The sequence below is a fragment of the Paraburkholderia sp. A1BS-2L genome, assembly GCF_051125205.1.
Lineage (GTDB): Bacteria > Pseudomonadota > Gammaproteobacteria > Burkholderiales > Burkholderiaceae > Paraburkholderia.
In genome coordinates, this window is sequence record NZ_CP120429.1 from 1,087,819 (window position 1) to 1,203,161 (window position 115,343).

The following is a 115,343-nucleotide window of genomic DNA, read 5'->3' on the forward strand; positions in this document are numbered from 1 at the left end:
GCCGGCGCGACCGTCAACCTCGCGACCGAGAACGCCACGGTGCGGCTCGACGCGCCGCTCGACGGGGGCATGCGCGAGCGCCTCGTCGCCGCTGTGCAGAACGCCGGCTACGAGGCCACGCCGCTCGTCGAGGACGCACCCGCCGCCGCGACCGCCGGTTCCATCGCAACCCAGGCCGCAACCCACGCCGCAACCCACGCCGCAACAGGCCCGAGCGCAACCGGCGCTGCCCCTTCGCCCAGCAGCTCCTCGCGCGCCGCCGCAGCCGAGGCCGCCGCGCGCCGCGAACTGCGCGAGGTGCTGATCGCCGCCGCGCTCACCGCGCCGCTCGTCGTGCCGATGTTCGGCCACTGGCTCGGCTGGCACTGGATGCTGCCGGCCGCCGCGCAGCTCGTGCTCGCCTCAATCGTCCAGTTCGGCTTCGGCGCGCGCTTCTACCGCGCCGCCTGGAAGGCCGTGCGCGCGGGCGCCGGCAACATGGACCTGCTGGTGGCGCTCGGCACCACCGCGGCGTGGGGCGTGAGCGTCTACGCGATGCTCGCGCACCCCGGCGACGCCGCGCATCTGTACTTCGAGGCCTCGGCGGTCGTCATCACGCTGGTGCGCTTCGGCAAGTGGCTCGAAGCACGCGCCAAGCGCCAGACCACCGACGCCATCCGCGCGCTCAACGCGCTGCGCCCCGAGCGCGCGCGCATTCGCGAAAACGGCGTGGAGCGCGAGGTTCCCCTCGCGCAAGTGCGCGTGGGCGCCGTGGTCGTGGTGCGGCCAGGCGAGCGCGTCCCGACCGACGGCGTCGTGCTCGAAGGCCGCAGCCATGTCGACGAATCGCTCATCACTGGCGAAAGCCTGCCCGTGCCGAAGGCCCCCGAGGACCGTCTCACGGCCGGCTCGATCAACGGCGAAGGGCTGATGGCCGTACGCACCACCGCCATCGGCGCGGAAACCACGCTCGCGCGCATCATCCGCCTCGTGGAAAGCGCCCAGGCCGAGAAGGCGCCGATCCAGCGTCTCGTCGACCGCGTGAGCGCCGTATTCGTGCCCGCGATCCTCGTGATTGCGGCGATCACGCTGGGCGGCTGGCTGCTCGCGGGCGCGAGCGCCGAAACCGCGATCCTCAACGCGGTGGCCGTGCTCGTGATCGCCTGCCCTTGCGCGCTCGGGCTCGCCACTCCGGCCGCGATCATGGCCGGCACCGGCGTGGCGGCGCGCCACGGTGTGCTGATCAAGGACGCCGAAGCGCTGGAAACGGCGCACGACGTGAGCGTCGTGGCCTTCGACAAGACCGGCACGCTCACGCTCGGCCAGCCCTCGCTCACCGCGTTCGAAACGGCCGGCGAAATCGCCCGCGCCGAGGCGCTCATGCTCGCCGCCGCCGTGCAGCAGCACAGCGATCATCCGCTCGCGAAGGCCGTGGTGAAGGCATTCAGCGCGGAATCCGCGGGTGCTGGGGGAGCTTCAGGTGCGCCCCTGCCCGCCGCCGTGCATGCGCGCGCGGTGCCGGGACGCGGCGTGGAAGCCGAAGTGAACGGCCGCTATCTGGCGATCGGCAGCGCGCGCTGGCTCGCGGAACTCGAACTCGCCGTGCCGCACGCGCTCGCGGCGCGCGCGCAGGCGCTCGAATCCGAAGGCAATACGGTGTCCTGGTTGTTGGGCGAACCCGAGCATTCAGCGGACCGCGCCGGCGCGCCGCCCGCGTCGAGCCGCGTGGTGCTCGCGCTGCTCGCCTTTGGCGATACGGTGAAGCCCACGGCGCGCGCCGCCGTGGCGCGCCTGAAATCGATGGGCATCCGCAGCGTGCTCGTGACCGGCGACAACGCGGGCAGCGCGCGCGCGGTGGCGGCGCAGCTCGGCATCGACGAGATCCACGCGCAGGTGCTGCCCGACGACAAGGCGCGCACGATTCGCGACCTGAAGATCCGCACGGGCGCGGTGGTCGCGATGGCGGGCGACGGCATCAACGACGCGCCCGCGCTGGCCGCCGCCGACATCGGCATCGCCATGGCCACCGGCACCGACGTCGCCATGCATGCGGCGGGCGTCACGCTCATGCGCGGCGACCCTGCGCTCGTGGCCGCCGCCATCGACATCTCGCGGCGTACCTGGCGCAAGATCCAGCAGAACCTGTTCTGGGCGTTCTTCTACAACCTGATCGGGATTCCGCTCGCGGCGCTCGGGCTTCTGAACCCCATGCTCGCGGGCGCCGCCATGGCGTTTTCGAGCGTGAGCGTCGTGACCAATGCGCTGCTGCTGCGCACGTGGCGCGAGCGCCGCGAGACGGACTAAACGCTGCGCGGCACCCGGGCGCGGGCCTCAGTGCGCCTGGCTGCGCAGCGCCTTTGCGGCCGCCACCATGTTGGTCAGCGCGGGAATCACTTCGGCCCACTGGCGCGTCTTCAGGCCGCAATCGGGGTTCACCCACAGCCGCTGCGCCGGAATGCGTTCGGCCGCCTTGCGCATCAGCTTCACGATGTGCTCCTGCGTCGGGATGTTCGGCGAGTGAATGTCGTACACGCCCGGTCCGATTTCGTTCGGATACTTGAAGTGGTCGAACGCGTCGAGCAGCTCCATGTCCGAGCGCGAGGTCTCGATCGTGATGACGTCGGCATCCATATCGGCGATCGACGCGATGATGTCGTTGAACTCCGAATAGCACATATGCGTGTGGATCTGCGTTTCGTCGGCCACGCCGTTCGCGGCGATGCGGAACGATTCCACCGCCCAGCGCAGATACTCGCCCCATTGCGCGCGGCGCAGCGGCAAACCTTCGCGCAAGGCGGCTTCGTCGATCTGGATCACGCGCACGCCGGCCTTTTCGAGGTCGAGCACTTCTGCGCGGATCGCCAGCGCGAGCTGGTAGCACGACACCGAACGCGGCTGGTCGTCACGCACGAACGACCAGTTCAGGATCGTCACCGGACCCGTGAGCATGCCCTTCATCGGCTTGTTCGTGAGCGATTGCGCGTAGGCGATCCACTCGACCGTCATTGCCCTGGGGCGGCTGATGTCGCCGAACAGGATGGGCGGCTTCACGCAGCGCGAACCGTACGACTGCACCCAGCCGAACTGGCTGAACGCGTAGCCGTCGAGCTGCTCGCCGAAGTATTCGACCATGTCGTTGCGCTCGGCTTCGCCATGCACCAGCACGTCGAGCCCTAGCGCTTCCTGCTCGCGCACGCTGCGCTCGATCTCCTTGCGCATCGCGGCGCGATAGCCTGCGTCGTCGAGTGCGCCGCGCTTGTACTGGCTGCGCGCCTGGCGGATTTCTCCGGTCTGCGGGAACGAGCCGATCGTCGTGGTCGGGAACGCGGGCAGCTCGAGCAGCGCGGCCTGCTTCGCGGCGCGCTCGGCATACACGTGCTGACGATTGCCGAAATTGGCGTCGATGCGCGCGATCGCCGCCTTCACCGCCGGGTTGTTCACACGCGGCGAACGGCGGCGAGCGTCGATCGCGGCGGCGTTGGCGGCAAGTTCTGCGGCCACGGCGCTGCGGCCTTCGTTGAGCGCCGTCGCCAGCACCTTCACTTCGTCGAGCTTTTGCAGCGCGAAAGCGAGCCACGAGCGGATCTCGGCGTCGAGCTCGTCCTCGCTCGCGAGATCGACCGGCACGTGCAGCAGCGAGCACGACGGCGCGATCCAGAGCCGCTCGCCCAGTTGCTGCGCGAGCGGCGCGAGCCATTCGAGCGCGGTGTTCAGGTCGGTCTTCCAGATGTTGCGGCCGTTGATCGCGCCCACCGACAGCACGCTCTGCGCCGGCAGCTTCTGCGCGGCCAGCGCGACTTCGTCGCGGGCATTGATCGCGTCGATGTGCAGGCCGTCCACCGGGAGCTTGCACACGAGGTCGAGGTTCTCCTGTAGTTGACCGAAATATGTCGCGAGCAGCAGCTTGACGCTGCGCTCTTCGAAGCCCTCGTAGGCCGTCACGAACGCCTCGCGCCACGCCGGCTCGAGTTCGGTCACGAGCACCGGCTCGTCGATCTGCACCCACTCGACCTCCATCACCTTGAAGTAGTCGAGCAGCGCGCGGTAGACGGGCATGATGCGCGGCAGCAGCGCGAGCTTGTCCGAGTCGTCCTTCGCCTTGCCCAGCCACAGGTAGGTCAGCGGGCCGATGATGACCGGCTTGGCCTTCACGCCCTGCGCCTGCGCTTCGCGCAGTTGCCCGGAGAGGCGCGAAAAGTCGAGATTGAACTGCGTGTCGGCCGTGAACTCGGGGACGATGTAGTGGTAGTTGGTGTCGAACCACTTCGTCATTTCGCCAGCGGCCACGCCGCCGCAGCATCCCGCGTGCTCTTGCGCGCCGGCTGCCGAGCGGCCGCGCGCGACGCGGAAATAGTTGTCGAGCTTGTCGCCGTGAAAGCCCTGCACGCGCTCCGGCAGGTTACCGAGCATGAAGCTCATGTCGAGCACCTGGTCGTAGAAGGCGAAGTCGCCAACCGGCACGAGGTCGAGCGCCTGCTGGCTGGCCCAGTGGCGCGCGCGCAATTCGGCGCCCAGCGCCTTCAGCTCATCGCGCGAGGACTCGCCCTTCCAGTATTTTTCGAGGCCGAATTTCAGCTCGCGTTTTGCGCCGATGCGCGGAAAGCCGAGGTTATGTGTCGTGACCATTTGCGCTGCCATCCGATGAAAAGTGCAGAGAAATTGCAGAAGTGGCAGCGATGATAGGGCTTACCGACGATGAAGAAAAATGGCATCATTTCATTCATCCATTAATTTTTTTCATCTGAAGCCCTATCATCGTTTTCCATGCTCGAGCGCGTCCATCTCGTCATCGTCCGCGAAGTCGCCCGCCAGGGCTCGCTCACCGCAGCCGCGGAGTCGCTTTTCCTCACGCAGTCGGCGTTGAGCCATACGGTCAAGAAAATCGAGCAGCGGCTCGGCACGCCGATCTGGGACCGCGAAGGCCGCAGTCTGCGGCTGACCCAGGCCGGGCGCTATCTGCTGTCGCTCGCTGAGCGGCTGCTGCCGCAATTCGAGCTTGCCGAAGAACGCATGAAGCAATATGCGGCGGGCGAGCGCGGCACGCTGCGTATCGGCATGGAATGCGCGCCGTGCTACCAGTGGCTGCTCAAGGTCGTATCGCCGTATCTGGCGCGCTGGCCCGATGTGGACGTGGATGTGAAGCAGCGGTTTCAGTTTGGCGGCATCGGCGCGCTGATCGGCTATGACATCGACGTGCTGGTCACGCCCGACCCGCTCAACCGTCCCGGGCTGCGTTTCGAGCCGGTGTTCGACTACGAGCAGGTGCTGGTGGTCGCGGAAAATCATCGGCTGGCGCGCGAGCGCCATGTGAAGCCCGAACAGCTGGTTGACGAGACGCTCATCACTTATCCCGTGGAGACCGATCGCCTCGACATCTACAACCAGTTCCTGCGCCCCGCGGGCATCGTGCCGCGCCGGCACAAGACGATCGAGACCACCGACATCATGCTGCAGATGGTCGCGAGCCAGCGCGGCGTGGCGGCGCTGCCGAGATGGCTCGCCGAGGAGTACGCGGACCGCATGCCGCTCGCGATCGTGAAGCTCGGCAAGCAGGGCATCGCCAAGCAAATTTTCCTCGGCACGCGCGAAGGCGATGCCGTGGTCGACTACCTGAGCTCATTCGTCGAATTCGCGCGCGAGTCGAACTGGCAGGCGCCGCGCGTGCGGGGCCAGTGACAGCGGGTCAGGCGCGCCGGCCTCATGCGAAAGCGCTTCGCGCGGCTTCAGCGCGCACGAGCAGCAAGGCGCGCAATCATCCGCTCCGCCATGGCGCGGTCAATGACTTCGAATGACCGGCTCGAGCGCTCATAGGCATACATGTTGCCCGTCGCGATGTCGAACCACCAGCCGCTCAACACGAGCGCCCCGGCCGTGACCTGCTGGCGCACAATCGGATAGGTCATCAGATGCTCGAGCTGCACGAGCACGTTCAGTTGGGATAACTGATCGTGTGGTTTCAGCCTGCCATCGAGCGGCCCCTCCTGCTCGAGGCGAAACGCGGCATTGTTGGCGTGGCACAGCCATTTATCGAGGTTCGGCGATTTCACCTTGGCGTTGCGCGAATACACGGATTTCATCGCGCCGCACTCGGAATGCCCGCAGACGACGATATTCGCGACTTTCAGCACCAGCACGGCGTACTCGATCGCGCTCGCCTCGGAAAGGTCGCCGGTCGAGACTCCATCCGCAGTCGCCGGCGGTATCAGGTTGCCGACGTTGCGCATCGTAAACAAATCGCCCGGATGCGTCGAAGCAAGCAGGTCCGGCACGACCCGGCTGTCGGACACGTGACAAAGAGCGCATCGGGAGTCTGCGCGAGCGCCAGTTTGTTGAACTGCTCCGCGTAATGGGGCAGCATTTTCTCGCGGAATTCGACAATACCCAGAATGAGTTTGCGCATGGCTTGTCTCCAGACGCGCTAGCGACCTGCTATCGAAGCTATCGAGGCTGCCGAGCCACCGAGGCCTTGCGAGTCGGGAATGCGCGCCAGCGCCACGTCCTCGGGAAACTCCTGCTTCGACAAGATCGCGCGATCGAGCAATGCCAGTTCGACATACAACGCGTCATGACGATGCTCCGGCAAACTCTGGATGAGGTTTTCGATCGCCGCGCGCAGACGCCGCGCAATCTGAATGCTGCCCGCGCCGCACTGCCGTATCTCGCGAAAACTGATATGCACGAAATCTTCCCAGTTAGGCGTGCGCAAGATCACGCGCACCTGCCCCGACCGGTCCACGATTTCTTCGATGCGCAGCGACCGTTTTCCGACCAGCCGCAATAGCCGGTGCAGCTGGTCGATCGCCAGGACCGCCGTGGTTGGATCGTTGATCGCCGCCGACAGCGCCTTCAGCGCAATATCGACCAGGATACGAAAGGCGAACATGGGATCCTGCTCCATCGTGCGCTCCGTCCCGAAGGCGACCAGAGTGCGCAACCTGTTGTCATCGATTGCGCCCGCATTCCCGTACACATAAAACAGCGGCTCTTCGACCGCGACGAAATCGCCGACCTGAGGCGCCACTTCAATAACCGTGTTGGTGCGGCGCGCCTCGGCCACGAGCATTTTCAGGTTCACGGCCAGAACGATGCCGGACTTGCCCTGCCAACGCACGACGCGATCAGGGTCGGCTCGCACGGCATCGCGCTCGGGCGCGGCCACGAGGCCGCTGGACGGTGCGGGATAGACGCCGTCGACAACCGCGAGCCCTTGCTCGCCAACGCGAGCCACGAGACTGACCGGACGCAGGAATTTCGCGGCGTAGTCGATCAGGAAAAGAAACGCGACCACGGAAGCAAAGCCGAATAGCGCGGCGATGAACACCTGGAACTGATGCACTTCCTCCTCGCCCATCCAGCCCGCCGTTCTGTTGGCGAACAGCAAGGTGAAAACGAACAGCCCCGAAATGCCGCGGATGATGTTATCGCGCAGCAGCGTCGTGGCGATGATGCGCGGCGTGTATTGCCCGCCGGCTACCTGGATGGCGACGAGCAGCGAACCGAACGTAAACACCAGAAACGCCAGGTCCGCGGAAACGATGTCGCCGAGCAAGGACCGGGCTCCCGTCATGGACAGCCCGAAAAAGCCCGTTTCCGGATCGAGAATCCCTTGCCGGATCATCCATCGTCCGAGCATTTCGGTCAGCGGCTTCACCACGGCATAGATCGCCACGGCGATAAGCGGCACGGTCCACAGCGAGGACCTGACGTAGCTCTTCAAGCTGTATCGGCGATTCCAGCCCATGCCTGCTCTCCCCTGAGCATTCACGTTGCAGCGCACATCGGTCGAGTATCGCGGTCGGCGTGAAAACCGGTCGCGGACCACGACGGCGCCGTGGGGTCACGTCCCCGCAGGCTCGCGTGCGGTCAGCGCGGTTTCCGAAAAATCCACTTCCCGCATCAGCTTGCTCAACATCTCGTCATTGATCTCGTGGGCGTTGCGCAATTCCAGCAGCGCAGTGCGCTCGGCACGTATTGCCGCCAGGCTGATTTGCATTTCCAGCGCTTCCACGCGGCGCATTTCGTCAGCGGAATTGCCTTCCCGGGTGAGCGTGGCAAGCCTCCGGCGATACAGGCCCATCACGCGTGCAGTCGCATCGGCGGCGAAAGCCGTCGACGACTCGCCCGTGTCCGCGGTGACGCTTCGATGAAGATCGTCGATGGCGCGCATTGCCGCTTGCGCGGCGACTTTGCGCGCGTGCTGCTCTTCGTGCGCATGCGCATCGTGTCCGTGGCCCGCGCCGTGCAACAACTTCGGCAACGCGAACACCGCGACCAGCAGCGACGTCAGGATCACACCGGAGGCGATAACGATGACCAGGTCGCGTCCCGGCAACGGCTCCCCGCTGGACAACGCGACCGGAATCGACAGCACCCCGGCGAGCGTCAGCGCGCCGCGCACCCCGGCGACCGTCATGATCGTGACGGTGCGCAGCCCCGGCGCCGCGTTGATCACGCCGTGCCTCGCGGCACCACGGCTGGCGAACCATTGCAGCAGCCAGACCCACGCGAAGCGCATGGCATAGAGCGCGAGCGTGACGGCCAGGACATAACCGATCAGCCGCCACACGGCGCCATTGCCGGTCTCGTGAGCATCGAGCAGCGCCCCGCCGATGATGTGTGGAAACTGCAGCCCCAGCAGGATGAACACCATGCCGTTGAAAACGAATTCGACCATGGCCCAGGTGTTGTTCGCGCTCACGCGTGCCGATACCGAGCTGGCGCTGGTGAGGGTCACGTAGTTCATCATCATCCCGGCGGCCACCGCCGCGAGAATGCCGGAGCAATGAAAATGTTCGGCAAACAGATAGGCGGCAAACGGGATCAGCAACGTCAGCACCACGCCGGACGCCGGGTCGCCCCCGCGCGTCACGTTGCGCAGGCGCCGTATCACGATGGCGAACGACCAGCTCACCGCAGCGCCTAGCGCGAGGCCGCCAGCGGCAATGATCAGGAAGCTGATCGACGCTTCGCGCAGCGAGAACACGCCGGTCAACGCGGCCGCGATCGCGAACTTCAGTGCGACGAGGCCGGAGGCGTCATTCATCAGCGCTTCGCCCTCGAGAATATGCATCAGCTGCGCCGGAATGCGGTTCTTGCCGGCAATGCCCGCCAGCGCGACGGCGTCGGTCGGCGACAGCACCGCGGCGAGCGCAAACGCAACAGGGAGCGAAACGGCCGGCACGATCGCATGCACAAAGTAGCCGACCACGAGCACCGTCGTGAACACCAGACCGAATGCCAGCGCCAGGATCGAACGGCGCCGCATGAAAAACTCGCGTTTCGGCGTGCGCCAGCCGTCCGCAAAGAGCAGCGGCGGAATGAAGAGCAGCAGGAACAGTTGAGGATCGAAGGTGACGGACAGACCGAACACCGGCCAGGCCAGGAAGGCGCCGATGGCGATCTGGACGAGCGGCAACGGCACCACGCCGTGTAGAAGCCGCACGACGACGCCCGAGACGGCGACCGCGAAGAGCAGGATCAAAACCGTGAAAACGATGTCCATCGGCGTCGTCAGCTTGAGAGTTTGAACGTGCTTGAACGGTCGGGTCGGCGCAGGAAGGGTCAACCGCCCAGCTTGATGATAGCGATCGTCAGCACAATGCCAAGTGCGATCATGGCGAAGCCGGCTTTCATCGCCCCTGCGCCGGCCGAGCGCCCCAGTGCCACGCCGGCGAAGAAAAGCATCGCGAGCGTGAGCACACGCGAGGCGATGAGCGCCGTCGTCACGTCCTTGACGACGAGAAATGGCACCGCGACCGGAAACGTTCCGAGAACAACGAGAACAAAGATGCCCAGCGCGCCGATGAAATCATCCAGGACGAAATTGGCCCGGGACGGCAGCGTCGGGGCAGCGGCGAAGCGCGCGCGGAGGTGCTCGAGATCGGCATCGTCGACGAATTGCCCGAGCTTCCCGGGCAATGCATCGCGCAACGCCCGTACCGCGACTGCCGGGTCTTGCTCGCGCTTGACGGTCTGCGCCAGTTTCAGGCGCTGCCCTCGATCGACGAGCGTGCGCACGAGGTACATCACGGCATCGGCGAGACCCCACGCCAGATTGCATCCGAGCGCAGCGAAGAACATCTTGTGCCCTTCGTCCACGCCCGCGGTCACCGCCTTGACGGCACCAACGAACGTCAGCGCCATGAACAGACCAAAGCATATTTCGCAGACCCGGTCGACCGTGTTGAGAATCGGTTGGCGCCGTTCAGGTTCAGCGTGTCCGGCCGGCATAATCGTGCTCATAGGGCCTCGGCTCAAGGTAAGGAACGAGACGTCGCGATCACTATCAACTGGGGCTGCTGGTACGAGCAGTATATGAAAAGAGCTGACAGCCTGGTTCCCTTATTTTGTCGGTTGGTGCGCGCCCGAGCAGCGCTGATGTTCGCAAGCAACCATGCAAAAAAGCCGAACGGCGCGTCATGCGCCGTCCGGCTTTTTGCTGATCGGCCCGCGCGGGGCGTTACTGCACGATGGTCGCGCCCTGCACCAGCGACTTCACGAGCTTTGCGGCGCCCGCATCCATCGATTCCGCGATCATCTGGCGGCGGATCTGATCCTTCACGGTGTCGAACGACGGCACGCTCATGGCGCGCTTGTCTTCGAGCCTGACGACCACCCACGCCTGGCCCGATTGCAGCGGCTGCTGCACCACCCCGCCCACCGGCAACTTCGCGAGCGCGCGCGCCACTTCCACCGGCACGCCGCGCGTCTTGCCCTCGACCACCGGCGTCTTGAAGCTCACCCACGGCATTTCGCCGCCGTTTTCCTTCGAGGGGACGATGCTGAACTGGCGCGCGAGCGCATCGAACGGCTTGCCGGCCTTCGCCTGCGCAATCACGCCCTTGGCCACGGCCCGGTCGGCCAGCACGATGTATTGCGGCTTGTACTCGTACTTGCCGAGCTCGGCGTTCACGCTGGTGTAGCGCGCCCGGATCTCGCGCTCGGTCGGCTCTTTCACATGCACGTTGTCCTGCAGCCAGGACTGGATCTCGACGTCCACCTTCTGGGCGTCGCTCGCCTGCTGCACCTCGGGGCGCTGGTCGTAGTGGGCGCGCGCCGCCTGCTGGCGCACCACTTCGCGGATGATCAACTGCTGCTTGAGCGCCGCGCGCAACTGGGGCGTGTCGACGTCGTTGCCGCGGCTCACCGCCGTGCTCACCGCGCTGTCCAGCGCGGACTGCGGAATCGCCACGCCGTTGACCACGGCGATCGCTCCGGCAGGCACGCCCGTGGAGGTCGATGCAGCCGCTGGTGCAGGCGCCGGCGCGGACGCGGGCACGGATGCCGGCGCGAGCGAGAGCGCCGGCGGCGGCGCGGGTGTCGTGACGACGTCGGAAGGAAGCGGCTGGGCCTGCACGAGGCGGGGCAGCGCCGCGCCCAGCGCGGCCAGGACGAAAGCGCTCTTGCGCAGCGTGCGGATCAGGGGGGACATGCGGGACATCTCGATTCACTCCAATGGGGCAGGCCGACTGGCCCGCCGCGCATTATCGCCTGCTTGAGCCAAAAAGCCGAAACGCCGCAATCTAGCGGATGTTTCGACAGGAGACCGTCAATTCTTGTCAAAATCGCGGTTAGACAAACCCGGCTTTGACGCAACTCAGCACAAAAATCGGCCTGCTTCGTGGCCGCTACGACAATTCGTTTCAAGATCAATGCCTTGGCGCGCATGCGGACAGGTTGTCCACAGCCCTTTCCACGAAATCTGGGGATAACCGTCCGCGCCCAAGCTAGCTTGTGCGGGGTCCATCGCTGAGTTGCTGCACGGCGGCGGGGACAATGAGACGCTGCTACCGTGCGCCGTCGCTGCTGGCCGACAAGCCGCAGATTCGCCGTATTCAGGATTGCCATGACCCGATTCACTCGTCCGCACGCGTTCGCTGCCACGCGCACGCGGCAACCATCGCAGGCCGAACGGCCGATGCCGATCGGCCTGCCCGCCCGCATCGTCTGCGCGGAGGGCCTGGCCGCCCAGGCCGTGACGCGTCACGGCGCCTGCGCCATCGATCTAGCGCGCACCGGCTCGCTGCCGGCCGGCGCCTGGGTGCTCGCGTTTCGCGGCGTGGCGCGCGCGGTCATCGACGCCGAACGCGCCCGCGACATCGACGTGGCGCTCGATGCGCTCGAAGCCATCGCCAGCGGCGAGCTCGACGACGTGCATGCGCCGCTGGGGCTCGTGCATTACTTCACGGCCGTGAATCGGGACGGCGGAGCTAACCGTTCCGTTCAGAAGCGCGGTCGGGAACGGTAAGCGCCGCGCGCCGGATCAGTTGCCCTGCTGCGGCGTCGGCGGGGTGTATTGCGCGCCCGCGCTGTTGCCGGCCGCGGAATCGTCGGGCGTGGGCGTCGGCGCGAGCATCGGCTCTTGCGGCGGATACGGCGCCTGCTGGGGCGTCTGCTCCTGATGCGCGGGCTGCGCCACCGAAGCGCCACCGCTACCGGAAGCCCCCAGCACCGGCGGCTGGCCGAACATGCGCGCGATATCCGGCGGCACGGCAGCCGCCGACGCGCCCGATGCCGCGGCCGTCGCCCCCGACGCCGCTGCCGCGCCCGCCGGCGCGACGCCGCTCGAAGGCGGCACTTCGGTCGGTTCGGCGGGCGCCGGCGTCGGCGCGACAACCGGCCCGCCCGCTCGCGACGCCGGTGCATGGGCCGGCGCGCGCGGTGCAACGGCGGGCGTCTTCGAAGCGAACAGGACGTCCATCCACGTCTTGAGCCGGTCGCGGAAAGTCTCGAACGCGCCGGGCTGGACTTCGGTGTCGAAGCGCGCGCGCGGATCGACGATGCGCGCCCGCAGCGCGCGCTGGAAGAAGTCGCCGACGATCGGCAGCGCGCTGCGCGCGCCCTCGGCCTGAAGCGTGACGCGCCCGTCGTCGAAGCCCACCCATGCGCCCGCCACGAGCTGCGGGTCCATCAGGATGAACCAGCCGTCTGCGTTGTCCTGGGTCGTGCCGGTCTTGCCCGCTACGTCGGCGCGAATGCCAAAGCGCGTGCGGATGCTCGCGCCCGTGCCGCGATTCACGACGTCGCGCATCGTGTCGAGCAGCGTGCGGTCCGCCGAGGGCGACAGCGCGCGCTCGGGCGAGGCGCTCGCGAATTCGGCGAGCACTTCGCCCTTGCTGTCCTCGATGCGCGTGACCATGCGGGGCTCGAGGTACTCGCCATCGTTGGCGATGGTGCTGTACGCCGACACCATCTCCTTCAAGGTGACTGGGCTCGTGCCGAGCGCGAGCGACGGCACCGGCTTCAGCTCGCTGTCGCGCACGCCCATCGCGCGCGCGAGGCGCGCGACTTTGTCCGGGCCCACCGCCTGCATCACCTGCGCCGTGATGCGGTTGCGCGAGAACGCGAGCGCGTCGCGCAGCGTCATCGGTTTGTTGCTGGGCGGCACGTCGTCGTTCGGACGCCAGATCTCGCCGCCTTCGAGCGGCATTTCCACGGCCTGGTCGACGATCGTGTCGGTGGGCTTGGCGCCGTCCGCGAATGCCGCGCCATAGACGAACGCCTTGAACGTCGAGCCCGGCTGCCGGCGCGCCTGCTGCACGTGATCGAACGGCTCGCCGGCGAAATCGCGGCTGCCCACCCACGCCTTGATCTGCCCGTTGCGCGGGTCGATCGCGAGAAAGCCCGCCTGCACCGTGGTCTTGTCCTTGCACAGCCCGCGCATGAAGGTGCGGTCGGTGGCGAGCTTCTTGAGCGCGTCTTCGTCGCTTGCTCCGCCGTCACGCGCGCTCTTGTAGTCCGGCGTCTCGCGCATGAAGGTCTTGAACACGTCGTTGCCCGTGGTGCAGCCGTCGCGCCCGCTCCATGCGACGTTCGCGCTGCCCTGCAACTGATTGGCGTGCTGCTTGAGCGCGGCGGTGGCCATCGCCTGCAGACGCGAATCGATGGTTGTGCGCACAACCAGACCATCGGAATAGATGTTGTAGTCGTTGCGGTCGGCCCACGCGATCAGCCATTTGCGCAGTTGCTGCGCGAAATGCGGCGCGGGGCCGGGCGGCTCGGTTTGCCGCTCGAAGTCCAGACGCAGCGGCTTCTTCGAGAGCGTCGCGTACTGCGCGTCGGTGAGCTTGCCGTACTTCACCATCTGGCCGAGCACGGTGTTGCGCCGCGCGAGCGCGCGCTCGGGATTGATCACCGGGTTGTAGTAGGCGTTGCCCTTGAGCATGCCGGTGAGCGTCGCGGCCTGCAGCACGGTCAGCTGATCGGCGGAAACGCCGAAGTAGGTGCGCGCCGCCATCTCGATGCCGAACGCGTTGTAGAGGAACGGCACCGTGTTCAGATAGGTTTCGAGAATCTGCGGCTTGCTATAGACGGCCTCGATCTTGAACGCGGTGATCGCCTCCTTGATCTTGCGCGTGAGCGTGGGCGCGCGGCCGATCTCGTCGGGATAGAGATTGCGCGCAAGCTGCTGCGTGATGGTCGAACCGCCCTGGCGATCCCCCGAGAACGTATGCAGCGCCGCGCCCGCCGTGCGCTTGAAGTCGATGCCGTGGTGCTCGTAGAAGCGGTGGTCCTCGGTCGAGATCAGCGCATCGACCATATGCGGCGAGATCTGCGAAAGCGGTACCCATTCCCGGTTCGAGGGCTTGAATTCGGCGAGCAGCTTGCCGTCGGCGGAAAGAATCCGCGCGGGCTGGTCCACCCGCGCCTTGCGGATGTCGCCGATGCCGGGCGTGAACGGAATCAGCACCAGCACGTAGAGCATGAGCGCCGCGGGCAGCGCGCCGATAGCGATGAGGATGCCGCGCCGGGTGGGATGGCGCAGATGATGTAGCCCCCTGCCGAGCCACGGGCGCGCGAGCGCGCACAGGCGCGACGCGAGGGGCTTCAGGCGGGAGGACCATTGCTCGGCTTGAGCGCGGATGAACGACACGGAACGCTTCACGCGGGGCTTCAGGATCGGCTGGCAAAGCGTGCATCGTACCAAAACCGCCGGGCATGGCTTCTATCGCGCCGATGGCCGCCCGAACCACGCCCTGCCGCAAGTCAAGACGCAATTCATGACACGGCGATGAAATATTCCTTCCAGCGCGTGGAAGAATCTTCTCCAGTCACAGCCGATTTTCCGGCGGCCGCCGATCCCTACACTCCTGACGCTGCTTGCCGGCCTTCGCCCGCAGCAGGCCTTTTCCAAACGCTACGAGAACACCGCATCAGGAGCATCACACGTGAAAAAGAACGCCCTCCCGCTCGCCCCCGCATTGACCACCGCCGTTGCCACCGCCGTCGTAGTCGCCGGCGCGCTCGCCCCTGGCGTCGCGCAAGCGCAAAGCTCGGTCACGCTCTACGGCCTGATCGACGCCGGCATCATGTACACCAACAACGTGGCCAGCTCGGGCGGCAAGGCCGGCAGCGCGCTCTGGCAGGCGACGAGCGGCAACGTCAACGGCAGCCGCTTCGGCCTGCGCGGCAGCGAGGACCTCGGCGGCGGCCTGCGCACCGTGTTCTTGCTCGAAAACGGATTCAACGTGCAGAACGGCAAGCTCGGCCAGGACAACCGCATGTTCGGCCGCCAGGCCTGGGTGGGACTGGCGAGCGACCGGTTCGGCACGCTCACGCTGGGCCGCCAATATGACGAGCTCGTCGACTTCGTCGCGCCGCTCTCGGCCACGGCGGGCACCTTCGGCGACACGGGCTTCGCGCATCCGTTCGACAACGACAACCTCAACCACTCGCTGCGCATCAACAACGCCGTCAAGTACACGAGCAACAGCTATGGCGGCTTCAAGTTCGGCGCGCTGTACGCGTTCTCGAACCAGCCCGACTTCGCGGCCAATCGCGCCTACAGCTTCGGTGCGAGCTATAACAACGGCCCGCTCGCCTTGGCCGCCGGCTATCTGCAGTTGAACGGCACGCAAGGCGCGAACGCGAGCAGCCCGGGCGCGGTGGACCTCGCCGAGTCGGCGGCCAACGGCAAGGGCGGCTTCTCGCTCGGCGCTCAGCGGCTGCGCTCCTTCGGCGGCGGCCTGAATTACAGCTTCGGTCCGGCCACGGCGGGTTTCGTGTTCACGCGCAGCGAATATGCGGGCACGAACGCGTTCGGCTCGCACGGCGGCGACATGAGCTTCAACAACTATGAAGTGAACGGCAAGTATCAGCTGAATCCGGCCTGGAGCCTCGGCCTCGCCTATACCTACACGGACGGCCACGTGGACCGCACGAGCTGGGGCGCCGATCCGAAGTGGCAACAGGTGAATGCGCAGGTGGTGTATCGCCTCTCGAAGCGCACCGACCTCTACGGCGAAGCGATGTACCAGCACGCCACGGGCCACAACTACGTGGCGTTCATCAATACGGCGGGCGGTGCTTCGTCGACGGCGAACCAGGTGGTGGGCACCGTGGGGCTGCGCGCGCGCTTCTGACGACGCGCGGCGCTAACCGAGGACGAGCGACAGCGCGATCGAGATCCAGACGGCGCACGCGCCCGTCAGGAAGCAGCGGCGCGCGAGCAGAAAGCGCGACTCGTCGCCGGGCTTCGCGGGTGAGGTGGCGAGCCAGGGCACGCTGCCGAGACAGGCGAAGCCCGCCAGCGCGAGCACGACGATCACGCGCTCGCCGAAGCGCCACGGCACGGGCTCATGCAGACCCCAGTAGCCAAGAAAGATCATGCCGATGGAAAACATCGTCGATGCGGCCGAACTGAGCGCCACGACCGATCCGGTCGGAGATTGCATGGACTGTCTCCTCTCGCGCGTCGCGCGCCATGTGGGTCGCCGTGCGGGTCGCCGTGCGGGTCGCTGTGCAGATCATTCGCAGGCGACTTGCGGGCCACTATCGGCGCGCAAGCCGGCAGCGGCAACGCGGCCGCGAGCGTCATGCAATCAGGCCGTGGGCCGCACCATCTGGAACATCTCGCCGATCTGCGCGTAGTCCGCGCGATAGCCCGCGCGCATGATGGGCTGCGCGGCATGGGTGTCGAACAGCCCGTCCTTCAGGTACTGCTGCTGGATATGCACGCCCACGACCTGGCCGAGCGCGAGCCAGTTGTTCATGGGCGACCCGTCGAGCGCATTGAGCCGCACGATCTGCAGCAGCTTGCATTCGAGCGCGGCCGGCGCCTCGGCCACGTGCGGCACCGCCACGTTGCGGCCCGGAGCGGGCGTGAGACCTGCCAGCGCGAACTCGTCGACATCGGCGGCGACGGGGGCGGAACTCCGGTTCATCTGCGCGGCCAGCGGGCGCGACGCAAGATTCCAGACGAACTCGCCTGTCGCCTCGATATTGACGATGCTGTCCTTGCGGCCTTCGCTGCAAAAGCCGATCACCGCCGGCGACGTGGCGAACGCGCCGAAGAAGCTATACGGCGCGAGGTTCAGCACGCCCTCCGCGGAACGGCTCGAGATCCAGCCGATCAGGCGCGGCGCGACGATCGCCTTGAATGGATCGTGCGGCAGGCCGTGGCCGGTGGCGGGATCGTAGAAGTAAGTGTCGGACATGGTGAGCGATGGTGGTTCTTGCGGCTCACACTATCGCACGGGACGATAAAAAGCGCTGACGCGAAATGAGCGAGTTATCCACAATTTCCGTGGAAAACCGTGGGGATAACTTGTCCCCCGACAGCACGCCGGCCGCATTGACTGTCACAGTATTCGCGCCACATTTCCCGATATGCGCGTTCGATACCGGCAGCGAATCGTGGCGCGTCCATGAGCGCCGATGCCTCCATACGGGTTCGCAACGTCCCGCGCAGGGCCGCGAGTCGAGGCAGATCGCGTGCGAATGCGTGCGCCGCGCGCACAAATTCGTCGTCGGTATAGGCAACGAGTTCGGGCAGCCCAAGATTTCCGGCGAGGCTGTCGAGCGACGAAATACACGCGTGAAGGATCAATGCCGTGTGCAACATATCTTGCCGTCAAATGAGACCGCGGCACGCCGCGGGGCTCCAGGACGAGCAATCGGGATTCGGGCACAGCGGCAAGTGCACCCGCCCATAGACCCAGAGCATGATCGCTCACCTTGGCTGGATTGTTCAGGCAGCCGAACGTGAACGGCTCGCCGTTCGCGGCAGGCAGGTTGTTGACAGCCAAGCCCCCCGTCAGAGGGTCATAGCACCAGAACGCTTGCGGCAGGCGAATCGTTCGTTCGGAATACAAAGCGTCTCGGCCAGGCTCGCCGACAGGATCGAGCCAACAGTCCGATAAACGATAGTCCATCGCGGGACTACCTGTTGTCCCCGGATAAGCAAGCCACGCAACCTGAACCGGAGCCGGACGCCGCGCAAACAAAAGACGCCGGCTACCCTCCATGTGCATAGTCAAATCAACGAGGATGTCGACACGGTCGGCGCGAATTTGCTGTGCGAGTGTTGCGTCGTCTAATGCGCGCACATCGCGCCAGACGTCTGCAAGACCACGAATTGATGCAGTCACATGATCGGGCTCCGCGACACTCGAGTAGCAAAAGATTTCAAAATCCGCGTGATTGTGATTGGACAATAGCGGAATCGTGAAAAGCGATTGGTAATGCGAATCAAAATTGCCATAAACATAGCCAACACGCAATCGCCGATTGGGCGCCGGGTTGTTCAAGCGCTCCCGCTCGCACACGAAGACCGGCGCCTCACGCTGCGCGGCAAACCGGGAGCACTCGCGCATCAGCACCTCCGGGAAATCGCTCAAAAAAGGGAGCGCGAAAATCAGGTTTGCGTGCGCGACAATATTGTCCGGGTCACACTCCAGCGAGCGGCGCAAAGCCGCTACCGATTCCTCTGCGGCCCCCATCGCAAGAAATACATTCCCAAGAACGGCGTGAGCATTGGCAATTTCCGGATTGAGGATGGCAATGCCTTTGCGCATCGCAAACGAAACCCGCACTCCATGCGGCGAATGCAGCGTCATACATGCGGCGTCTCTCCTCTATAACGCGAAGACCTTAAAGTCGCCTGCGTGCGATTGGTCTGCATGCCATTTTCGGGGGGCGTGAAATCCCCCCAAAAACATGCTACCTCTCAAATTAACCGAGTCATACTTAATGATGTGAGGAAGCAAACACAGTCGTTTCAACCGGCGTCTGGATTGTCGCCGTTGATGTGAGGCCTGCGCTGTTGACCGAGTAGGCGGCCATTGCCGACACGATCTGATTCGCCTGATTGCTCGATGTCAATTCTCCGCCAAGACCGGCTTTAACATTGGCGATAGTAACGACGTTCCCGTTCCCAAGCCCGATTACGGCATTGCCATTCTGGACCGAGAATGACGACGCGTTCATGGAAATACTTCCGCTTGCATCCTCCTTTACGAAGAATCCGCCGGCGGCCTGTATTGTCTCCGCACCATTTGCAGAGTTAAACGATACGCTGTTGTTGCTGCCACTGATGTTGACTGCGTCCCCAGATCCAAGGACGATCTGATTTCCATCACCTACGTTTATTGTATTGCCAGCCCCCTTTGAGTCATCGATTGTCCATTTCGATCCCATTGAAACCGTATTCCCGGAGCCCGATACCGCGACCGTTCCCATCCCGATCCCGCGATCGTAGACCGAGCTGTTACTCCCGGAAACCGAGACGGAGTTGTGCGCTTCGACTGAATTATTGCTTCCGGAAACGCTTGCGGTAGCATTCGTGGCCACAAAAGCGTAGCCGCCATTCATGTTGATTTTTGAATTTACCCCTGCGGTCACATGCGAATTGATTCCAACGGTTATTGTGTCGTTATGCCCGTTGCCTGAGAGAGTATGACCGCCGCCGCCATCTCCATCGATGACAAGACTATTGGCCCCGGCAGAAATGACGTTATTCGATCCCGTGATGACAATTTCGGCGCCATTGGCTGAAGATCCGAGTACCGTGTTTCCATCTCCCACGATACGAATGAAGCCCTGAGTACCGTACGGCACACCGGCACCGCTCTCCAGGAACACCAGATCCGATGAGCCATAGAGGTTCATACCTGCACCGCTTTGGACATCAAAAGTCGTATTGTCGAGTGTGTACGATTCGGCGTTTCCAGTTACAGAAATATAAGACGAGCTCATTAGCATCTCCTGTTATGCGAGCTTAAAATTTCCGGACCGAGTCACCTCGGACCAGGCTAAATGAAAGCATTGCCATACAGGGTTCTGCTCCTCAAATTCAAGTAATTGATTCGCACTGCCACTTTAAATCCATCCACAAGACGATCCCTATTGGAGATCTCCTCGACCCAGTGTTCCCAGCTTCGCTGCCAGATCCACTCTGGCGTGGTCCCAGTCAGCAAGCGCCTGCACACGTTGCTGTTTCGCATTCGCCAGCGCCGCCTGCGTATTCATCAATTCGAGAATGTTCCCAACGCCTGCGTCATAGCGATGCTTTGCGGCCTCCCATGAACGCTCAGCAATCGCCAGCAAGTTCGCACTGTTCTGCGCATTCTGCGTCGCGCCCATGAGCGTCTGGTAACTGCTCCATACATCGAGCGCGACCTGACGCTTCGCTTCGTCTACCATATCCCGTTGCCGGTCGGCCTGCGCCTTTGCCTGATCGACCTGGTAATGCCGCCCGAACCCTTCGCACAGCGGGCGCGATAATGACGACCGTGCGTCCCGCACAGATCGTCTTCATGTTCTCGCGGATAACGCGCTCCGTTTCGAAATCGAGGGCGCTCGTGGCCTCATCAAAGATAAGAATCCGCGGATTGGTCAGCAAAGCTCGCGCGATCGCGATGCGCTGGCGTTGCCCCCCGAAAGATTGCTGCCGTGCTCACCCACCACCGTGTCATAACCTTCAGGTAGTTCGCAGATGAAGCCATGTGCGCCCGCGAGCTCCGCCGCATGAATCACCGCTTCGAGTGGCACGCCAGGATCGCTCAGCGCAATGTTCTCGCGCACCGACCGGTTAAAGAGCAGGTTCTCCTGAAGCACGACGCCAATTTGCCGACGCAATCATCCAGGATCGGCAAGCGCAAGATCCTGCCCGTCGATACGTACGACACCCTGCTCTGGAATGTGGAGTCTCTGCAGCAGCTTGGTGAGCGTGCTCTTTCCCGACCCCGAACGTCCCACGATGCCGATCACCTGTCCCGCGCTAATGCTGAACGACACGCCATCGAGCACGACGGGGCCGTCCGGACGATAGCGGAAACGGATGTTGTCGAACTGTACATCGCCGCGAATGGCCGGCAGCGCCTGGCGTGTCTGCGCAACCTCGGTGCGTGTATTGAGAATGTCGCCGAGCCGCATCATCGAAATGCCGATTTGCTGAAAATCCTGCCACAGTTGCGCCAGTCGCAGTACGGGGGCACTCACTCGCTGCGACATCATATTGAAGGCGACGAGTTCTCCCACGGAGAGCCGTCCGTCGATCACGAGCCGCGCGCCGATAAACAGCGTGACGAGCTTGCCGACGAGCTGGATGAGCTGCTGGCCAACATTGCTGAGTTGATTCACGCGGAAACCGGCACTCACGTACGCCGCGAGCCGCGATTCCCATCGACGGACGAACTGTGGCTCGACGGCCATGGCATTCACCGTCTCCATACCCAAGACTGACTCGACGAGAAAGGATTGGCTGTCTGCGCCGCGTGCGAACTTCTCATTCAGGCGCACGCGGAAGGCGGGCACCAGTAGTGCGGAAACGATGCCGTATACCGGCAGCGATGCCACAACGAGCAGCGTGAACCAGCCGCTGTAAATGCACATCACACCGATGAAGACGAACGAAAAGGCAATGTCGATGATGACCGTGAGCGCCTGGCCGGTAAGGAAGTTGCGGATGTTCTCGAGTTCGCGCACGCGCGCCACCGTGTCTCCCACACGGCGCGCCCCGAAATAGCCCAACGGCAGCGCAACGAGATGGCGGAACAGGCGCGCGCCCAACTCGACATCGATGCGGTTGGTGGTATGCGCAAAAACATAGTGGCGCAAAGCACCATCTGGCCGGTACTGCGCGCGACGATTTCGTCGAGCGGTTTGATGACGGGCGCGACGCCATCCGACTCGAGCACGAGTGCGGTCTTCCCGTCGGTCTTCGCGAGGATGAAATGATGACCCTCTCTATCGAGCACGAGCGCGGGTAGCGGAGTGGCTTCCAGCCTGGCGCGATCCAGCGCGACGATGCGCGCCTTCAGGCCGAGACTCCGGGCGGCGAGCACGAGGTCCTTCTCGCTGAATTGCTTCGTCGTAATCGCGGCGGCATGTTTGAGCCTGGCCGGATCAGCTGCGATGTTGTGAAAGCGGGCAATAGTTACGAGGGCGGATAGCCCGGAATCGGTGAAGGCCACTGCTTCTAATCCTGATTATTCAAATGTCAGGGAAAGCGCCAGACATCGGGATAATATTATCTCGATCAGGATATTTTCTTGAGTGCGCTCAAGGTGAGTCCCATCCCTGGTGTATCCCTCGTGCGCGGCGGCACGATAAGTGCAATACCGGCCAGCGCGTCGCCTGTTCCCTGAATGCCATCTGGTACCGGGTCTCCCGCGTGCTCAAGTGCCGGCGCACGCAAGATTTGTCCACAGTTTTTGTTCACAACTCTGTGTATAACCCGTCCCCTACCGCACACGCCCCCGCCCTGCAAGGCTTTGCGGGCGGGCCGTGGGGGAAATTGCTTTCCCCGCACCACCCTCGAACATCCATTCCCCCACGTTTCCCCACACATTGCGTTGCGGGAAAACCTTCGTCCTCCCACAGGGAGACTGTCCTACATATTAAACATCTGTCCTGTAAAGGATACAAGCAAGCGGAAATGGACAAGCGCTTTCTACAAGTCACTTATCGCACCAATCTGCAAACAGCTTCGTTGTGGCTGCTGCGACGCACATGGCGTGGGAGACGGTGTGGATTTTCCCCACGGCGCGATGATAGGGAAAATCACAGGACATGATTTCCTGGCCGCCGGCCACCACCCTCAAGGCCGTCCGTCTTGATTCACTGCGCCACCTGTTTCAGGCGGCTTCGCAGATGCGCAAACATTGCTGCGCCGTGTCTACATGCAACCCATTCCGCATGAACGCAGCGATAACATCCTGCGCACTCCAGTGTTTCCGGTAGCGCTGGTAAATGGCATTGACGCACGCGAACTTTCTAAAGTCGCAATAGTTTTTTAACAGCGCGACCCCGCGCGGCGAACAGAGCGTACGTATGTCGAGATCGCGAATGATTTCCAACATTTCTCGGTCTTCGATATGCCGCCACATGTTAAACACGCCGTGAAAACCGAACGTCGGAAGTCGCGGAATTTCATACTCGTAGGAGAAGTGATCCGCCACCTCGCCAGATGCGAAACTGATGCCGAAGTCATCCTCAAGGGAGGACCGCCATGTGCCGCAAATCAAGGCATCTTCAACTGCGTCAGGGCCTACCTTAAAACGATCGTCCGACAGTGCCTCAAGCAACTTCGAGGAGCGTAGAGAAAAGCCACCGTTGCCCACTTCCAGGCCCGGCCTCACATTGAGCCAACGGGCTCCGATATAGTCGTATCGGCGAAATGTATCGGTCCACCGCGATCCGTCCACTACGTAGCCGTCCCACTGCACAACGAGCACCCATGGAGTGGAAATGTATCGCGCAAGCTGCTTGATCATAAAAATGGAGTAGTCGCCCAGAGACTGAAGACGCTCTACCCTGACAAATCGCGCTCGCGTGGTGACCTCCTCGTGCGCGAGGAGCAGCGCGTCACCAAATCGGCACTGCGACATCGAAGTATCCAAAGCTCGTGCAGCAAGTGCGGGGTTAATTGTATCGATTGCGCAGATCGTAACGTCAGGCAAATCGAGATAGCGGGTGCCATTCATCTGTATTTATCGAATCAATTGTTTAGACGGTCTACTCCATGCAGCACGCGTCTTAATCGCAACCGCGACTCAGTTGGAGTAAGTGCCGGTGTCAATGAAATTTCAGCACCACCGGTTATTGAAACACCGTCTCATAAATGAATCGTGTACCTGGAAGATGGCCACATGCTTTGCCGCAGCTTCCTGAAGGTTCGCGTTCCGCCGTATCGAGCAGAGGGATTAGCGCCCCGCCGCTCGATACGTTGAACAAAACTAGACTCTATAGCCGGAGCCTTTCATCCGGAGCTCAATGCTGCGCTGATGCAAAAAGCGATGCGTCGGTCACCATCTGCGTCGAAGAATGCACCGAAAGTCCACTCACCCCATTGGAATATGCAGCCATCGCAGCCACAAGCTGGTTCGTCTGGTTGTCTGCTACCACGCTATTTCCGTCGGACGTAAATTTTATGCCGGAAATTGCTACATGGTTGCCGTCGGCAAAACCGATGGTCACCAGACCGTTTCGCATGCTCATCGTTTGCCACGAGTCGGAAAACCAAATCGCCCCAGTCGCGTCTTCGGTAACGTAGTCTCCGCTTGAAGTCGTTATCGACAGCGGATTTCCATTCGGCGTTTGCGCGTTAAACGCAACTGTATTATTAGACCCGGAAAGATTTAGCACCGACTTTCCGTTCACATTGGCGGTATTATCGGCGTTGAGAGTTATCTGATTTCCATTACCATTAACATTCGCCACAAGCTCCTCAAGGAGGATATTGTAGTTATTTGCATTGAACGTCATGGTATTGCCATAGCAGAAGTCGATATTATATCGATCCCGGCACACGTCAATCGTACCGCCGCCTGCGACCGCGTTGATAGTTGCATTTGTACCATTCACCGCCACGGTCGTATTTGCACCGACCGTGACAGTGTCATTGTTGCCATAATAGGCAATGTTGACGCTGCTATTGGTTCCTAACGTAACGTTATCGCCGTTACCACCAATGCTTACGGAACTATTATTTCCAATAGTCGCCGTATCACGGTCACCCCAGTCCGTAACATTGCTGTGATCTCCGGCGAAAATCGTGTTTCCCGCTCCTCCCCATATGGCGACTGACCCAGCGCCATTGCTTACACGTATCTCATTGGATGAACCGGTTAGGTTCATCGACGCACCACTATCCACCTCGAAAGTCGTACCGTCGATCGTATAAGAGCTGTTTGGTTGCGTAACTTCGATAGTGTTGCTCATAGATACCTCTCTTTAGTTGAGCATTGAATTTTGAGCCGGGTTTCCCGGTTCAGTGTGATGGAAGTGCCGCTAATACAGTGGCGCTTCCGGAACCCCATCTCGATACCCTGTTTCTCCAAAAAACATGTGTGTACACGCGGCATTCAGATCAGTGCATGTCTTCCCGCCCCAACGTGCCCAGCTTCGAAGCAAGGTCGATTCGCGCCTTATTCCAGTCCGCTAGCGCCTGTACGCGTTGTTGCTTCGCGTTTGCCAGCGCCGCCTGCGTATTCATCAACTCAAGGATGTTTCCCACACCCGCCTCGTACCGGTGTTTCGACGCTTCCCACGACCGTTGAGCAATGCCGAGCAGGTTCGCGCTATTGCCCGCGTTCTTCGTCGCACCCGTGAGCGTCTGATAGCTGCGCCAGACATCGAGAGCGACCTGTTGCTTCGCATCCTCGACGGCATCCTCCTGCCGTTCCGCCTGCGCCTTCGCCTGATCGACCTGGTAATGTCGCCCGAAGCCTTCGAACAGCGGGAGGCTTACCTGCACGCCGATGTAGGCGTCATGTCCTGTCGATGAGTAGGTCGCTAGGCCAAGCCCCATACTTTGTGGCTGGTTGTTGCGGCTGTACTTCGCGACAAGGCTTATGCTGGGCAGCCCCTGCGCGCGCGTCTGCCAGACTTTCGCGAGCGCCGCCTCGTACTGCGCCTGCGCCGCGCGCACCGAGGGGTGCGTCGCCTGCACATCGCGGATCATTTCCGCCACGGATTCGCCGAACGCCGGGACCGTGCGGGAGTCTTCCGTGACTGGCGGTACATCAAGCGGCACATCGGGCGCAAGGTTCATATCAGCCGCGAGCGTACCCACCGCCGCTTGCGCATCGCTTTCAGCCTTCGTCAGGCTGAACACCGCCTGCTCGTGCTGCGTCTGCGCCTGCAAGGCATCGGTGATCGACACCACACCCCTGTCCGCGCGTGCCTGAGCCGCAGCCATGCTTTCACGTGTCATTGCCTCCACATCACGCGCGGCCTGAAGCTCGGCTATCGCCGTCTGCGCGGTGTAGTAGTCCTTTGCAGCCTGCGCGAAGAAACTCTGCAGCGTCGCATCCCGCGTCGCACGCGCCGCATCGAGCAGCGCATTCGCGCTCTTCAGTGCCGCCTCGCGAGCACCAAAGTCGTAAAGCAGCCAGTTCAGGCCCACGCTCGCCGTGCGCGTGAAGGCGTTGATGTCCTCGCTGAGCGCCGGATGGTTCTCGATGTCGACCACCGAACTCTGCCGTACACCCTGCCAGTTCGCCGATATCGTCGGCAGATACGCCGCGCGTGCTACGCCCACACTCGCCGCCTGAGCCTTCACGACAGCCCAGGCAGCGCGCGTCTTCGGGTTGTTGCACAACGTACGCTCGACCGCTTCGGCGATAAGCAGCGGCCTTCCGGGTGGTCCGCTGGATTCGCAGACCGGCACGATCGAGCCGCCCGGCGTGGCGAAGATATCCTGCTCGGCTCGCAGCACGTCGATCGCATGGGCGTTCACACTCAACGCCGTCAGGCCCGCGAGCAGTGTCCGTAACTTAGCGTTCACGCATTCCCTCCGTTGCCGTGCGCATCAGCGGATCGAGGAAATAGCCGATAACGGTTCGCCTGCCCGTCGCGATATCCGCCGTCACGGCCATGCCCGGCGTGAGCGTGATCCAGCGGTTGTCCACGTGGATGCGGTTCGTTTCCAGCCGGATACGTATCGGAAACGTCAGGCCCAGCTTTTTGTCCTGCAACGCATCGTTCGAGACTTCCGTAATGGTTCCATTCAGGTAGCCATATCGGGTGTAGGGAAACGCCTCGATCTTCACCGCTGCGCGCTGGCCCACCTGCACGAAACCGATATCCCTGTTCTGAAGGCGTGCCTCGACTTCAAGCGCGTCGTCTGGCACGATTTCCATGAGCGACTGCGCCGTTGTCACCACACCGCCCAGCGTATGCACCGAAAGCTGCTGCACCGTGCCGGCCACGGGCGTCGTGAGACTCATGAGCGCCTGACGAGTCTGTGCCTTGGTTTCGTCGTCGCGGTTCTGCGTGACGAGTTGCGTGGCCTTTTCGAGTTCGTCGAGTTGGTCGCGGCGGAACTTCAAAGCCTTCGCCTCGATCTGCGCCCGCTGCTCTGCAATCGCCGCCGTGAGTTCGTTTGCGCGCGCGCGCTGGGCCGCGAGTTCGTGTTCCTTGTCGAGTGCCTGCTGCTCCTTGTCCAGGAAGTCGTTGCGCGCCACGTATTTATCGGCCACGAGTGTCCGGTATGAATCCGCCTGCTCGCGCGCTAGCGGTGCCGTCTGCGCGAGTTTCGCGATCTGCGCTCGCGTGATTTCGAGTTCCGCCTGGCGCTTGAGCAACTCGGCCTGTTCGCTTTCGTACTGGGCACGGTACTCAAGCCAGGCGCCTTCGGCATGACGCTGTGCGTCCTGCATGCGTGCGTCGGGCGCATCGTCGACCTTCGGCACAACCGGCGAGCGGTTGGCGTGCTGGGCCGCAAGCAGCGCGTTCGCCCGGGCCGCTGCGAGTTCCGCATCGAGCCGCGACGTGTGCGCCTTGTCCGCATCGGCTGCGGCCTGTGTTGTGTCCAGTTTCATGAGGAGTTGCCCTTCGGCGACCCGCTGGCCGTCGCGCACGCCAATCTCGCGCACTACACCTGTGATCGCGGGCTGGATCGTCTTGACCCTCGCGTTGGGGATGAACTGACCGTGTGCTGTCACCACGATATCCAGCCGTCCGAACACGCCAATCAGCAGGGCGATGGCGGTCATCGTCACCAACACGCGCATCGCCCAACGCGGCGCCGGATGCACGGGTGTCTCAACGAGTTCGAGTTCAGCGGGCAGGAACGCCAGGTGGTCGGCATCACGCGATGGCGACTCAAACTGCTGACGCATCACCCATACCTCGCGCCACACCGCGCTGTAACGGCGGACTAGGTCCATGAACGCCTGAAGTTTGATTGATTGCATGGATCACGCCTCCTGCAGGGAAACGAGGTGAGCGTAATAGCCGCCATGGTCTAGCAGACTCTGATGATCGCCCTGCTCGACAATCTTTCCGTGATCCATCGCGACAATACGGCTCGCGTGCCGCACTGCAGAGAGCCGATGCGCGATGATGATGACCGTCCGGCCTGCGCACAATGCCTTCATGTTTTCGCGGATAACGCGTTCTGTCTCGAAGTCCAACGCACTTGTCGCCTCGTCGAAAATCAGGATACGTGGGTTCGTCAATAGTGCGCGGGCAATCGCCAGACGCTGGCGCTGACCACCCGAGAGGTTGCTGCCGTGCTCGCCAACCACGGTGTCATAGCCCTCCGGCAGCGCGCAGATGAACTCATGCGCGCCAGCGAGCCTCGCCGCATGCATCACGGCTTCGAGCGGCGCGCCCGGGTCGGTAAGTGCTATGTTTTCGCGCACGCTGCGATTGAAGAGCAGGTTCTCCTGGAGCACCACTCCGATCTGCCTCCGTAGCCACGCCGGGTCCGCGAGCGCCAGGTCCTGGCCGTCAATACGTACAGCACCCTGCTCCGGCGCGTAGAGTCGTTGCAGCAGCTTCGTGAGCGTGCTCTTGCCGGAACCCGAACGGCCCACGATGCCGATCACCTGCCCCGCGCGGATATTCAGCGACACGCCGTCGAGCACTGCCGGGCCGTCCGGCCGGTAGCGGAAGCGGATGTTCTCGAACGATACGTCACCGCGAATTGGCGGCAAGACCTGTCGCGTCTGCGGAATCTCGGTGCGCGTATTGAGAATATCGCCCAGACGCAGCATCGAAATGCCGATCTGCTGGAAGTCCTGCCAGAGTTGCGCAAGACGTAGCACCGGCGCGCTCACGCGCTGGGACATCATGTTGAAGGCCACGAGTTCGCCTACACTGAGCCGGCCGTCAATGACGAGCCGCGCACCGACGAACAGTGTTCCGAGCGTGACGAGTTTGCCCACGAGCTGAATTAGCTGCTGGCCGACGTTGCCAAGCTGGTTCACTCGAAACCCGGCGCTCACATAGGCCGCAAGCTGCGACTCCCAGCGCCGGATGAACTGCGGCTCCACGGCCATCGCCTTCACCGTCTCAACGCCTGAAACTGATTCGACGAGAAACGACTGGTTGTCCGCTCCGCGCGCGAACTTCTCGTTCAGCCGTGCACGGAATACGGGCACGAGCATCGCCGAGACAAGCCCGTAGACCGGCAGCGAGGCGACGACGAGAAGTGTGAGCCACACGCTGTAGAGGCACATCACGCCGATGAATACGAACGAGAAGCCGATATCGATGATCGCCGTGAGCGCCTGCCCGGTCAGGAAGTTGCGGATGTTCTCCAGTTCACGCACGCGTGCGACAGTATCGCCAACACGTCGCGCACCAAAATAGCCCAGCGGTAGCGAAACGAGATGGCGGAAAAGACGGGCGCCAAGCTGAACGTCGATGCGGTTGGTGGTGTGGGCGAATACGTAGTTGCGAAGACCAGTGAGAAGCACCTCAAATAGCGAAGCGAAAAGCAGCGTCGTGCACACAACGTTCAGCGTGCTGTAGGTGCGGTTCACGAGCACCTTGTCCATCACGACCTGGAACATCAGTGGCGAGACAAGGCCGAAGAGTTGCAGCACGAGCGAGACGCCGAGCACCTCCAGCAATAGCCTACGATAGCGGACGATCGCCGGGATGAACCACGAGAAATCGAAACGCGCTAGTTCGCCTGCGAGAGACGCGCGTGAGGCACAGAGCAATATCTGGCCGCTGCACCGTGCAACGACCTCTTCCAAAGGCCTCACCACGGGGGCCGCAGCCCCCGGCTCCAAGATCAGCGCGGTGTTGCTGTCAGTCTTAGCGAGGATGAAATGATGACCCTCCTTGTCCAGTACGAGGGCCGGTAGCGGTGTGCTGCTGAGCGTGGCGGGACGCAACGGAACGAGACGCGCTTTCAGACCAATGCTTCGCGCCGCGAGCACGAGGTCACTGCCACTGAATTGGCCGCTACCCATCGCCGCAGCGTGCCGCAACTGAGCGGAATCAGCGGCGATGTTGTGAAATCTGGCGATGGTCACGAGTGCTGATAGGCCCTTGTCTATCGACTCTCTTTCTACGTTATCCTTATTTTTATCCGTCATCTGATTACACAACGCCTTCAGCAAAGACGAGTTATGACAAGACCTACCAACGCGCGTCTTGTAGGAATATAGGAGTGTTAAGCGCACGCTTACCACCCGAAAGCAAGGTTAGATGATCGCAGTATGGAAATAAACACCCAGCCACGTCTCTCCGTCCCTTTTTCTATTCCTTGTGAGCAGTATCAAGCTTTCCCTCTGAGCGTGGACCAAATAGCGTAGCCGATGGTCCACGAAGGATTCCGATAAGCCGGTGGTCTTGGCGAACGGCATTGCATCAAGTCACTTGCTGCTGACGCCCCTCAAGCTCCCTGACGCGTGCCTTGAGCCGGTCGATGGTTTCACGGTCCCTGTAGGCCAGTGCCCCGAGTACCGTCGTGTAGCGGATCAGGTCGTGCAACGTGTAGTCAGTCGGGAACGTGCCGATCTGGTTCAACTGCTGCAACTCGGCCTCAAGCTGTCTCGTAAGATTCATTTCCGCCCCTTCATCATCCGGTAGCACTCCTGAATGCCCCTGTGGTCAGGTGCACAGCCGCGCTCGCCGTGCTGCCGGATCAACGCAATTGCCGCCTGCGCCTCGATCTGTCCGGCGGTAATCATCGCCTTCAGCCCGTCGCTCGCGGTGTCGAGCACCAGCGACTGCTCCACAGCCTGCGTCGAGCGGCCGGTGGCGGCCGCAATCTCGGCGTTGGACTTCTCCGGAAACTCGCGCTTCATGTCAGCAAGTGACTTTGCCGTTTCGAGCGGCGTGAAACGCGTGTCCGCCGCCGCCGTGTGCAACCGTGCCCGACGCTCGAACGCAGTGCCCGTGAAGGCGAGGCATAGCAGGTCCACCACCGCCTCCTGACGGGCGGCAAGGATGCGCCGGTGCCCTTCCACGACATACGCAAACCCGTCCTCCCACTCAACCTCAGGCGGCGGCACATAGCGCCCTTCGCGGTAGGCCAGCCGGAACTGCGCAATGCGCTCCTGGTTGGCGGCATCCTCGTAGTCGCGCGGATTGAAGTTGTCCCGGAACCGGATGAGCTTCAGCGCAATGCGGTAGAGGTTGCCCGCCTTGCTGATGATCTTTGCGTCGGCTGCACCGCGGATCGAGGTGACGACCTTCGTGAGTTGCGGCTTCGAGGTTTGCATTTGTGCAAGCTGCATGAATCCCTTCTCCTTGATAAGGATAACTAACGTTAAAAAGCAAAGGACAAAACAATCCACCGTGCCGGAAATTTGCGAAAAACGGACGCAGATACTCCGCGTGCGTTCTGGACGCAGACAAGCCAGCACAGCCAGTACAGACTGGTGGATTTGGGTCAGGAGCCGACAGGCAACCCTATGCCGCCGACCCGAGTGGCGTATGAGACGCGTTGACCCGGTTGGGTTCAGGCTGACGGCCAGTATGTGGGCCGCGCCGGGTCGCGTATGAGACGCGTGAACCCGCAGACCTCTGGTTCAGGGTAACGGCCAGTATGTGGGCCGCGCCTGGGATCGCGTATGAGACGCGTGAACTGTCGGTCTGTAATGCAATGAGGTGTAAAACAGATTACACATTCATTATGGGACACACTTTTTGCGAAATCAAGCAAGCGCGGGCATGGTACGGACGCACTTCAGCAGGCAGTGTCACGAAGGCACGGCGCAGGCCGTTGCGTGCCACGAGTACAGACAGGAGCGTGTCTACAACGGCCTCGAGCTCGCGGTCCTGCTGCGCCTCAGCCTGCTTCGCGCAGCGCTGGATGATGTTCAGCAATTCCAGGCTGTTCACGAGGATCGGTTCATTCATGGCGATTCCGGGTATCAGTTGAACGGGTATTTGGTTAGGGCTAAAAATCACACCCCTGTGATTTATGCTGCCCTGATCCGCTGCGGGTCGTTTGCAACCGTCGTGGTTTGTGGCCCGTCGATCTGCGAAAGCGCACCGTCCAGATTCTGCAGGTACTCACCCAGCGCATCCCAGGCCCGGTGCATTTCCGCTTCGTAGTCGTACTGCTGGTAAGTGCGAACGAGCCGGGGATTCAGCCCCTTGTGACGCGCATGCGTCGTCACGCTGTGGTTCAGGCAACGTTCGATCACGATGTCCTCGAAACCACAAGCCTGCATGATCGTGGCACCGGTTCTTCTGAGGTCGTGACAGCTCCAGGGGCCGCCTGCGAGGACAAGCGAACTCGCGGTTATTTCCGCTGTGCGCCTGGCTTTGCTCTCCCATTTGCCGGTGCATTGCCGCATGCCGATGGCACACTGGATTACCGCGGTTGTGACCGGCTTCGTGTTGTCCCTGGTATGCGGCAGCACATAAGGGGTGTGGCCGGTCAGCTCGTGCAGTTCGCGCAACAGGCGCAGCGCAAACGGTGAAAGATGGATCGTGAAGCCTCTCGAATTTTTCGCCTGTTCGGGCGGTACAAACCACGTCGCCTTCTTCAGGTCGATGTGTTCCCTCCATCGTGCAGCGCACACTTCGTTGATGCGTGCCAGCGTCGAGAGCATCAGCCACACCGCAAGCTCGTGCTCACGCGGCAGTGGGGTGGCAAGTCCACGGCGGCGACCGGTGCGGAACTCAAACGCATTGCGGATCATCGCGAAGCGGCCACGCAGGTCCATGATCTCGTCATCTGTCAGCACCCGGTCACACCAGTCCTGATAGCCATCGGGAAGCATTCTCCCGAGGTCCACGTCCTCCACCGGGTTCACTTCAAACAGCAGCCGCCACGGCCTGCGCCTGCCAGCCCAGGTGTACATCGCGCTGCTGTTCACGTGCAGTGAAATCGCGGTGGACACCTTCTGTGCCGCAATCAGGGCACGCACGGCCTTGCGGATATCCTCGGGCTTCACATCGAGCACCCGCGTGGCGCCCGATTGCGGCAGCAGATGCAGTTCGAACATGCGACGCACTGCCCGCGCACGCTGGGGCGTATTCTGTGCCATCGCCTCGGGGTGCCACGCCTCGAACATGTCTTTCAGGGTGAGCTGCGATTCGGCCAGCTCGCGCTCGAGCTCGGCCAGTTCCTGGCGCGCGACCTCGACTTGCGCCTGTTCAACCTTGAGCTTGTCGCGCACCAGCCTGCGCTCGCCTGCCGGATCCCCGCCATGCGCCACGCGCAGCTTCGTTTCTTCAAGCCGAAGCCGGATATCGGCGAGCCTGTCGCGCGGCCACGCGCCCAGCGGCATTTCCCGGGAAGCGCCCTGGAAACGGTAGCGGTAGCGGAAGTGGACAGCGATGCGCTTCGCCCCTGCGTGGACCTTGCCGGACAGGCCGGTGCCGTCAGTCAGGGTCCGGTCGTGATCGGCAGCGCCGAGCTTAAGCAGCGCGCCTTCGCTGATGGTTTGCGAACGGTTTTCCCCCACGATTTCCCCCACAAAACACCTGCTGCGTCTGAATGCTACAGACAACCGAGGCCGGTGTGCCAACAACTAAGTTGTTGAATCTAAACAGAACAGATGTTTGTGGGTGTTGTGCGCTGCGGGCAAAACTTCTCCACAGTTTTTGTTGAAAGCCCTGTGGACAAGCTCTGGGCGATCCACCCAAGTGCCTGCCTCAAAAGGAAAAACCTGTGGTGCGCGTCGCCGCAAGGCAGGTCGCACGGCTCCCTCGGCACATCCGGCCACTCGGGCAACGGCGACGAAACATTATTCGCCCGCGCCGTGCACCGCTTGTGTGCCACGCGCTCAGGCCCAAACGCAACAAAGCCGGCTCTCTCGCGAGAACCGGCTTCGTTCGATCCAGCCATGGCAGGAGCGATGTATTCAGAACGGCGCGCACTGCGGCGCTCGTCCTGCTCGCTCCGAGCGCAGCGAGTTTAGTCGCGCGGCAGGTGGAAAGGCTTGTAGTGCGAGCGACGGATGCGTTCTGCTTCGCGATGACGCGCTGCATACGAGTATTCGGCATCCATCGGCAGGTACGGCGACGCGAAGAGATCGTTCACCTTTTGAAGAATTGCAAGGATAAAGCTCATGGCGACTCCCGGTTAGACATGAATCTAGGGTTTTCCCTAGGAATGGAATGATTATAGGGTTTTCCCTAGCCAAACGCCAGCGCAGTGCAACAAGAAATCTGCGGCGTCGGGTCGCGGCCTGGCAGCAGGCTATCCTGCGTTGCATCAACACAACACATGAATAGCCTGCCATTCCGGGGTCAAAGCGAGGTGGAAGGGCGTGACGGTCAGCTTTTTGCCGCCGTCTGCCGGGTGGACGGCTGCGAGTGCGTCCTGGACGATTTGCTGCCCGTCGTATGCGTGGCGGGCTTTTCCGCCGATTTCGGCGTTTTGGCGGAGCGCGCGGTACGGCGCGGCGGCGTCGGGCTTTGCGGCTCCCGGGCTGCGCCCGTCGCGGCAGTCGCCGGCGCCGTTGCCGCCGCAACGGCCACAGCCGGCGCGGCGGCGGTCAATGCAGCGAGGTGCGACGCCATGTTGTCGAGCGCGGCCTGCTGGTTCTGCATAAGCAGGTCCAGACGCTGTTGCTGCGCGGTCGCGTCGGCCGAGAGGCTGGCGAGCAGCAACGTCTGGGCGATCGCAACGCCGGTCGTCACCACGAGCGCGGCAACGGCGGCCGTCAACATCCATTTTGTTCTGCGCGTCTGGGCCGCCGCTTGCGCGGTTTGCGCCGTCACCGCCGCGACGATCCCGGCGGGCAGCGCCGCCGTGGCGTGCTCGGGTGCCTGGCTATGGACCGCCACGCCAACGTCCGCAGCATGCACCGCCGCAATCATGCGCGCCGTGTTGCCCACGGCGCTGGTCGGCGCGTAGGAGTGGCCGCTTGCGAACACGCCGGCCAGGAGGTCGGGCGATGGCTCGGGCTGCTTCGGCGCAGCCGTCGCTGCGGACTGCGGCGGCGTGCCAGCCTGGGCAGCCGCCAAAGCGACGATGGCCGCAATCGCCTCACCCCGCTCCTGCCGCTCCGGCAGGCCGGATGCCGGAGCCGCCGAGGCTTGCGTGCCTGCTGGCTCATGTGGCTCCGGTGCATCAATCCCGGCAGCGACAGCGGGCTCCAGCGCCTCGTCCTGCGCGCGGACCGTTACGGCGTCGCCAGAATCGTCAGGGTTGCCTTCGGCGCTCGCTGCATCCGCCGACGGCTCGGCCGCCGCAGGTGCCGCGCGCCGCGCCAGCGCAGCTTCACTGTCCTGCGCCGCGCCGGCCGCCTGGAGTTCGGTCGCCGGCTCAGGGTCCTTATCGAAAAGATCGAGCATCGGCGCGCCTGCTGGGGCGTGCGCCGGCTGCGCGGCGTCGGCGTCGGTGTCGGTGGAAGGCGTCGGCGAGCGACGCCGCGATGGCGCGCTGCGTGCGGCGCGTCCGGTATTCGAGGATGCGTGTTCTACGTGTTCGGCCATGGATCGACGATGAGACTCGCTTCAGGTGAACTCGCGTCGCACGTCGGTCACGCCTGGCCGCAGCGTGACCGCCGCGTTTCGCTCCTTGGGCGCGCCCCTGAAACCCCAAAACCGCGCGCCACTGGTCACGCATCTTAGCCGCAAACGTTAAACCTGAGAGCCCCCTCGAATGCGAACCATGGATGACGCATCAACCTTGTCCGTCATCCTCGCGAAACTCCTTGACGACGGACAGACGCCGCAATGCTGTGCAGATCGCCTCGTACTCCATCGACGAGACGCGGCTCAGCACGATCATCACCTCGTCGAGCTCGGGCGAGTCGTCGCTCTGCTGCACCACGAACTGCTTCACGCGTGGGCTGGACGTGCCCAGCGCGTCGTGCAGCGAATGGAACGTGAGCGCGCCGCGATCGACGAGCAGCGAGATGCGCCGGCGCTGCCGAAACGTGATGAAGCGCCGCTCGAGCGGTTTGATGCCCGCGAGAATGATGAGAATGATGATGGTGGCCGCGATCGCCGCCGTATAGAGACCGCCGCCCACGGCAAGGCCGATGGCCGCCACCGACCACAGGCTCGCGGCCGTCGTCAGGCCACGCACGATCTCGCCGCGCAGCAGGATCGAGCCGGCGCCCAGAAAGCCGATGCCGGAGACCACCTGGGCGGCCATCCGCGACGGATCGAGCACGACATGCTCGCCGCCGAGCGCATCGGCAAAGCCGAACGCGGAGACGATCATGATGAGCGACGATCCCACGCATACGAGCATGTGCGTGCGCAACCCCGCCGCCCACGACAGACGTTCGCGCTCGAAGCCAATCACGCTGCCAAGCGCGGCGGCCAGCACCAGCCGCGAAATGAGTTCCCAGTTGCCGAGCATCGTTCTCGCTCTCCTTGCTTTCGTGGATGTGCGCCGCTTGCGCAGGCCACCCGGTGGCTGGAATTGCCGCGGCCAGACGCGCCGACGCCACTCCGCCATGCCCTGCGTCAAGCGCAACGCGCCGCCGCATGCTTGCATCGTACGCCCCATGACAGAGATGGATTGGCCCCAGCGTACAATCGCAGGCACCCTGTTTTCCTCGTGCCGGCGCCCATGCGCCCATGTCACTCATGAACGCTCTCACCGGCGCAGCGAGCCTGCGCGATCATTTCGACCGCACGATCCTGGCGTTGTGGCGCGGCCCCGGCTTCAACGCGGCGCTGCGCCTGGCGCACGAGGCGCTCGACGCGTCGGGCACGACGCCGCTGCCCGACGTGCGCTATCGCGCGATGGCCTGCGCCCGCCAGCTTTTCGTGTTCTCGCAGGCCGGCGAGGCCGCGCATGCGCACACGCTCTACGCGTCGCTGTGCCGTACCTTCGCCGATCGCACGCACGGCGGATGGTTCTACAGCGTCGATGCCCAGGGCGCGCCGCTCGACACCACGAAGGATCTCTACACGCACGCGTTCGTGGTGTTCGCGTGCGCGGCATATGGCCAGCGTCTTGGCGTGCCGGAAGCGCTCGACACGGCGCGCGAAACATCGGCGCTGATCGTCGATCGCTTCAAGGCGGGCGACGGCTTGCTCAACGCCACGCTCGATGCGTCGTTTGCGAGCGTCACGGGCGGGCCGCTGCAAAATCCTCTGATGCATCTGACCGAAGCGTGGCTCGCGGCCCGCGAGGCAACCGGCGATGCCGCTTTCGACGCGGCCATCACCACCCTCGCCGAAGCTGTGGCGCGCAATTTCCTCCACGCGCCCACCGGCTGCATCGCCGAATTGCCGCTCGGTGCGCAGGACAATCGGCTCGAACCCGGGCATCAATTCGAGTGGTTCTGGCTCGTGCGGCAGGCGGGCGCGCAGCGGCTCGGCGCGTCGGGGCTTCAGGAGGCGCTCGCGCGCGCGTTCGCGTTCGCCGTGAAGCACGGCGTGGACCCGGCGACGGGCGCTGTGGCCGCATCCCTCGACGAACGGGGTCGCGTGATCGACGCCACGCAGCGCATCTGGGCGCAGACCGAATATCTGCGCGCGCTCGCCACACATGGCGATACCGTTGTGCGCGCAACTTTGGACGCGCAGACCGGCAAGTTCGCGCAGCGCTTTCTCACGCCGCAAGGCTGGGTGGAGTGCCGAAGCGCGGCCGGGGAAGTCGCTCGCGCGGACATGCCCTCAACCACGCCGTATCACCTGTTGACGGCGTATCGCGCGCTGCCCTGACGCTGGGAATCCGCCAGTCCTCGTCGGGCCGGGCGAGATTCCGGTCATTTTTCACAACAATCCAGGCGCAGCGGCCGACGATTCACCTTGAACCGCCGCACGGCACTTCCTACAGTGGTTAGGAAACTACGTGGGCGTTGGCCCCTGGGGAATCCGAAGATGACCGATCTGGTGGATCGCGCGCGCGGCGCGCTTCATGCGCAACCGTTCAGCATGCTGCTTGGCACCGAGCTCATGAACGTCGGGACCAACGAGTTGACGCTGCGGCTGCCCGTGCGCGACGAGCTCAAGCAGCAGCACGGTTTCGTGCACGGCGGGGTGATCAGCTATCTCGCCGACAACGCCCTCACCTTCGCGGGCGCGCTGGCGCTGGGCCCGCGCGTGGTGACGGGCGAGTACAAGATCAATTACCTGCGGCCCGCGATGTCCGGCACGCTGATCGCGCGGGCGCGCGTGGTCCACGCGGGGCGCCAGCAGGCCACCTGCCAGTGCAGCGTGTTCGTGATGGAAAACGGCGACGAGCGGCTCGTGGCGCTCGCGCAGGGCACGGTCAGCCGGATGGGCGAGGCAGGGGGCACGCCCGACGCGCAAGCGTGACATATTGGATAAAAAACGGCCGCGCGATGAATGCGCGGCCGTTTTACTTATGCGGCAAGGGTCGAAAGACCGCGCTCAGTCCGCCGCGCGCGTCTTCTGCGTCTGCACGCCGAGCCCTTCGACGCCCAGGCGCACGGTCTGGCCCGGTTTCAGGTACACCGGCTCGGGCTTCACACCCATGCCCACGCCCGGCGGCGTGCCCGTGGAAATCACATCGCCCGGCTGCAAGCTCATGCACTGCGAGAGATACGACACCAGCTTCGCAACCGTGAAGACCATCGTGCGGGTGCTGCCGTTCTGGTAGCGGTGGCCGTCCACTTCGAGCCACATCGAGAGATTCTGCGGATCGGCCACCTCGTCGCGCGTGACGAGCCACGGGCCGATCGGGCCGAAGGTGTCGAAGCCCTTGCCCTTGTCCCACTGGCCGCCGCGTTCGATCTGCCATTCGCGCTCGGACACGTCGTTGATCACGCAGTAGCCTGCCACGTAGTTCAGCGCATCGGCCTCGCTCACGTTCTTGGCAGGCTTGCCGATCACCACGCCCAGCTCGACCTCCCAATCGGTTTTCTTCGAGCCGCGCGGGATTTCGATGTCGTCGTTCGGTCCGACGATGCAGCTCGTCCACTTGTTGAACACCACCGGCTCGCCCGGCACCGGCATGCCCGATTCGGCGGCGTGATCGGCGTAATTCAGGCCGATGGCCACCATCTTGCCGATATGGCCCACGCAGGGCCCGAGGCGCGGGTTGCCCTCCACGAGCGGCAGCGTTTCCGGGTCGATCGTGCGCAGTTGCGCGAGGCCCGCGTCGGAAAGCACATCGCCTGCGATGTCGGCAACGGCGCCCGAGAGCGCGCGGATACGGCCCTCGGCATCGAGGAGGCCCGGCTTTTCGTGACCCTTGGGGCCATAGCGAAGCAATTTCATTGTCTCTATTCCTTGTCTGTCTTGTGCAATACGTACGGCACGTGCAGTACGTCCGTCGGCAATCATCGCATGGACAAGGGCCTGTTCCCACTAGCAACAGGCCCTGACTAGTTAGACCACCCGCCATCGATCACATGCGTCTGTCCGGTTGTGAACGCCGACTCGTCCGACGCGAGATAAAGCGCGAGCGCCGCGATCTCGTCGGCGGTGCCCACGCGCCCCATCGGCTGCCGCGCGACGAAGGCCGCGCGCGCGGCGTCCACGCTCGTGTGCTGCGCCACCGCTTGCGCGGCAATGCGCTCTTCGAGCGAGGGCGAGGCCACGGTGCCGGGGCAGATCGCGTTGCAGCGGATGCCGCGCGTCACGAAGTCGGCGGCCACGGCCTTGGTCAACCCTATCACAGCCGCCTTGGACGCGCCGTACACGAAACGGTTGGGCACGCCCTTTACGCTCGACGCCGCCGACGACATATTGATGATCGAGCCGCCGCCCGCCTTCAGCATCGCGGGCAGGAAGGCGCGGATGGTCCGGTACATCGCCTTGACGTTGAGGTCGAACGCGAAGTCCCAGTCTTCCTCGCTCGCTTCGAGAATCGAGCCAGCGTGCACGAAGCCCGCGCAGTTGAACAGCACGTCGATTGCGCCGAGCTCGCGCGCGAGCACCGCGATGGCCGCGCCGTCACGCACATCGAGCTTGCGCGCCTCGACCGGCAGGGACGCGAGCGCGTCGATGCGAATGTCGGTCGCGATCACGCGCGCGCCCTCGCGCGCGAACCGTTCCGCGGCAGCGTAGCCGATGCCCTGGCCAGCCGCGGTGATCAAGGCCGTCTTGCCGGCCAGTCTTTGTGCCACTTGTACCATCGCCACTCCTGTTGATTCGAATTGGCTTGACGTGTCTGGAACCGCGTTCAGACCCGTGTTTAGAACCGGTAAAACGCCGCCGCATTGCCGCCGAACACGGCGGCGCGCTCGCGTTCGCCCAGGTGCGCGAACAGGCGCTGGGCACTCGCGTGCCAGCGTTCGTAGTCGCCGTTGAGATTGAGCACGGGCCAGTCGCTGCCCCACATGAGCCGCTGCGCGCCGAAGCTCGCAAGCAGATGCTCGATCCACGGGCTCAGCGTGGCGTCGCTCCAGTCGGGCGCGGCCTCGGTCGCGAGCCCCGACACCTTGCAATAAACCTGCGGAAAGCGCGCGAGCCGCGCGATGGCGTGCGACCACGCATCGAAACCCGGGGCGCCCTCCGCACCCTCGCGGATGGGCGGCTTCGCGCCATGATCGATCACCACGCGCAGCGCGCGATGACGCGCGAGGAACGTTTCGAGCGCGCGTGCGTGGCGCGTGAAGATCAGCGCATCGAATGCGAGGTCGTGGGCGATCAGGGCCTCGACAGCGCGCACCGTGTCGGCTGCCGCGATCCAATCGTCGTCGGGCAGGTCCTGCAGCATCGGGCGCACGGCGCGCAGCTTCGGCTCGCGCGCGAGCTCGGCAATCAGCTCCGGAGCCAGCGGGTCGTCGAGCGGCACCCAGCCCACCACGGCAGCGATCGAATCGTCGTGGCGCGCCAGATCGAGCAGATACCAGGTTTCGTCGACGGTGGCTGCGGCCTGCACGAGCACCGTGCGCGCGACGCCGCAGCGCGCGCGCAGCGGCGCGAGGTCGGCGGGGCCGAATGGGCGATAGAGCTCGGCCAGCGCGGGCGTGAGCCAGCCGTAGTCGCCGCGCGCGGGGTCCCAGTAGTGCTGATGCGCGTCGATCCGCGCGATTGCGGTTGAGCTGGTCATGGGATGGGCGCTTTCAGGGCAAGGGCAGCGGCGCGCGCCCATCGACGAGTCCCTCGTCGCGCAACGCGCGCCAGAGCCCGGGCGGCAGCTTCGTTGCGAACGACACCACGTTCTCGCGCAATTCCGCCGCGCTGCGCGCGCCGGTGAGCACCGTCGCCACAGCCGGATGCGCGTATGGAAATTGCAGCGCCGCCGCCGCGAGCGACACGTCATGCGCGCGGCAGACCGCTTCGAGACGCGCGACGCGCTCGATCACCTCGGGCGGCGCATCGCCGTAATTGAACTTGCGCTCGCCCGCGAGGCCGCGCGCGAGAATGCCCGAATTGAACGCGCCGCCCAGCAGGATGCTCACGCCGCGCTCGGCGCAAGCGGGCAGCAGATCATCGAGCGGCCCCTGTTCGAGCAGCGTGTAGCGGCCCGCCAGCAGTGCGCAATCGATCTGGAACTCGCGGATCGCATCGAGCACCGCTTCGCGCTCGTTCACGCCGAGGCCGATGGCCTTCACCGCACCCGCCGCGCGCAGTTCGTCCAACGCGCGAAAGCCGCCCCCTTCGGTGAGTTGCCGCCAGTAGTGCGCGTTGCGCTCGCCGTGCGTGAGGCGGCCGATGTCGTGCACGAGCAGGATGTCGATATCGACGATGCCCAGGCGCTGCTGGCTATCTTCGAACGAGCGCAGGATGCCTTCGCGCGTGTAATCGTAAATGGCCTCGAACGGCAGCGGATTCTGCCAGCCTTCGCTGCCGTCGTAACGATGCGTGCGCGGCACGAAGCGGCGGCCCACCTTGGTCGACAGCACGTATTCACCGCGCGGATAGCGCCGCAACGCATCGCCGAGCCGATGCTCGGCCTTCGTGTGGCCATAGTGCGGCGCGGTGTCGAAGAAACGCATGCCGGCATCCCAGGCGGCATCGACAGTGGCCTGCGCCTGTGCATCGGTGAGATCGCGGTACAGGCCGCCGAGCGGCGCGGTGCCCAGACTCAGCGCACTCACTTCGAGCGCGGTGCGCCCGATGCGGCGGCGCTGCGCGACCTGCGGGCGGTGCTGATCGTGCCGATCGTGCTGATGATGCGGGTGCGGCTCCTGCGCCATGCGGAGTATCTCCTCGTTGCGGTGAAGGGTGCGATGAAGCGTGGGCGTCAGTGCGAAGCGACTACCGGCACCGCCACGCGCGCACTCGCGGGCAGGCACGCGGGACCGGTCGGCTCGAAGGTCTTGTACGTGAGAATGAACTCCTGATGGCCGAGCATCTCCGATTTCGAGCGCACCCCGCGCGATACCGCGAGCGTGACATCGAACACTTCGCGGCCCACTTCGTCGAGCGTGCCGCGGCCTTCGAGTATCCGGCCCGCGTCGACGTCCATGTCGCCCGAGAGATTGCGATAAGTCTGCGGATTCGCACAGACCTTGACGACGGGCGATAGCGCCGACCCCACCACGGAACCGCGCCCCGTCGTAAACAGGATGATATGCGCGCCGCACGCGATCAGCTCCGCGATCTCCGCGTTATCGCTGATATTCGGGAATCCGAATCGTGGCTCTCCATCGGGCACGACGTCGAGCAGATAGAGCCCGCCAGTGGGCGGCACATCGCCCGGCTTCACAATGCCGACGATGGGCGACGCGCCGCTCTTCGCATACGCGCCCAGCGACTTTTCCTCCTGGGTGGTCAGCCCGCCATCCGCGTTGCCCACGGCAAACGAGCCGTGGCCGAGAATCGAGTAATAGCGCGCGGCCTTCGCCACCGAGGCGACGATCGCGTCGCCCAGTTCGGGGCGCGCCGCCCGATTCTTCATGTGATACTCGCAGCCCACCAGCTCGCCGGTTTCTTCGAACACGCACGCCGCGCCCGCCGCGACCAGATGATCGAACGCGCGCCCCACCGCCGGATTCGCGGTAATGCCGCTCGTGCTGTCCGAGCCGCCGCAGATCGTGCCCACCACGAGCTCGTCGAGCCGCATCGGCACCTTGTGCTGCTGCGCGAGCTGGGCGCGCGCCCCGCGCACCCAGTCCACGCCGTATTGAATCGTGCTGCGCGTGCCCCCCTTCTCCTGAATCGTGAGCACTTCTACGGGACGTCCGCTCGCGCGCACCTGATCCACGAGGTAGTGCTTGTTCATGCTCTCGCAACCGAGGGAGACGAACAGCACCGCGCCCACGTTCGGATGCGTGGTGAGCCGCGTCATCATCTTTTCGGCGTAACTGTTCGGAAAGCAGCCCGGAAAGCCGATCAGATGCACCGGCGGCTCGGTGTGCGCGCCCGGATCGTCGAATCCATCGAGTGGCTCGCGAAACTGCGCGACGATTTCGCGCGCCACGTGATGCGCACACTCGACCAGATACGCCACCGCAACCACATTGCGGATACCCTTGCGTCCGTCGCTGCGCGGCCACCCTTCGAGTACGGGTTCGGCCATAGGTCCTGCTTTGGCGTTGAGTTGGGCTTCGGTCATGGCATTCATCGGCATCAGTGCGATCGGTGCGATCGGTGCAATCAGTGCGATACGAACTCGTGGCCCGTGTCGTGCGTGTAAGTCGGCAGATAGTCGCTTTCGAGGTTGTGCGTGTGCAGATGCTCGCCGCGCGCCACGTTTGCCGTCACATGGCCGATCGGCGCGCCATAGCGCAGCACTTTCTGGTCCTTCGCCAGCGCGTGGCGCGCCACCTTGTGCCCGAGGTCGATCGTCTTTGCGAGCGTCACGCGCTCGCCTTCGATCTCCAGCGTTTCGCCCGCTGGCAGGCGCGCCGCCGCGATCAGGCAGTTGTCTTCCGGTGCGAGCAGGATCAGACGCGCATCGGTATGCGGTGCACCGCTGTTCACGATAGAACTCAAGTCTCGCCTCCGCCGTTCAGTTCTGGTCGCCGCCCGCTAGCCGCGCCACCATCAGCGAGCCGAGAATGATCGCGCCGTAAATCGCCTGGATCCAGAACGACGGCACCTGGGCAAGCGTGAGCAGGTTCTGCACCACGCCGAGCAGCAGCACGCCCGAGAGCGCACCGAACATGGTGCCTTTGCCGCCATCGAGCGAAATGCCCCCGATCACGGCCGCCGCGAACACCGTGAAGATCATGCCGTTGCCCTGATTCGCGTTGATCGCGCCCACGTAGCCGGTCACGATCAGCCCGCCCAGCGCCGCCAGAATGCTGCCGAGCACGAACACGCCCCACGTGATGCGCTCCACCCGGATGCCCGCGGCGCGCGCGGCGTCAGGATTGCCGCCGATCGCATAGAGCGCGCGGCCCACGCGGTGGTAGCGCAGCATGAACGCGGCAAACGCGAAGGCGGCGGCCGCGAGCCAGACCGAGAGAGGCAAGCCGAGCACGATGGTGGTGGCGAGCGCGAAGAACGAGTTGGGCATGTCGAACAGGGTACCGCCCTTGGTCGCGCCCACCAGCATGCCGCGCAGCACGATGAGCATGGCCAGCGTGACGATGAACGCATTCAGGCGCAGCCGCACGACCAGAAAGCCATTGACGAAGCCGACCAGCGCACCCACGACCACGATCGCAAGGAGTCCTGCAAAGGCGGGCCATTGTGTGCCGAAGCCCGCCGATGCCGCCGGCATCACGAGCATCGCCCCCACGGCGGGCGCGATGCCCACCGTCGATTCGAGCGAGAGATCGAACTTGCCCGTGAGCACGATCAGCGATTCGGCGAGCACGACGAGCGCGAGCGCCGCCGAAGCCCCCAGCACGCTGATGAGATTCGCCCTGGTGAGAAAGCTCGGGCTCACGAAGCCGCCGATCACGATGAGCAGCAACAGCGCGGGCACCAGCGCGAGTTCGCGCAGGCGCGCGAATTCGATGCGCCTGCGCGCGCCGCGTCCCGCCGAGGCGCCCTGGGCCGCATCGGGCTGCACTGCCGCATACGCCGGCGCGGATACCCCACCCGCCGGTAGACCACCCGCAGTTGCACCACCATTAACGCTATGCTTCATGAAGATCGACTCCTTCAATCGATGCAATCAGTTCGTGGTCCTGCCAGCCCGCGGCGAATTCCGCTACCACGCTGCCGCGAAACATCACGACCACGCGGTCGCAGGTGCGCAGATCGTCGAGTTCGCTCGACACCACGAGCACGGCCTTGCCTTCGTCGCGCACGCGGTCCACGACGGAGAGCAGCGCCTCCTTCGATTTCACGTCCACGCCCGCTGTGGGGTCGATCAGCACCAGCACTTGCGGCGTGCTCGCGAGCGCGCGCGCCATCACTACCTTCTGCTGATTGCCGCCCGAGAGCCCCGAGACCACGTGGCCGGGCCCCTGCGCGACAATGCCGAGCGCCTCGATCATGCGCTGGCCCACCTGGTTCTTCTTCGCCGGCGAGGCGAAGCCGAGGCGCCCGAGCAGGCCCGCAATCGTCATCGACACGTTCTCGGCCACCGATTGCGTGAGCACGAGCCCTTCGTGATGGCGGTCCTTCGGCACGCAGCCCACGCCTTGCGCGAGCGCGGCGGGCACGTCGCCGGGCTTCAGAGGCGCGCCGTTCACGCGAATCTCGCCCGCCTGCTGGCCGGCCAGCCCCGCAACGGCTTCTCCCACGCTCGTGCGCCCGCTGCTGGTCGCGCCCGTGATGCCCACGACTTCGCCGCGCTTCACCTGGAAAGAAACGTCGCGGTAATCGCCGCCCGAAATGCCGCGCACGTCGAGCGCGATCTTCGCGTCGGCGGGCAAAGCCGCGCGCGCGGCCGCATCGGCCACGTTCAGGCCGCCGTGCTCGCCCGTCATCGCCTCGATCAGGCGCTCGCGCGGCAACTCGGCCACCGGCGCGCTGACGATATGGCGCGCGTCGCGCAGCACCGTCACCGCCTGGCAGATTTCATACACCTCCTGCAGATGGTGCGAGATGAAGAGAAACGTCACGCCCTCGCGCTGCAATTCGTCGATGCGGCGAAAGAGCCGCTTGATCTCGTCGCCGTCGAGCTGCGCCGTAGGTTCGTCGAGAATGATGAAGCGCGCGCCATACGAGAGAGCCCGCGCGATCTCGACAAGCTGGCGCGCTTCCACCGTGAGATCGCCCGCGCGCGCGTCCTCGCGCACGTCGATGCGCCAGTGATCGAGCAGCGCGCGTGCGTCGCGGCGCATGGTGGTCCAGTCGATCACGCCGCGCCTGAGCGGCTGGCGATTGATGAACAGATTCTCCGCAACGGTGAGATCGCGGATGATCGTCGAGTGCTGATACACGCACGCGACGCGCTCGCGCCACGCATCGCGGTCGGCGATGGGCGGCGCGGGTTCGCCGTTGAAGCGCACGGCGCCCTCGTCGGGCTTGCGCAGACCCGTGAGGATCGAAACGAGCGTCGACTTGCCCGCGCCGTTGCGGCCCACGAGCGCGTGCGACTCGCCTGCCATCACGCGCAGGCTCACGTTCGCGAGCGCTGCCGTGGAGCCGAAGCGCCTGGTCACGCCGCTCGCCTCCACCACCGGCGGCAGCCCGGCGGCCGCCGCGGGCTGCATCGCAAAGGCCGCTGGATGCAGTGCGCCGCCTCGCGGCAGCGCACCCGCTTGCTCCAAGCTCGAGCCGCTGCTCATCCGGTCGCTCGTTTGATCGCTCATTTGATCGTATTGCCCCACAGATTCTTATCGTCGACGTTCTGCTTCGTCACCAGCGGCGCCGGCAACTGGTCTTCGAGAATGCCGGGCTGCAACTGGATGATCGTGCTGTCGTGATCGGTCTTGCCCGGCTTGAAGGTCTTGCCCTCCAGCGCCGCCTTGATGTAGTAGAGGCCGTACTTCGCATAGAGATCGGCGGGCTGCGAAACGGTGGCATCGATCTCGCCCTTGCGGATTGCTTCGTATTCCTGCGGAATGCCGTCATTGGAGACGATCACGATATGCTTCGGATCGCCAGCGGGAAACAGCAGCTGCTTGCGGCGCAGCGTCTGCAGCGTGGGCGAGAGATAAACGCCGCCCGCCTGCATGTAGATGCCCTTCACGTCGGGATTCGCGGTGAGCAGGCTGTCGAGCGCGCTGGCTGCCACGTCGCCCTTCCAGCCCGCCGGAATCTCCAGCAGCGACAGATTCGGATAGTTCTTCAGGCACGCGCGGAACGCCTCCGAGCGGTCGCGCCCGTTCACGGAAGCGAGATCGCCCATGATCTGCACGACCTTGCCCGACTTCACGTGTTCGCCGATGTACTTGCACGCTTTCTCGCCATAGGCGCGATTGTCGGCGCGCACGACCATGGCGACGGCGCCTTGCGTGGGCGCGACATCCACGGCCACCACTTTCACGTTCTTCTGCGCGGCGCTCGCCAGCGCGCGGCTGATGGCCGCCGAATCGATCGGCCCCACCACGATGCCCTTCGCGCCCAGATTGATCATGTTGTTCATGTCGGTGATCTGCTGCGCGGGGTCGTTGTTCGAGTTGACGGGCGCGAGAACATCGACGCCCATCTGCTTCGCGTACGTGCCTAGATAGTTGTTGTACGACTGCCAGAACGGCGAGGTCAGCAGCGGCAGGCCGAGGCCCACCTTGCCGGCTTCGACGGCCTGCGCCGAGGCGGGCGCGCCTAGCGCGGCAGCGCAGGCCGCCACGGCGCACAACGTCTTCGCTGCGCGCGAGAAAGCGCGTGCCTTGCGGGTTTCAGTGAAGCAGCGGGCCTCGAATAGCCCGGATGCGAACGCCATGTCTGTCTCCTTGTCCATTCTGTCGTTGTAGACCTAATCCAAGAGCACGCCGCTGGCATATGTTCACCAGTGAACCTATTATTCATATACGCACGATCCAAGGTCAAGGAATGTGCAATGCAGCAAAGGTCCGGAATTTCCCTGGGCTGCTCAGGATTTGGGACGAGATAAAAAAGCAAGGAAAAAAAATGAATACGAACGCACGCAAACCGCGAACCGATGCGCTGCCGGGCGAGCCGGAGCTGGACGAGAAAGACGACGGCGACCGCTATCGCGCGCCCGCGCTGGACAAAGGGCTCGACATTCTCGAACTGCTCGCCGAGCAGCGCGGCGGCTTGACTCGCGCGGAGATCACGAAGGCGCTGGGGCGTAACGCGAGCGAGATTTACCGGATGCTGGAGCGGCTGGTAGCGCGCCAGTACGTGATGCGCTCGGAGGCCGGCGACCGCTACGCGCTGAGCCTCAAGCTGTTTGCGCTAGCGCACCGGCATCCGCCGATGGAGCGGCTGATCGCCGAGGCACTGCCGCTCATGCAGCGCTTCGCCAACGCGGCGGAGCAGTCGTGCCACCTCGCGGTGTACGACCGCGGCAACCTGCTCGTGATCGCGCAGGTGGACGGCCCGGGCACGTGGGGCATCGCGGTGCGGCTGGGCGCGCGCGTGGGTCTCGTCGACACGAATTCGGGACGCACGATCCTCGCGTACCAAAGCGCGGAGCAGCGCGCACACATGCTCGCTGAGCATACGAAGGTGAAGGGCGAAGTCCCCATCGACCATGCCGCGCTCGAAGCGGTCTGCGAGCAGATCCGCGGCGCGGGCTTCTCGCGCAAGGACAGCCAGCAGATTTTTGGCGTGACGGACGTGACGTTTCCGGTGCTCGGGCCGTCGGGGCAGGCCATCGCGGCGCTTACCTGCCCGTTCCTCAAGCGCATCGACGAATACGTCGCGCCCTCGCTCGACGAGGCCACCCGGATGCTGGGCGAGACGGTGCAGACGCTGTCGATGTTTCGGGAGGGAGAGGGGTAAGGGCGTTCACGCTCCCACAACCACCGCCCCGTCCCCGCCGTTCGCCTCGCGCTCGACGATTGCCGCGAACAGCCGCTCCAGATCGCGCGTGAACCGCGCCGTATCGAAGAGCGGCGCATCGGTCTTCGCCGCCGCGAGCCGCTTGCGGATCTGCGCATGCCAGGCCGGATCGCTCGCGAGCGCGAGCGCGATCTGGAAATACCCGTCGAGGTCGCGCGCGACCAGTTCGTCGAGCCCGACCGCATGCAGCAAGCTCGCGCCCACGCGCCCCGCGAACAGCGAGCCCAGCGCCGACACCATCGGCACGCCCGCCCACAGCGCGTCGCTGCCGGTCGTGTGCGAGCCGGTCGGCAGGGTGTCGAGCGCGAGGTCCGCGAGTTGCAGCCGCGCGAGATGCGCCTCTTGCGGCACGCGCTTGGCGAAGATCACGCGCGCGCGCTCCACGCCTTTCTCTTCGAAGAACGCATGCAGATTCGTGCGCGCCATCTCGCTGCCGGGGTCGAGCAGCCATAGCACGCTGCCGGGCGTTGCCGCGAGCAGGCGGCACCAGACCGACGCCACCCACGCATTGAGCTTGAAGGTCTGATTGAAGGTGCAGAACACGAAGCCGCGCTCGGGCAAGCCCGCCGCGGCGCGCGTGGGCCGCGGCGCGCACTGGCGCCGGTGATCGTTGGGCTGATAGCAATGCGGCATCAGCGCGAGCGTCTCGCTATAGAACGATGCGGCGGCGGGCGGCGTCACCACCGCGTCGCCGATCACGTAGTCGGCCAGGCGCGGCGCGCCGAGCGAGCCCGGATAGCCGAGCCAGCTCACGATGGTGGGCGCGGGCCGCAGCGCCGTGATGCCGAGCCGCGTGCCGGTCGTATAGCCCTTCAGGTCGACGAGCACATGAATGCCGTCGGTCGCGATCTTCGCGGCCGCCCGCGCATCGGTGAGCGCGCCGATTTCGTGCAGCGTGGCGGGCAGCGCCGCGAGCCGCTCGCGCCACGCGGCATCGGGCGCGGCGTCGCCATACGAATACAGATGAATGTCGAAGCGCGTAGCGTCGTGCAATTCGAGCACGCCCGCGAGCAGGCGCAGCGTGGCGTGATCGTGGAAATCGGCGGAAAGATAGCCGATGCGCAGGCGCGCGCCCGCCTCGAAGGCCGCCAGCGCGTCGGCCAGCCCCGCGCCACGCTCGACGAGCGGCGACGCGGCCAGTTCGCCGCGCCAGCGCGACTGCGCGAAGGCCCGCCCGGCCTCGCGGTGCAGCGCCGGCGTGAGCGCCGGGATGCCCAGCAGTCCCCACGGCGTGAGATTCTCCACCGCGCCCGCGGCAACCATCTCCAGGGCGGCCCGGTCGATCTTGTCCAGGTCGCGCCAGTGCGCCACGCGTCGCCGCACGTATTGCGCCGACTCCCATCGCCCGCCCCGGCAATAGGCTTCATCGGCCAATTCCAGGCGGTCGAGACGCTCCAGCAAGCCGCCATAGCATTGCCAGAAGTGCATCGACTTCGGATCGAGTTCGAGCGCGCGCCTGAAGCTCGCTTCGGCAGCCTCGTATTGGCCGGCGTCCTGTTGCAGAACCGCCAGGTTGCCGTGCGCGAAGGCATAACCGGGATCGATCTCGATGGCCGCACGATACGCGGCTTCGGCATGCTCAAAGTCGTTGTGCTTCTTGAGCAGGTTGCCCACGTTGTTGAACATGCGCGCCTCGCGCACGCCCAGATTGATGGCCGCGAAGTACGCGTTGATGGCCTCGGTGTCACGGCCTTGCCAGAGCAGCGTCCATGCGAGGTCGCGATGCAGCGCGCCGCTCTCGCGCAGCGCCAGCGCCTTGCGGATCGCCTGCTCGCCGTCGGCATAGCGCGCCTGGCGAGCGAGCGCCACGCCAAGCTGATGCCATGCGTCGGCGTGCTGCGGATCCTGCGCCAGGATTTCGCGAAAAAGGGTCTCGGCGAGCGAGTGCTGTTCGGCGTTCAGACGGTCGATGCCGCGCTTGAGCAAGGCGGCCGAACGCGGCGACGGAGTCGGTGTGGAGATTTTCATCACGCCATCGTAGGAAGCGTGATGGGGTGGGAACATCAGAGCGTTCCTGGTTTGCCGTGGCGCACGGCGGCGTCTTGCGCACGCGCTGAATCCTGGTTCGCAAGTGGAAGCCCGGCGCGCAAAACGGTTAGAATGGCGGCCCTCTCAAAAAACCCGTCCGGTGTGCGCCACGTGCGCCGGACGCGCATGCACACCTCATGGCGAAACTTCTGACCGATCAAGAATTCCAGCGTTTTTCCGAGCTTCAGCAGAAACAGGCCAGCTTCACGATTTCGAGCGACGAAGCCGACGAATTGCGCGATATCGTCGCGCGCGCACAGCAAAAGCGCGACGACCGCGCGAACGCGATGAAGACCGTCGAAACCGCGATCGCGCAGTTCGAGATCACGCCCGACGAGCTGTTCTCGGCCGAGCAGATCGCCGAAGCCGCACGCAACTTCGGTCTGATCCCGGCCACGCGCAAGGAGCGCGTGCTGCCGCCCGCGCTGACCTTCAACGGCAAGACGCATCAGTGGACCACGCGCGCGCTGCCCGAGGAAATCCGCACGCCGCTGTTCGAGGCGTTCCAGGGCGGCCAGTCGGTCAAGGCCTTCATCGCCACACCGAAGGACGCCGCGCGCTGTGCCGCGACCATTGCGCGTCTGGAAAAGGAAACCGGCGCGCAATACGCGGCGGGCTGGCTCGAAGAGCTCTCGGTCACGCGCGCGCAAGTGGACGACGCACTCGCGAAAATCGCCGCCTGAGTTTGGCCGCAACCTGACGGCGGCCCGGCGGCTGCGCGGCCTGCTCACGCCGCGCAGTCCCTCATCGCCGGGGCACGCCGCCAGGGCGCACCACATCAATCCAGCGGCATCCTGAACCCCACTACCCCCGGGTCCTCCGTGGGCGTCACCGTAAAGCCGCACGCGCGCGCGAGCCCGATCATCGGCGCATTCTCGCGCAGCGCCTCGCCCAGCAGCCAGTGCGTGCCGCGCGAGCGCACGTAGGCGATCATGCGCGTGAGTAGCAGGCGGCCCAGGCCGCCCCGCTTCAGATTAGACTGGACGGCCACGGCAAACTCGGCGGTCTCGTTGTCGGGGTCGGCCACCGCCCGCGCCACGCCGAGCGTGCGCGGCTTGCCGTCCTCGCCCTCGACGGTCGCGATCAGCGCCATCTCGCGGTCGTAGTCAATCTGCGTCATGCGCGCGAGCTGCGTGTGATCGAAGCTGCGCACCGCCGAAAAAAAGCGCAGGCGCAAGTCGTCGGGCGTCATTGTGTCGATGAAGGCGCGATGCATCTCCTCGTCCTCGGGCCGGATCGGCCGGATCGTCAGGCGCTCGCCGTGCCAGTCGAGCGTCTCTTCGAGCCGGCGCGGATACGGCATGATCGCGAAGCGGCTGCGCTTTTCCGCGAGTGTGAGCCGCGGCGCGACCAGCATCACCGCATGCGGCAGCACGCGCAGCGTCAACTGCATCGCAACGATCTCACGCACCTCGCACACCACCTGCGAAAGCCCGGTCAGCGCTTCGAGCGTCGGCTCGGGCGCGGCACGGCGCGCATAGGGCGACTGCTCGACGATGTCGCGCGAAAGCACGGGATTCAGCGGCGGCAGGCTGTAGACGCGCAGCGGCGGCGAGAAGCCGTCGGGCGACGGCGCCTCGAAATGGAACACCGGGCCGAAGTTCTCGTCGTCGCGAAACTCCACGCTCACGTCGACGACAGCCTCGGCCGACGACTGCTCCGCGCTGTCCAGCGTCCGCAGCCCGAACGCACCCAGCAACTGCGCCGCCTGCGCGCCTTCGAGCGTGGTGCGCCCCGCCGCCAGCGCCGCGCGCGCCACGCCCTGCGCGGCCTCGATGGCCGCCGCGCCTTGCGCGGGCATGCTCTCGGGCGTCTGCATCAGGAGCTCGCGCCCGAGCCGGTAATCGACGAGACGCGCGAACGCCCGCGCCAACCGGCGCGGCGTGGTATGCACGGGAATGCCGTGCGCATGCAGCGCGTCGCGCGTAGTGTCGTCCACGCCGCCGAAGAAGCACGCGAGCATGCCGCGATATGCAAAGCGCTGGTTTTCGATGAGCGTGCGCGCGACCTCGGCCACGGGCGCGCTGTGCGTGGGCGCATGCACGACGAACGCGGTACCGGTCGAGCGCTGCGAAGCGAGCGCTTGCAGCGCGAGGCCGAAGTGCTCCGGTTTGGCCGTGTCGCCGAGCACGAGCGGATTGCCGGCCTGGGTGCGCGGCAGCGCCGCTTCCAGCGCCGTCTCGAGCGCGGCGCGCGCTTCGTCGTTCCAGCGCGCGAGCGTGTCGCCGGCCTTCATGAACGCGTCGCGCGCGAGCGTGGCCACGCCGCGATCGCTCGTGATGAGCGTGGCCGTGTCGCTCGCGGCCACGCGGCCCACGCCCAGGGTTTCGATTTCGTCGAGCAGGTCGTCGAGCGTATCCACGCGCACGATGCCCGCGCGCCGGAACGCCGCCGTGTAGAGCGCGTCGCCGGGATCGTCGCGGCCGCTGCGCAGCGCGAGCACCGGCTTGTTGCGCGCCGCCGCGCGGGCCGCCGACATGAACTTGCGCGCCGCGCCGATGCTGTCCACTTCGAGCAGGATTGCGCGCGTGGACGGATCGCTCGCGAGATAGTCGAGCACGTCGCCGACATCGACATCGGCTTCGTCGCCGAGCGCCACTACGTGCGAGAAGCCGAGCCCGCGCGGGCCGGCCCAGCGCAGCACGGCATTGGTGAGCGCGTTGGACTGCGAGACCCATGCCACGCCGCCGGTGCGCGCAACCGTGGCGGCCGCGCCGAGCTGCGCATTGAGCGCCGGCGTGAGCGCGCCGAGCGTGCCGGGCCCGAGAATGCGCAGCAGATGCGGGCGCGCCGCCGCGAGCGCGTGGCGCAGGTCGGCGCGGTCTTCCTCGGTGCGCACTTCGCCCACGATGATGGCCGCGCGCGTGCCCATGCCGCCGAGGCGATGCACGAGCGCCGGCCACGTGGCGGGCCGCGTGCAGATGAGCGCGACGGTGGGCGCTTCGGGCAAGTCGCCGGCATCGGCCAGCACGGGCTTGCCGTCGAAGCTGGCCAGCTCGCCCGCGTGGCGCGGATTGACGGGCCACAGCGGGCCGGCGAAGCCGCCTTCGATGAGACGCTGCCACACCATCTGGCCGATGCTGCCCGGTCGCTGCGAAGCGCCGATCACCGCTACCGATTTCGGCTGGAATATCGCATCGAGATTGCGTACGGTCACTGCTCCTCCTCGCTGTGCGCTCGCTATCCGCTCAGGATAGGCGAACTGCTCCCGCGCTGCGCGCATTTCGCCACCTGAACGGGCCGCCAAAGCACGCCTTCGCGAGACGCTTTCAGCGTAGAATGCGCGACGCCGCCGCAATTTTCCGGCGCAGCACCCGAGGGCCCGTTCGCGCCAACAACAAGCTCTAACGCCCGCGATGCAAGTCGATCTTCTCACCCTTTATTCCCTCGCAATCGGAACGCTTTTCGCCAGCGCCGGCATGACGCTCTGGGAGCACCGCGCGCATCCGGAGCGCAGCAGGGAACTGAAAATCCTTGCCGGCGGCTATGCCACGCTCGGCGTCGGCGTCGCGCTCGCCATCTGGCGGCACGCCTTGCCTGGCGCGTGGGGCGGCGCCATCAGCAATCTGGTCATCGTGACCGGCTATCTGCAGATCGCGCATGGGCTCGCCGTCATGAGCGGGCGGCAATACCGCACGGCCTCCGCAGTCATCCTCGCCCTGCTCGCGCTCGCGTGGACCATTGCGGGCGCACGCGGCCAAGACGCCATGTGGCTCTACTACAGCGCGATTCCGATTTCCCTGGCCTGCGCCATGGCGACGCGCGAACTGCTGCGCAACGACGGCCTCGAATGGGCGCAGGCGCGCCGCATCGCCGTGATCGTGACGGGCGTTCACGCGGTGCTCTACGCGTTTCGCGCGTGCGTGCTGCCGTGGCTCGCGGCGCGCTACGGGCAAGACCTGCTGCCGCTCTTCAGCAAGATCACGATGTACGAAGGTGTGCTGTACTCGGTCGTGCTGCCGATGACGCTGCTGCGCCTCGTGCGCGACGAAACACACAGCCGGCTCGTGCAGGAATCCCGGACGGACTATCTGACCCGGCTCGGCAACCGCCGCTGGTTCTTCGAGGAAGGCACGCGCGTGCTGAGCCGCGCGGGGACGCGCGAACGCGTGGCGCTGCTGGCATTCGACCTCGACCGCTTCAAGGCGATCAACGACCGCTACGGCCACCAGGCCGGCGACGCCGTGCTGAAGACCTTCGCCGACGTCGCGCGCGCCGAGATAGGGCCGGACGCGGTGCTCGCGCGCATCGGCGGCGAGGAGTTCGCGGCCTTGCTCGCGGGCCGCGACAGCGAGCGGGCCGGGATGATCGGCGAGCGCATCGCGCAGCGTTTCGCGCAAACGGCTGCGCACGCCGATGACGGCAGAAGCGTGCGCGCGACGGTCAGCATCGGGCTCGCGCTGAGCGACGCGCAACAAGGCATGCGATCGGACACGCAAGCGGGCATGCAAGCGCACAACGCGCCGGCCGCGCTCGCCAGCCTGCTATCGGCCGCCGACGCGGCGCTCTATGGCGCGAAGGCGCTCGGCGGCAACCGGCTGGAGATGGCGCAGCGCGCCGAGCGTTCCTACAACGCTTGAAGTGCGGCCCGCAAAAAATTCGGGCCGCACGAAGCGGCCCGCTCGGGATGCATCCATGGCCGCGGAAGGCCACGGCAAGACTTACATGTTCTTGCGGAACGGCGCGCCCGAATGCTCGCGCAACTCGTTGAACACGATCTTCGGCCACGCCTTTTGCGCGACTTCGATTTCGGAGACGTGCGAGGCGAGATACGTGGGCGCGTTCGATGCGTCGTAGGCCATGCGCGCCTCGTACGAATCGGTGAAGCGGCGCAGCTCGTTGGCGTCGTCGCAGGTGACCCAGCGCGAGAGGCGATAGCGCGCGGGCATGATGCGCACGTCCACCTTGTATTCCGCCGACAGGCGATGCGAGACCACTTCGAACTGCAACTGGCCCACCGCGCCCAGGATCGTCGCGCCGCCGTGCAGCGGACGGAACACCTGGATCGCGCCCTCTTCGCCGAGCTGCTTGAGCGCTTCGCCCAGTTGCTTCGCGCGCATCGGGTCGACCACTTCGATGGTCTGGAAGATTTCCGGCGCGAAGAACGGCAGCCCCGTGAACTGCAGGTCTTCGCCTTCGGTGAGCGTGTCGCCGAGGCTCAGCGTGCCGTGATTAGGAATGCCGATGATGTCGCCAGGGTACGCCTCGGCCACGGTCTCCCGGCGCTGCGAGAGAAAGCTCACCACGTTGTTCGCGCGAAAGGTCTTGTTGTTGCGCGTGACCTTCAGCTGCATGCCGCGCTCGAAACGGCCCGAGCACACGCGGATGAACGCCACGCGGTCGCGGTGCGCGAGGTCCATGTTGGCCTGCACCTTGAACACCACGCCCGTGAACTTGGGCTCCTCGGGCGAGACCGGACGCTGCACGGCCATGCGCGGCGAGGGCGGCGGCGCGAGGTCGACGAGCGCGTCGAGAATTTCCTTCACGCCGAAGTTGTTGATCGCCGAACCGAACAGCACCGGCGACTGCTCGCCCGCGAGGAAGGCGTCGCGATCGAACGTGGGCGTCGCGCCCGTGATCAGCTCGACTTCTTCCTTGGTGCGCTTCCAGTGGTAGCCGAAGCGCGCTTCGCCTTCTTCGTCGCTGATGTGCTGCAGCGTCTCCACCGCGCCGCCCAGCGATTGCTCGCCGGCGCGGAACACGCGCACCTGGTCGCGCTGAATGTCGTAGACGCCCTGAAATTCCTTGCCCATGCCGATGGGCCAGGTGAACGGCACCGCGGCCACGCCGAGGTGCTGCTCGATTTCGTCGAGCAGGTCGAGCGGCTCGCGCACTTCGCGGTCGAGCTTGTTGATGAACGTGAGAATCGGCGTCTTGCGGCTGCGGCAGACTTCGAGCAGCTTGAGCGTTTGCGCTTCCACGCCGTTCGCGCCGTCGATCACCATCACGGCCGCGTCCACCGCCGTGAGCACGCGGTAGGTGTCTTCCGAGAAGTCCTCGTGGCCCGGCGTGTCGAGCAGGTTGATGACGGCGTCGCCGTACTCGAACTGCATGACCGAGCTCGCGACCGAAATGCCGCGCTGCTTTTCGATCTCCATCCAGTCGGACGTCGCGAACCGGCCGCTCTTCTTGCCCTTCACGGTACCGGCGATCTGGATCGCGCCCGAAAATAGCAGCAGCTTTTCGGTGAGCGTGGTCTTGCCCGCGTCCGGGTGAGAAATGACCGCGAACGTGCGGCGGCGTCTGAGTTCGGCTACTGACATGGATGGAGGGGTATCGCTGATGAAATCGGGCAACCAGCCGCGCGGCGGGAGTTGCGTATGTGGCCAACCGGTGTGCGCGGCGGAAGGCGCCGGGGACGAATGATACACGGCATTACCGCGCACGACTAAGGTTAACGGCGGCACGCGGCGAGATCGCCACGCGCGCGAACGGGAAACGCCCGCCGGAGCGCGGCCAGCGGCGCGCCTGAGGTGAGATTTTACGGGGGTGGCGGGATGTGCCTTGGGGGATGGCGCCGCGCGAGCGCACGGTAGATCGGCCATGCGCCGCGCAAAGGTGAGGTTTTACGGGAGCAGGCTCGAAGCCCGCCCGCAGCCCCCTTGAACGCCGCTCGAACCCTGTTTACTCGCTGATCAGAAAGCGGTCGCGATTCTTCACGCCCGCCAGCCAGCCGGGCGCGCGGCCACGGCCGCTCCAGGTCTCGCCGGTTTTCGGGTTCTTGTAGCGCGCGGGCAGCGGCTTCTTGCGCGCGCTCGCGGGACGCGAGCTGGAGAAACCGAGTTCTTCCGCTGTAATGTCGTACTCCGCGATCTTTGCCTTGATTTCGGCAATCGCTTGCTCAACTTCCTTTTCGCGCGCCGCCGCGACTTCCTTGTGCAGCTTTTCGAGTTGGGCAGTCAGTTGCTTGTAGCTCGCCATGAACATTGATCTCCAGTTCAGTCACACAAGCGTATTGTGACCGTTCCGACGTCAAAGAGTGCCGAATTACGGGCTTTTTTCGTCGGCGCGAGCCAATTTATTGCGATTCTTTACACACGCTCCGCACTCCGGCGACGTATCGGCCTAACGAACCGTTTCGTGTGACGAACTCTCTTTTACGCGCATCTCCAACTCGCCCAGCGCCTGCGCGAGGCGCTTCACACGCTGCATCTGCGAGGGCACCAGCGCCGCGTTCGACACCGATTCGATGCGGTTGCGCCAATAGGAAAGCGGAATACGATCGTGGCCTGAAAGCCGAGCAATGACCTGCTCGAGATGCTCGATGTCCCTTTCAAGTTGATGATGATTCATTGTTCCCCCCGGAATACTGTCTTCTGGCAGCCACTTGCCATGGCGTCTGCATACACAATGTCCATAACGAAAGGCACATGATCCGCTGCATTACATCAATACCGCCGGGTTATTCGCCAGTCGTCCCATTCACTTTGCTGCCTTTATTACTCCTTTTTGCTGTCGCATTTCTGTCGCCGCTTTTTCACGGCGTGGAGATTTCAGCGCGACTTGCCATCAGAGGATAAGATCGGCAGGACGGCCCATCGGTTGGCTAGCGCACGGAAAACAACGCTCGCCTCGTCCACATTGACGACTATTAGCCATCGAACGAAACATCGAACGAACCGAAGATTAACGGCGGCAATCGCGCCTGTATATTCCACATCTGTGCAGGAACTATGCGCGCCGCATTTTTCGCGGCAACGAGCCGTCCCGGATTTTTGATAACGAGAACGGTGTGAATCCGAGCGATTTTCAGCACGACAGCCTGCTGCACGCGATTTACGCAACAATCGAGCACCCTTCTGAATGGCAGGATTTTTGCGCGCAATTCAGGAAATCGATTGGCGTGGCCTCGGTTCATCTTTGCGTATTCGATCGTCAGCGCGAATTCTTTTCATGGGCCGACGGTTTCAGCGTGCAGGAAACGGAGCCGCTGGAACTCATCCGCCCGCTTTATCGCGACGATGCCCGACTCGAATGGCTGCGCGCGTTCCCTCCTGGAAAATGGCTGCACTACGGTGCGGATTCAAACAGCGGCGACGGCCACCCGGTTTTCGAGCCGGACCTGTGCGCAGTCGGCGGAGGCTTCGTGTCCATTTGCAAACTGATCGACAACGGCACGCTCACGGCCATGATCGCTTGCCGGAGCGGACAGGACGTCGCGCTGCCGGCGCACGTGCGCGCGCTGCTCGAGCGGCTGGCGCCCCATCTGGTACGCGCGCTGCGCCTGGGCGTGCGCCGCCTGCCGCCCGACGCCGACGCGCTCACCGGTCACGTACGGCCGCCCGCGATGCTCGTGAATGCGAACGGCGAAATCCTGCACAGCAACGAAGCGGCGCAACGGCTGCTGCGCGCCACCTCGCTCGTGCGCATACGTGGCAAGCGGCTGGTGTTCGCCGCGCCGTATCAGGCGCGCTTTCTGGAGGATATGGCGATCAGCGAGGCGCGGCTGAAAAGCCGCGTGAGCGGCGCGCGGGCCGCCGCGGCCCGCTTTCGCACGTTGCGCATCGTAGGCGCGGCCGAAGCCGCTGACGGCGAGCGCAGCCGCGCCGCGCCGCTGCCGGGCGGCCCGGAAGTGCTCTATGCGTTCTACAACGTGGTCACGGCGGGCGAGATGCCCGGGATACGCGCGATGGCGGCCCTCACGTTCTACCATCCGCGCTCGGCGCCGGCGGTGGACGAGCAGGTGCTGGCCTCGGCCTTCGAGCTCTCGCCCGCCGAGTGCCGGATCGTGCATCTGCTGGTGGACGGGCTCACGCCGAAGGAAATTGCCGCCCAGGTGAGCGTTCAATACGACACGGTGCGCAAGCAACTACAGTCGATCTTCCTGAAGACCGCCACGCGGCGCCAGCCCGACCTGCTGCGCCTGCTGATGAACCTGCCCGCGCGCAGCCGCAGCACAGGCGCGGCCGGCAGCGCTTGAGGGCTGCCGAGGATTCTTGAAACCGCCGCAAAAACGGCGCACAAGGCGGGCGAGTGTCCGTTACTTCGCCTGGCAAGCGAATACGAGGGTGTACGTGTCGCCGCTTCTGGACGTGTCGACAGTGTCGTAGCTGGCGCCCCCGCAGCGCTGGCGCGCCTGCTGGCTGCACGAATCGTGGTCGCCAGCGGCGGCGCACTGCACCGGAATCGTCGGGCGGCCATCCGAAAGGAACAGCGGCGGACCGCTGCTGCAAGCCGACAGCGCCGCGAGCAACGCACAGACACCCGCCGTGGACGACAGCCTGCAAAAGCGGGACAACAACGAACCGGAACGAATCATGGGGTACCCCGAAGGCCTTCTAGTTTTTCGACGTTGCGATTGTGCCATGCCGGACGGCGCGTGAGCGGCGTGAACCGCGTGCCGGCCGGTCGCACGGTCAACGGGCCGGCGGCAAGGTCTTGTAGGGCAGCCGCGCATGCGGATCGGCGCGCAGGCGCACGAACACCTGTTCGACGTCGGGAATCGCCGCGAGGCCGCGCTCCAGCGCCGCCCGATCGAAGGCCGCCGGAGCGCAGCCCTCGGCGTAGACGAAGCGCCGCTGTACCGTGATCCACACGCTCGTGCCATTGAGCGACGCGGCGTCCCCGAACTTCTCGCGAATCGCCGTGGCGATATCGGCATCGTAGAGATAGGCGTTCGGCTTCGTGCACTTGTGCGCGAGCCAGCAGGTGGTGCCGCGCTCCACGCGGTAGTGAGCGTCGTCGTCGGCTTCGGCCTTCGTCATGCGCGGGCCGAGCGGCTGCGGGCACGCGCCCGGCGCACTCGAGAGCGCGAAGAACGGATCGTTGTACCAGTTCCGGATTTCGCCGGGATCGACGGTCAACGCGCTCGCTCCGCTTGCCGGTGCCCCGCCCGATGCCGCGCCGGGCGCCGCAACTGCCGGCGCAACGATCTGCGCGATAACCACGGCGAACGCGGCCGCCCATGCGCTCCGTTGCGCGTGACGGCGTGGCCACCCTTCCAGGCTTGCCTCGATTTCCCGCATCTTCACCTCCTTCCGGGCCTCGCGCGCGATGAACCCCCGCTCGCGTCAAACCTGGAGCGCGCAGTCTGCCAAGCCATAACGGGGTGTTTCGGTACAATCGCTGCGCCGCACCATGCACCCGCCCACGCAATAAAAACGCAGTAAAACACGGACTGCGATCGAGCGCGAAGCATGGATCACAGGAGACGTCATGTCGTTCGTTATCGTTCTAGCCGCCCTCGCCTTTCTCATGCTCGCCGCCTACCGTGGCTACAGCGTCATCCTCTTCGCACCGGTGGCCGCCCTCGGCGCCGTTTTGCTCACCGATCCCGCCGCCGTCGCCCCCGTGTTCTCGGGCATCTTCATGGAGAAGATGGTGGGCTTCGTGAAGCTCTACTTCCCCGTATTCCTGCTGGGCGCGGTGTTCGGCAAGGTGATCGAGCTCTCAGGCTACTCGGAGGCGATCGTTCACGCAGCCATCCGCTACATCGGCCGCTCGCGCGCGAACGCCGTGATCGTGGCCGTGTGCGCGCTGCTCACCTACGGCGGCGTGTCGCTCTTCGTGGTGGTGTTCGCGGTCTACCCGTTCGCCGCCGAGCTCTATCGCCAAAGCGACATTCCCAAGCGCCTCATGCCAGGCGCCATCGCGCTGGGTGCGTTCTCGTTCACGATGGACTCGCTGCCCGGCACGCCGCAGATCCAGAACATCATCCCCACCACGTTCTTCAAGACCACGGCGTGGGCCGCGCCGGCGCTCGGCATCATCGGCTCGCTGTTCATCATCGTGGTCGGCCTCGCGTATCTCGAGTGGCGCCGCCGCAGCGCGGTGGCAAAGGGCGAAGGCTACGGCACGTCGCTCGTGAACGAGCCCGACCGCGTGCAAACCGATCATCTGCCCAACCCGCTGCTCGCCATCACGCCGCTCGTGCTCGTGGGCGTGTCGAACTTCTTCCTGACGCGCTGGATTCCGGGCTGGTACGGCGACACCTACACGATCACGTCCGACATGCTGCCCGGCATTCACGCGCCCGTGACCACGACGGTCAAGCAACTGGTCGGCATCTGGTCGGTCGAGGGCGCGCTGCTGCTCGGCATTGCGTTCGTTGTCGTCACAGCGTTCTCGCGCGTGAAGGAACGTTTCGCTACCGGCACGAAGGCCGCGGTCGCGGGCGCGCTGCTCGCCTCGCTCAATACGGCTTCGGAGTACGGCTTCGGCGGCGTGATCGCGGCGCTGCCCGGCTTCCTCGTGGTGAGCGACGCGCTCAAGAGCATTCCGAATCCGCTCGTGAACGCGGCCGTCTCGGTAAGCTCGCTGGCCGGCATTACCGGCTCGGCTTCGGGCGGCATGAGCATCGCGCTCGCCGCGATGTCCGATCTCTTCATCAAGGGCGCGCAGGCCGCGAATATTCCGCTCGACGTGCTGCATCGCGTGGTGGCGATGGCCAGCGGCGGCATGGATACGCTGCCGCACAATGGCGCGGTCATCACGCTGCTCGCGGTGACGGGGCTCACGCACCGCGAATCGTATCGCGACATTTTCGCGGTCACGGTCATCAAGACAATGGCCGTGTTTTTCGTGATCGCGGTTTATTACGCGACGGGGCTGGTCTGATAGCGATGCCAGGCTACTGCCTGCGATCGAGCCGATAGAACCAGGTCAGCACATCGTCGACAAGGGGCACGACCGTGAGTGCGACGAGCGCGCCGGCGAGCGGAACGGTCGATACGTAGCCCACATGCTTGAAGCCGATGGCGCCGGTCAGGCCGCCCACGAAGAACGACGCGAGCATCGTGCCGTGAATCCGCAGCTTCGTGCGATTGGCGATGACCGCATGGGCATCCGCAGCGGCCGTCGACCGGTTCCAGTAAAAGAGCTTGCCCAGTTCGATGCCCAGGTCGGTCACGATGCCGGTCATGTGCGTCGTGCGAATCTCGGCGCCCGACAACTTCGTGATCATCGCATTCTGCAGCCCCATGATGAAGCACAGCAGAATGACCGTGACAGGAACAAAAAAAGCTTCCCATAGCGCGAGGTGACTGCCGAGCAAGCCGAACAGGAGGAGCAGCGCGGCTTCGACCAGTAGCGGAAGGACATACTGGCTTTGCAGACTGCGCCGCCGCCCCCAGTTGACGAGCACCGCCGAACACGCTGCCCCGAGAAGAAACGACGCCAGTGAGCCGATACCGGCGAGCACGAGCCGGATGTCTCCGAGCGCCGCCTGGTCCGCGATTGCCGATACGATGCCGCTCATGTGCGACGTGTATTGCTTGACCGCGAGGAACCCGCCGGCGTTGGTTGCGCCGGCAACAAAGGCCAGCGAAAAACCGAGTTGCCGGTTCGCGTCCGCACTGCGGTGTTTTCCCGTCAGGCTTCGAAAGTACTGCGCAGGCATCGAATCTTCACTCAATCATTGGGAACGGCGGCAGGAACAGGTTCATCAGCCTTCGAACACCGATCGCGAGACGCCAGGACTGTGGTCGAATTCCCAACGCGCGTGACCCTGCGGTTGCCAGATCAATTGCCCGGAATCCAGGTCTTCCCCGCCTTTCAGGCGCCGGGCAACTGAGGACAGTTTCAGGTCATCCGCCCACGCGTACGAGATGGCGCGATCCAGCAGGACGCGCGCGGACGGTAAGCGATATCGGCTCTTCCACGCAAAAACAACAAAATTGCTGTCGTCCGCGCATCGGACCACCGCATACGAGGAACCGAACACGGCCTTCATCAGATCGACGCAGATGGCCAGCGCCGGCTCGTCATCGGTAAAGTTGACGACGAGGACACCCGTATCCGCCAGCCGTTCGCGACACGCGCAGAAGAACGCGATATCCGCGCACTGGCTCGAAATGCCCCCCGCCACGTAGGCGTCAACCAGAATGACGTCCTTCGCAACGCCCCCATTCCTGACGTAGTCCGCACCATCGGCGCAAACCACCCTGAAGCGCGCATCGTCCGCCGGAATCCTGAAGACGTCGCGCAGCGATATGACTTCGGGGTTGATCTCGACCACGGTGATATCGACGGCAGGCAAGTGCCGATAGCAATACTTCGCCAACGATCCCCCACCCAGCCCGATCATGCAGATGCGCTGAGGGTCGGGCTTTAGCAGCAGGAATCCCATCATCGTGCGCGTATAGCCGAGCGCGAGCCGGTCCGGCGCACGAAGCGACATGCAACTCTGGGTGGCAAGGTAATCGAAGTGCAACGATATCGCGTGCTGCGTTTCCAGCACAAACGGCCGCCTGTCGCTCAACGGCGTCGAACGGAATTCGAGGAATGCATCACTTGATGTCTGGTCGCCGTCCATTCTCGATCTACCCTGGTAGTCAAACATGCGCATGAAACTGCCGGCATCCGTCCGGGTGCCCGGTGGCGCTCGTCTCATTATAATGTAACGCACATTTCATTATCCGTGGATTATAATCGCATGGCTGCCGCCTTTCATCGAGCCCCGAGCGGGTTGATCCGGCACCATCCGCGATTCGACATGGCACGACGCTTCGAAGGCGACATCGCTTGCGCTGCTGCCCCGGCACTCTCCGACCTTTGGAAAAACAATGAGCGACTGCGATATGCCCGATTCCCAGCCCGTTTGCGTATCCGCGTCCGCGGCATGGGCGCTGGAGCGACTCTCTGAAGTTCGCTATGGAAGAGACGCGCCAGCGCTCGGCTGGTCGGTCTCGCGGGAACTGATCAGCGCCGGCTTCATCACCTTCCCGTCGGGTGGGCGCTCCGGTGTTTCGATTACAGCGGCAGGCCGGGCTTACCTGAAAAGTCAGAAATGATTCCTGATGCCGTTTTCAGGGCGCGGAGGGGATAGCGGAAAGATCCGGGCTTGACGTCCTGAATCAGCGCGCGAGCGCCTCTTCCCGCTCAATCACGCGCAGCGCGTCTTCGAGACGTTTTACACGGCGCAGGCGGTCGTCGATGCAGGCGGATGCGCTCACTTGCCGGATTCGCCCGAGCCACCATTCGAGCGGCAATGCCCGCGTTACCGGCTGCAAGCGGAGCACCGCCTCCAGGTGCCGTAATTCGGCTTCGACAAAGGCTTTACCTTATTCCGGCCGCCTGCGGAGCACACCGCTTGACGAAGCCGCCGTCGTGAGAGAATCAATCATTTTTCAGATCGATCGCGCTGCCGGCGATGTCGCGCGCCATGGGCGACCTGAAATAATCCATCGGAAGTAATCGACTCGAAAGGCGGACAAGGCATGAGCAAGCAAGGCTTCACCACGGGCATCGTTCACGGCGACAGAATCGGCGGCACCGAGCATGGCGGCGTGCGGCAGCCGATTCATACGTCCGTGCAATACGGTTTCGAGCGCGTCGAGGACCTGATCGGCGTGTTCCAGGGCACGAAAAAGGGCGGCTTCAACTACGCGCGCCAGGGCACCCCCACGACGGCAGCGCTCGAACGCAAGATCACGAATCTGGAAGAAGGCGCGGGCACGATCTGCTTCAGCACCGGCATGGCGGCGATCACGGCCACGTTTCTCACGCTCCTGCGCGCGGGCGATCATCTGATCTCCAGCCGTTACGTGTTCGGCAACACCAACAGCCTGTTCGGCACCTTGCGCACGCTCGGCGTCGAAGTCACGACCGTCGACGCCTGCGACGCGCAAAACGTCCGCGACGCGATCCGCCCCAATACGCGCATGGTGTTCGTCGAAACCATCGCGAATCCGGGCACGCAGATTCCCGACCTCGAGGGCATCGGCGATGCGTGCCGCGAACACGGCCTCGCATATGTCGTCGACAACACGATCACCTCGCCGGCCCTGTTCAAGCCGAAAGCGGTGGGCGCGAGCCTCGTCATCAATTCGCTGACGAAGACGATCGCGGGCCACGGCGCGGCGCTCGGCGGTGCGGTGACCGACACGGGCCTGTTCGACTGGAGCGCGTATCCGAACATCGCCGACGATTATCGGCGTTCGCCCGCGAAGGAGCAGGGGCTGTTGCAGATTCGCAAGAAGGGCCTGCGCGACATGGGCGCGGCGTTGTCGTCCGAGCAGGCGCATTCGATCGCGATGGGCGCGGAAACGCTCGCGCTGCGCGTGAAACAGAGCAGCGACAACGCGCTCGCGCTCGCGCAGTTCCTGGAAGGGCACAAGGCCATCGGCAAGGTGTTTTATCCGGGCCTGAAGAGCCACCCGCAATACGAGATCGCGCAAAAGCTGTTCAAGGGCGCGTCGTGGCTGCTGTCGTTCGAATTGCTGAACGCGGAGCGCATGATCGACGTGGTCAATGCGCTCCAGTTGCCGATCAAGGCAACCGGACTCGCCGACACGCGCACGCTGATCATTCCCGTTGCGCCGACGATCTTCTTCGAAGCGGGTGCGGAAACACGCAAGGCAATGGGCATTTCCGACGGCATGCTGCGGCTTTCGGCCGGCATCGAGGACATCGATGATCTGATCGCGGACTTTGAGCAGGCGTTGAAGCTCGCGGCGTAACGCCGGCGTGTCTGTCAAAGCAAGGTCAGATTACCCGGCGGATTGAATCTATCGATATGCCGGAATGGCGCAACCAGAGCGTATGCGCAGGCAAAAAAACGGAGGGTTTCCCCTCCGTTTTTTTTAAGCTTCATGGCCCGCTCTGACCACGTCTTCATCGCTCGCCTGCGCAAGCGCACGCGCTTGCCCGACATAAGGCTCGATATCCATGTTGTCATAGCCAATGAAATGGCTCTTCTTCACGATCCGATAACCAAGCCACATCAACACAAACAGCGGAATCCCGATATACGTGGCCAGCACGCTCACCCAATCGATTTTATTGGCCATGAACGCCTGGTAGTCCTGCCCTAGCATGACGACCAGACAAACCGCGAATGCGAATATCGGCCCGATGGGAAACCACTTCGACCGGTACGGCAGCTGATCGAGCGAAAAGCCTTGCGCGACGAACCCCTTGCGGAATCGATAATGGCTGATGGCAATGCCCAGCCATGCGATGAAGCCCGTCATGCCCGAGGTGTTGAGCAGCCACATGTAGACCGTTTTGTCGCCGTACATCGATGAAAGAAAGCACAGCGCCCCCACGGCCGTGGTGGCATATAGCGCATTCCTCGGCACGCCGCTCGCTGAAAGCTTCGCGAACAGCCCGGGCGCGCGGCCTTCGACAGCGAGGTTATAGAGCATGCGCGTGGACGCATACATGCCCGAATTGCCCGCCGACAGCACGGCGGTCAGGATGACCGCATTCATGACGCCCGCCGAAACCGCGAGGCCCGCGCGGCGAAACACGAGCGTGAACGGGCTCACGCCAATATCGGTCACATCGGATTTCAGGAGATTCGGGTCAGTATGCGGAATCAGCAAGCCGATCACGAAAATGGCGAGCACGTAAAACAACAGAATGCGCCAGAACACCTGGCGCACCGCGCGCGGGATATTCTTGCCCGGGTTCTCCGATTCGCCCGCCGCCACGCCAATCAATTCGGTGCCCTGAAAGGAGAAGCCCGCGATCATGGTGACGCCCAGCAAGGCCGGCAGGCCGCCCGTGAACGGTCCGCCATCGAGCGTGAAGTTGCCCCACCAGACATGGTCCGCGCCGCCCTTCAGGATGCCGATGATCATCAGCAGTCCAATGCCGATGAAGGCGATCACCGTGATCACCTTGATCAGCGAGAACCAGTATTCGGCCTCGCCGAAGCCCCGCACCGAAAGCGCGTTGAGCAGGAACATCACGCAGAGGAACGCGGCGCTCCACCAGACGCCTGGCACGTGGGGAAACCAGTAGCCCATCACCAGTTGCGACGCAACCAGTTCGACGGCAATGGTCACGGCCCAGTTGTACCAATAGTTCCAGCCCAGTGCGAAGCCGAAACCCTCGTCGACGAACTTCGCGCCGTAGGTCGCGAACGAACCCGAGACCGGCATGAACGCGGCCATTTCGCCGAGGCTCGTCATCAGGAAATAGACCATCAGGCCGATCACCAGATACGCGGCCATGGCGCCGCCGGGTCCGGCCTGGGAAATGGAGGCGCCTGAAGCGACGAACAGACCGGTGCCGATCGATCCACCGATCGCGATCATGGTCAGGTGGCGGGCTTTGAGACTGCGGTGCAGGGAGGGGGTGGAGTCCCCAGAGCTGGAAAGACGCTCTGAAGCGCGATGCAGATCCGAATCCATAAAAATTCTGACTTCTTCTTAACGACGGTTGGGTAATTTGACCGCGATTCTATAGCAGTCGCCGCCCGGAGCGGCGCAAACACTCCGGACACCGAATCTGCATGGCATTTTCGCGAGCCATTTCCCGGGGAGAGGCGCGCGAAATATTCGGCCCTGCCCCAAAGGCTTCAACGCGATCCGTGCAAGCCCCTCAAACCTTCACGCTTTCCCGCCTATGTGCGGGCGCAACGCCGCCAGCCAGCACACCACCGCCACCGCGCCGGCATCGGGCGAGCCGATCGCCCGCTCGCCCAGATAGCTCGCGCGGCCCACGCGCGGGTGCATATGCGCCGTGGCCTGCGCGCCGTGCTCGGCGGCAGCCACCGCGGCCGCCCAGGCGCGCTGCGACGTCTGACCCTGCTTAAGCGCCTCTTCGAACGCCTCCAGGGCCGGAATCAGCGCGTCGAGCATCGTACGGTCGCCGGCCTTCGCGCCGCCTAGTTCGCTGATTGCCGCGATCGCGCCGCGAAACGCCTGCGCCCACTCGTGCGGCGTGGGCTCCGGCGTATCGGCGAGATGACGCGACGCGCGCAGCAGCGCCGTCGAGTAGAACGGCCCCGAACTGCCCGCAATCGCCCGGCGCATGCTCGCGCCAAGCGACGCCAGCGCCTGCGGCGCGGTGCCGAGCGCGTGGGCCGGCGTGGCGGCCACCGCGTCGGCGGCGCGCCGCATGCTCGCGCCCAGATCGCCGTCGCCCGCGAGCGCGTCGAGCTCGGTCAGGCGCGCCTCGTTCTCGGTCAGCGCCAGCGCGACCGCGTCGAGCGCCGCCTTGAGCCGCGCCGCCCACGCCGCGCGCGAAGCGTCGAGCGGCAGTGCTATGGATTCCTCATGGTTGACGCCCGAGGTGTCGAGGCGGATGGTCGGGTTCACACAGCCCTTGCCGGGCCAGGCATGCGCATCGGTGTGCGCATCGAGCAAGGCGAGCCTGCTGTCGTCCACGCGCAGCAGCGAGATCGAGCAGCCCGGCATGTTCAGGGCCGAGAGAAAGGTGCCGGCCCACGCGCGCTCCACGCGCACTTCGCGGCAGCGCAGGTCCGCCACGGCCGCGCGCAGCACGATGTCGAGTTCCATCCGCGGCGTGGCCCCCAGGCCGTTGACGAGCAGCACCACGCGTTCGCCGCGCGTGATGGCGAGATCGTCGAGAATATTGACGAGCAGCGCCTCGGTGAGGGCGTCGGCCGGCAGCGGCACGCTGCGCTCCACGCCTTTTTCGCCATGAATGCCCAAACCGATTTCGATTTCGTCGTCGCCGAGGCTGAAGCTGGACGCCTCCGCGCCCGGCAGCGTGCAGCCGTCCAACGCTACGCCCATGGTGCCCAGATTGGCGGCCGCGTCGCGCGCGATCGCCGCCACCACTTCGAGCGGCGCGCCACGCGCGGCCGCCGCGCCCGCGATCTTGTGGATCAGTACGGTGCCGGCAATGCCGCGTCGCTGATGACGCTCGGCGTGGCCGCGCAGCGCGACGTCGTCGGCGACCGTCACCACTTCCACGGGGATGCCCTCGGCGCGCGCGAGCTCGGCGGCAAGACCGAAATTGAGCCGGTCGCCGGTGTAGTTCTTGACGATGAGCAGCGCCCCCCGCGCGCCCGCCGTCGCGCGGATCGCCGCGAGCACTGCGTCGGTGGGCGGCGAGGTGAACACTTCGCCGCATACGGCCGCGCTCAGCATACCCGCGCCCACATAGCCGCCGTGCGCGGGCTCGTGGCCGCTGCCGCCGCCCGAGATCAGCGCGACCGGGCGTGCATGGGATTCGGGAATGTCGCGGCGAATGAGCACGTTCTCCTCGCCGAGGATAACGACATTCGGTGCCTGCAGCGCGATGCCTTCGAGCATTTCGCGCACGACGTCGGAAGGGTGATTGACGAGTTTCTTCATGACGCCCCTGATGAATGCGGTTGAACATTCCGGTCGGCAGGCGCTCCTGTGCCAGGCGCTCCTGTGCCAGGCATTCCTGCGGCAGGCGCCTGTGGCATTCCCGCTGGCGAGCCCACCTTGGCGCTGTTCAGTGTACGCCGCTCGTCATTACGGTGTCCGCAAGCCGTTTTCAACAATTTGCGAAAAGCGCTTGCAAGCCTGCGGGAGTGTCTCTATAATTCGCGCTCTCAACAGGCTCGTAGCTCAGTTGGTTAGAGCACCACCTTGACATGGTGGGGGTCGTTGGTTCGAATCCAATCGAGCCTACCAACGAATATGCAGTACATGATGTGAAGTAATGCAGCGCCTTCGGTTTGGCCGCATGCAATGACAATGACGCACTCCTTCGCGGGACTGCGTCATTTTCTTTTGTGGTTTTTATTTGCGCATCAATCGAGCGCCTTGTCGTTCGGATGCGCGAACAGATCCTTCATCTGCTGCGAAAGCGGATACTCGAGGTTCATGCCGTTGGGCGGAACCGGCTGCGTGAACCACTTCGCGTAGAGCTTCGCCATGTCTCCCGAGGTCTGCATTTTCGCGACCGTGTCGTCCACCAGCGCCTTGAATTGCGGATCGTCGCGGCGGAACATGCACGCATAGTTCTCCGAAACGGGCGGCGTGCCCACAACCACGTAATCGCCCGGGTTCTTCGCCTTCGCGCGCTCGCCATAGAGCAGCGGCTCGTCCATCACGAACGCCACCGCGCGCCCCGTCGTCACGTTGAGGAACGATTCGGCGTGGTCCTTCGCGCTGATGATCGTCATGTTCATGTGCTTTTCTTCGTTCATCTTGCGCAGCAGGCGCTCGTCAGAGGTGCCCGCCGTGGTCGCTACCGTCTTGCCCGCCAGATCGGGGAAGTCCTTCACGCCCGAATCCTTGCGCGTGATGAAGCGAATGCCGTAAAGAAAAATGCTGTTGGAAAACGCGGCCTGATTCTGGCGCTCGAACGTATTCGTAGTCGAGCCGCATTCGATGTCGATGGTGCCGTTCTGCACGAGCGGGATGCGGTTTTGCGAGGTGATCGGAATCGTCTTCACTCGCAGGTTCGGCATATTGATCTTTTGCTTGATCGCATCGACGATCTTCAGCGCGATTTCCTGCGAATAGCCAATCACGTTCTGGTTCTGGTCATAGTACGAGAACGGAATCGACGACTCACGCGTGCCGAGCGTGATCACGCCGCTGTTGCGCACCTTCTTGAGCGTGCCCGCGAGTTCATCGGCGTGGGCCACGCCCGCGAGCGTCGTGAATGCCAGCGTCATCGATGCGATCAGTTTGATTTTGTTCATCGTGCTCGTCTCCCAACTCGTCAAAGTGAAGATGTGGCCTCGCAGTGAATGCGCGGTTCGTGGTGCTCCGATGTGATCCGTGGTGGCTCAGCGGCCCGGCGCGAATGCGTCGCCGTCGAGCGCCAGTTCGCGCTGCGCGAGCAAGTCGGCCATCAATTGCGCGCTCCCGCACGCGAGCGTGAAGCCCAGCGCGCCATGTCCGGTGTTCATCCATAGATTGCGGAAATGCGTGGCGCCAATCAGCGGCTTGCTGTCAGGCGTGGCGGGACGCATGCCGGTCCACGTCTGGATCGCGCTGTAGTCGCCGGCCTCGGGAAAGGTTTCGCGCGCCTGGTGCGCGAGCAGCGCGATGCGCTCGTGGTCCGCGTGCGCGCTCATGCCCGTGAGATCGACCATTCCCGCGATGCGCAAGCGTTCGCCCAGCGGCGCGTACACCACCTTGTGATGCGCATCCGTGACCGAGACGCGCGGCGCGCCCCGCGCGCTCGCATTGGGCAGCGTGAGGCTGTAACCCTTGAGCGGATACACAGGCACGCTCACGCCGAGCGAGGCCAGCATCGGCTGGCTCTGGAAGCCGAGGCACACCACGAACGCATCCGCTTCGATGTCTCCCGCCGAGGTCACCGCCACCTGCACGCGCAGGCCTTTGGTACGGAGTCCGGAGAATTCGGTCGCGAGACGAAAATCCACCCCGTGGCGCTGGGCAGCGCGCGCAAGACCGCGCGTGAAGCTGTCGCAATCGCCGGCTTCCTCGCCCGGCGTGTGAATGCCGCCCGCAATCTCGCCGCCGATGTGCGCGAGGGCAGGCTCGAGCGCGACGCACGCCGCGCCGTCGAGCGCATGCTGCTCGCAGCCGAGTTGCGCCTGATAGCGGGCCTGGCCGCGCGCCCCCTCGAAGGCGTCGCGGTCGCGATACACCACGAGCTTGCCGTTGCGCACGTAGTCGAACGCGAGCGCCTCGCGCGCGACGATCTCGTGCATGAGCCGCTGGCTCAAAAAGCCGAGACCGAGCAGCTCCGCCGTGGTGGCACGACTGCGCGCGCGCGTGCAGGCTCGCAGGAACGCTAGGCACCAGCGCCATTGGCGCGGGTCCAGGCGCGGCACGAAACGCAGCGCGGCCTCGCGCGAAAGCAGCCATTGCGGCAGCTTCGGCAGCACCGAAGGGTCCGCGAGCGGCGCCACATAGCTGTAGCTCAGTTGGCCGCCATTGGCGTGGCTGGTCTCCCGCGCCACGTCCGTGTGACGCTCCACCAGCGTCACCCGATGTCCGTCACGGGCGAGAAAGTAGGCCGTCGTCACGCCGATCACGCCGCCGCCCAGCACACAGATTCGCATGTCCCGAAGTTCTCGTTCGTTCTCGTTCCGGCAGTTTCTCCAGCCAAAAACAGGAACTCAATGGCGAATTGCGCGAGCGGCGTGACCCGGGTCAGTCGGTTAGATGTTCAGGCGCGTGACCTTGGTGCCTGCGAGCGAGACGTCGGCCATCAGGCCCGCGTTCGTCAAGACGAACACTTCGACCGGGTGCGTAGCCGTGTTGGTGTCGACCACGCCGTTCGCCCCCACCGTGACGAGCGCAACCGAGGCATCGGCGCCCGCCGCCCAGCCGTCCGTGGCGCGGAATTTGGCAAGCGCGTCCTCGGTCATGAAGCAGAAAATGATGGCCTTCGACTGCGCGCCGGCCTGGAAGCCCAGCGATCCGGACACCGTGTTGTAGTAGCCCGTCGTGGCGCCGCCCACGCGCAGCGCGCCCTCGCCGTACTGCGCACCGACGATGAAACCGGCCTGCAGCACCGACGGGAACACGAGCACGCCACGCGACTTCGCAACGAGTTCATGCGATCCTTTCACGGTGGAATAGAGCTTCGTCAAGGTGTTGTCGACGCCCGCGTCGATCGACTGGCGCTTGGACATATTGGTCGCGGCGTTCGAGGTGCCACCCGGCGTGGTGGTACAGCCCGCAAGCGCGAAACCGCCGAGCGCGGCGGCGGTTGAAAGCATGAATGTGCGTCGTTGCATATCGTTTCCCCTACACGAATGAGAGCGTGTCGAGGTCTGCAGCATGCCGCGTGCCTGCTCCGGAGCGGGCACGCGGCAGCTGCTCGTACAACTGGCCCGGCAGCGCGTGCCAGTGCCAGGCAACGCCCGGTCAAGGCGTGGTGGACTGCCAGGACGAATCGGGATCGAAGCTCTTGAGGGCGGCGGCGGTGCGCGCGCCGTTGGGCCCCAGGTCCTTTTGATAAAGCTTGCCGTCCTGATTGACGATAAAGCTCATCACGCCCGTCTTGCCGTATTGCGCCGGCCACGCCACGAGCGCGAAGCCGTTGGCCAGCTGGCCGTTCGCCATGTAGCGGCGCGCCCCGCCCTCCGCATGGGCGCCCTGCGCCGTGAGAATGCGGAAGTGGTAGCCGTGATAGCCCTCCTGCGGCGTGATTTTCGAGTCGCGCGTCATGACTTCGGCCAGCGGGCCGAGCGGGCTTTCTTCCTCGCCCTGCTCGACGGGCCAGTAAAGGCCGTCATGCGTGCCGGGCGTGCTCACGAGGCGCTGCGCATAGTGCTGTGTGAGCTTGCGGTAGTCCTTCTGCGCGTCGACATAAGCGAGCGAGCTGAGCATGGCCGCGCGCTCGTTGCGGCCGATGCGCCGCGTGAGCATTTCGCTCGCGCCCTCGCGCGGGTCGAAGCGCCAGCCGCTGGCGTTCTGCACGATCGGGATGGGCAGCGTCCAGCCGCTGGCGCCCACCGCCAGGTGAGCGCTTGCCTTGCCCGCCACGGGGGTGGCATCGGGCACGATCTGATGGCCCTTCGACCACGCGCCGAGGAAGTCGTAGATGTCTTCCTCGCCGATTTCCTTGGTGGGGATGAACTGCTCGAAATTGTTGCCGAGCACGTGCTTCATCGCGTCCTGATCATTGCTGGCCAGCGCGTTGCTGAATGCCTCCGCCGCCGCGTCGGGCGTGGCGTAGACGGCCTGCGCCGAAGCTACACCGGCGCCGGGCAGGGCCAGCAAAGCGGGCGCGGCGAACAGCGCGAACGCCACCGCCGCGGTGAGCCGGGCGAGCCCGGCAGGCCTTGCGTCGCGCGATGCATGTTGCGACGCAAGACGTGCGTGTTTGCGGATCATCGCAAGACTCCTATAGAGATTCAACGGCGGAAGTGCCCGCCACCACCGCCACCGCCAAGCCGGCCACCGCCGCCTCCGCCGCCAAAGTTGTGTGCGCCACCGCCGCCGCCAAAGTTGTGAGCACCGCCGCCGCCATTGAAGCCGCCGCCACTGCCGCCCCGGTTCTGGTACGACGCCCGGCTTTGCTGGCCGCGCTGCATGTCGGCGCGAGCCGCATTGCCGTCGCCGGCGCCACGCAGGGCGTTGCTGCGATTGGCGTTTTCCGAGCGATTGGCGAGATCGGCGCGATTGGCGTTCTGCGTGGCGCCCGAGAGATTGCCGTGGCTGCCGTTGCGCGTCGCGCCAGAAAGGTTGCCGTTGCCGTTGCGCGTGGCGCCCGAGAGGTTGCCGTGATTGCCGTTGCCATTGGGCCGGCCGCCTTGCTGAATGCCTTGCAGACGCTGGCTCGCACTGCCGCTCATGTTCTGCCCGGTTCGGTTTTGCAGGGTTTGCATGGCCTGCGAACGCGACTGGTCATAACCGCGGAACTGGTTGTTGCGCTGGCCGCCGTTGAAGTTGTTGCGCTGGCCGTTGAAGCTCTGGTTGCGGCGCTCGACGTTGTTGTTGCGGTTCCAGTTGGCCGTGCTGCGATTCGAGTCGATGCGGTTGTTGACGTTGATGTTGTTGTAGCGGTTCACGTTGATGTTGACATCGTGCGAGCCCCAGCCGAAGCCGCCCCACAGCGAGTTCGCCACCGCGATGCCCGCGCCGAACGCCAGCCCCGTCATGAAGCCCGTGGCGATCGCATAGCCCGGGGGCGGCGGCATGTACACGGGCGGATAGGCGGGATACGGCCACGTGCCGTACACCACGGTCGGGTTATACGTGGGCACGTACACCACTTCCGGATTGGCAGGCTCGATCACGATGGTTTGCGTGGTCGACGTGCCCGAGGCCGGCTGCACGATCACCTTCTGCTGCTCGGTGGTCTTGAGGTTGCCCGCTTGTTGCGCCTGCAAGCGCAGGCGCTGTACGGAGTCCATCACGTCGCCCGGCTGCGCAAGGAACGCGCTGCCGATCTGCTCGACCCAGTCAGGCTTGGAATCCATGGTGGCGAGCACCTGCGGGAAGGCCACGAGCGACTGCACGCTCGGGTCCCAGGGCTGCGAGGAGACGGCCTTCACGGCGTCGTCGCCCTTCAGGTTCGGATTGGCTTTGGACCACGCGGCGGCAGCCTGCACGTCTGCCGGAAAGGTGGCAGCCATGAGCACCTGCGCGAGCAGCGCGTCGGGATAAAGCGCGACGGGCGCCGTGAGCGAGTCGAGTTGCTGGTTCGACAAATGTTGCGCCGCGCTTTGTTGCGCGATGGCGGCAGTCGGCCCAGTCGGGCCGACGAAAAACGGTGCGGCCGCGAGCGCGGCGCACATGAGCCAGACAGCGCGCTGGCGTACACCGGACGATTTCACGAATCGTTCCTCCTCGTTGCGGATAACTCTTTCAGGTGCCCGAAATGGAGAACCTGCCTGCGGTGCGGATCAAAATTTTAATCGAGGCACCGCGATCTTGATTTTTGACGCGACGTCTTGCGGCGCAGTGGCAATCAAAAATATAGGGGTATGACTAATTGTGTCAACCACGAGTTCGTCGGCGAACGATTCGTTTCCGGAATTGCATCAATTACATTGAATGACATGAATTCAGGAACAATTACGCAGCCCGGAATTCCTCCTTCATTCAATGTCTTGCACCTTCATCCTGCCGGGCTCCGGGTGCCAGATGCATGCGCACGAAGCCAACGTGCTCGCGCAGAACGTAGAAAGCATCGGCATAGGCGAGCGGCATGCGCAATGTATTGAGCGCGCGCTCGATTTCGTCGAGCTCCGCAATGAGCGCGCGCCGCTCTTCGTCGCTCGAATGCTTGAGCGCATCGCGCTCGATCGCGATGAGCGCGCCGTAGTAGCGGTAAATGCGCGAGCGCACGCGCCAGCGATACAGCGCGGGGATCGCCCGCAGCGCTGGAAACACCAGCACGGCAAGCGGCAGCAGCAGCACGAGCAAACGGTCGGCCACGCTGGCGAGCCAGAACGGCAGCGTGCGATAAAGAAAGCTCTTGCCCGATTTGTAATAGCGCGCGGCGTCTTCGCTAATGCGGAAATCGTGCGCGACGGGGCTCGGAAATTCGCCCGCGCGCTGCAGCAGCCCGGGCACGCCGTTGACCTCGCCCGCGGCTTCGACGATGAGGTCCGAGATGGCCGGATGCAAAGTGTTGCGCGCAACGATCTCCACTGTCGGCCCGATCAGATGAACGGTTTGCGGCGGCATGCGGCGGCGCAGGTCGAGCACGCCGGGCGGCAAGTCGATGCTGTCGAGATACGGAAAGAGCCGCGTATAGGCCGCCGATTCGTCGAAGCTCATCACCGAAATGCCGGGTATGCCGAGCAGGCGCCGCATGAGTTCGCGCGTGGTGGAGTCGCCGCTCAGCATGGCGGCCTCCACACGGTTCGAGACCAGCGCGGTGGCGGCGTCCATGCCGTCGAGCGGCAGGAAGGTGGAGTCGCCGCCCGGCTCCATGCCGTTCGCGGCCAGCAGCTTCAGCGAGAGCTCGCGCGTGCCGCTGCCCACGCGGCCGATGGCGATGCGCTTGCCGTCGAGCTGGGAAAGCTGCGTGAGCCCCGAGCCACGATAAAACACCACGATGGGCAGATACGCGACGCTGCCGAGCGACACGAGCGAGCGCGTGTCGAGCCCATCGGCCACACCGCCCTGCACGAACGCGAGGTCGACCTTCGACTTGGGATCGAGCAGGCGCTGCAGGTTCTGCACCGAGCCGTCCGACTCCACCACCTCGAGCGTGACGCCGTTGCGCGCGAGGATCTTGCGGTACGCCTGCGCCGTCTGCATGAACGAGCTGTCGCGCGGACCCGCGCTGATGGTGATGGTGCGCGGCGGCGAGGGATCGACGAGCCACACGAACACCGCGACCACCGCGGCGCAAAACAACGCGATCGGCAGTGACGTGAGCGCGAGATCGCGCCACGCCGGATGCGACGGGTCGCGCATGAAATGCGGCAAAGGCGGTCGATGTCGTTTCATGGAAACCGGCGGCTATGCGTCGAATTGAGCAAGCTTCATCATGCCATCTCGCGCCGGAGCGCAACGCTGGTATTTGCGAGAATCTGCCGAGGTGCAGATCGACGTGCAGATGAGAACCCATGAAGCGGCGCAGGTCCATTGAAAGCAACGTAAGCGCCACCGCACGCTCATCGCGCTACTGCGCCGTGTGGCGGAAGAACTCGGTGGCGTGGTCGATGAACGCGCGCACTTTCGCGGGCAGCAGCGTGCGCGACGCATAGGCGAGGCGCAGTTCGATCTGCGCGTCGACGACGGGAAAGTCGTCGAGCAGCGTGACGAGCCGCCCCGTCGCCACTTCGCTCTGCACGAGCCCGCGCGGCAGCGTGCCGATGCCGAACCCCTCCAGCACCATCGCGAGATTGAAGTCGGGATTGTTCGAGGCGACTTCGTACTTCATGCGCACGGTCACCTCCTTTTCGCCATCGCGGAACGTCAGCGACGGCTTGCGCAGCGAAGGCGGCATCGGCACGAACGTGTGCGCTTCGAGGTCCGAGGGAAGGCGCGGCGTCGAGTGTGCCGCGAGGTACCCGGGCGTGGCGACGAGCGCGAGCGGAATGCGCTCGAGCAGCTTCGTCACCGTGCCTTCGCTGTTGAGCATGAACGGCAGCACGAGCCCGAGATCGTAGCCGTCCGCGACCAGATCGACGGGGCGCTCGGTCAGCATCACGTCGAGCGTCACGTTGGGATGCGCGCGCTTGAAGCTGGAAATGAGCGGCACGAGCCGGTGCACCATGGCCGAGGTGTGCGCGACGAGGCGCAGCACGCCGTTGGCCTCGCGCGTCTGCTCGGTCGCGCCGGCCTCCAGCGCGTCGAGGTCGTCGAGCACGCGGCAGCAGCCGTCGTAGAAGCGCTCGGCGGCTTCGGTAAGCGAGACTGCGCGCGTGGTGCGATGAAAGAGCCGGCTGCCCAGACGCTTTTCCAGCCGCGCGATCGCGCGTGAGACAGCGGGGGTGGCGATCCCGTGCATGTCCGCGGCGCGCGTGAAGTTGCGCGCCTCCACCACGGAACGAAAGATTCGCAGAGTGTCGATATAGTCCATGGCGTTAGCGCCAATGATGGCGAACAGGATAAAGAAAGATCCGGCGCGGCGGCGTGAAGCCGCGCGTCACGGCGCGGCTGCGCCGAAGACTTGCGCGCAGAACGCGCGGCCGTCTTCGGAAAGGCTCGCGCTGCCGGTGCCGTCCTCGGCGAGCGTCGTCACGGCCAGGCCGCCGTCCACGAGGCCGGTGAGATGGCGGCGCAAACCGCTCATCGGCACGCCGGCCTGCTTCGAAAGCTTCGCGAGCGACCACGCGCGCCCGGGCGTTTCGCATTGCGCGCGCCACAGTTGCTCGAGGATGGCCACCAGCGCCGGATCGATCTCGTCGCCGCTGTCATTATTGCCTTGTTCACGCTCGCCGCTTGCGTCGTTCATCGTGTCTCCTCATGCCATTCGCGCGACCAGCTCGCCGAGCGTCTTCAGTGCCGCCTCGGTCTGCGCGGTCCACGGATAGCTGTAGTTCAGCCGAATGTAATGGTGAAAGTCATTGCGCATCGAGAACATGTAACCCGGCCCGATCGTGATGCCCTGCGCGAGCGCGGCGCGATACAGCCGCATCGAATCCACGCGCGGCGGCAGCTCGACCCACAGCACGTAGCCGCCCTGCGGGTCGGTGGTGCGCGTGCCGGCGGGAAAGAACCGCTCGATCATCGCACGCATGAGCCGCGCCTGCTCGCGATAGAAGCGGCGCAGCCGGCGCAGATGGCGGTCGTAGCCGTCGTGGCGCAGATAGTCGGCGAGCGCGACCTGCGGCACCGAGGGCGTCGTGAGCGTATTGAGGAATTTGAGCTTTTCCACCTGGGCACGATAGCGCCCCGGCAGCGCCCAGCCGATCCGGTAGGATGCCGAAAGGCTTTTTGAAAACGACGCGCAATGCAGCACCAGCCCGCGCGAGTCGAACTGCTTGAGCGACAATGGCCGCGTCGGCCCGAAATACAGCTCCTGATACACGTCGTTCTCGATCACGGGCAGGTCGTGCGCCTCGGCCAGCGCCACGAGCCGCCGCAGGTTCGCCTCGGGCATGCGAAAGCCCAGCGGATTCTGGAAATTCGGCATCACCATGCACGCGGCCACCTTCTTGCGCGCGAGCACGCGCTCGAGCGCATCGAGGTCGATGCCGGTGTCGGGATGCGTGCTCACTTCGATCGCGCGCATGCCAAGGCGCTCGATCGCGTGCAGCATCGCGTAGTACGTGGGCGACTCGACCGCCACCGTGTCGCCCGGCTTCGCCACCGCCTGCAAGCTCAGGTTGATGGCCTCGGTCGCGCCCACCGTGACGACGATTTCGTCGGGATCCACGTCCGCGCCGTTTTCCGCGTAGCGGCGCGCGATCTGGCGGATCAGTTCGGGATTGCCGGGCGGCAGGTCGTCGATCAGGTTCCAGCTCGCGTGGCGCCGCGCGATCGCATTCGCGTACTGGTTGATGCGCCGCCACGGAAACAGCGCCGGGTCCGGATACGGCGAGCCGAGCGGCACCGCGTCCTGCGCGACGATGCTGCGCAGCGTGGCGAGCACGAGGCGGCTCACGTCGACCGGCGCGGGCGCGGCGTTGGGCGCGGGCTCCATCGGCACCTTCTTCGCGCCCGCGCGGCGCAGCTTCGCGCCCGGAGACGATCCCTGAACAGTCTCTCGCGCGGTCCCCTGAGCGGTCCCATGAGCGGCCCCCTCGCCTGCGCGCGCAGGTGACCCATCGCGCGCCACAGGCCGCGCCTTCACGAAGAACCCCGACTGCGGCCGCGATTCGATCACGCCCCGGCTCTCCAGCAACGCATAGGCGTGCACCACGGTCTTGATGCTCACGCCGTGTTGAACACTCGCGCGCCGCACCGAAGGAATGCGCTCGCCCGCGGCGAACACGCCACGGCGCACGCCGGCTTCGATATCGTCGGCGAGCTGTTCATAGCGGGGAACGGCGGCCGGGGCGGGCGTGGCAGTCACGGGCGGCAGTTGGCGCAAAGGTGGGCGATTCGGAGAGTCTATGACAAATCGCCGCAACTGTACCCCTTGCCTTTTCGTTTTTCTGTGATCACCGCGCACACAGGAACACAGTACGCTTCGCACATCGGGCTGTGCACCCGCACCGCCCCGGCCAGATCCGATCCAGACGCACCATGAAAAAGCCGCAAGCCCGCATCGAGCCCTACCACCATCCCGCCGCCGGCTGGGGTGCGCTCAAGCAAGTCGCCATCAACCTCATCAAGGAGAAGGTGACGGGCGGCAACTACCGGACCCTGCTCAAGCAGAACCAGCCCAACGGCTTCGACTGCCCGGGCTGCGCGTGGCCCGACCGCGAGCACGCCTCCACTTTCGAATTCTGCGAGAACGGCGTGAAAGCCGTGGCCGCCGAAGCCACCAGCAAGCGCGCGACGCCGCAACTGTTCGCGGAGCACACCGTGACCGAGCTGATGGCGCAGTCCGACTACGAACTCGAACAGCATGGCCGCCTGACCGATCCGCTCGTCTACGACGCCAATACGGACCGCTATGTGCCGATCGCCTGGGACGATGCATTCCGGTTCGTCGCGAAGCACCTCCACGCGCTCGACGACCCGAACCGCGCCGCCTTCTACACCTCGGGCCGCGCGAGCAACGAAGCCGCGTTCCTCTATCAGCTGTTCGTGCGCATGTACGGCACCAACAACTTCCCCGACTGCTCGAACATGTGCCACGAAGCCACCAGCCGCGGCCTGCCGGGCACGGTGGGCATCGGCAAGGGCACGGTCACGCTCGACGACTTCGAGCACGCCGACACGCTGCTGATCTTCGGCCAGAATCCGGCCACGAATCACCCACGCATGCTGGGCGAGCTGCGCGACTGCGCGAAGCGCGGCGCCACCATCGTCTCGATCAACCCGCTCAAGGAGCGCGGCCTCGAGCGCTTCGCGAGCCCGCAGCACACGCTCGACATGCTCTCGCCATCGGGCGTGCAGATCAGCTCGGTGTTCATCCGCCCACGCTTGGGCGGCGACTTCGCGCTCATCAAGGGCGTGGCCAAGCGCACGCTCGAACTCGACGACGCCGCGTGCGCAACCGGCACGGCGCGCGTGCTCGACGTGGATTTCCTGGCCGAACATACCGTGGGCTTCGAAGCCTTCGCAGCCGACTTGCGGGCCGAGTCGTGGGACGCCATCGTCGCCGAATCGGGCGTGCCGCTCGACGAGGTGTTCAAGCTCGCGGACATCTACGCGAAAGGCCGCGCCACCATCGCGACCTGGGGCATGGGCATCACGCAGCACAAGAACTCGCTCTCGACCGTGCAGCTGCTCTCGAACCTCATGATGATGCGCGGGAACATCGGGCGGCGCGGCGCGGGCCTGTGCCCCGTGCGCGGCCATTCGAACGTGCAGGGCGACCGCACGGTGGGCATCGAGGAAAAACCCACCCAGGCGTTTCTCGACCGCCTCGGCGCGGCCTACGATTTCGAGCCGCCGCGCGAGCACGGCTTCGACGTGGTGGAAACGATCCACGCGATGCTCGAAGGCCGCGTGAAAGTGTTCATCGGCTTGGGCGGCAACTTCTCGATCGCCACGCCCGATACGCCGCGCACGTGGGACGCGATGCGTTCGTGCGCGCTCACGGTGCACGTGACCACCAAGCTCAACCGCAGCCACCTCGTGCACGGCAAGGACGCGCTGATTCTGCCCACGCTCGGCCGCACCGAGATCGACATGCAAAACGGCGTGCCGCAAGGCGTGAGCGTGGAAGATTCGATGAGCATGGTGCACATCTCGTACGGCATGAACCGGCCCGCTTCGCAGAATCTCCTCTCGGAAATCGCCATCGTCGCGCGCATGGCGCACGCCACGCTCGGCAGCGAGAAAGTGGACTGGCTCGGCCTGGCCGCCGATTACTCGAAGATCCGCGACGGCATCGAAAAAGTCCTGGACGGCTTCGAGAACTACAACGAGCGCCTGAAGCAGCCCGGCGGCTTCCATCTGGGCGTGGCCTCGCGCGACCGCGTCTGGATGACCGAAAGCGGCAAGGCGCAGTTCGTGGTGCACGCGATTGCGCTCGACACGCCCATCCATCGCGCCCGCGCCGCGCACGGCCAGCAGTTGATGACGCTGATGACCACGCGCTCGCACGACCAGTACAACACCACGATCTATGGTCTCGACGACCGCTATCGCGGCGTCTACGGACAGCGCCGCGTGCTGTTCGCAAACCGCGAGGACCTGACGATGCTCGGCTTCGCGCCGGGTCAGCGCGTGGACATCACGAGCGTGTGGGACGACGGCGTGCAACGCCGCGTCGAAGACTTCCTGCTCGTGGAGTACGACATTCCGCGCGGCTGCCTGGGCGCGTACTATCCGGAAACGAACCCGCTCGTGCCGCTTGCGTCGGTTGCCGATGGCGCGGGCACGCCGACTTCGAAGTCGATTCCGGTGTTGCTGAGCCCTGCAAAGGCGAGCGCACTCGCGGCGTAATTGCCGCTTGCCTCGCGCGACTTCAGCCCGCCAGCTTGCGGAACGTCTCCAGCACCGCATCGCCCTTGAACGGCTTCACGATCCAGCCGCGCACGCCCGCCGCCTTGCCACGCTCCTTCATGGCCGGGCTGCTTTCGGTCGTCAGCATGACGACATTGACCGCGGCGTTGCCCAGTTCGCCGCGGATCTTCTCGACCATCGTCAGGCCGTCCATGTTCGGCATGTTCACGTCGCTCACCACGAGCTTCACGGCCGGATTCGCGCGCAGCTTGGCGAGGCCGTCCTTGCCGTCCACGGCCGTATCCACGTCGAGGCCGTTCTTGCGCAGGAAGCCCGCGACTTCGTCGCGCACCGTGCCCGAATCGTCCACCACCAGAATCTTCGCCATCTTGTTGTGTTCCTTTGCGCCCGAGCGGCGCGCTATGCATGAGGGTTCTTTCGTCAAAACAGTTCGAGTTCGCCGGCGTTCTCGTGCGCCGCGCTCAACTGGTCCTGGGCGGCCACGAAATCGAGAGGCGAATGGGCGCAGACGCACAGCGTCGCCCCCAACTGCACGGCGCCATCGATCGTAAGCGCATAGGACTTCACGTAATCGGGCTTCAGCTCGCGCAGATGCTGCATGCACTGACTATCGAGCGCGTACGGCGTGGACATGCCGAGGTCCGGGAAATGCTCGAGCAGATGCTGATTCATCGCCCCGCAGCACAGATTGCCGAACTCCATGAACGCGTCCACCAGCGCGCCTTGCGCGCCGCCCAGATAATACGCGCGCGTTGCTTCGTCATCCTTGATATGCAGAAGCAGCAGCAGGCGAAACTGCATCGACGCAATCGTGAGCAGCACCGCATGCTCGCCCCGCGCATGCTCGTCCGGCGCCATGGCGATCTCGCACGCATGCAGGGGATCCGCCACGAGGCGCGTGCGCGCCGCCGCGAAGAAAATCTGCTCGAAGCTTTCCTGTGCCTGCGGGCCGATCATGCGGGCACCTCATCGGGCGCTTCCTGGAGCTCGGCGTGCAACTGTTGCGCAAGCGACTCCACGCTCGCAAGCGAGGCCGCGATCATCTTGCCGCCCGCCTGAATGTCCTGGAACGTCGCGGTCGTGACAAGGTCGTTGCGGTGCAGGCTCTCGCGGTAGTTCCTGGAAAGCTCCTGCGAACGCGTGGCAAGCGCGCGCACCTCGCCCGCGACGATCGAAAAGCCCCGCCCTGCCGCGCCCGCGCGCGCCGCCTCGATGGATGCGTTCAGCGAGACGATCAGCACATGGCTCACGATCGACGAGAGCACCTGATTCTTCTCGTGCATGTCGCGGTTCTGCGCCATCAGCGAGATCATTTGCTCGTGCCAGCGCTCGAAGACCGTCGACATCTGCTTCAGGCGGACGGTCTCCGCGGTGATGCGTTCGATGCGCTGCCGCGCTTCGGCGCTGCGCGCGCGTTCGCTCCCGAGCGCCGACTCCATCGCTTCGCTCACCCACTTGCGTTGCGCGAGGTCCGCACGCAGCGACTCGACCTGCGCGGCCAGCGCCTCATGCTCCTGCGCGGCGCTTTCCCGTGCCGCTCGCACGCGCGCCTCGGCCTGCGCAAGCGCGTCTTCATGCCGGGTGAGCTGCAGTCTTTCGGCGTCGCGCCACTGCGCGCGCGCGCGCCAATGAAGTCCCGCCGCGCACAGCGCCGCCAACGCGAGGCCCGCGGCCCCGCCCATCAGATACGGTAAAAGCACGGTGCCTCCAGTTACGCCGGCAAGGCTTCGTGCGATGCGGCCGGCTCGCCCGCGCACACGACGGCGCATGCTCGCGGCAAATACACCAGCGTTTCGAAATGCCGATAATCGGCGCCTTGCCGGTTGTCGGTGAAGCGCAGCTCGATGTGTCCGCCCTCGCGCTCCAGAAAATTGCGGACCGCATCCATGCCCACGCCGCGCCCCGACACCTCGGTCACGCGATGCGCCGTGGAAAAGCCCGCACGGAAGATGAACGCCGCCACGGTCTCGTCGCTGACTGGCTCGTCGGCGTCGAGCCAGCCGCGCTCCACGGCGACGGCACGAACACGCGCGAGCGCAAGACCCCGGCCATCGTCGGCGAGCACAATGCGCAGCACACCGTCCGCGACGCTCAACGCGACGTCGATGCGCCCCGCCTCGTCCTTGCCCTGCGCGCGGCGCTGCGCCGGCATCTCGATACCGTGATCGAGCGAATTGCGCAGCAAATGCGTGAAGACGTCGCTCACGGTGCCGACCGCATCGTTATGCAGCCTGTAGCCGCCATCGTCGATGCAGACATGCGGCGCAACCTTGCCCAGTTCCTGCGCCAGCGAAGGCAGCGATTCGAGTACGCCGGCGAGCGCTTGCTCCACGCTCTGCGTGCCGATGCGGCCCAGCACGCAGCGCAACGCCGTGCGCATGGCACGCAGCGAATCGAGGTCGTGTTCGTTCGCGCTGTCCAGCAGGCGCAAGCTCGCATCGATCTGCTCGCGCCCGAAGCCGCTCACAGCGCCCTTTCCGCCGCGCGCGCCCACACCGCGCCCGAGGCTCACTTCGTTGAGCGTCGCGTAATGGTCGACGGCCTCGCGCACACGCTGCAGGTCGTCGATGAGCGCCTGCTGGTCCCAGGCGTGACTCGCATCGTCGCGGCGCAGCGCGTCGTAACGCTGCTCCACTTCATGCACGACGCCCGTGAGATGCTGGAGGCTGTACGTGCGCGCGTTGCCCTTCACCGTGTGCATGTTGCGAAACAGCGCGGCCACCGCATCCATGTTGGCGCAATCGTGCTGGCGAATGATGCGCTCGTTCTCGTGGATAAAACCCTTCGAGCTCTCCACGAAGCGATGAAACTTCTCTTCGCTAACCGAAAGAATTTCGCCGATCATCTGCAAGCGGCGCTTCTGCTCGCCGGCTTGCGCCGCCAGTTCGCGCAACTCGGTTACGTCGCGCACGCACAGCATGAGGCGCACGACCACGTCGCGTTCGTCGGTGATCGCGGACCAGCTCAGGTCGAGCACCTTCTTGCGGCCATCGGGCATGGTGCGCGTGATTTCGTTCACGAGCAGATGCTGGTTGAACGCGAAATTCACGTCGTCCTCGCCAAGGCACGCATGCACGGCGGCGTCGATCTGAGCAAGCGTGTCGGCGTCGAGATCCGTGTGCGAGAACACGAGTTCCATGAGCGCGCGCCCCGCGATCTCGCGGGTTTCGAAAATCGCTTCGAGGTAGGCCGAGTACTCGTCGTGCACGCTGGCGCCTTCCACTACCGTAAGAATGCCCTGCTGCATGTTCTGCAACATCGCCTGAATGTCGGCGGTCTTGCGCTCGAGCTGCGCGGCGTTGTGCTGAATCTTCTCGATCATGCCGTTGAACGCGGCGATCGAGCGGCCGATCTCGTCCATGCGTCCCACGGGCACGCGGCGCGTGAAATCCTGGCTCGATGCAATCTCGCTCATCATTTCCTGCATGCGCGAAAGCGGCCGCGTGATCTGCCGATACAACAGCGCGCCAATCAGCGTGAGCAGCAGCACCGCGCCGCCCGTGACACCCGCAATGGCGCTCGTGGTGGTGTCGAGCATGCCGTTGAGCGCCTGGATGGCCGCGTCCTTCTGCCGGTTTTTCTCCACGCGCAGCGTGGTGACGATGCCTTCGAGCTCGTCGCGATACTGCGCGACGTTGGCGAAGAGATATGCCTGCGCGAGCTCGCCCTTGCCCGCGGCCTTCATATTCGCCGTTTCTTCGATGGCGTTGAAGTAGTTCGCGAGGCTTTCGCGCGCCTGCGCGACGAGCCCCTCCTGCGCATGGCTTGCGGCGGCCTGGCGCTGCACGTCGAGCGCGGCGCCCAGCGCGGCCTTCTTTTTCCCGAGTTCGTCCTGCGCCAGTTGGGCAGTGGTCGCGTCGGGCGCGTAGACGAGCGTCATCGTCGCGAGCTGCACGTCTTTCACGAGCGAAACGAGATCGGCGCAAGCCAGCGCGCTGGGTACGACGCCCTGTGTGACCTGATGGACGTCGGTGGCGCTGCGGCGCGTCTGATAGACCGCGTAGCCGCCAATGGCGGACAACGCGACGAACATCAGCACGATGAGTAGCGTGATGCGGTGGCGAATGGTCATGTCGAAATCCCCGGGCCTTGCGCCGTGCCGGACGCGCTATGACTGCGCGACTCGTGGCACGTGAGGCCAATTTATTCGGAGGGCATTATCGACGCTTATATATGACGAAATGATGAATGGACTTGCCGCCCGGCGACTCGCGCGCCCGCGCGGCTGCGTTAAGATGCGGAATCGACTCGCGCCGCATCGCCTCCGAGGCCCACCGTGCCACAACCGACCGACTCCACGCCCATCTTCTGGCGCGACCCGGCCCTTCCGTTCATCGAAGTCCGCGCCATTGCCGACGGCCGCAAGCTGCGCTACGGCCGCCATGCGCACGACACGTTCTCGATCGGCGCGGTAACCGGCGGGCGCAGCACCTATCTGAATGGCAACACGCTCGAGCGCGTGCATGCGGGCGCCGTGGTCATCGTCAACCCGAACGTTGTGCACGCATGCAATCCTGCCGCCGACGAAGCATGGTCCTATCGCATGTTCCATCTCGACGTGGGCTGGCTCGCGAAGCTCCAGCATGCGCAGGGCTTCGGCACGCAGGCGCAATTCGTTCCGTTCGCGCAGACGCTTACGTGGCGCGCCGATCTGTTCGCAGGGCTCGATGCGCTCTACGGCGTGCTCGTGAATCCGCACGAAGACGCGCTGCGCAAGGAATGCGCCGTCACGCAGTACTTCACCGCGCTCCAGCAGGCGCTCAATCCCGCGCCGCCCGAAAGCACGCCGCGCGAGCCCAACCCGCGCCTCGCGCGTGCCGCCGAGTTCATCGACGGCAACTACACGCGCACGCTCAAGCTCGAAGACATCTGCACGGCGGCGAACTTGTCGCCTTCGTATTTGATCCGCGCGTTTCGCGAGCAATACGGCATGACACCGCACGCGTACGTGGTGAACCGGCGCATCGAGTTCTGCCGCGCGCAATTGCGGCGCGGCCATGCCATCGCCGACGTCGCCGCCGCCGCCGGCTTCGCCGATCAAGCCCATCTTCAGCGCGCCTTCCGCCAGTTCGTGGCGGCCACGCCGGGGCAATATCGCGGCTGATATCCGGGCCGTTCATTCGAGCAGCAGCCACAGCGCGCTCGCCGCGAGCAACAGCGCCATCGTGCGGTTCACGAAGCGCACGCGCGCCGGTTCGCGCAGCGCCTGGCGCAGCGACGCGCCAGCCCACGCCCAGCACGCAATCGACGCATAGCACACCACGAAGTAGATCGCTGCGAACTGCCACACGATAGCGTTCCCGCCCGAGGCCGCAAATGCGCCCATGCCGGCAACGCAGGCGAGCCACGCCTTCGGGTTGAGCCACTGCATCGCCGCGCCGGTCATGAGCGACGGGCCGCGCGCGGCGCCCGGCGCGTCGATGCGCCCATCGTCGATGGCGAGTTTGTACGCGACGTACAGCAGAAACGCCACGCCCGCCCATTCGATCGCGCGCGCGAGGAATGGCCACTGCGCAAGCAACTCGCGCAGGCCGAGTCCGATCAGCAACAACAGCAGCGCAAAGCCCACCGTCGCGCCGGTCACGTGGCGCAAGCTCGCGCGCAGTCCGTAGCGCGCGCCCGCGCCCAGCGCGACGACATTGACGGGCCCAGGGGTGATCGACGTAGCCAGCGCGAAAGCGGCCATGGAAAGTGCAGTGCTCACGTTTCTCCTCGTTACGCCCAGCGGCGATGATTCACCGTCGAGCGTACGAGGCGCGCACGCGCCTGTATTGAAGAAAATTGCCTCAATTGCGGGAGGGGTGACTTCAGGTGGTCATGGCGGCCCCGTCTCCCGGGCGCGCGCGGCAATGCGCTCACGCAGCAGGCGCGGCGGATAGATATCGTGGAAGCCCCTCATGCTTTCGCAGCAAAATCCAACGTCCGGTTTAATCGCTGTATCGGTAATGCCTTTGTCGGAAATCAATTGATCGCGAATATCCCGGCATCTTATGCGCCATGAATTGAACGATTAATCAATTTTAAGAATTTTCGTGTATCGAGCGAAAAGCAGCCCTCCCAGGATAGGCAATCACGGCGGCGCCAGTCGTAGTTCTCATCGCAGCGCCGTTCCATCCTGAGAGGCGCTGACAAATGAAAGACGCAGTAACCGGGCGCGGCGTCGCGCGCCTTGGCGACACCACAGACCACGGCGGCAAAGTAATTGTGTCCGCAACGAACTTCGCGCACAGCGACGTGTGCTTGGCCTTCATCGGCGACCAGACTGCTTACGGTCTGGACTACGTAGAACCCGATAGCAGCCATCCTGAGGCGCTCCAGAAGCTTCCACACGCCAACATCAAACACGCCTACGAAATTCTCACGCCCGAGCAACGCGCGCGCGATCCGTATGGAAATCCGGGAGCATCGAAATGACGAACCGGTTCGAACACACCGTCGCGCAGCTCGACCGGGCCTCGTCAGCCCCTCAGGACCAGTCAATTCCTCGCGTCTCGCGCACGGGCTCAGGTGCGGGCAAGCTGCGCGGTACCACTGGCAGTAGCGGGCATCACCGCAGAGGCCAGCCCCGCACATGGGCCCGCGAAGAGATTGCGTTGCTGGGAACGATACCCGATGCGGAGATCGCCGCACGCATCGGAACCAATGCGTCGACGGTGAACCGGAAGAGGCTGGCACTCGGCATTCCATCGGTACGGGATCGTTCGTCGCACGAATGGAGCGCCGCAGAGATCGCGCTGCTCGGCAAGCTTTGCGACAGCGAAGTGGGAAGGCGTATTGGCGTGACACCATCGGTTGTCAGAGCGAAGCGGCGCACGCTCCAGATCCAGTCCATTCGCGGCGAGACTCATCACCGCCTCGAGTGGACGCCGGAACAGGTCGCCCTGCTTGGCACGATGCCGGACGCCGAACTGGCAAGCCGCCTGGGCGTCTGCCTGCTTACCGTGTTCAACGCGCGAAAGAAGCGCGGCATTCCGGCGGCGCTCAGGCAACGTGGAGGGCTCGGCTGCACGGACGCGCAGCGCAGGCTGCTCGGGACGATGCCCGATGCGAGCGTTGCGCAGTTGCTGGGCGTCACGCATTCGACGGTGTGGTCGTGGCGGCGCGAGCTGGGTATTCCATCGTGGAAAAGGCAGAAGGGAGCCGGTCAGGCAGGGCGAAGGACGCAAGCGAAACCGTTCAATCAACTCGTTGCGCAACTCTCCGATCAAGCGAGCGTCGCAGTTGATGTTTCCCACGCCCCGGGCGGCCGGCGATATGGACCGGGCGTTCGGGAGACGAGCAGGGATCGTCAATGGACACAGGACGAAATTGCGCTGCTCGGGACCATGACAGACGCTCAGGCCGCGAGGCGAATCGGCGGCATTTCCCCGGGCACCGTACAAAAGAAGCGGCAGTCCTTGGGCATTCCCCCCGCCACGCCCGCGCATCGTCCGTGGACGCCGGGGCAGATCGCCGGGCTCGGCGTGCTCTCGGATGCTGAACTGGCGAAGCTCGTGGGCCGTTCGACCCGGGCCGTCAACCACATGCGCAACAAGCTCGGTGTCCCTTCGGCGCGCGAGCAGGGCCACGTCGGCGCGCACATGTGGACGCGTGAACATCTCGCGATGCTGGGCACGCTGCCTGACCGCGAGGTTGGCGCATTGGTCGGTTTGAGCACCTACACCGTCCGCCAGAAGCGGCGCAGTCTGCGTATCCCGGCCGCAAGGCCTCGCGATAGTTGGCGCAACGAAGATATCGCGCTGCTTGGCACGATGCCCGATGCCGACATAGCACAGCAGCTTGGTGTAAAGCCGCATGTGGTCACCCGCAAGCGTCACGTGCTGGGCATCGCTTCGACGCGCCCGCAGCATGTGTGGACCGATGAACAGATCGCCCTGCTCGGCACGATGCCTGATGCTGAAATCGCGAAGCGTCTTGGTCTGTCGAATACCGCCGTACACAAGAAGCGCAATCAACTCGGCATTGCACGCGCGCACCACGCATGGACTGACGATGAACTCCTCCTGCTTGGCACCATGTCCGACGCGAGCGTCGCCAGGCTCGTCGGCGTCTGTATCAAATCGGTCAATAACCTGCGGCGCAGGCTTGGAATACCTTCGGCAAAGGCCAAAGGCATCAAGAGGAAATCGCAGGCGGTACGCCGCGCCAAATCAGACAAGACGGCAGCGCCGGTCCAGCGGCCCATGAAGCTCGCGGCATGACCGGCGAGCCTGTGCGGGGATCCAGGGCGCGCCGGCATGAGCCGGCCAATTGATCGGGGCGCTGATCGATGACGGCGATCCGGGGCTGTGCGGCGGCAGCGGAAGAACGGCTGGGGATGGCTGGAGAACGGCCGGATGAAACATTGAAGACACTGTCGCAGGGCCAGCTTCGGGATTGAAGGCCGATCAAGCAAGCCCAATCCCCTAAAGATCGTAGGGGAAATGCCGTTAATCCTTGCATGTTGTCGGGCCATGAGTGGCCCTATTGCAAGGACCGCAAGAAACGCAAGGAACCCCATGCGCAACAACCAGCCCATCACGCAGCAGGAATTCGACTATCCCGCTTCGCAGATGCTCGTCTCGGCCACCGATCTCAAGGGCCGCATTCAGTATTGCAATCCCGCGTTCGTCTCGGTTTCCGGGTTCGCGAAGGAAGAATTGATCGGCAAGGCGCACAACGTCATCCGCCATCCCGACATGCCGCCCGAAGCGTTCGCGGACATGTGGCAGACCATCCGCTCCGGCCATCCCTGGACCGCGCTCGTGAAGAACCGCCGCAGGAACGGCGACCACTACTGGGTGCGCGCGAACGTGACGCCGGTCTCCGAGCAGGGCGCGGTGGTGGGTTATCTGAGCGTGCGCGTGAAGCCCAGCCGCGACGAGATCCGCGACGCCGAAGCACTCTACGCAAAAATGCGCGAAGGACGTTTGCGTGGCGTGCGCCTGCGTCGCGGCGCGCTCGTGCGCACTGGCGTCCTCGGCGCGGCGCAATCGATCATGCGCCTGCCCGTGGCCACGCGCGTCGCCGCCGGCTATGCGCTCGTGCCCACCGCACTCGCCGCTGCGGGCTTCAGCGCCTGGCGAGGGCTGCCGCCCACGCCGTTCTGGTGCGCGTTCGGCACGGCGGCGGTATGCAGCCTCGCGGCCTGGCGGCTCGCCACGCGCCAGCTCGGTGGCCCGCTCGCGCAGATGTCGATGGCGTCCACGCGCATGGCGGCGGGCGACCTCACCGCCACGCTCGCGATTGCGTCGAAGGACGATCTCGGCAGCGTGCTTCAGGCGCTCAATCAACTGCAGGCCAATCTCACCGCCATCGTGTTCGACGTGCGCGCGCAGATTGCCGGCATGCTCGACGCCGCGCACGAAATCTCCTCCGGCAACCTCGACCTCTCGCGCCGCACCGAGCTGCAGGCCGCCTCGGTCGAAGAAACCGCCGCGACCATGGACCAGCTCACCACCACCGTGCAGGCCAACGCCGAGGCAAGCGCACGCGCACTCGATCTTGTGCGCGAGGCGCAGTCGGCCGCGGCCCAGGGCGGCTCGATCGCGAGCCGCATGGAGCACACGATGGCCGGCATCACCGATGCCTCGCAGCGCATCGCCGACATCACCGGCGTGATCGACGGCATCGCGTTCCAAACCAACATCCTCGCGCTCAATGCCGCCGTGGAGGCCGCGCGCGCGGGCGAGGCGGGCCGCTCGTTCGCTGTGGTCGCGGGCGAGGTGCGCATGCTCGCGCAGCGCTGCGCGGCCTCCGCGAAGGAAATCAAGCAGGTCGTGGACGCGAGCGTGAGCGAGATTGCCCAGGGCACGGAGCTGGTCGGCCACACGACCGCGCAGATGCGCGCCATCGACGAGGCCGTGAGCCGTGTCTCGGCCATCATCGTCGAGGTCGCCAACGCGAGCGGCGAGCAGGCCGAGGGCATTCATCAGGTTAACCAGGCAGTCGCGCATCTGGACAGCGCCACCCAGCAGAACGCCGCGCTCGTCGAGCAGGCGGCTGCCACGGCGCAGCGGCTCGCCGAGCAAGCCGACGTGCTCGACGAAGCCGTGCGTCTGTTTACGGTCGCGGGGACGCGATGAGAAAACCGCAGCTCGTCAGGATCCTTTCTGCATGCTCTCGACGGCCTTGTTGCGGGCCTGCTGGGCATCGGTGATCAGCTTGTACGCGGCGTAGTACTTGTAGATGTTGCGCACGTAAGTCGTCGTTTCGATCCCGATCTTGTCCGCCACGACGATCTCCACGTTGTTGAACCACTTGTTCGGGTCGAGGCCGCGCTGCACGGCGAGCTTGCGCATCTTCGCAATGTTGCCCGGTCCCGCGTTGTAGCTCGCGAACGCGAACAGCGTGCGGTCGCTGCCGCTGAAATGCGCGTCCGGGAAATACTTCGCCATCAGCTCATTCATGTATTTCGCGCCGGCATGAATATTCGCGTCGGCAACCGAGATGCTGCCTACGCCCATCTGCTTTCCGGTCGCCGGCATCAACTGCATGATGCCGATCGCGCCCACATGGCTGCGCGCCTTCTGATTCAATTGCGATTCCTGGAACCCTTGCGCCGCGAGCATCAGCGGATCGAATTCGTATTGCGCACCGTACTTCTTGAACAGCGCGAGCGTCTGCTTGAATCGTTGCTGCTCGGCGTCGCCGCCGTTGTTGCGGATCTGCTTGATGCGTTTCATATACTGCGCGAGGCGGTATTCGACCACGCTTTGCTTCTTCACGTAGCCCACATAGAAGTCGTTCAGCACCGCCTGCAATTGCGGGCTGTTCTTGCGGATCGCCCAGCCCGTGTAGCCCTCTCCGCTCACGGCGAGGTCGTCGCGCACCTTGATCTGCGGTAGCACCTGAGCCCACATACGCGCCTTCCAGTCGTCGACCACGATGATGGGCAGCAAGCCCGCGTTCACCATTTCCATGGCGTCTTCGTCTTCGAGCGCGTCGGGCAGCGGCATAATGCGGATCGGCGGCTTGCCCGCCTTGCGCAAGCGCTCGCTCAATTGGGTCAGGCTGCCGAAGTAGCTCGACGACTTGCGCACATAGACCTGCTTGCCGGAGAGGTCGTCCACTGACGCCAGCGCCGGCGCCCTGGGTCCCGTCACGACGAGTTCACGCATCGGCTTGCGGTCGCGGGGAGCGACGAAATCGACGCTCTTGAGGCGTTCGTCCGTGGCGGTCAGATTGCCCGCCGAAATATCGCCGAGACCGGCGTTCAGGTTCGTGAGCAACCGGTCGCGCGTGGTCGGGATCAGGTACACGGTCAGCGGCCGTTTCGCGAGCTGGGCCGCGTACTGGCGGTTGATATAGCGTTCGAAGTCGCGTGCGAGCTCGGCCGCGAGCCCGCGCTCGTGGCCCTTGTCGACGAAATAGAGCGTGCGGCTGTACGGCACGAGGAAGCGGATCATCCGCCGGTTCAGCATCTCGTCGAAGTCGCCGGTCCAGGGCTTGTTGGCGAGACTGAGCTTGCGCAGATCGCCCGCCGGCGCCGATGCTGCCGAAGCCGCCGATGCCGCTGCGGGGGACGCGGGCGCCGGCACCGATGCCGGCGCGGCGGCGGCGGGCGGGGCGGCCAACGCGCCACCCGGCAGCGCACACACGAGCCATACGAACGTCGAAGCGATCAGAGCGCGCTTGAAGATCTTCACGGCAGCCTCCCCATGGCTACACGGCGGCACGCCTCGCGCTGCCCCGTGACGGACGGTGCGTTACACCGCTGGTGTATGGCACCCATAATAGTTTATGTCTAAACCCGAGCATGGACTGCTTGTCTGGAGCCATCGACGCAAGCGTTTCGTAATCTCATTGCTTGCTGTGATTAAGCTGATAGATCGGCATAAATCCCATCTCGACGGCACCCGCGCGAAGCCGCACTATAGACCCCGTCAGCGCCCAGGACCTGGGTACTGATCCGAGTAACAACGGCGTTTCAACGGCTCACCTGGCCTCTACCAGGTGAGCCGTTTTTTCTTGCCCGAATGGTTGCGGGAACGATCATCAGCCAGAAAGCCCGTAAAGCCGGTTTGCTTCATGCCCATGACAACGGATCATGCGGCAACACACGGCGCATGCACCGTTGCACAGCGCGCAAAAATCCGCATGCGGGCACGCGTGCGCGCCTGGACTCGCGTTACACTCACTGGCCGGGGGGTACGGCGGCCTGCTGTGTGCGCCCGCGCTCACTACGATGAGACGCCACGCAACCGACCCCGTACAATGGCTCGACCACACACGAGGACAACATCAATGCGCATGACTGGGTCTTCCGGAAACATGACCCTGCTCACCGAGCATGACGACTCGACCGGGCGCGAGACGCGCTCGTTGCGTCTCGAATCGGCGCCCGACGGCAAGAGCCTTTTGCTGATCGAAGTCGACGAACGCAAGCCGGGCGTCCATCGCGAAGTGCGTTATGAAATCACGCCTGCGGAACTGATCGCGGCCATCCGCGCGCAGGGCGCCGAGCTTCCAGGGGAATCACACAGCCGGTAATTCACGGCCGCTAGCCGGCCTCCATGCCGGCAGCCATTGAGCGAAGACGCCATCGCGGCGCCTTCGCTGGCGCACGCGCGTTCGCGCTGCGCGTCTTGCGCCGCGCATCTTCACTATGCGCTTCATTCGCTTCGCCGCCCGCGCGGCAAGCCGCCCTTCCGCAATCCCCGCCGCGCCCATATCCACGGGCAACAAATTCGCATTGGGCGTATGCTTTGGACCTTGCTTGCACGCTGTCGAAATGCGTCCATAATCGAAACGTTATTCTTCCAGTTCGCGCCCCTCCGTGCGGCGCTCCCGGGACAAGGAAGCCAGCCGATGCTACATGACCTCATCGCGCAGTACGGGCCTGCGCTCGTGTTCCTGAACGTGCTGGCCGGATCGCTCGGCCTGCCCGTGCCCGCGATGCCAGCGCTCGTGCTGTTCGGCGCCATGGCCGCCATGCATCCCGGGTCGATCGGCCAGCAGGTTGCGCCGGTGCTCGGGCTGTCCATCGTCGCCACGCTCATCGGCGACAGTGTCTGGTTTCTCGCCGGCCGGCTCTACGGCGGCAACACGCTCAAGACGCTCTGCAAGCTCTCGCTCTCGCGCGACACCTGCGTGAAGAAGACCGAGCGCTTCTTCGGCCGCTGGGGCGTGCGCGTGCTCGCCATCGCCAAGTTCGTGCCGGGCCTGTCGATCGTCTCCGTGCCGATGGCCGGCGCAATGGGCACGCCCTACCGCCAGTTCGTGGGCTTCGACGGCATTGGCGCGGCGCTCTGGTCGGGCACCGGTCTCCTGATCGGCGTGCTGTTCGCCCCGCAAATCGACATGCTGTTCGCGGGCGCGAGCCGCCTCGGCCGTCTCACCGCGGTCGTGATCCTCGTCCTGTTGCTGCTGTACGCGGCGTATCGGTGGCAGCGCCGCCGCCAGCTCATCAAGAAGCTCGCGAACGCGCGCATCACCGTGGACGACCTCTATCGCGCGATGACCAACCAGCCGCCGCCCGTGATCTTCGACATCCGCTCGGCGGAAAAGCGCAAGCTCGATCCGTTCATCATCCCGGGCTCGCTGTTCGCCGACGAACGCCAGCTCAAGGAGATCATCCAGAAGTATCCGCGCGAGCAGAAGCTCGTGATTTACTGCTCGTGCCCCAACGAGATCTCGGCGGCATGGATGGCCAAGCAGCTTGCCGAGGCTGGTTTCGTCGACGTGCTGCCGCTGCTCGGCGGCCTCGACGCCTGGCGCGATGCGGGCCGCACGCTCGAACCGCTGCAGGTCATGGAACATCCCGAGGTGCCGGTCAACATCACGCCGAAACCTGTTTGAGCCGCGCAGATCCACGCGGCGTCCTCGCGCCGCCGCGCGCATGAGGAGAACCGCCTGATGGGCGCTATTGCAACCGACGCATCCGCGATGCCTCTGCGCGAGGCCTCGAACTCCACGTTTTCCGACACGCAGCCGCAACCCGCCGAGGCGCCCTTCTCGACGCTCTCCACGCGGCGCCACCAGATGTTCCCCATCCTCTCCGACGAGGAGATCGCGCGGCTCTCGCGCTTCGGCGAGCGGCGTCGCTGGGCGCCGGGCGAGTTGCTGTTCCAGACCGGCACGACTGGCCCAGGCATGTTCGTGCTGCTGTCCGGCCACGTGAAGGTGTTGCAGCGCGATGGGCTTGGACGCGAGCGGATCATCAACGAGCATGGGGCCGGCAGCTTCCTCGCCGAAGTGGGCCAGCTCTCCGGCGGTCCGTCGCTGGTGGACGGCCTGGCGCTCGAGCCTGTCGAGGCGCTGCTGATTGCTCCCGAGCGCTTGCGCGCGGCCATCGTCGCCGAAGCCGAGCTCGGCGAGCGCATCGTGCGGGCGCTAATCCTGCGGCGCGTCGCGCTGATCGAGAAAGGCGCGGGCGGCCCGATTCTGGTCGGCAAGCACGACGACCCCAGCATGCTCTCGCTTCAGGGCTTTCTCTCGCGCAACGGCCATCCGTACTCGGTGTTCGACGAGCGCGACGAAAGCAGCATGCTCTGCGTGATCGAGCGCTTCGCGGCGCGCGCCGAGGACCTGCCGCTCGTGATCTGCCCGGACGGCACGGTGCTGCGCCATCCCGCCTCGCCCGAGCTCGCCACCTGCCTCGGCCTGCTGCCCGACCTCGACGGCGAGCGCGTCTACGACGTGGCCGTGGTGGGCGCCGGCCCGGCAGGCCTCGCGACCGCGGTGTACGCGGCCTCCGAAGGCCTTTCGGTGATCGTGCTCGACGCGCGCGCGCCCGGCGGCCAGGCGGGCGCCAGCTCGCGCATCGAGAACTACCTCGGCTTTCCCACCGGCATCTCGGGCCAGGCGCTCGCGGGCCGCGCGTTCGTGCAGGCGCAGAAGTTCGGCGCCCATGTGGCCATCCCGGTCATGGTGCGCAAGCTCTATTGCAACGAAGCGCCGCGCCGCCTCGAAACCTGCAGCGGCAACGTGCGTGCGCGCACCGTCGTGATCGCGAGCGGCGCGAAGTACCGGCAGCCCGCGATCGACGGGCTCGACCGCTACACGGGGCGCGGCGTCTATTACTGGGCCTCGCCGGTCGAGGCGAAGCTCTGCAAGCACGAGAACGTCGTGCTGGTGGGCGGCGGCAACTCGGCGGGCCAGGCGATCGTCTATCTGTCCTCGCACGCGCGCCATATCGACGTGCTGATCCGCAAGTCCGGCTTCGAATCGACGATGTCGCGCTATCTGATCGACCGCATCGCCTCGCTGCCCAACGTCACCGTGCATCCATCGTGCGAGGTCGGCGCGCTGGAGGACGACGAGGCGGGGCTCGCGGCCATCCGCCTGAAAGCGCCGTGCCCTGTGTCGGGCGCGGAGCGCATCGACGCACGCCATCTGTTCCTCTTCACGGGCGCGGACCCCAACACCGGCTGGCTGCACGCATGCGGCGTGGCGCTCGACATGAACGGTTTCGTGCTCACCGGCGCCAACGACACCTCGTGCAGCCTCGCCACCTCGGTCGACGGCATCTACGCGATCGGCGATGCGCGCGCCGGCTCGACCAAGCGCGTTGCGGCGGCGGTGGGCGAAGGCGCCGCCGTGGTCGCGCAGATTCACCAGTGGCTGAGCGAAGCCAGCGTGCCGCGCGCGACCGTGACGCCCGCGGCCATGGCCGCGATGGCGGGCCTGCATGCGTGACGAGGCGGCGCTCGACATCGCAGCCGAGGCCAGCGCGCAACCATCTCGCACCACCGTGACGCTGCCGCTCGCCGCGGCGCGCACGCTCCATCTCGCGGCCCAAGGGCTGCTCGCGCCGCCGCGCCGCAAGGCCACCGCGGACGACGTGCTCGCCGCCATCCGCCGCATGGCGCAACTGCAAATCGACACGATTCACGTGGTCGCGCGCAGTCCGTATTTCGTGCTGTTCAGCCGCATCGGCCCTTACGACACGCGCTGGCTCGACGCGCATCTCGCCGAAGGCCGGCTCTTCGAATACTGGTCCCACGAGGCCTGCTTCGTGCCGATCGAGGACTACGGCCTGCTGCGCCATCGCATGCTCGACCCGTCGGGCATGGGCTGGAAATATCCGGCCGAATGGCATGCGAAGCATCGCCGCGAGATCGATGCGCTGCTCGAACGCATCCGCGCGAACGGTCCCGTGCGCTCTGCCGACTTCGCGAGAGAAAAAGGAGAAAAAGGCAGCGGCTGGTGGGACTGGAAGCCCGAGAAGCGCCATCTGGAGGTGCTGTTCGCGACCGGCGCGCTGATGGTGGCCAAGCGCCGTAATTTTCAGCGCGTCTACGACGTGACCGAGCGCGTGCTGCCCGACTGGAGCGACGCGCGCGATCTGCCCGCGCGCGCCGACGCCGAGCGCACGCTGCTGCTGCGCACCTGCCAGGCGCTGGGCGTGATCCGCACCGACTGGGCCGCCGACTACTACCGCCTGCCCCGCCGCCCGTATGCCGAGGCGCTGCACGCGCTCGCCGACGCGGGCGAACTCGTGCCCGTGCGCGTGGAAGACTGGAAGCACGATGCGTTCGTGCATCGCGATTTCGCGCCGCTCATCGACGACGCCGCGAGCGGCGCGCTGGCCTCGACGGCCACCACGCTGCTCTCACCTTTCGATCCGGTCGTATGGGAGCGCAAGCGCGCGACGGCGTTATTCGGCTTCGATTACGCAATCGAATGCTATCTGCCCGCGCACAAGCGCAAATACGGTTACTTCGTACTGCCTATCTTGAGCCGCGGTAAACTGATCGGCCGCGCCGATGCGAAGGCGCATCGCGCCCAGGCGGTATTCGAGTTGAAGTCGCTGCATCTGGAGCCGGGCGTGCGCGTGAGCGGCCGTCTCGTGAGCGATCTGCGGCGCGCGCTGCAACGTTGCGCGGACTGGCACGGCACGCCGGCATTGCGGATCGGCGAGGCGCCGCACGGGCTGGCCGCCGCGTTGCTCGCCGAACCTTGAATCTTGAAACCTCAAAGCGAAGCGCGGGCGGCGTGTACGTTGCACACGCCGCCCGCGCGGTTTTGCGTAGCGCCTGGGTTACTCAGCGCTCCAGCTTCACGCGCAGCTCGCGCGCCGCTTCAAGCAAGCCTTCATAGCCCGAGCGTGCATGTTCGGGCAGGTCAGGGTCGCCCACCAGCGCGCCCAGCGTCTCGATCAGGCTGAAGAGGAGGCCCTTGGCCGCGCCCCTCGCGATGCTGCCGCTCTTCACCCCTTCGTCGACGTGCGACAACGCCGCGTTGAGATTCTCCAGATCGTGCTTCTGCGCGTCGCCGCCTGCCGCTTGAGCGTCATCCTTTTGCGTGTCGTCGCTCGTCATGATGAACCGTTTCCCCTTGCTGGTACTTCGTGGAAAAAAAATCCCGCACTGCTGTTATATACCCATCGCAAGCAGTCGTCCATTGGCCGCCGCCGGGGTTGCCTGGCGGCCTGGCAGCGCCGCGGGCGGGTCCCGAATCTTCTCACCTTTGTGCCCATCCTGCCGGTGCGTGCGCCGCTCACGCTTGCCAAGGCTCATGGCGAGCGTCAAGAAAAGCCCTGAAAACAAGCGCCGGTTCGATCGCTTCCCGGCAAGTTTCCTGGCAAGCCGGTTGCGTGCGAGCCGGCTTCCGGAACATCCCGGAAACGCTCACCCTTGTGCAATGGAGACGCATTCGAGCGCGGGTTTCAGCGCTCGGCAACGCCAGGCGACACACCCGCGTATCCGGCGCTTCGTTGCACATTCCCCCTTGTTTCATGGCACTTTCTCTGTGGGGACATGATGGAAACACGACGCGCACGGAACCTGGACGGTGCGCTCGCGCGCAGCGTTTCGCTCACTCCTGAAAACACTCACCTTTGCGGCAAACGCATGCTCGTTCGCCTTGACGCGCCCCTCGCACATCCCCAGACTGAGCGAGTCCGCCGCGAACCCGATCATCCAAGAGCCCATGAACCCGGTCACGCCCTTCATTCCCGAACGCTTTCACAACGCCGCGCCGCATTACCTGAGCGGCCGCCCAGCGTACTCGCCGGCACTGATTCGCCGCGTCGCGCAGCGCGCCGGCCTGGACGGCACGCAGCGCCTGCTCGACCTCGGCTGCGGCCCCGGCCAGCTCTCGCTCGCCTTCGCAAGCTGGGTGAGCAGCGCCGTGGCGATCGACCCCGAGCCCGCCATGCTCGAAGTCGCGGCGCAACTCGGCGCGGGCATTGCGCCGAACATCGAGTACCGCCGCGGCAGTTCGTTTGAGCTCTCGCCCGCACTCGGCACCTTCGATCTGGCGGTGATCGGGCGCGCGTTTCACTGGATGGATCGCGTGGACACGCTCGCGCGGCTCGACGCGATCCTCGGCGAGCGGGGCGCCGTCACGCTCTTCAACACCACGCATCTCGACGACCCGCAGCGCCCCTGGGCCGCGCACTATCGTGACCTGCTCGACCGTTACGCCAATACCGATCCCGCGCGCGAAATGCGCCGCTCGCCGAACTGGGAGAGTCACACCGACGTGCTCGCGCGCTCGGCGTTCGCCGCCATCGAGCGCATTTCGGTGATCGAGTACCGGCGCGTGAGCGCGGAGCAGTTGAAGGCGCGCCCGCTCTCGATGTCGAGCCTCGCGCGCGAGCGCCTCGGCGATCAGCTCGACACGCTGCTCGCCGAAATCGACGCCATCGCCGCCGCGCATGGCGACGATGGCTGGCTCATCGAGCGCATCGAGTCGACCGCGACGATTGCCACGCGCGCGCTCGCCTGAGCGGCGCACGGCGCCATGCGGCGCCGCCAGCGCGCGGTGGCCGCCTGCGGTATCGTATGACGTCGACTTGAAAGGAGATCCAATGAGCTACGCCACCAAAGCCCCGGCCCGCCAGGAAATCGATGCGCTGAGCGGTCTCGCCGTGCTCGAATTCGGCACCGACTGGTGCGGGTATTGCCAGGGCGCGCAGCCCGTGATTGGCGATGCGTTCGCGAAGCACCCGGGCGTGCGTCGCATCAAGGTGGAAGACGGTCCGGGCCGCCCACTCGGCCGATCGTTTCGCGTGAAGCTGTGGCCCACGCTGATCTTCCTGCGCGACGGCGCAGAAGTCGCGCGCGTGGTGCGCCCTGGCGCAGCGGCCGAACTCGATGCGGCGTTCGCGGCGCTCGGCTGAGCGCACACCTTTTCAGAGCCGGCGCTAGAGCATTGTCAGGCGCCGCGCGCGCATTCACTCGAGCCCGGCCAGCAAATCGTCGATGGCCCGATATACACGCCCCACGACCTCCGTCCCCACCTCCGCTTCCAGCGTCTTGTAGCGCGCCTCCAGATCCTTCGAAATCGCCTTCACGAGCTGGTGGCTCTTCTTCGTGAGCTTCACGAGCACGCGCCGCTGGTCGTCGGCAAAGCGCTCCTTCGTCACGAGGCCCAGCGCCTCCATGCGCGCAAGCACGCCCGCCATGCTCGGGCTCGAAATCGTGCACAAATCGGAGATCTGACGCGGCTCCAGCGGCCCGCTCTCGTTGAGCGCGCGAATCACGCGCCACTGCTGCTCCGTGAGCCCATGCGCCGTGATCAACGGACGAAAGCGCTCCATCATCTTTTCGCGCGCGCGCAGCAGCAGCATGGGCAGATTGCGGTGCGCGACGCGCGTGGACATGCGGGAGGAATCGGACATGGTGGCTTGGTTCACTTCATTCCAGGGGAAACCCGCGAAATCTTCGTCGATGGTTGACGCTCGATCATAGCAAGCGCAGACTCACTTACATATTAGTATTTCCGGGAACACGAGTCACGACATGTTTTCACTGGCCGACCACCTGCTGCATCTCGAAGGCGAGGCGCTGCCGCGCGACGTGAGCGCAAGTGCGGCGCGCGCGCTGCTGGCCGGTGGCGCCCGCTGCCGCGCCCCCATTCCCGGCGCCGTGTACGGCACGCTGCTCAACGACAGCGCCGCGCTGGAAGCCCTGGGCGACGCCATGAACGCCGCGCCCTACAAGGCGCCGCCTCGCGCGCCCATCCTCTATCTCAAGCCGCGCAATACCCTCGCCGGCCATGGCGCGCGCGTGAGCGTGCCGGACGCGCAAGGCGTGCAGGTTGGCGCGTCGCTGGGCATCGTGATCGGCCGGACCGCCACGCGCGTCGCGCCGGGCGAAGCGCTCGATTACATCGCGGGCTATGCGCTGGTCGCCGACCTCAGTGTGCCGCACGAGAGCGTCTATCGCCCGTCCGTGCGCTTTCGCGCTCGCGACGGCTTCTGCGTGATCGGCCCGACGGTGCAGGCGCGCAGGCATGTCGCCGATCCGGACCGGCTCGCGATCCACGTCGACGTCGAGGGCACGCCGCGCTTCAGCGCAAATACGTCCACCTGCGTGCGCGGCGTCGCGCGATTGCTCGCGGACGTCACCGATTTCATGACGCTCTCGCCTGGCGACGTGCTCACGCTCGGCGTGCCGCACGGCGCGCCCGTCGTGTATTCCGGTGCGCGCGCAACCATTTCCATTGCGGACTGGCCCGCCCTTGCCATCGAATTCATTGTGCCAACTGCGGCGCCAACTTCGGCGCAAGGAGTCGCAGCATGATGCGAGGACGCGTTGCCTACGCAGGCGCCATCCACGAAGCGAGACCCGAAGGTCCGCTGGAAAATGCGCGCGTGCGCCTGGCCGATGGCCGCGTGCGTGATGAGCATGAAGTGGTCTGGCTCGCGCCGTTCGAGCCAGGCACGATCTTCGCGCTGGGCCTGAACTACGCCGAGCACGCCAAAGAGTTGCAATTCACGAAGCAGGACGAGCCGCTCGTGTTCCTCAAGGGGCCGGGCAGCGTGATCGGGCATCGCGGCGTCACGCGCCGCCCCGCCGATGTCGCCTTCATGCACTACGAATGCGAGCTCGCAGTGGTGATCGGCCGCACGGCGCAGGACGTGAAGTGCGAAGACGCGATGCAGCACGTCGCCGGCTACACCATCGCCAACGATTACGCGATCCGCGATTATCTGGAGAACTACTATCGCCCGAACCTGCGCGTGAAAAATCGCGACGGCGGCACCGTGCTCGGGCCATGGTTCGTCGATGCCGCCGATATCGCCGACATCAACGCGCTCGAACTGCGCACGTACGTGAACGGCGAATTGAAGCAGCGCGGCAACACGCGCGACCTCGTCACCGGCATCGCCGAGCTGATTGAGTATTTGAGCGGCTTCATGACGCTCGCGCCCGGCGACGTGATTCTCACGGGCACGCCCGAAGGCGTCGTCAACGTGAATGCCGGCGACGAAGTGATTTGCGAAATCGACGGCCTCGGCCGTCTTGTCAATACGATCGCGTCCGACGCCGAGTTCGGCCGCGCTTCCACGCAGTAAGCGAGAACCCCATGCGCATCGAACACCTGATCGACGGCCGCGCCCATGCGGGGCGCGACTATTTCGAGACCGTGAATCCCGCGAACCAGCAGGTGCTCGCGGAAGTCGCGCGCGGCGGCGCGGAGGAAATCGACCTTGCCGTGCGCGCCGCAAAAAATGCCTTTCCTGCGTGGGCCGCAAAGCCGGCGGCGGAGCGCGCGAAATGCGTGCGCAAACTGGGTGAGCTGATTGCGAAGAACGTGCCCGAGATCGCGCAAACGGAAACGCAGGACACCGGACAGACTATTTCGCAAACGGGCAAGCAGCTCGTGCCGCGCGCCGCCGACAACTTCACCTACTTCGCCGAAATGTGCACGGCGGTGGACGGCCATACCTACCCCACCAGCACGCACCTGAACTACACGCTGTTTCATCCCGTGGGCGTATGCGCGCTCATCTCGCCCTGGAACGTGCCGTTCATGACGGCCACGTGGAAGGTCGCGCCCTGCCTCGCGTTCGGCAACACCGCCGTGCTCAAGATGAGCGAGCTTTCGCCGCTCACAGCCGCCATGCTCGGCCAGCTTGCGCTCGAATCTGGCATTCCATCAGGCGTGCTTAACGTCGTGCACGGCTTCGGCAAGGAAACGGGCGAGCCGCTCGTCGCGCACCCCGGCGTGCGCGCCGTTTCGTTCACGGGATCGACGGCTACCGGCAACCGTATCGTGCAGACCGCGGGCCTCAAGAAGTTTTCGATGGAGCTGGGCGGCAAGTCGCCGTTCGTGATCTTCGATGACGCCGATTTCGAGCGCGCGCTCGACGCCGCCGTGTTCATGATCTTCTCGAACAACGGCGAACGCTGCACGGCGGGCTCGCGCATTCTCGTGCAGCGCTCGATCTACGCGCAGTTCGCCGCGCGCTTCGTCGAGCGCGCGAAGCGCATCGCGGTGGGCGATCCGCTCGACGAAAATACCGTGGTCGGCCCGATGATCAGCCAGGGCCATCTCGCCAAGGTGCGCAGCTATATCGAGCTCGGGCCGAAGGAAGGCGCAACGCTCGCGTGCGGCGGGCTCGATGCGCTCGCACTGCCCGATGCCCTGAAACAGGGCAATTTCGTGCAGCCCACGGTGTTCGTCGATGTCGATAACCGCATGCGCATCGCGCAGGAAGAGATCTTCGGGCCGGTTGCATGCCTGATTCCGTTCGACGACGAAGCCGATGCCATTCGCCTCTCGAACGACATCGCCTATGGCCTGTCGAGCTACGTGTGGACCGAGAACACGGGGCGCGCGCTGCGCGTGGCCGCCGCTGTCGAAGCTGGCATGTGCTTCGTGAACAGCCAGAACGTGCGCGATCTGCGCCAGCCGTTCGGCGGCTCGAAGGCTTCCGGCGTGGGCCGCGAGGGCGGCACCTGGAGCTACGAAGTGTTTCTCGAACCGAAAAATGTGTGCGTGTCGATGGGCTCGCATCCCATTCCGCGCTGGGGCGTTTAAATAGGGAAGCCGCAATGGGCAAACTCGCGCTGGCCGCCAAGATCACCCACGTGCCGTCGATGTACCTCTCCGAGCTCGACGGGCCGCACAAGGGCTGCCGCCAGGCGGCCATCGACGGCCACCGCGAAATCGGCCGGCGCTGCCGCGAGCTCGGCGTTGACACGGTCGTCGTTTTCGACGTGCACTGGCTCGTGAACAGCGAATATCACATCAACTGCGCGCCGCGTTTCGAAGGCAATTACACGAGCAACGAGCTGCCGCATTTCATCAAGAACATGCCATACGCGTACCCGGGCAATCCCGCGCTCGGCCACCTGCTTGCCGATGTCGCCAATGAATTGGGCGTAAAGAGCCGCGCGCACAGCGAGACCACGCTGGACCTCGAATACGGCACGCTCGTGCCGATGCGCTACATGAACGCCGACCAGCACTTCAAAACGGTGTCCGTCGCGGGCTGGTGCATGTGGCACGACCTCGCCACGAGCGCGCGCTTCGGCCTCGCGGTGCGCCGGGCCATCGAGGAACGCTACGACGGCACCGTCGCGATTCTCGCGAGCGGATCGCTGAGCCACCATTTCGCGAACAACGGCACGGCCGAGCAGTTCATGCACAAGGTCTGGGACCCGTTCCTCGAAGCCACGGACCGCCATGTGGTCTCGCTCTGGGAACGCGGCGACTGGACCACCTTTTGCGGAATGCTGCCGCTCTACGCCGAAAAATGCTGGGGCGAAGGCGGCATGCACGACACCGCAATGCTGCTGGGTGCGCTCGGCTGGGACCGCTACGCAGGCCGCGCCGAAGTCGTCACGCCGTATTTCGGCAGTTCCGGCACCGGGCAGATCAACGCGGTTTTTCCGGTCACGCCGCTGCCCGCCTGAATTTCGAAGGAGCATCTCGTGCCGCATCTCACCCTTGAATACAGCGCCAATCTCGCCGATGAAGCAAACATCGGCGAACTGTGCGCCACGCTCGCACACGTGCTCGACTCGCAACGCGACGCGAGCGGCGCACGCGTGTACCCGCGTGGCGGCATCCGCACGCGCGCACTGCGCTGCGAGCAGTACTTCGTCGCCGATGGTGATCCGCACAACGCCTTCCTGCACGGCTGCCTGAAGATCGGCGCGGGCCGCGCGCCCGAGGTACGCCGCGCCACCGGCGATGCGCTCTTCGAAGCCATCAAGCAGCACTTTGCCGTAGCGTTCGCCGCGCACGGGCTCGCGCTTTCGCTGGAAATCGTCGAGTTCGGCGAAGAAGGCGCATGGAAGCACAACAACCTGCATGCCCGGCTCAAGACCTGAGCGCTTGCATCGCAACCATCGGGAATAGATATGCTGGATCCGCAACGCATTCGCGAGCTGGCCGCGCAGCTCGACGAAGCCGAACGCACGCGCACGCAGTTGCGCCACTTCTCACGCGCCCATCCGTCGATGACGATCGACGACGGCTACGCGATCCAGCGCGAATGGGTCAAGCTCAAGCTCGCGGCGGGCCACATGATCAAGGGCCGCAAAATCGGCCTCACGTCGCGCGCGATGCAGCGCGCCTCACAAATCGACGAGCCCGATTATGCGCCGCTGCTCGACAGCATGTTCATCGAGACCGGCAGCGACATTCCTGCTGCGCGCTTCATCGTGCCGCGCGTGGAAGTGGAGCTCGCGTTCGTGCTGGGCCGTGCGCTGCAAGGGCCGCACGTCACGTTATTCGACGTGCTCGATGCCACCGCTTATGTCACGCCCGCGATCGAGATCATCGACGCGCGCATCGAGCAGTTCGACCGCGAAACGAAGGCGCCGCGCAAGGTGTTCGACACGATCTCGGACTTCGCCGCGAACGCGGGCGTGGTGCTGGGCGGCCGCCCGGTGAAGCCGCTCGACGTCGACCTGCGCTGGGTGGGCGCGCTGCTCTACAAGAACGGCGCAGTCGAGGAGAGCGGACTGGCCGCCGCCGTGCTCAATCATCCGGCCACCGGCGTGGCCTGGCTCGCGAACCGGATCGCGCGCCACGACGAGCGCCTCGAAGCCGGCGACGTAATCCTGAGCGGCTCGTTCACCGCGCCCATTACCGCGCGCGCGGGCGACACCTTCCATGCCGACTACGGGCCGCTTGGCGGCATCGGCTTCCATTTCGTCTGATATCGTTGCCGTCGCGCCAACTCAAAACGGAGACGCCCCATGAGCGCAACCCCCGACGAAGCCGCTCGCCCCGACTGGTGCGAGCCGCAGGAATGGGCCGCACGCGTGAAGCTCGCGGCCACCTACCGCGTATTCCACCTGCTGGGCTGGACCGAGCTGGTCTTCAATCACATCACGCTGCGCGTGCCTGGTCCTGCGAAGCATTTCCTGATCAATCCGTTCGGCCTCGCGTATGACGAGATCAAGGCGTCGAACCTCGTGAAGGTCGATCTGGACGGCCAGATCCTGAGCACCGGCGAGTATCCGATCAACCCGGCCGGCTTCGTGATCCACAGCGCGATTCACGCCCATGTGGACGACGCGCATTGCGTGATGCACACGCACACCACGGCCGGCCTCGCCGTCGCGTGCATGGAAAGCGGCCTCGCATACACGAACTTCTATTCGGCGCAGTTGCACGGCATGGTGGCTTATCACGACTTCGAAGGCATCACCGTGCACGACGAAGAAAAGCCGCGGCTGTTGAAATCGATGGGCGACCGCCGCCTGCTGATCCTGCGCAATCACGGCCTGCTCGCGCATGGCACGAGCCTCGCGCACGCGTTCGTGCTGCTCTGGACGCTCAACCGCGCGTGCGAGATCCAGTGCGTCACCGACTCGATGCGCGGCCAGACCATTCCCATCGACCCGGCCATCACCGCGCGCTCCACGCGCGACGCGCTGCAGTTCTCGCCCGCGCATGGCGCAGGCGAGAACGTGCTCGCGGCGCTGATCCGGCGCGTGGAGCGCATCGACCCTTCATACAAGGAGTAAGCCGTGAATGCCCCACAACGCACCATCACGGTAGTTGGCGCCGGCGCGATCGGCGGCCTCATTGCGGCACGGCTCGCGCGCGCGGATAACCGCGCACAGATCAACGTGCTCGCGCGCGGCGCGCATCTCGAAGCCATCCGCCGCGACGGCCTCACGATACTCGAGGAAGATTCGCGCTACACGGCCCGCGTGAACGCCACCGACAACGCCGCCGCGCTCGGCGCGCAGGACATCGTGTTCGTCTGCCTCAAGGGCCAGGCGCTGGTGCAGGCCGCCGCCTCGCTGGTGCCGCTCGTTGGACCGCACACGCATATCGTCTCCGCGATGAACGGCGTGCCGTGGTGGTTCCTCGCCGAGTTCGGCGGCGCCCACGGCGCGGGCCGCGACCGTCACCTCGAATCCGTCGATCCGGGCGGCGCAGTGTCGGCGGCGCTGCCGCCTGCGCAAGCATCGGGCTGCGTCGTGCATCTCTCGTCGTCGATTGCGGGACCCGGCGTGATCCGCAAGGGCCGTGGCAATCTGCTGATCGTGGGCGGCGCTTCGCAGCGCACGCCGGCGCACGCCAACGAAGCGTGCGCGCTGCTCGTGCAAGCGGGCTTCGAAGTCCAGGCCACCGGGCAGATCCAGCATGAAATCTGGGCCAAGCTCTGGGGCAACATGACGATGAACCCCATCAGCGCGCTCACGCGTTCGAGCGCCGACGTGATCCTCGACGACCCGCTGACCGTGAGCCTCGTGAAAGCAGTCATGGCCGAAGCCCGCGCGATAGGCGAGGCGTTCGGCATCGGCCTTGCCATGAGCATCGACGAGCGCAATGCCATCACGCGCAAGCTGGGCGCGTTCAAGACTTCCATGCTGCAAGACGTGGAAGCCGGCCGCACGCTCGAAGTGGAGGCGCTGCTGGGCGCGCCCTATGAACTCGCGCAGCGCGCGGGGGTGGCCGCGCCGGCGCTCGGCATGCTTTACGGCCTCGCGCGCCAGCTCGATGCAAATCTGGAGGCGGCGCGCCGGGCCGCTTAGAACGCCGCCCTCAATCCTCCAGCGGCTTGCCGGTGAGGTCGCGAATGAATGGCAGCGTGAGGCACGAAAGCGCCACGCACACCATCACGTACCAGGCGGGCGCGTGCAGGTCGCCCGTGAGCTTGATGAGCCAGGTGGCAATGGCCTGCGCGAAGCCGCCGAAGATCGCCACGCCCACGCTATAGACGATGGCCATGCCCGTCGCGCGCACCGCACGCGGGAACATCTCGGGCAGCATCGTGATGGCGGGCGCGGCCTGCAACGCGAGCAGCACGCTCAGGCCGCCCACGGTGATGAGCAGGCGCGCCGCGTCCGGGCCGGTAGAAAGCCACTGGAACGCCGGCCAGATCAACACCACCACGGCGAGGCGCGGCCAGAACACCAGCGCGCGCCGGCTGATGCGGTCGGAGAGCAGCCCCGCGAGCGGCCCGACCACGAAGGTCACCACGCCGGACACGAGGCCCGCCAGCAGCGCCGTGGTCGCGGGCACCTTCAGCTCGTGAATCGCGTAGGTGGGCATGTAGAACGTAACGACATAGGCAATCACCGTCGACCCCATCGTGAGCAGCGTGCCCAGCAGCGCGCGGCGCCAGTGGTCGCGCAGCACCGTGATCACTGGCATGCGCACGGCGCACGCGGCTGGGCTCCCCTGCTCCTCCAGACGGCGGCGGATCCACATGCCGAGCGGCGCAATCGCCACGCCCATCAGGAACGGCACGCGCCAGCCCCATGCGAGCAGGGTGTCGGGATGCAGGAACATCGTCAGGAGTCCCGCCATCAGCGCGCCGAACGACACGCCAAGGCCCTGGCTCGCGAACTGGTAGCTGCCAAGCAGCCCGCGATTGGCCGGCGTGCCCGCCTCGATCAGGAGCGTGGTGGAAGCGCCCACCTCCCCGCCCGCGGAAAAGCCCTGCAGCAGCCGCGCGAACACGATGATGATGGGCGCCGCCACGCCGATTTGCGCATAGGTGGGCGCAAGGCCGATCAGCGCGCAACCCAGCGCCATCATGAAGATGGTGAGCGTCATGGCGGGCTTGCGTCCGGCGCGGTCCGCATACGCGCCGATCACCACGCCGCCGAGCGGGCGCATCACGAAGCCCACGCCGAAGGTCGCCACCGAGGCGAGCAGTTGCCCGTAGCTCGACATGGTGGGAAAGAACAGCTTGCCGATCGTGAGCGCGAAGAAGCTGTAGACCGTGAAGTCGAAGAACTCGAGCGCATTGCCGATGGTGGCCGCGAATATCAATTGTTTGCGGCTCAGCTTGCCCTTGCTCGCTGCGCTGCTCATGCTGGCGCTGTTCATCGGCTGTCTCCGTTGGCCGCTGCGCGGCCTGGTTGAAGTGTCGTGCAACGGTAGCACTGGGGGCATATCCCGCGCCACTGATCAAAACCCATGCCGCCGCCCAGTTCGCAGTCGGCTCGCTGGATTGGCTGTTAGTTGCAATATTATGAATCAGCAGAACATCATCAGCAATCCGTATCGTGCAGGCGCGGCCCCTTCGGCTGGCGCGCGAAGCAGGAAAAGCGCAAGCCTTGGCGCGCGTCGACGCCCGTGTCCTAAATCAGCGTTGATTGATCCCGGCACAACGGGTGCGCGCTGCGCGCCTGAAACGCCGCCGCACGGCGCATACTCTGGGCCCTCACGCCGCGCGTGCCGTCGCGTCCATGACCTGCTCCGCGAAATCGGGGCACAAGACTTGCGCACGCACGGCGATTACGATTCGATATCGCTTTCCTCCCATGCCCAGGATGTCTCTTTCTTCCCGCTTACAGTCGCGTGCCGCGCAATGCCGCAACACGCTGATTGCCGCCTTCGCCTGCATGTTGCTGCTTGTCCTGCCCGGCGCCGCGCCGTGCAGCGAGGCGGCGCCCGCCACCGCCTCGCCAGCGAACCCCGCCGCGCCCGTCGTGCTGACGCCCGCGCAGGCGAACGCGGCCTTGCGAGTGCTCGACGATCCGGTCCAGCGTGCGCACGTGACGGACACGCTGCGCGCGATCGCCGCCGCGGGCGCGCTCGCCACGCCAGCCTCGGCCGCCACGGCGGCTACAGCGAGCGCCAACGCCGCCGCAGCGGCATCGGCGGCCAGCAGCACCGCGGCGTCCGCGCCGCTCGCGAACGCGTTGCGCTCGAATGGCCTCGTGCTGCAAATCGCCGACGGTGCCGCGCGCGGCGTGCAGGCCGTCGGCCAGCGACTGCTGCGCACGCGCGCGGCGCTCTTCGACGTTGCGTCCGCACGCGATTGGTGGAGCGCCCGCATCGGCACGCCGCAAGGCCACGCGATGCTGCTCTCGCTGTTGCGCGTGCTGCTGCTCACGCTCGTGCCGGCGCTCGCGATCGAGGCGCTCCTGCGCCGCGTGATTGGCAAGCCGCGCCGTGCAATCGTCGAGCATGCGGCGGTCACGCAGGATGCGGACGAGGCTCGAGGCACGGACGGCAGCCCAGCGGTGGAGTCGAATGCCGCAGATGCGCCCGATACAAAGGATTCCTCATCTTCAGCGTCTGAAGCAGCCGGCGTGGGGCCGGCAAAAACCGATCAGGCCACCCTGCGTGCCGCTGCCGGCATGGCGCCCGCCGCCACGCCCCCTCACACTGACACCAGCCTCGACGAGCACGCCAGCGCAAGAGCCAGCGCCCTCACCGCCGAGGCCGACAACGCCTCCGGGCAGCGCATCGCCTCGCTCGCGCGCGAAGCGCGTCACCGCATCCGCGGCGCGCAGCACTGGCGCCTGCTCAAGCGCCTGCCCTGGACGCTGCTCGTTGCCCTGCTCGAACTCGTGCCCGTAATCGCATTCGGGCTGTGCGCCGCCGGCGTGCTCTCGCTGCTGAGCCCCGCGGACGCCGCGCCCGCCGCCGCCGTCGGCCAGGTCGTCGACACGTGGGTGGTCTGCCGTATCATCGTCGCCATCGGCAACATGCTCTTTGCGCCCGACGCCGACGCCCTGCGGCTCATGCCGCTCTCCGGCACCTGGGCCGCATTCGCGCAGCGCTGGGTCGAGCGCATCGTCGTGATCGGCGGCGTGGGCGGCGCGCTCGGGGGCGCGGTGCCGCTCGGCATGACCGAGGACACGCATCTCGCCCTGCTCAAGCTCATCATCCTGTTCGCGCACGTCGCGCTCGCCGTGGCCATTCTGCAATGCCGCCAGCCGGTGGCCGCGGCCATCCGCAAGTCGGCCGCCGAACGCAGCTCGTTCGCGTATCTGGTGCACTGGTTCGCCGACATCTGGGCCGCTGCGGCCGTCTTCGTCGTCATGGCGCTGTGGTTCGTCTGGGCGCTCGACCTGCGCGGCGGCTACCGCGAGCTCGTGCGCGCCGGCGGCATCTCGCTCGCCGTGCTGCTCGCCGCGCGCATGGTGGCCATCGTCACGCTCGGCGCGCTCGGCCGCATGTTCGACCCGAGCGGCAACGGCAAGAACATGACGATCGCGCAGCGCCGCGCGTATCGCTACTACCCGGCGCTGCGGCGCATCGTGGTCACCGTGCTATGGATCGTCACGCTCGACATCCTGATGCGCGTATGGGGCCTGCATCCGGGCCGCCTCATCGCGAACGCGTCCATCGGGCACCTGATCGGCTCCGCGTTGCTGACGATCGCCATCGCCGTCGCCGTGGCCATCGTGATCTGGGAAGCCGCGAACGGCGCAGCCGAGCGGCGCCTGAACGCGTGGACCGATGCCGGCGACTTCGTGCGCGCCGCGCGCCTGCGCACGCTGCTGCCGATGTTCCGCACCACGCTGTTCGTCGCGATCCTCGTGGTGGTCGGACTCACGGCGCTCTCGCAGCTCGGCGTGAACACCGCGCCATTGATTGCGGGCGCAAGCATCTTCGGCGTGGCGCTCGGCTTCGGCTCGCAAAAGCTCGTGCAGGACTTCATCACGGGCATCTTCCTGCTCACCGAGAACGCCATGCAGGTGGGCGACTGGGTCACGGTCGCGGGCGTTTCGGGCACCGTCGAATTTCTCTCGATCCGCACGGTGCGCCTGCGCGGCGGCGACGGCTCGCTCTACACCGTGCCGTTCAGCTCGGTGACGACGGTGAACAACACGAACCGCGGCATCGGCAATGCGGCGGTGAAGGTGTTGATCGCGCATGGCGCGGACCTGCAGCGCGCCATCGATACGCTCAAGGAAATCGGCGCGGAGATCCGCAACGACGAGGCGTACAAGAAGGGCATCCTCGGCGACTTCGCGTATTGGGGCGTGGATCAGGTGGATGGCGCGAGCGTGACGCTGGTGGGGCAGATGCAGTGCAAGGACTCGGCGAGATGGGGCGTGCAGCGCGAGTTCAACCGGCGCGTGCTGGCGCGCTTCACGGAGCGTGGCATCGAGCTGGCGAATCCGCAGCGCAGTTTTTTGATTGGGCGCGCGAGTGGAAGCGATGTGGAAGGGCGCATGTACGGCGATGACCGGCGTGCATCGGGGGATGAAGATGACGATGGCGGCACGGCGTGCCGCCCGCGCAATGAAGCGCGTGGCAAGCCGAATTGAAGCCGGGGTCGGTGCGCGGCTCGCGTGAGCCGGTCTCACCTTCGTAGTGCTTCGCAGGCGTTCCCGAAAATGCTCACCTCTAGCGGCGCCGGGCCGTTGCCGCGCGTCCCGCTCGCGGCGGAGTTTTCAGTCCAATCAATGACCTACGTGTGGCGTGAAGCGGCCAGGCAGTCGCTTCGTCACCGCTCCCGAAGAAGCTCACCTTTACATGAACACGGTCGGGAGAGCTTCGCGGCTCGTTCGCACCGAACATGAATCGGCGGCCCCGTCCGTCCCTTCGGAACGTGAGCCCAACTATGGCCGTCGTAGTGGTAGAAGCTGCACTTGCCGCAATTTTCGTCGACCGTGAGAATAGAAACCGCTTTCCCATCCTGCTTGAAACCATAGGTGCCGGCGAGGCTTGCGTGCTGTTACCGCAGCACACCTCATCGCGACGAGCCGAATCAGCGTTGCGCCAATAAACGCTGTAACCGCACATGCAAAGACTGGATCGCGGCAGGACTCCCGAACAGGAATCGACAATATGATTTCGCATGTCTACGTAGGCGTTAACGACTTTGAACGCGCCTTCCAGTTCTACTCACTCGTCATGCGCGAGCTGGGACACAAGCTGAAGTTTTGCGAGGCCGATAAACCGTGGGCAGGCTGGATGGCCGAGGGCACGCCGCGCCCCCTCTTTCTTATCGGCAGCCCCTACGACGGCAACCCCGCCGAATGCGGCAACGGCCAGATGGTCGCGTTGCTTGCACCGGATCGCCGCTCGGTCGACAACGCATACGCCAGCGCGATGACTCACGGGGGTGCCAGCGAAGGCGCTCCCGGCTTGCGGGTTCACTACCACCCCAATTATTACGGTGCATACTTTCGGGATCCGGAAGGCAACAAGATCTGCGTGTGTTGCCACGATCCCGTAGCCCAGTAGATTTTTTTGTGAACCCGCGCATCCCTCCCCCTTTGCCGCCCGAATGGCCCTTCCCGCCGAGTCGCGATGTCACTGGCCGGACCTTCGGCGATCTGGTCGCGCTTCGATATCTCGGCGCCGGTGCATGGCTCTGGAAGTGCCGTTGCGGCGACTACGTGAGCGCTGCGCTGGATGCGGTGGAGCGCGGCCAGACGCGGGATTGCGGCTGCCGCGAGCAGCGCCGCGTGTGGCGATCCCGGCCGGGCTCGCGGGCGCTGCGGGGCGGTGAGGTATTCGGCCAGTTGACGACGGATCGCTATCTCGGCGACGGCCTGTGGCTTTGCCGGTGCGAATGCGGGGGTGAAGTGAGAGTGAGCGCCGGGCGCCTGCGCCTGGGTCAGGCGCGCTCGTGCGGCCGCTGCTTTGGCGCTTCGACCGGCTGAGCGGCGCGGTTCGCTCAGCCGGCATGACCAGCGATGATCAAGCCTCGACATCCTCGAGACTGAAAATCTCCGACTGATCGTTATACGAAAAGATCTCGCCGTAACGACCCCAGTCGATCACCGTATCGAGCGTCTCTTCCGCCGCCACGTCGGAGAGAAAGTCTTCGAGCTCCTGCTCGAAGCGCACGCGCGGGGCACGATGCCCCGGACGCTCGTTGAGCACCTTCTTGATACGCGC

The 115,343-nt window shown here is 65.2% G+C and carries 98 protein-coding genes, 1 tRNA gene and 2 pseudogenes (2 of these 101 only partly in view); 36 read left to right on the forward strand and 65 right to left on the reverse strand.

What is annotated here, in order from left to right; translation table 11 throughout:
* Positions 1–2,283, forward strand: partial view of a heavy metal translocating P-type ATPase gene (locus P5W98_RS19655; RefSeq protein ID WP_421026405.1) — the 3' portion only. Its footprint begins 402 nt before the window's first position; only the last 2,283 of its 2,685 coding nucleotides appear in the window; the start codon falls outside the window, past its left edge; the stop codon is at positions 2,281–2,283.
* Positions 2,284–2,310: 27 nt separating this feature from the next.
* Here P5W98_RS19655 and metE read toward each other — a convergent pair whose 3' ends face one another.
* Positions 2,311–4,605, reverse strand: coding sequence for a 5-methyltetrahydropteroyltriglutamate--homocysteine S-methyltransferase (gene metE / locus P5W98_RS19660; protein ID WP_421026404.1), 2,295 nt, complete (start codon positions 4,603–4,605; stop codon positions 2,311–2,313).
* A 138-nt stretch (positions 4,606–4,743) separates the two neighbouring features.
* On the opposite strand from metE, the gene P5W98_RS19665 reads away from it, so the two are divergent.
* Complete coding sequence (locus P5W98_RS19665) at positions 4,744–5,655, forward strand: LysR family transcriptional regulator (protein ID WP_421026403.1); 912 nt, start codon at positions 4,744–4,746, stop codon at positions 5,653–5,655.
* A gap of 47 nt (positions 5,656–5,702) precedes the next feature.
* Here P5W98_RS19665 and P5W98_RS19670 read toward each other — a convergent pair.
* The 5 genes and pseudogenes from P5W98_RS19670 to P5W98_RS19690 all read right to left on the reverse strand — a co-directional run bounded on the left by P5W98_RS19670 (position 5,703) and on the right by P5W98_RS19690 (position 11,410).
* Positions 5,703–6,379: pseudogene (locus tag P5W98_RS19670) on the reverse strand (carbonic anhydrase).
* An 18-nt stretch (positions 6,380–6,397) separates the two neighbouring features.
* Positions 6,398–7,720, reverse strand: coding sequence for a DUF2254 domain-containing protein (locus P5W98_RS19675; RefSeq protein WP_421026402.1), 1,323 nt, complete (start codon positions 7,718–7,720; stop codon positions 6,398–6,400).
* Between the two features lie 96 nt (positions 7,721–7,816).
* Positions 7,817–9,481: a Na+/H+ antiporter gene (locus tag P5W98_RS19680; RefSeq protein WP_421026401.1), complete on the reverse strand. Its 1,665-nt coding sequence runs from the start codon at positions 9,479–9,481 to the stop codon at positions 7,817–7,819.
* 59 nt (positions 9,482–9,540) lie between these two features.
* Positions 9,541–10,209, reverse strand: a complete 669-nt coding sequence (locus P5W98_RS19685; RefSeq protein ID WP_421042711.1) for a hypothetical protein — start codon at positions 10,207–10,209, stop codon at positions 9,541–9,543.
* A 229-nt stretch (positions 10,210–10,438) separates the two neighbouring features.
* Complete coding sequence (locus tag P5W98_RS19690) at positions 10,439–11,410, reverse strand: peptidylprolyl isomerase (RefSeq protein WP_421026399.1); 972 nt, start codon at positions 11,408–11,410, stop codon at positions 10,439–10,441.
* A gap of 414 nt (positions 11,411–11,824) precedes the next feature.
* On the opposite strand from P5W98_RS19690, the gene P5W98_RS19695 reads away from it, so the two are divergent.
* Positions 11,825–12,226 (forward strand): HypC/HybG/HupF family hydrogenase formation chaperone, encoded by a 402-nt coding sequence (locus tag P5W98_RS19695; RefSeq protein WP_421026398.1) that lies wholly within the window; start codon positions 11,825–11,827, stop codon positions 12,224–12,226.
* 15 nt (positions 12,227–12,241) lie between these two features.
* On the opposite strand, the gene P5W98_RS19700 is transcribed toward P5W98_RS19695, so the two are convergent.
* Complete coding sequence (locus P5W98_RS19700; RefSeq protein WP_421026397.1) at positions 12,242–14,863, reverse strand: penicillin-binding protein 1A; 2,622 nt, start codon at positions 14,861–14,863, stop codon at positions 12,242–12,244.
* A gap of 316 nt (positions 14,864–15,179) precedes the next feature.
* Between P5W98_RS19700 and P5W98_RS19705 the strand changes: the two genes are divergently transcribed.
* Entirely contained in the window at positions 15,180–16,340 is a 1,161-nt protein-coding gene (locus P5W98_RS19705; protein ID WP_421027056.1) for a porin, read from the forward strand.
* Positions 16,341–16,352: 12 nt separating this feature from the next.
* On the opposite strand, the gene P5W98_RS19710 is transcribed toward P5W98_RS19705, so the two are convergent.
* The 18 genes and pseudogenes from P5W98_RS19710 to P5W98_RS19795 all read right to left on the reverse strand — a co-directional run bounded on the left by P5W98_RS19710 (position 16,353) and on the right by P5W98_RS19795 (position 36,223).
* Positions 16,353–16,652: a hypothetical protein gene (locus tag P5W98_RS19710; RefSeq protein ID WP_421026396.1), complete on the reverse strand. Its 300-nt coding sequence runs from the start codon at positions 16,650–16,652 to the stop codon at positions 16,353–16,355.
* 147 nt (positions 16,653–16,799) lie between these two features.
* On the reverse strand, positions 16,800–17,414 hold the full coding sequence (locus tag P5W98_RS19715; RefSeq protein WP_421026395.1) for a flavin reductase family protein: 615 nt from the start codon (positions 17,412–17,414) through the stop codon (positions 16,800–16,802).
* Positions 17,415–17,558: 144 nt separating this feature from the next.
* Complete coding sequence (locus P5W98_RS19720) at positions 17,559–18,815, reverse strand: hypothetical protein (protein ID WP_421026394.1); 1,257 nt, start codon at positions 18,813–18,815, stop codon at positions 17,559–17,561.
* Positions 18,816–18,945: 130 nt separating this feature from the next.
* Complete coding sequence (locus P5W98_RS19725; protein ID WP_421026393.1) at positions 18,946–19,953, reverse strand: hypothetical protein; 1,008 nt, start codon at positions 19,951–19,953, stop codon at positions 18,946–18,948.
* A gap of 147 nt (positions 19,954–20,100) precedes the next feature.
* Positions 20,101–20,502 (reverse strand): TolC family protein, encoded by a 402-nt coding sequence (locus tag P5W98_RS19730; RefSeq protein ID WP_421026392.1) that lies wholly within the window; start codon positions 20,500–20,502, stop codon positions 20,101–20,103.
* Positions 20,447–22,172 (reverse strand): annotated as a pseudogene (locus tag P5W98_RS19735) (ABC transporter transmembrane domain-containing protein); the annotation flags it as partial. The pseudogene P5W98_RS19735 and the gene P5W98_RS19730, both read right to left, overlap by 56 nt.
* Positions 22,173–22,835: 663 nt before the next feature.
* Positions 22,836–23,684: a DUF5672 family protein gene (locus P5W98_RS19740; RefSeq protein ID WP_421026391.1), complete on the reverse strand. Its 849-nt coding sequence runs from the start codon at positions 23,682–23,684 to the stop codon at positions 22,836–22,838.
* Between the two features lie 286 nt (positions 23,685–23,970).
* Positions 23,971–24,921 (reverse strand): hypothetical protein, encoded by a 951-nt coding sequence (locus P5W98_RS19745; RefSeq protein ID WP_421026390.1) that lies wholly within the window; start codon positions 24,919–24,921, stop codon positions 23,971–23,973.
* Between the two features lie 148 nt (positions 24,922–25,069).
* Positions 25,070–26,488 carry a TolC family protein gene (locus P5W98_RS19750; RefSeq protein ID WP_421026389.1) on the reverse strand — a complete coding sequence of 473 codons (1,419 nt, stop codon included), beginning with the start codon at positions 26,486–26,488 and terminating at the stop codon, positions 25,070–25,072.
* Entirely contained in the window at positions 26,478–27,899 is a 1,422-nt protein-coding gene (locus tag P5W98_RS19755) for an HlyD family type I secretion periplasmic adaptor subunit (RefSeq protein ID WP_421026388.1), read from the reverse strand. The genes P5W98_RS19750 and P5W98_RS19755 overlap by 11 nt, the downstream gene beginning before the upstream one ends.
* A 3-nt stretch (positions 27,900–27,902) precedes the next feature.
* Positions 27,903–30,038 (reverse strand): type I secretion system permease/ATPase, encoded by a 2,136-nt coding sequence (locus tag P5W98_RS19760; RefSeq protein WP_421027055.1) that lies wholly within the window; start codon positions 30,036–30,038, stop codon positions 27,903–27,905.
* Between the two features lie 274 nt (positions 30,039–30,312).
* Entirely contained in the window at positions 30,313–30,510 is a 198-nt protein-coding gene (locus tag P5W98_RS19765; RefSeq protein ID WP_421026387.1) for a hypothetical protein, read from the reverse strand.
* A complete protein-coding gene (locus P5W98_RS19770; RefSeq protein WP_421026386.1) occupies positions 30,507–31,184 on the reverse strand; it encodes a hypothetical protein in 678 nt (225 codons plus the stop codon). The genes P5W98_RS19765 and P5W98_RS19770 overlap by 4 nt, the downstream gene beginning before the upstream one ends.
* Before the next feature lie 385 nt (positions 31,185–31,569).
* On the reverse strand, positions 31,570–31,809 hold the full coding sequence (locus P5W98_RS19775) for a hypothetical protein (protein ID WP_421026385.1): 240 nt from the start codon (positions 31,807–31,809) through the stop codon (positions 31,570–31,572).
* Between the two features lie 62 nt (positions 31,810–31,871).
* A complete protein-coding gene (locus tag P5W98_RS19780; protein ID WP_421026384.1) occupies positions 31,872–33,380 on the reverse strand; it encodes a tyrosine-type recombinase/integrase in 1,509 nt (502 codons plus the stop codon).
* A 440-nt stretch (positions 33,381–33,820) separates the two neighbouring features.
* Complete coding sequence (locus tag P5W98_RS19785; RefSeq protein WP_167556505.1) at positions 33,821–33,976, reverse strand: hypothetical protein; 156 nt, start codon at positions 33,974–33,976, stop codon at positions 33,821–33,823.
* Positions 33,977–34,182: 206 nt separating this feature from the next.
* Positions 34,183–35,346: a hypothetical protein gene (locus P5W98_RS19790; protein ID WP_421026383.1), complete on the reverse strand. Its 1,164-nt coding sequence runs from the start codon at positions 35,344–35,346 to the stop codon at positions 34,183–34,185.
* 190 nt (positions 35,347–35,536) lie between these two features.
* A complete protein-coding gene (locus tag P5W98_RS19795) occupies positions 35,537–36,223 on the reverse strand; it encodes an MgtC/SapB family protein (RefSeq protein ID WP_421026382.1) in 687 nt (228 codons plus the stop codon).
* A 221-nt stretch (positions 36,224–36,444) separates the two neighbouring features.
* Between P5W98_RS19795 and P5W98_RS19800 the strand changes: the two genes are divergently transcribed.
* On the forward strand, positions 36,445–37,539 hold the full coding sequence (locus P5W98_RS19800; RefSeq protein WP_421026381.1) for an AGE family epimerase/isomerase: 1,095 nt from the start codon (positions 36,445–36,447) through the stop codon (positions 37,537–37,539).
* 159 nt (positions 37,540–37,698) lie between these two features.
* Positions 37,699–38,136 (forward strand): PaaI family thioesterase, encoded by a 438-nt coding sequence (locus P5W98_RS19805; protein ID WP_421026380.1) that lies wholly within the window; start codon positions 37,699–37,701, stop codon positions 38,134–38,136.
* Positions 38,137–38,211: 75 nt separating this feature from the next.
* Here P5W98_RS19805 and P5W98_RS19810 read toward each other — a convergent pair whose 3' ends face one another.
* The 9 genes from P5W98_RS19810 to P5W98_RS19850 form a co-directional block, all read right to left on the reverse strand.
* Positions 38,212–39,060 carry an ureidoglycolate lyase gene (locus P5W98_RS19810; RefSeq protein WP_421026379.1) on the reverse strand — a complete coding sequence of 283 codons (849 nt, stop codon included), beginning with the start codon at positions 39,058–39,060 and terminating at the stop codon, positions 38,212–38,214.
* Positions 39,061–39,167: 107 nt separating this feature from the next.
* On the reverse strand, positions 39,168–39,911 hold the full coding sequence (locus tag P5W98_RS19815; protein WP_421027054.1) for an SDR family oxidoreductase: 744 nt from the start codon (positions 39,909–39,911) through the stop codon (positions 39,168–39,170).
* Positions 39,912–39,979: 68 nt separating this feature from the next.
* The gene (locus tag P5W98_RS19820) at positions 39,980–40,840 is read right to left on the reverse strand and encodes an amidohydrolase family protein (RefSeq protein ID WP_421026378.1); all 861 of its coding nucleotides are present in this window, start codon (positions 40,838–40,840) and stop codon (positions 39,980–39,982) included.
* Between the two features lie 13 nt (positions 40,841–40,853).
* Positions 40,854–41,930, reverse strand: coding sequence for an aldo/keto reductase (locus tag P5W98_RS19825; RefSeq protein ID WP_421026377.1), 1,077 nt, complete (start codon positions 41,928–41,930; stop codon positions 40,854–40,856).
* Positions 41,931–41,977: 47 nt separating this feature from the next.
* The gene (locus P5W98_RS19830) at positions 41,978–43,255 is read right to left on the reverse strand and encodes a UxaA family hydrolase (RefSeq protein ID WP_421026376.1); all 1,278 of its coding nucleotides are present in this window, start codon (positions 43,253–43,255) and stop codon (positions 41,978–41,980) included.
* A 77-nt stretch (positions 43,256–43,332) separates the two neighbouring features.
* Positions 43,333–43,671: a UxaA family hydrolase gene (locus P5W98_RS19835; RefSeq protein ID WP_421026375.1), complete on the reverse strand. Its 339-nt coding sequence runs from the start codon at positions 43,669–43,671 to the stop codon at positions 43,333–43,335.
* A 16-nt stretch (positions 43,672–43,687) separates the two neighbouring features.
* A complete protein-coding gene (locus P5W98_RS19840; protein WP_421026374.1) occupies positions 43,688–44,776 on the reverse strand; it encodes an ABC transporter permease in 1,089 nt (362 codons plus the stop codon).
* Complete coding sequence (locus P5W98_RS19845) at positions 44,766–46,292, reverse strand: sugar ABC transporter ATP-binding protein (RefSeq protein WP_421027053.1); 1,527 nt, start codon at positions 46,290–46,292, stop codon at positions 44,766–44,768. The genes P5W98_RS19840 and P5W98_RS19845 overlap by 11 nt, the downstream gene beginning before the upstream one ends.
* Positions 46,293–46,387: 95 nt before the next feature.
* Complete coding sequence (locus P5W98_RS19850) at positions 46,388–47,464, reverse strand: sugar ABC transporter substrate-binding protein (RefSeq protein ID WP_421026373.1); 1,077 nt, start codon at positions 47,462–47,464, stop codon at positions 46,388–46,390.
* 188 nt (positions 47,465–47,652) lie between these two features.
* Here P5W98_RS19850 and P5W98_RS19855 point away from each other — a divergent pair, with 188 nt between their 5' ends.
* A complete protein-coding gene (locus P5W98_RS19855) occupies positions 47,653–48,489 on the forward strand; it encodes an IclR family transcriptional regulator (protein ID WP_421026372.1) in 837 nt (278 codons plus the stop codon).
* 6 nt (positions 48,490–48,495) lie between these two features.
* On the opposite strand, the gene P5W98_RS19860 is transcribed toward P5W98_RS19855, so the two are convergent.
* Positions 48,496–50,553 carry a tetratricopeptide repeat protein gene (locus tag P5W98_RS19860; RefSeq protein ID WP_421026371.1) on the reverse strand — a complete coding sequence of 686 codons (2,058 nt, stop codon included), beginning with the start codon at positions 50,551–50,553 and terminating at the stop codon, positions 48,496–48,498.
* A 161-nt stretch (positions 50,554–50,714) separates the two neighbouring features.
* On the opposite strand from P5W98_RS19860, the gene P5W98_RS19865 reads away from it, so the two are divergent.
* A complete protein-coding gene (locus tag P5W98_RS19865) occupies positions 50,715–51,260 on the forward strand; it encodes a hypothetical protein (RefSeq protein ID WP_421026370.1) in 546 nt (181 codons plus the stop codon).
* 95 nt (positions 51,261–51,355) lie between these two features.
* Here the strand turns inward: P5W98_RS19865 and P5W98_RS19870 are convergent, their stop codons facing one another.
* A complete protein-coding gene (locus P5W98_RS19870; protein WP_421026369.1) occupies positions 51,356–53,734 on the reverse strand; it encodes a GNAT family N-acetyltransferase in 2,379 nt (792 codons plus the stop codon).
* 199 nt (positions 53,735–53,933) lie between these two features.
* Between P5W98_RS19870 and P5W98_RS19875 the strand changes: the two genes are divergently transcribed.
* Positions 53,934–55,157 carry a GGDEF domain-containing protein gene (locus tag P5W98_RS19875; protein ID WP_421026368.1) on the forward strand — a complete coding sequence of 408 codons (1,224 nt, stop codon included), beginning with the start codon at positions 53,934–53,936 and terminating at the stop codon, positions 55,155–55,157.
* An 81-nt stretch (positions 55,158–55,238) separates the two neighbouring features.
* On the opposite strand, the gene P5W98_RS19880 is transcribed toward P5W98_RS19875, so the two are convergent.
* The 3 genes from P5W98_RS19880 to P5W98_RS19890 all read right to left on the reverse strand — a co-directional run bounded on the left by P5W98_RS19880 (position 55,239) and on the right by P5W98_RS19890 (position 57,870).
* Complete coding sequence (locus tag P5W98_RS19880; protein ID WP_421026367.1) at positions 55,239–56,840, reverse strand: peptide chain release factor 3; 1,602 nt, start codon at positions 56,838–56,840, stop codon at positions 55,239–55,241.
* Between the two features lie 361 nt (positions 56,841–57,201).
* On the reverse strand, positions 57,202–57,498 hold the full coding sequence (locus tag P5W98_RS19885) for an H-NS family nucleoid-associated regulatory protein (protein WP_421026366.1): 297 nt from the start codon (positions 57,496–57,498) through the stop codon (positions 57,202–57,204).
* Between the two features lie 144 nt (positions 57,499–57,642).
* Positions 57,643–57,870, reverse strand: coding sequence for a hypothetical protein (locus tag P5W98_RS19890; RefSeq protein WP_421026365.1), 228 nt, complete (start codon positions 57,868–57,870; stop codon positions 57,643–57,645).
* A 439-nt stretch (positions 57,871–58,309) separates the two neighbouring features.
* On the opposite strand from P5W98_RS19890, the gene P5W98_RS19895 reads away from it, so the two are divergent.
* Positions 58,310–59,497 carry a helix-turn-helix transcriptional regulator gene (locus P5W98_RS19895; RefSeq protein WP_421026364.1) on the forward strand — a complete coding sequence of 396 codons (1,188 nt, stop codon included), beginning with the start codon at positions 58,310–58,312 and terminating at the stop codon, positions 59,495–59,497.
* Positions 59,498–59,557: 60 nt separating this feature from the next.
* Here the strand turns inward: P5W98_RS19895 and P5W98_RS19900 are convergent, their stop codons facing one another.
* The gene (locus P5W98_RS19900) at positions 59,558–59,836 is read right to left on the reverse strand and encodes a hypothetical protein (protein WP_421026363.1); all 279 of its coding nucleotides are present in this window, start codon (positions 59,834–59,836) and stop codon (positions 59,558–59,560) included.
* A gap of 97 nt (positions 59,837–59,933) precedes the next feature.
* The gene (locus P5W98_RS19905) at positions 59,934–60,542 is read right to left on the reverse strand and encodes a BON domain-containing protein (protein WP_421026362.1); all 609 of its coding nucleotides are present in this window, start codon (positions 60,540–60,542) and stop codon (positions 59,934–59,936) included.
* A gap of 190 nt (positions 60,543–60,732) precedes the next feature.
* Here P5W98_RS19905 and P5W98_RS19910 point away from each other — a divergent pair, with 190 nt between their 5' ends.
* The gene (locus tag P5W98_RS19910; RefSeq protein ID WP_421026361.1) at positions 60,733–62,133 is read left to right on the forward strand and encodes a GntP family permease; all 1,401 of its coding nucleotides are present in this window, start codon (positions 60,733–60,735) and stop codon (positions 62,131–62,133) included.
* 13 nt (positions 62,134–62,146) lie between these two features.
* Here P5W98_RS19910 and P5W98_RS19915 read toward each other — a convergent pair whose 3' ends face one another.
* Together P5W98_RS19915 and P5W98_RS19920 are read right to left on the reverse strand one after the other, a co-directional pair.
* Complete coding sequence (locus tag P5W98_RS19915; protein WP_421026360.1) at positions 62,147–62,914, reverse strand: YoaK family protein; 768 nt, start codon at positions 62,912–62,914, stop codon at positions 62,147–62,149.
* Positions 62,915–62,959: 45 nt separating this feature from the next.
* Complete coding sequence (locus tag P5W98_RS19920; RefSeq protein ID WP_421026359.1) at positions 62,960–63,829, reverse strand: spermidine synthase; 870 nt, start codon at positions 63,827–63,829, stop codon at positions 62,960–62,962.
* A 250-nt stretch (positions 63,830–64,079) separates the two neighbouring features.
* Between P5W98_RS19920 and P5W98_RS19925 the strand changes: the two genes are divergently transcribed.
* Entirely contained in the window at positions 64,080–64,307 is a 228-nt protein-coding gene (locus P5W98_RS19925; protein ID WP_421073339.1) for a hypothetical protein, read from the forward strand.
* A gap of 63 nt (positions 64,308–64,370) precedes the next feature.
* Here the strand turns inward: P5W98_RS19925 and P5W98_RS19930 are convergent, their stop codons facing one another.
* Positions 64,371–64,526: a hypothetical protein gene (locus P5W98_RS19930; protein ID WP_421026358.1), complete on the reverse strand. Its 156-nt coding sequence runs from the start codon at positions 64,524–64,526 to the stop codon at positions 64,371–64,373.
* A 207-nt stretch (positions 64,527–64,733) separates the two neighbouring features.
* Between P5W98_RS19930 and P5W98_RS19935 the strand changes: the two genes are divergently transcribed.
* Complete coding sequence (locus P5W98_RS19935; RefSeq protein WP_421026357.1) at positions 64,734–65,975, forward strand: cystathionine gamma-synthase family protein; 1,242 nt, start codon at positions 64,734–64,736, stop codon at positions 65,973–65,975.
* Between the two features lie 123 nt (positions 65,976–66,098).
* On the opposite strand, the gene P5W98_RS19940 is transcribed toward P5W98_RS19935, so the two are convergent.
* The gene (locus tag P5W98_RS19940) at positions 66,099–67,655 is read right to left on the reverse strand and encodes an amino acid permease (RefSeq protein WP_421026356.1); all 1,557 of its coding nucleotides are present in this window, start codon (positions 67,653–67,655) and stop codon (positions 66,099–66,101) included.
* Positions 67,656–67,853: 198 nt separating this feature from the next.
* Positions 67,854–69,569: a dihydroxyacetone kinase family protein gene (locus P5W98_RS19945; RefSeq protein ID WP_421026355.1), complete on the reverse strand. Its 1,716-nt coding sequence runs from the start codon at positions 69,567–69,569 to the stop codon at positions 67,854–67,856.
* Positions 69,570–69,801: 232 nt separating this feature from the next.
* Between P5W98_RS19945 and P5W98_RS19950 the strand changes: the two genes are divergently transcribed.
* A tRNA-Val gene (locus P5W98_RS19950) sits at positions 69,802–69,878 on the forward strand.
* Between the two features lie 119 nt (positions 69,879–69,997).
* On the opposite strand, the gene P5W98_RS19955 is transcribed toward P5W98_RS19950, so the two are convergent.
* From P5W98_RS19955 to P5W98_RS19995, 9 genes are all read right to left on the reverse strand, one after another.
* Positions 69,998–70,897, reverse strand: coding sequence for a glutamate/aspartate ABC transporter substrate-binding protein (locus P5W98_RS19955; RefSeq protein WP_421026354.1), 900 nt, complete (start codon positions 70,895–70,897; stop codon positions 69,998–70,000).
* Positions 70,898–70,984: 87 nt separating this feature from the next.
* Entirely contained in the window at positions 70,985–72,232 is a 1,248-nt protein-coding gene (locus tag P5W98_RS19960) for a D-amino acid dehydrogenase (RefSeq protein ID WP_434718523.1), read from the reverse strand.
* 99 nt (positions 72,233–72,331) lie between these two features.
* Positions 72,332–72,913 (reverse strand): BPSL1445 family SYLF domain-containing lipoprotein, encoded by a 582-nt coding sequence (locus P5W98_RS19965; protein WP_421026353.1) that lies wholly within the window; start codon positions 72,911–72,913, stop codon positions 72,332–72,334.
* Positions 72,914–73,043: 130 nt separating this feature from the next.
* Positions 73,044–74,015: a DUF2950 domain-containing protein gene (locus P5W98_RS19970; RefSeq protein WP_421026352.1), complete on the reverse strand. Its 972-nt coding sequence runs from the start codon at positions 74,013–74,015 to the stop codon at positions 73,044–73,046.
* Between the two features lie 20 nt (positions 74,016–74,035).
* On the reverse strand, positions 74,036–75,421 hold the full coding sequence (locus P5W98_RS19975) for a DUF3300 domain-containing protein (protein WP_421027051.1): 1,386 nt from the start codon (positions 75,419–75,421) through the stop codon (positions 74,036–74,038).
* A gap of 307 nt (positions 75,422–75,728) precedes the next feature.
* Complete coding sequence (locus P5W98_RS19980) at positions 75,729–77,087, reverse strand: TAXI family TRAP transporter solute-binding subunit (RefSeq protein WP_421026351.1); 1,359 nt, start codon at positions 77,085–77,087, stop codon at positions 75,729–75,731.
* Between the two features lie 175 nt (positions 77,088–77,262).
* On the reverse strand, positions 77,263–78,165 hold the full coding sequence (locus P5W98_RS19985) for a LysR family transcriptional regulator (protein ID WP_421026350.1): 903 nt from the start codon (positions 78,163–78,165) through the stop codon (positions 77,263–77,265).
* A gap of 66 nt (positions 78,166–78,231) precedes the next feature.
* Positions 78,232–78,540: a helix-turn-helix domain-containing protein gene (locus P5W98_RS19990; RefSeq protein WP_421026349.1), complete on the reverse strand. Its 309-nt coding sequence runs from the start codon at positions 78,538–78,540 to the stop codon at positions 78,232–78,234.
* Positions 78,541–78,549: 9 nt separating this feature from the next.
* On the reverse strand, positions 78,550–80,103 hold the full coding sequence (locus P5W98_RS19995; RefSeq protein WP_421026348.1) for a PLP-dependent aminotransferase family protein: 1,554 nt from the start codon (positions 80,101–80,103) through the stop codon (positions 78,550–78,552).
* 173 nt (positions 80,104–80,276) lie between these two features.
* Between P5W98_RS19995 and P5W98_RS20000 the strand changes: the two genes are divergently transcribed.
* Positions 80,277–82,592 carry an FdhF/YdeP family oxidoreductase gene (locus P5W98_RS20000; protein ID WP_421026347.1) on the forward strand — a complete coding sequence of 772 codons (2,316 nt, stop codon included), beginning with the start codon at positions 80,277–80,279 and terminating at the stop codon, positions 82,590–82,592.
* 22 nt (positions 82,593–82,614) lie between these two features.
* On the opposite strand, the gene P5W98_RS20005 is transcribed toward P5W98_RS20000, so the two are convergent.
* From P5W98_RS20005 to P5W98_RS20020, 4 genes are read right to left on the reverse strand one after another with little or no spacing between them, the layout of a single operon-like run.
* A complete protein-coding gene (locus P5W98_RS20005) occupies positions 82,615–82,980 on the reverse strand; it encodes a response regulator (RefSeq protein WP_035530102.1) in 366 nt (121 codons plus the stop codon).
* Positions 82,981–83,033: 53 nt separating this feature from the next.
* Positions 83,034–83,570, reverse strand: a complete 537-nt coding sequence (locus tag P5W98_RS20010; protein ID WP_421026346.1) for a hypothetical protein — start codon at positions 83,568–83,570, stop codon at positions 83,034–83,036.
* Positions 83,567–84,313: a methyl-accepting chemotaxis protein gene (locus tag P5W98_RS20015; RefSeq protein ID WP_421026345.1), complete on the reverse strand. Its 747-nt coding sequence runs from the start codon at positions 84,311–84,313 to the stop codon at positions 83,567–83,569. Before P5W98_RS20015 ends, P5W98_RS20010 begins: the two co-directional genes overlap by 4 nt.
* Before the next feature lie 11 nt (positions 84,314–84,324).
* Positions 84,325–86,685, reverse strand: coding sequence for a HAMP domain-containing protein (locus P5W98_RS20020; RefSeq protein ID WP_421026344.1), 2,361 nt, complete (start codon positions 86,683–86,685; stop codon positions 84,325–84,327).
* Between the two features lie 204 nt (positions 86,686–86,889).
* Between P5W98_RS20020 and P5W98_RS20025 the strand changes: the two genes are divergently transcribed.
* A complete protein-coding gene (locus P5W98_RS20025) occupies positions 86,890–87,717 on the forward strand; it encodes an AraC family transcriptional regulator (RefSeq protein WP_421026343.1) in 828 nt (275 codons plus the stop codon).
* A 12-nt stretch (positions 87,718–87,729) separates the two neighbouring features.
* Here P5W98_RS20025 and P5W98_RS20030 read toward each other — a convergent pair whose 3' ends face one another.
* On the reverse strand, positions 87,730–88,317 hold the full coding sequence (locus P5W98_RS20030) for a LysE family translocator (RefSeq protein ID WP_421026342.1): 588 nt from the start codon (positions 88,315–88,317) through the stop codon (positions 87,730–87,732).
* Between the two features lie 428 nt (positions 88,318–88,745).
* Here P5W98_RS20030 and P5W98_RS20035 point away from each other — a divergent pair, with 428 nt between their 5' ends.
* From P5W98_RS20035 to P5W98_RS20045, 3 genes are all read left to right on the forward strand, one after another.
* Positions 88,746–89,027, forward strand: coding sequence for a hypothetical protein (locus tag P5W98_RS20035; RefSeq protein ID WP_421026341.1), 282 nt, complete (start codon positions 88,746–88,748; stop codon positions 89,025–89,027).
* Positions 89,024–90,814, forward strand: a complete 1,791-nt coding sequence (locus P5W98_RS20040) for a hypothetical protein (protein WP_421026340.1) — start codon at positions 89,024–89,026, stop codon at positions 90,812–90,814. The genes P5W98_RS20035 and P5W98_RS20040 overlap by 4 nt, the downstream gene beginning before the upstream one ends.
* A gap of 297 nt (positions 90,815–91,111) precedes the next feature.
* On the forward strand, positions 91,112–92,677 hold the full coding sequence (locus P5W98_RS20045; RefSeq protein WP_421026339.1) for a methyl-accepting chemotaxis protein: 1,566 nt from the start codon (positions 91,112–91,114) through the stop codon (positions 92,675–92,677).
* Between the two features lie 15 nt (positions 92,678–92,692).
* Here P5W98_RS20045 and P5W98_RS20050 read toward each other — a convergent pair whose 3' ends face one another.
* The gene (locus P5W98_RS20050) at positions 92,693–94,240 is read right to left on the reverse strand and encodes a transglycosylase SLT domain-containing protein (protein WP_421026338.1); all 1,548 of its coding nucleotides are present in this window, start codon (positions 94,238–94,240) and stop codon (positions 92,693–92,695) included.
* A 598-nt stretch (positions 94,241–94,838) separates the two neighbouring features.
* On the opposite strand from P5W98_RS20050, the gene P5W98_RS20055 reads away from it, so the two are divergent.
* The 4 genes from P5W98_RS20055 to P5W98_RS20070 all read left to right on the forward strand — a co-directional run bounded on the left by P5W98_RS20055 (position 94,839) and on the right by P5W98_RS20070 (position 99,498).
* On the forward strand, positions 94,839–95,084 hold the full coding sequence (locus tag P5W98_RS20055) for a hypothetical protein (protein ID WP_421026337.1): 246 nt from the start codon (positions 94,839–94,841) through the stop codon (positions 95,082–95,084).
* 318 nt (positions 95,085–95,402) lie between these two features.
* Complete coding sequence (locus tag P5W98_RS20060) at positions 95,403–96,392, forward strand: DedA family protein/thiosulfate sulfurtransferase GlpE (protein ID WP_421026336.1); 990 nt, start codon at positions 95,403–95,405, stop codon at positions 96,390–96,392.
* 87 nt (positions 96,393–96,479) lie between these two features.
* Positions 96,480–98,231: an FAD-dependent oxidoreductase gene (locus P5W98_RS20065; RefSeq protein ID WP_421027050.1), complete on the forward strand. Its 1,752-nt coding sequence runs from the start codon at positions 96,480–96,482 to the stop codon at positions 98,229–98,231.
* Positions 98,224–99,498, forward strand: coding sequence for a winged helix-turn-helix domain-containing protein (locus tag P5W98_RS20070; protein ID WP_421026335.1), 1,275 nt, complete (start codon positions 98,224–98,226; stop codon positions 99,496–99,498). Before P5W98_RS20065 ends, P5W98_RS20070 begins: the two co-directional genes overlap by 8 nt.
* Positions 99,499–99,580: 82 nt before the next feature.
* Here the strand turns inward: P5W98_RS20070 and P5W98_RS20075 are convergent, their stop codons facing one another.
* A complete protein-coding gene (locus P5W98_RS20075; protein ID WP_421026334.1) occupies positions 99,581–99,856 on the reverse strand; it encodes a hypothetical protein in 276 nt (91 codons plus the stop codon).
* Between the two features lie 610 nt (positions 99,857–100,466).
* On the opposite strand from P5W98_RS20075, the gene P5W98_RS20080 reads away from it, so the two are divergent.
* Both P5W98_RS20080 and P5W98_RS20085 read left to right on the forward strand, forming a co-directional pair.
* On the forward strand, positions 100,467–101,267 hold the full coding sequence (locus tag P5W98_RS20080; protein WP_421026333.1) for a class I SAM-dependent methyltransferase: 801 nt from the start codon (positions 100,467–100,469) through the stop codon (positions 101,265–101,267).
* 82 nt (positions 101,268–101,349) lie between these two features.
* A complete protein-coding gene (locus tag P5W98_RS20085) occupies positions 101,350–101,661 on the forward strand; it encodes a thioredoxin family protein (protein ID WP_421026332.1) in 312 nt (103 codons plus the stop codon).
* Between the two features lie 54 nt (positions 101,662–101,715).
* On the opposite strand, the gene hpaR is transcribed toward P5W98_RS20085, so the two are convergent.
* A complete protein-coding gene (gene hpaR, locus P5W98_RS20090; protein ID WP_421027049.1) occupies positions 101,716–102,111 on the reverse strand; it encodes a homoprotocatechuate degradation operon regulator HpaR in 396 nt (131 codons plus the stop codon).
* Between the two features lie 172 nt (positions 102,112–102,283).
* Between hpaR and P5W98_RS20095 the strand changes: the two genes are divergently transcribed.
* Genes P5W98_RS20095 through P5W98_RS20130 form a run of 8 tightly spaced genes read left to right on the forward strand, consistent with a single transcriptional unit; the run spans position 102,284 to position 109,276 of the window.
* Positions 102,284–103,066: a fumarylacetoacetate hydrolase family protein gene (locus P5W98_RS20095; protein WP_421026331.1), complete on the forward strand. Its 783-nt coding sequence runs from the start codon at positions 102,284–102,286 to the stop codon at positions 103,064–103,066.
* Positions 103,063–103,842, forward strand: a complete 780-nt coding sequence (locus P5W98_RS20100) for a fumarylacetoacetate hydrolase family protein (RefSeq protein ID WP_421026330.1) — start codon at positions 103,063–103,065, stop codon at positions 103,840–103,842. The genes P5W98_RS20095 and P5W98_RS20100 overlap by 4 nt, the downstream gene beginning before the upstream one ends.
* A gap of 11 nt (positions 103,843–103,853) precedes the next feature.
* Complete coding sequence (hpaE, locus tag P5W98_RS20105; RefSeq protein WP_421026329.1) at positions 103,854–105,311, forward strand: 5-carboxymethyl-2-hydroxymuconate semialdehyde dehydrogenase; 1,458 nt, start codon at positions 103,854–103,856, stop codon at positions 105,309–105,311.
* Positions 105,312–105,325: 14 nt separating this feature from the next.
* Positions 105,326–106,189, forward strand: a complete 864-nt coding sequence (gene hpaD, locus P5W98_RS20110) for a 3,4-dihydroxyphenylacetate 2,3-dioxygenase (protein WP_421026328.1) — start codon at positions 105,326–105,328, stop codon at positions 106,187–106,189.
* A gap of 18 nt (positions 106,190–106,207) precedes the next feature.
* Positions 106,208–106,609 (forward strand): 5-carboxymethyl-2-hydroxymuconate Delta-isomerase, encoded by a 402-nt coding sequence (locus P5W98_RS20115; RefSeq protein WP_421026327.1) that lies wholly within the window; start codon positions 106,208–106,210, stop codon positions 106,607–106,609.
* Between the two features lie 30 nt (positions 106,610–106,639).
* The gene (gene hpaH, locus P5W98_RS20120) at positions 106,640–107,443 is read left to right on the forward strand and encodes a 2-oxo-hept-4-ene-1,7-dioate hydratase (protein ID WP_421026326.1); all 804 of its coding nucleotides are present in this window, start codon (positions 106,640–106,642) and stop codon (positions 107,441–107,443) included.
* Positions 107,444–107,482: 39 nt separating this feature from the next.
* On the forward strand, positions 107,483–108,256 hold the full coding sequence (locus P5W98_RS20125; RefSeq protein ID WP_421026325.1) for a class II aldolase/adducin family protein: 774 nt from the start codon (positions 107,483–107,485) through the stop codon (positions 108,254–108,256).
* Between the two features lie 3 nt (positions 108,257–108,259).
* The gene (locus tag P5W98_RS20130; protein WP_421026324.1) at positions 108,260–109,276 is read left to right on the forward strand and encodes a 2-dehydropantoate 2-reductase; all 1,017 of its coding nucleotides are present in this window, start codon (positions 108,260–108,262) and stop codon (positions 109,274–109,276) included.
* A 10-nt stretch (positions 109,277–109,286) separates the two neighbouring features.
* Here the strand turns inward: P5W98_RS20130 and P5W98_RS20135 are convergent, their stop codons facing one another.
* The gene (locus tag P5W98_RS20135; protein WP_421026323.1) at positions 109,287–110,579 is read right to left on the reverse strand and encodes an MFS transporter; all 1,293 of its coding nucleotides are present in this window, start codon (positions 110,577–110,579) and stop codon (positions 109,287–109,289) included.
* A gap of 446 nt (positions 110,580–111,025) precedes the next feature.
* Between P5W98_RS20135 and P5W98_RS20140 the strand changes: the two genes are divergently transcribed.
* The 3 genes from P5W98_RS20140 to P5W98_RS20150 all read left to right on the forward strand — a co-directional run bounded on the left by P5W98_RS20140 (position 111,026) and on the right by P5W98_RS20150 (position 115,105).
* Positions 111,026–113,761, forward strand: coding sequence for a mechanosensitive ion channel family protein (locus P5W98_RS20140; protein WP_421026322.1), 2,736 nt, complete (start codon positions 111,026–111,028; stop codon positions 113,759–113,761).
* A gap of 523 nt (positions 113,762–114,284) precedes the next feature.
* Positions 114,285–114,683, forward strand: a complete 399-nt coding sequence (locus P5W98_RS20145) for a VOC family protein (protein WP_421026321.1) — start codon at positions 114,285–114,287, stop codon at positions 114,681–114,683.
* A gap of 8 nt (positions 114,684–114,691) precedes the next feature.
* Positions 114,692–115,105: a hypothetical protein gene (locus P5W98_RS20150; RefSeq protein ID WP_421026320.1), complete on the forward strand. Its 414-nt coding sequence runs from the start codon at positions 114,692–114,694 to the stop codon at positions 115,103–115,105.
* Between the two features lie 37 nt (positions 115,106–115,142).
* Here the strand turns inward: P5W98_RS20150 and P5W98_RS20155 are convergent, their stop codons facing one another.
* On the reverse strand, positions 115,143–115,343 hold the final stretch of the coding sequence (locus P5W98_RS20155; protein ID WP_421026319.1) for an ABC transporter ATP-binding protein. The gene runs 1,134 nt beyond the window's last position; the window shows 201 of its 1,335 coding nt (coding positions 1,135–1,335); its start codon lies off the right edge, out of view; it ends in the stop codon at positions 115,143–115,145.

Bases quoted from the DNA above. Each gene is read 5' to 3' on its own strand.
- metE (WP_421026404.1), bottom strand. From the start codon at position 4,605: ATGGTCACGACACATAACCTCGGCTTTCCGCGCATCGGCGCAAAACGC.
- P5W98_RS19665 (WP_421026403.1), top strand. From the start codon at position 4,744: ATGCTCGAGCGCGTCCATCTCGTCATCGTCCGCGAAGTCGCCCGCCAG.
- P5W98_RS19675 (WP_421026402.1), bottom strand. From the start codon at position 7,720: ATGGGCTGGAATCGCCGATACAGCTTGAAGAGCTACGTCAGGTCCTCG.
- P5W98_RS19680 (WP_421026401.1), bottom strand. From the start codon at position 9,481: ATGGACATCGTTTTCACGGTTTTGATCCTGCTCTTCGCGGTCGCCGTC.
- P5W98_RS19685 (WP_421042711.1), bottom strand. From the start codon at position 10,209: ATGCCGGCCGGACACGCTGAACCTGAACGGCGCCAACCGATTCTCAAC.
- P5W98_RS19690 (WP_421026399.1), bottom strand. From the start codon at position 11,410: ATGTCCCCCCTGATCCGCACGCTGCGCAAGAGCGCTTTCGTCCTGGCC.
- P5W98_RS19695 (WP_421026398.1), top strand. From the start codon at position 11,825: ATGACCCGATTCACTCGTCCGCACGCGTTCGCTGCCACGCGCACGCGG.
- P5W98_RS19710 (WP_421026396.1), bottom strand. From the start codon at position 16,652: ATGCAATCTCCGACCGGATCGGTCGTGGCGCTCAGTTCGGCCGCATCG.
- P5W98_RS19715 (WP_421026395.1), bottom strand. From the start codon at position 17,414: ATGTCCGACACTTACTTCTACGATCCCGCCACCGGCCACGGCCTGCCG.
- P5W98_RS19720 (WP_421026394.1), bottom strand. From the start codon at position 18,815: ATGACGCTGCATTCGCCGCATGGAGTGCGGGTTTCGTTTGCGATGCGC.
- P5W98_RS19725 (WP_421026393.1), bottom strand. From the start codon at position 19,953: ATGAGCTCGTCTTATATTTCTGTAACTGGAAACGCCGAATCGTACACA.
- P5W98_RS19740 (WP_421026391.1), bottom strand. From the start codon at position 23,684: ATGAATGGCACCCGCTATCTCGATTTGCCTGACGTTACGATCTGCGCA.
- P5W98_RS19745 (WP_421026390.1), bottom strand. From the start codon at position 24,921: ATGAGCAACACTATCGAAGTTACGCAACCAAACAGCTCTTATACGATC.
- P5W98_RS19755 (WP_421026388.1), bottom strand. From the start codon at position 27,899: ATGCAATCAATCAAACTTCAGGCGTTCATGGACCTAGTCCGCCGTTAC.
- P5W98_RS19760 (WP_421027055.1), bottom strand. From the start codon at position 30,038: ATGACGGATAAAAATAAGGATAACGTAGAAAGAGAGTCGATAGACAAG.
- P5W98_RS19765 (WP_421026387.1), bottom strand. From the start codon at position 30,510: ATGAATCTTACGAGACAGCTTGAGGCCGAGTTGCAGCAGTTGAACCAG.
- P5W98_RS19770 (WP_421026386.1), bottom strand. From the start codon at position 31,184: ATGCAGCTTGCACAAATGCAAACCTCGAAGCCGCAACTCACGAAGGTC.
- P5W98_RS19775 (WP_421026385.1), bottom strand. From the start codon at position 31,809: ATGAATGAACCGATCCTCGTGAACAGCCTGGAATTGCTGAACATCATC.
- P5W98_RS19785 (WP_167556505.1), bottom strand. From the start codon at position 33,976: ATGAGCTTTATCCTTGCAATTCTTCAAAAGGTGAACGATCTCTTCGCG.
- P5W98_RS19790 (WP_421026383.1), bottom strand. From the start codon at position 35,346: ATGGCCGAACACGTAGAACACGCATCCTCGAATACCGGACGCGCCGCA.
- P5W98_RS19795 (WP_421026382.1), bottom strand. From the start codon at position 36,223: ATGCTCGGCAACTGGGAACTCATTTCGCGGCTGGTGCTGGCCGCCGCG.
- P5W98_RS19800 (WP_421026381.1), top strand. From the start codon at position 36,445: ATGTCACTCATGAACGCTCTCACCGGCGCAGCGAGCCTGCGCGATCAT.
- P5W98_RS19805 (WP_421026380.1), top strand. From the start codon at position 37,699: ATGACCGATCTGGTGGATCGCGCGCGCGGCGCGCTTCATGCGCAACCG.
- P5W98_RS19810 (WP_421026379.1), bottom strand. From the start codon at position 39,060: ATGAAATTGCTTCGCTATGGCCCCAAGGGTCACGAAAAGCCGGGCCTC.
- P5W98_RS19820 (WP_421026378.1), bottom strand. From the start codon at position 40,840: ATGACCAGCTCAACCGCAATCGCGCGGATCGACGCGCATCAGCACTAC.
- P5W98_RS19825 (WP_421026377.1), bottom strand. From the start codon at position 41,930: ATGGCGCAGGAGCCGCACCCGCATCATCAGCACGATCGGCACGATCAG.
- P5W98_RS19830 (WP_421026376.1), bottom strand. From the start codon at position 43,255: ATGGCCGAACCCGTACTCGAAGGGTGGCCGCGCAGCGACGGACGCAAG.
- P5W98_RS19840 (WP_421026374.1), bottom strand. From the start codon at position 44,776: ATGAAGCATAGCGTTAATGGTGGTGCAACTGCGGGTGGTCTACCGGCG.
- P5W98_RS19845 (WP_421027053.1), bottom strand. From the start codon at position 46,292: ATGCAGCCCGCGGCGGCCGCCGGGCTGCCGCCGGTGGTGGAGGCGAGC.
- P5W98_RS19850 (WP_421026373.1), bottom strand. From the start codon at position 47,464: ATGGCGTTCGCATCCGGGCTATTCGAGGCCCGCTGCTTCACTGAAACC.
- P5W98_RS19855 (WP_421026372.1), top strand. From the start codon at position 47,653: ATGAATACGAACGCACGCAAACCGCGAACCGATGCGCTGCCGGGCGAG.
- P5W98_RS19860 (WP_421026371.1), bottom strand. From the start codon at position 50,553: ATGTTCCCACCCCATCACGCTTCCTACGATGGCGTGATGAAAATCTCC.
- P5W98_RS19865 (WP_421026370.1), top strand. From the start codon at position 50,715: ATGGCGAAACTTCTGACCGATCAAGAATTCCAGCGTTTTTCCGAGCTT.
- P5W98_RS19875 (WP_421026368.1), top strand. From the start codon at position 53,934: ATGCAAGTCGATCTTCTCACCCTTTATTCCCTCGCAATCGGAACGCTT.
- P5W98_RS19880 (WP_421026367.1), bottom strand. From the start codon at position 56,840: ATGTCAGTAGCCGAACTCAGACGCCGCCGCACGTTCGCGGTCATTTCT.
- P5W98_RS19885 (WP_421026366.1), bottom strand. From the start codon at position 57,498: ATGGCGAGCTACAAGCAACTGACTGCCCAACTCGAAAAGCTGCACAAG.
- P5W98_RS19890 (WP_421026365.1), bottom strand. From the start codon at position 57,870: ATGAATCATCATCAACTTGAAAGGGACATCGAGCATCTCGAGCAGGTC.
- P5W98_RS19900 (WP_421026363.1), bottom strand. From the start codon at position 59,836: ATGATTCGTTCCGGTTCGTTGTTGTCCCGCTTTTGCAGGCTGTCGTCC.
- P5W98_RS19905 (WP_421026362.1), bottom strand. From the start codon at position 60,542: ATGCGGGAAATCGAGGCAAGCCTGGAAGGGTGGCCACGCCGTCACGCG.
- P5W98_RS19910 (WP_421026361.1), top strand. From the start codon at position 60,733: ATGTCGTTCGTTATCGTTCTAGCCGCCCTCGCCTTTCTCATGCTCGCC.
- P5W98_RS19915 (WP_421026360.1), bottom strand. From the start codon at position 62,914: ATGCCTGCGCAGTACTTTCGAAGCCTGACGGGAAAACACCGCAGTGCG.
- P5W98_RS19920 (WP_421026359.1), bottom strand. From the start codon at position 63,829: ATGGACGGCGACCAGACATCAAGTGATGCATTCCTCGAATTCCGTTCG.
- P5W98_RS19925 (WP_421073339.1), top strand. From the start codon at position 64,080: ATGAGCGACTGCGATATGCCCGATTCCCAGCCCGTTTGCGTATCCGCG.
- P5W98_RS19935 (WP_421026357.1), top strand. From the start codon at position 64,734: ATGAGCAAGCAAGGCTTCACCACGGGCATCGTTCACGGCGACAGAATC.
- P5W98_RS19940 (WP_421026356.1), bottom strand. From the start codon at position 67,655: ATGGATTCGGATCTGCATCGCGCTTCAGAGCGTCTTTCCAGCTCTGGG.
- P5W98_RS19945 (WP_421026355.1), bottom strand. From the start codon at position 69,569: ATGAAGAAACTCGTCAATCACCCTTCCGACGTCGTGCGCGAAATGCTC.
- P5W98_RS19955 (WP_421026354.1), bottom strand. From the start codon at position 70,897: ATGAACAAAATCAAACTGATCGCATCGATGACGCTGGCATTCACGACG.
- P5W98_RS19960 (WP_434718523.1), bottom strand. From the start codon at position 72,232: ATGCGAATCTGTGTGCTGGGCGGCGGCGTGATCGGCGTGACGACGGCC.
- P5W98_RS19965 (WP_421026353.1), bottom strand. From the start codon at position 72,913: ATGCAACGACGCACATTCATGCTTTCAACCGCCGCCGCGCTCGGCGGT.
- P5W98_RS19970 (WP_421026352.1), bottom strand. From the start codon at position 74,015: ATGATCCGCAAACACGCACGTCTTGCGTCGCAACATGCATCGCGCGAC.
- P5W98_RS19975 (WP_421027051.1), bottom strand. From the start codon at position 75,421: ATGTGCGCCGCGCTCGCGGCCGCACCGTTTTTCGTCGGCCCGACTGGG.
- P5W98_RS19980 (WP_421026351.1), bottom strand. From the start codon at position 77,087: ATGAAACGACATCGACCGCCTTTGCCGCATTTCATGCGCGACCCGTCG.
- P5W98_RS19985 (WP_421026350.1), bottom strand. From the start codon at position 78,165: ATGGACTATATCGACACTCTGCGAATCTTTCGTTCCGTGGTGGAGGCG.
- P5W98_RS19990 (WP_421026349.1), bottom strand. From the start codon at position 78,540: ATGAACGACGCAAGCGGCGAGCGTGAACAAGGCAATAATGACAGCGGC.
- P5W98_RS20000 (WP_421026347.1), top strand. From the start codon at position 80,277: ATGAAAAAGCCGCAAGCCCGCATCGAGCCCTACCACCATCCCGCCGCC.
- P5W98_RS20005 (WP_035530102.1), bottom strand. From the start codon at position 82,980: ATGGCGAAGATTCTGGTGGTGGACGATTCGGGCACGGTGCGCGACGAA.
- P5W98_RS20010 (WP_421026346.1), bottom strand. From the start codon at position 83,570: ATGATCGGCCCGCAGGCACAGGAAAGCTTCGAGCAGATTTTCTTCGCG.
- P5W98_RS20020 (WP_421026344.1), bottom strand. From the start codon at position 86,685: ATGACCATTCGCCACCGCATCACGCTACTCATCGTGCTGATGTTCGTC.
- P5W98_RS20035 (WP_421026341.1), top strand. From the start codon at position 88,746: ATGAAAGACGCAGTAACCGGGCGCGGCGTCGCGCGCCTTGGCGACACC.
- P5W98_RS20040 (WP_421026340.1), top strand. From the start codon at position 89,024: ATGACGAACCGGTTCGAACACACCGTCGCGCAGCTCGACCGGGCCTCG.
- P5W98_RS20045 (WP_421026339.1), top strand. From the start codon at position 91,112: ATGCGCAACAACCAGCCCATCACGCAGCAGGAATTCGACTATCCCGCT.
- P5W98_RS20055 (WP_421026337.1), top strand. From the start codon at position 94,839: ATGCGCATGACTGGGTCTTCCGGAAACATGACCCTGCTCACCGAGCAT.
- P5W98_RS20060 (WP_421026336.1), top strand. From the start codon at position 95,403: ATGCTACATGACCTCATCGCGCAGTACGGGCCTGCGCTCGTGTTCCTG.
- P5W98_RS20065 (WP_421027050.1), top strand. From the start codon at position 96,480: ATGCCTCTGCGCGAGGCCTCGAACTCCACGTTTTCCGACACGCAGCCG.
- P5W98_RS20070 (WP_421026335.1), top strand. From the start codon at position 98,224: ATGCGTGACGAGGCGGCGCTCGACATCGCAGCCGAGGCCAGCGCGCAA.
- P5W98_RS20075 (WP_421026334.1), bottom strand. From the start codon at position 99,856: ATGACGAGCGACGACACGCAAAAGGATGACGCTCAAGCGGCAGGCGGC.
- P5W98_RS20080 (WP_421026333.1), top strand. From the start codon at position 100,467: ATGAACCCGGTCACGCCCTTCATTCCCGAACGCTTTCACAACGCCGCG.
- P5W98_RS20085 (WP_421026332.1), top strand. From the start codon at position 101,350: ATGAGCTACGCCACCAAAGCCCCGGCCCGCCAGGAAATCGATGCGCTG.
- hpaR (WP_421027049.1), bottom strand. From the start codon at position 102,111: ATGCTGCTGCTGCGCGCGCGCGAAAAGATGATGGAGCGCTTTCGTCCG.
- P5W98_RS20095 (WP_421026331.1), top strand. From the start codon at position 102,284: ATGTTTTCACTGGCCGACCACCTGCTGCATCTCGAAGGCGAGGCGCTG.
- P5W98_RS20100 (WP_421026330.1), top strand. From the start codon at position 103,063: ATGATGCGAGGACGCGTTGCCTACGCAGGCGCCATCCACGAAGCGAGA.
- hpaE (WP_421026329.1), top strand. From the start codon at position 103,854: ATGCGCATCGAACACCTGATCGACGGCCGCGCCCATGCGGGGCGCGAC.
- hpaD (WP_421026328.1), top strand. From the start codon at position 105,326: ATGGGCAAACTCGCGCTGGCCGCCAAGATCACCCACGTGCCGTCGATG.
- hpaH (WP_421026326.1), top strand. From the start codon at position 106,640: ATGCTGGATCCGCAACGCATTCGCGAGCTGGCCGCGCAGCTCGACGAA.
- P5W98_RS20125 (WP_421026325.1), top strand. From the start codon at position 107,483: ATGAGCGCAACCCCCGACGAAGCCGCTCGCCCCGACTGGTGCGAGCCG.
- P5W98_RS20135 (WP_421026323.1), bottom strand. From the start codon at position 110,579: ATGAACAGCGCCAGCATGAGCAGCGCAGCGAGCAAGGGCAAGCTGAGC.
- P5W98_RS20140 (WP_421026322.1), top strand. From the start codon at position 111,026: ATGTCTCTTTCTTCCCGCTTACAGTCGCGTGCCGCGCAATGCCGCAAC.
- P5W98_RS20145 (WP_421026321.1), top strand. From the start codon at position 114,285: ATGATTTCGCATGTCTACGTAGGCGTTAACGACTTTGAACGCGCCTTC.